The following is a 93,885-nucleotide window of genomic DNA, read 5'->3' on the forward strand; positions in this document are numbered from 1 at the left end:
CCAGGCGAGTCGTCGCCTGCACCTGCACTTCTTCGCGAAGCCGCTCGAGCTCGTCGACGACGGCACGGGTCGCGTCGGCGCCATCCGCTACGAGCGCACGGCGCCCGACGGCGAGGGCGGCGTGGTCGGTACGGGAGAGATCCGCGAGGTTCCGGTGCAGGCCGTGTACCGCGCGGTCGGCTACTTCGGCACGCCGCTGCCCGGCATCCCGTTCGATCGCGAGTACGGGGTCATTCCAAACCACGAGGGCCAGGTGCTCTACCACGACCCCGAGACCGGGGAGTCGCGCCAGATGTACGGCGTCTACGCGACCGGATGGATCAAGCGCGGCCCCGTCGGGCTCATCGGCCACACCAAGTCCGACGCGATGGAGACGATCAAGCACGTCATCAACGACCTGGGCAACTGGTGGCGGCCGAAGTCGCCGTCGGAGGAGTCGGTCATCGAGCTGCTCGAGTCTCGCGGCATCCAGTGGACCGCCCTCGACGGCTGGCACCGCCTCGACGAGCACGAGCTGGCGCTCGGGTCGGCCGAGGGCCGCACGCGCATCAAGGTCGTGCCCCGCGACGAGATGGTCGGCATCTCGCGCGGCGACGAGTAGCGCCCCCCGGTGGTCGAGTAGCGCCCGCCGCAGGCGGACGCGTATCGAGACCCCGCGTGGGCTGGGAGATTTTTATAAGGGACACCTCGTTCCGCGCCCGCCGTAGGCGGACGCGTATCGAGACCCCGCCCCCTCGAAGACCCCTACGACTCCCGGCCGACCGGCGGCTCGCCCACGAACGTGTGTGCCTCGCGCGCGAGTTCCGACCACAGCTGCCAATCGCTGATCCGCACCCAGTTGCGGCTCGGGCCGCCGTGCTCCCCCTGGAACGGCACGGCGATGCCGCGGTTCCGAAGGTCGGCTGATCGGGATTCGGGCAGCTCGACCACGAGGTCGTCGCCGTCGAGGAAGGCGAACAACCGGCCCTTCGCCAGCAGCCCGTCGGGGGTCAGGTCGACGTCGTAGTCCTCGTCCATCAGCAGCTCGCGCGTCACGGCGTCGTAGGTGAGTTCCGACTCGTTCATGGCCATCCCGTCCATTCGCCGGTGGGCTGTGTATGCCGAGCATACGCGTCGTCGGCCGGGCGCTACGCTGCCAATCATGCCTTCAGCGCCCACGATCACGGCCGTGGTCGCGGTCATCCTCGTGCTCGCCGGGGCTGCGCTCGGTTGGTGGCCCCTCGCATCGTGGACGCAGCGTTCGATCAAGGGCGAGCGGATGCCGCAGCCCACCGCCCGCGCTGCAGCGGCCGCGATCACCGGCCTCACGTTCGGCGCCCTCGCCGTGGCCTTCGGGTTGTCGTGGATCCTCCCCGCGCTGCTCGCGTTCGCCGCCGCATCGACGGTGCTCACGCTCGTCGACCTCGCCGAGAAGCGCCTGCCCAACTCGGTCGTCTTCCCGACGCTGGGTGTCGTCGCGGTGCTCCTCGTGCCGGCGACCTGGGCCGACGGAGCCTGGGTGCGCCTGCTGTGGGCTGTAGGCGGCGCCGCGGCGATGTTCGCGGTGTACTTCCTGCTCGCGCTGATCTCCCCGTCGTCGATGGGGATGGGCGATGTGAAGCTCGCGCTCGTGATCGGGCTCCTGCTCGGCTGGTTCGGCCTGAACGCGTGGCTGATCGGGCTGCTCGCAGCGTTCGTTGTCGGCGGACTGGTCGCGATCGTGGCGTTGATCCTTCGTCGCGTCACGTTGCGAGGTTCGATCCCGTTCGGACCATCGATGCTCGTCGGGGCGTTGATCGCGCTGCTGCTGGTCGCGCAATAGGGAACGTTCGGTTCCCGTCGTGCCCGGGGTACAGGCAGCTGTGTTTTCGGGGTACTCGATAGCGGGATTCGGGGTACACGCGGTACCCCCAGAGCGGGGGATGGACAACTTCCACTTCCGCGTGTTCATGCGGTTCTTCGAATTGCCGTGTCCTGCAAACGCCCTCGCACCCCCAAATGGGGGCGTGGCTCGTATGCATACGCACGGTTACGTTCAAGCAGCCACCGGTGCCCGCCGGTGGCGAGTTCTCTCTCCTGAACCCGAAGGAACCCGAAATGCTCAAGGCATACTCGCGCGCTGTCGCGCGCATCAACTCGCTCCGCACTGAAGAGGAGGGCGCGACGGCGACCGAGTACGCGCTCGTCCTCGGGATCGTGGCGATCGGACTTGTCATCGCGGCCGCAGCCCTTCTGCCGTTCCTGAGCGGATGGGTAGCCGAGATGCAGACCTGGATGAACAACCAGGACGTCGGCGTCAAGCCCTCCTGATCGCGATCAATCGACGAATGGGTTCGGGGCGCCTGTGCGCCCCGAATCCCGCTCGGCTAACGAGGGTTGCGATGATTCCCAATCCGAACGATAGAGGATCGGCGGCGGTTGAGTTCGCCATGGTGCTCCCGCTCGTGATAATGCTCCTGGTTGCGGTGATCGAGTTCTCACGACTATGGAACATCCAAGCCACGATCTCCGACGGTGCGAGGATCGCCGCGAGGTATGCGGCTGTGCATTCCGAGGATCCCACCGTGATCGATGATGCGAAGGCTGAGGCTCGCGCGATCCCCGGAATGTTGGACTGGGACACCGCGACAATCGATGTCAACGTCGATTGCGACGGTGCCAAGTCCGCCACGTCGACGATCACAATTCCCGCAGGCTCGATGACCGGCTGGTTCAGCAGCTTGGCTGAAGCTCCCATCACGTTGTCCGCGACAGGAAAGATGCCATGCGGCGAATGATCCGGCATCTTCAGGCGCGAGCACGGGACGAGCGCGGCGCGAACGCTGTGCTGCTCGCCATGCTCATCGTGCCGATGATGGGATTCGGCGCTCTCGCGCTCGACATCTCGGCGCAGCACGCCGAGCGCACTCAACTGCAACAGGGTGCAGACGCAGCGGCGCTCGCGGTTGCGCTGGCATGCGGTGAGGATTCATCTACCTGCGCCGGCACGTCGCAGGGCATCGGCGACGAATTCGTGGCAAGCAACGCCGGCATCCCGGTCGACGGCGCAGCGACGATCGAAGAGATCGACTTCACCGGCAAGCGAGTCACGGTGTCGGCCGACGCCGCCTTCCCGCACTTCTTCGCTTCGCTGATCGACGGCGATGCGGATCCGAGCTCGACCTACGTCCGCGCCATTGCGACGGCCGAGTGGGAGAACGGAACCCGCGCGACCGTCGTGCCCTTCGCGATCGGTGAGTGCACGGTGCCGACGAGCGGCAACGGCTCCTCGGAGTACATCCCGATCGAGAACAAGACCTGCTCCGGATCCGTGCCGGGGGGCTTCGGCTGGCTCGAAGATGGGACGCAGTCGTGCATCAAGGATGTCGCGCTCCTGGATTTCACGACCATCACGACCGGCAACACGGGCAAGTGCATCCTGTCGAACGAGGACCTCGTCGCCGCCGCGGACCAGATCGGCTGTTCCCTCAGTTCGGTTCCCAACAAGTACAAGACGAACATCGAGAAGCTCTTCTTCTGCTTCATCGGTCGGACCCTCCTCGTTCCTGTCTTCAACCTCGCGAGCCAGTGCCCGACCACCCCACCGGCGGGTAAGGCGTACTGCATCACGAAGTTCGCCGCTTTCGAGGTCGACGGCGTCCACGTGAAGGTCAATGGAAACGAGCAGATCGACGCCTGCGAGCCGGCGGTGTCGTGCTCGCTGCCGAACAACTGGGGTGAGCTCGGATTCCAAGGTCGATTCATCCAGTACGTCACGGTCGAAGACGACTGGACGCTCGGTCCACCGAAGCCGAAGATCAAGCTGGTCCCGGTCCCGGATCACCTGAACTGACCGCCCTCGCCGGCTACTGAGTTCCAACCCGCAACGAAAGAACCCGAATGAAGACCCGAATCATCGGCGCGATCGTCGCCCTCATCCTCGCCGCTCTCGGCGCGGTCGTGCTCGTGACCTACGTGCGAGGAGCCGACGCCAGGGCGGCCGAGGGTGCAGAGCTCGTCGAGGTGTACATCGTCCAGGAGGCCATCCCGAAGGGCACCGCGGGGGAGGCGGTGGAGGAGTTCGTCAAGGTCGACTCCATGCCAGCGAGGAACCAGGCGGAGGGCGCCGTCACCGACCTCGCAGAGCTCGCTGGTCTCGTCGCCGACGCCGACATCCTGCCCGGAGAGCAGCTGCTCGAGGCCAGGTTCGTCGATCCCGCGCAGCTCGCTGCGCGTGGCGACGTGCAGGTTCCACAAGGGATGCAGCTCATCTCGTTCACGCTGCCGGCCGACCGAGTCGTCGGCGGACAAGTGCGTGCGGGCGACAAGATCGGACTCGTCGCCACCGTCGATCCTGACGAGGTCGGCGACACCGAGGACGTGGTCAACCCGATCACCTCCTTCGCCTTCCACGGCGTTCTGGTGACGAAGGTGCAGGGGGTCGTCGGCGCCGACCCCGAGACCGGCGAGGCGCAGGATCAGGGCGCAGCCGACAGCATCATGGTCACGATCGCGCTGACCGCGCCCGACATCGAGCGTTGGGTGTGGTTCGCGGAGGGCGAGGCCAACCAGTACGCGCAGATGTGGCTCACGCTCGAGAACGAGCAGACCGACAACACCGGCACCCGGCCCGTCGACGGAAGCAACGCCTGGCAGTGACTCCGTTCCTCCTGATCAGTCGCTCTGCCGAGTACGAGACCCGTCTGCGGGCTCTGCTCGGTGACCGGCTCGCCGTGGTACCGGGTGAGTTCCTGCTCCTCGGGGCGGAAGCGGTGGTCGAACGGGTCGAATCCACTCCGCGCATCGCCCTCCTCGGCCCCGTGCTCAATTTCGAGGAGACCCGGGGCCTCGTCGAGGAACTGATCGAACGCCACCGTGATATCGGCCTCATCGTCGTCCGCGAGCAGCGCACCGACCTCGAGGACTGGGTGGACGACCTGCCACTGCATGCGGTGCTCAGCCCGCAGGCGACGGATGCCACGACGAGCGAGCTGCTCGATCGACTGTCGGCCTGGCTGGTCGAGAACGGTCGGGCGAACGCGGAGGACTTCTCGAACGGATCCCGTCCGGGCTTCGCGAGCCTCGTCTCGTCGGAGCCCGTCGACGACGTGTCCGCGTCCGAGGCATCCGCTTTGGAACGCCCCTCGGAAGCCCTCGACGAGGTGGTCCTTGGCGAGTCCATTCCTGTCGAGTGGGAGTTTCCGCCGCTTCCGGATGGAGTGCCATCAGAGGCGATCGCGATCGTCGCGCCGAAGGGCGGCCAGGGCAAGACGACACTGGCGGTCAACCTCGCCACGGGTCTCGCCGAGGTCGCCCCGAACTCGGTGGTGCTCGTCGACGCCGACCTCCAGTTCGGCGACATCACGGCGGTGCTGAACCTCACTCCCGAGCGAACCATCGTCGAAGCGGCCTCCGACTCCGCCGAGGACGAGCTCGTGCTCAAGACTGCGCTCACCCACCACCCCGACGGCTTCTTCGTCGTGGCGAGTGCGCCCTCACCCGAGCTCGGCGACCTCATCACCGCTGCCGCGCTCGGACGACTCATCGAGCGGCTGCGCGAAGCCTTCCGATACGTCATCGTCGATACGACGCCCGGACTCGGTGAGGGCACGCTGGTCACCCTCGAGCACGTGACCGACGCAGTGTTCGTGTCGAACATGAGCGTGGCCGGCCTCCGTGCGACTCGCACCGAGTTCCAGATGCTCACGACGCTCGGCCTGATGCCGAGCAACCGGCACATCGTCTTGAACCAGGTCGACAAGATGAGCGGCCTGACCCTCGGTGATGCAGAAGCCCTCGTCGGGGCCCCGATCGACGTCGCGGTGCCGAGATCGTCGGCGGTGCTGCTCGCGGCCAACCGGGGCATTCCTCTCATCCACGACGATGTCCGCGATCCGGCGGCGCGTGCCGTTCGCTCGCTCGTGATGCGCATCGCGCCCGAGGCGTACCCCAAGCGCTCCAGGATCCAGAGAAGGAGGCGACGTGGGACTGAATGAGCGGCTGAATGCCCTCCGCAACCCGCAGCTCGTGGTCGAAACGCCAGTGGGGGTGGGGAATCCGACGGTACCGGATGCCGGCGATGGCATCGAGTCCGGCGGTGACCTCACCTCATCGCGCGGGGAGTGGGCGGCCGCGGCCGGCTCTGATCGGGCGGAGCCTGAACTCTTCCATCCTCCCGCAGGCACCGCCCGGCCCGTGCAGGCCGTCCCCCCGCTTTCCTCGCCTGTGCCGCCGCACTCCATCGTCGATCCCCTGGCGTCCGTCAAGGAGAAGGCAGCCCAGGAGCTCTTCGTCCGTATCGGCTCGCGCATGAGCGACGCGTCGCTCACCGAGGAGCAGCTGCACGCCCTCGCGCGGGCCGAGCTGGCCGAGATCGTCGCCGGCGAGCAGCTGGCGCTGACGACCGCCGAGCGCAATCGGCTCATCGACGACATCGGCGCCGACGTGCTGGGCTACGGTCCGCTCGAGGCTCTACTCGACGACCCCACGGTGAGCGAGATCATGGTCAACCGCTACGACCAGCTCTACGTCGAGCGGGAGGGCCGGCTCCTGCCCACCCCGCATCGGTTCACCGGTGAGCCGCAGTTGCGGCGTGTGATCGAGCGGATCGTGTCCCGCATCGGCCGGCGGATCGACGAGTCCTCGCCGCTCGTCGATGCGCGCCTCGAAGACGGCTCGCGCGTGAACGCCATCATTCCTCCGCTCGCCGTGAACGGGTCATCCCTCACCATCCGGAAGTTCGCCGGGACTCCATACACGGTCGAAGACCTGATCCGATTCGGCACCCTGACCCGCGAGGTGGCAACGGTGCTGGACGCGGCGGTGCGCGCCAAGCTCAACATCCTGGTCTCGGGAGGTACGGGCACCGGAAAGACGACACTGCTCAACGTGCTCTCGGCATTCATCCCCGACGACGAGCGCATCATCACCATCGAGGATGCGGTCGAACTCCAGCTTCAGCAGGAGCATGTCGTCCGTCTCGAGTCGCGGCCGCCCAACATCGAGGGGCGCGGCGAGATCACCATCCGCGATCTCGTTCGCAACTCCCTGCGCATGCGGCCTGACCGGATCGTGGTCGGCGAGGTGCGTGGGGCGGAAAGCCTCGACATGCTGCAGGCGATGAACACGGGTCACGAGGGTTCGATCTCCACACTCCACGCGAACTCGCCACGCGATGCCGTCAGTCGCATGGAGACGCTCGTGCTGATGGCGGGAATGGACCTTCCCCTGCGCGCGATCCGGGAGCAGATCTCGTCCGCCATCGACCTCATCGTGCAGATCACCCGGCACAAGGACGGCGTGCGGCGGGTCACCCAGGTGACGGAGGTGCATGGCATGGAGGGCGACATCATCACCCTGCAAGATGCCTTCTCCTTCGATTACTCGGCCGGATGGGATGCAGAAGGCAAGCTGCTCGGACAGATCGAGCCCACGGGCGTGCGCCCTCGGTTCGCGGAGCGGATCGCCGATCACGGCATCCTCCTGCCCGTCTCGCTGTTCCAGGTGAACTATCGCAACCTGCTCGGGGAGATTCGATGAGCCCCGGGGTCCTCATCATCGGGATCAGCATCGCGCTGCTCGCAGCGCTCGTCATCGTGTTCTTCGTGTTGGCTCCGCCGGCGCCCCGGGTGGCGGCCGAACGGCGTCGTGCCCCGGGTGTCGAGTACGAGTCTGCCCTCTCGAAGCTCACTCATCGGGCGACGGCGGCGGTCGATGGGCTCACCTCCCGGCGGTCCCGGCGATTCTTCGGGCCCGACGAACTCGAACTCGCCGGTGTCAGGTCCGAGCCGAGCAGCTTCGTGGTGATGGTTGCCTCGGCGGCCAGCGTGCTCGCACTCGTGGGTGTCGTCCTGGGCCTCGCCAATGGAACCTCACTCATTTGGGGGTTGCTGCTCGCCCTGCTCGCGCCGATCGGTGCCAAGGCGCTGTTGATCATGCGGGCGTCCCGTCGACGCGCCCGATTCGCCGACCAGGTCGACGACACCGTGCAGCTCCTGGCCGGTGGCCTGCGCGCCGGCCACGGCCTGACCCGTACGGTGGCTGCCGTGGCGAACGACGCAGAGGCGCCCACGAGCGAGGAGCTCGCGCGGGTCGTGAACGAGACGCGGCTCGGCCGGAACCTCGCCGAGTCGCTCACCGTGGCCGCGCAGCGAATGCAGAGCGCCGACTTCGAATGGGTGGCACAGGCGGTCGCCATCAATCAGGAAACCGGCGGCAACCTCGCTGAAGTGCTCGATCAGGTCGGCAAGACCATCCGGCAGCGCAACGAGATCCGGCGCCAGGTGAAAGCATTGAGTGCCGAAGGTCGCCTGTCCGCGGTCGTGCTCGTCTCACTGCCGATCGCCGTCTTCATGTTCCTCGCCGTCGTACAGCCGAACTACGTCGGCGTGTTCTTCACGAACATCTTCGGCATCATCGCCCTCGTCGTGTCCCTGATCCTCCTGATCCTCGGCGCGATCTGGGTCGCATTCGCTGTGAGAGTGAAGTTCTGATGGCCCTGCAGATCCTGTTGTACGCCGCGATTGCTCTGACCGCTCTGGGCGTGGCCGGCGCCGTCTTCCTCCTCTTTCCCCGCCGTCAGCCGGCCGTGGAACCGCCGGGTGAGCTGCACCCGACCGTCGGCCGAGTACAGCAGGCCAGCTTCAGCGCGTCGCTGATCGCCGCAGCTCCACGCGGCTACATCGGATGGATCGAGAAGCAGGTCATCCACGCGGGCCGGCCGGTCGGATGGAGCGTCCAGGGCATCTTCACGTGGAAGATCTCGCTGACGGTCGTCGGCGTCGTGCTGGGTCTGCTGTTCATCATCAGCGGTGGCCCGAATCCCATGAAGGTTCTGCTCGTCATCCTCGGGACGACGCTCCTCTTCTTCCTCCCAGACGTGATGATCAACAGCCGTGCGCATGATCGGCAGGAAGCGATCAAGTACGCGCTCCCCGACACCCTCGACCAGATGACGATCGCGGTCGAGGCGGGGCTGGGATTCGATGCCGCGATGGCGAAAGCGGCCCGCAACGGCAAAGGGCCGCTGGCCGAGGAGCTCATTCGTGTGCTGCAGGACATGAGCATCGGTCGAAGCCGTCGCGACGCGTTCATGGAGTTGGAGGGACGGACCACGCAGGAGGATCTGCGCCGATTCATCCGCGCGGTCGTGCAGGCCGATCAATACGGGATCGCGGTCGGCGATGTGCTGCGCGTACAGGCGGGGGAGATGCGCCTCAAGCGCAAGCAACGTGCTGAGGAGCAGGCCATGAAGGTGACCGTGAAGATCATCTTCCCGCTCGTGTTCTGCTTGCTCCCCGTGCTGTTCATCGTCCTCCTGACGCCGGCGGCGCTGAACATGATCGAGACGTTCACCGGCATCGACGCGTTCTGACCGTTGCGCTCGGCCTGCCGGGCCCCGCGTTGCTCAGCACACGCATCGACCTGCACCCGCTCGCTAGGCTGAACGCGACCCGGGAAGGCGAGACGTATGAGCGACCCCGGCACCGCGGCACTGAACAGCGCATTGCGCTGGCGCCCCGACGTGCTCGGCGCCGGGTTCGAGCAGCTCACGTTGCCGCTGGGCAGCGACGACGAGGGCGAGCTCGTCGCAACGCTCGTGCGGCATCGGGCCGAGCCCGAGCGGCAGGCGCGGTGGCGGTGGCGTTGGCCGTGGGAGCGCGACGAAGTCGACGAAGAACCCGCGGGCGCGGCATCCGGAGCCGACGTGCTCTACGTGCACGGCTGGAGCGACTACTTCTTCAACCGCGAGCTCGCCGAGTTCTGGACCGCCGCCGGCGCCAGGTTCTTCGCGCTCGACCTGCGCAAGTACGGTCGCAGTCTGCGCGAGGGGCAGACTCCCGGGTACGTCACGAACCTCGACGACTACGACGCCGACATCGAGGCGGCACTCGACGCGATCGAGCGCACTCAGGAGGCAACCGAGACGGATGCCGCGGCGGCATCCGCTCGACCGCTGATCCTGCTCGGCCACTCCACCGGCGGGCTCACGCTGAGCCTCTGGGCGGCTCGGCACCCCGGGCGCGCCGCGGCACTGGTGCTCAACAGCCCCTGGCTGGAGTTCCAGATGAGCCGCGTCGGACGTGAGGCGCTCGCGCCCGTCGTCAGTTGGGGCGCGCGAGTGAATCCGATGAGTCCAATGCCCAACGTCGACCTCGGCTTCTACACGCGCACGATCGCGAAGGAGCAGGAGGGAGAGTGGGAGTACTCCCACGAGTGGCGGCCCGATCGCAGTTTTCGGGTGTATCCGGCGTGGCTCACGGCGGTGCTGGCGGGGCATGCGACGGTCGCGGCCGGCATCGACGTGGGTGCGCCCGCGCTCACGCTGTTGTCGGCGCGGTCGACGATCCTGCCGCGGTGGGATCCGGCCATGTTCTCGAGCGACGTCGTGCTCGTCGTCGACGACATCGCCGAGCGCGTGCTGAAGCTCGGGCCGACCGTGAGCGTGTCGCGCATCGACGGAGCGCTGCATGACGTGTTCCTGTCGCGACGGCCGGTACGCGCCGCCGCCTACGACGCGGTCACGCAGTGGCTCCGAGGCTACGCTCCGGGCGGGGTCCCACGCCCGTGACGACGTTTCGCTGAGTGGAGGACGCGTCGGAGAAGTCGTGTGCCGTCAAGAGGTCGTCAGAAGCGGCCGACGCGGCATCCGCTCGGTCGGCCGCGTCAGCGGAAGTTCACGAACTGCAGGTCGACGTCGAGATCCGACGCCTTGAGCAGCCGGATCGTCTCCTGCAGGTCGTCGCGGCTCTTCGATGAGACGCGCAGCTCATCGCCCTGGATCTGCGACTTCACCGACTTCGGTGCCTCATCGCGGATGATCTTGCCGATCTTCTTGGCGTGCTCCTGGTCGATACCCTGCTTCAGGCCGACCTCGAGGCGGAACTCCTTGCCCGACGCGTACGGTTCGCCGGCGTCGAGGCTCTTCAGTGAGATGCCGCGCTTGATGAACTTCGACTGCAGCACGTCGAGCACCGCCTTCACGCGCTCCTCGGAGTTCGCCTTCAGCAGGATCTTCTCGCCCGACCACTCGACGGATGCACCGACACCCTTGAAGTCGTACCGCTGGTCGACCTCCTTGCGCGCCTGGTTGACGGCGTTGTCGGCCTCCATCTTGTCGACCTTGCTCACGATGTCGAACGTTGAATCTGCCATGCCGGCCAGTCTATCGAGGGGTCGGATGCCGCGAGCCGGCCGCTCCCGGTCGTCGAGTAGCCAGCGCAGCAGGCGTATCGAGACGCGGGGCGGGCGTCGGTCGTCGAGTAGCCGGCGCAGCAGGCGTATCGAGACGCGGGGGCGGGTCTCGGTCGTCGAGTAGCCGGCGCAGCAGGCGTATCGAGATGTGGGGTCGGGGTGTCGGTCGTCGAGTAGCCGGCGCAGCAGGCGTACCGAGACGTGGGTCGGGGTTGCGCGGGCGGGGTCTCGATACGCGTCGCGCTTCGCGCGGCGCTACTCGACCACCGGGGACGCGCTTCGCGCGGCGCTACTCGACCACCGGGGACGCGCTTCGCGCGGCGCTACTCGACCACCGGCCGTGCGGTCGACGAGCGCACCCGCAACTCGTACGGCAACGGGGTGACGGCGGGCGGGGCGGCATCCGCTGCCGGCTCGAGCTGTTCGAGGAGGACCTCGACCGCCTTCTCACCCTGCAACCGCGGGAATTGCGCCACCGTCGACAGCCCGAAGAACTCGGACAGGTCGTGGTCGTCGATGCCGATGATCGAGACGTCGCGCGGTACCGAGAGGCCGAGGTCGCGTGCGGTGAGGATCGATCCGATCGCCATCTCATCGGATGCCGCGAAGATGGCGGTCGGGCGGTCGTGCGGCACGCCGAGCAGCTGCTTCGCCGCGTGGTATCCGCCCCGCACAGTGAAGTCGGCCGGCGCGACAAGGCGCTGGTCGAGCTCGATGCCCGCGTCGGTGAGCGCGGCCTCGTACCCGATGCGTCGGTTCGTGGGCAGGTGGAAGTCGAGGTCGAACTCGGGGTCGCCGCCGATGTGCGCGATGCGCGAGTGGCCGAGTCCGATGAGGTGCTCGGTGGCGAGGCGGGCCACGGCGACGTCGTCGATCGTGAGCGTGCGCACGTCGGGGATGGGGCCGCCGACACCCACGAGCGGCTTGCCGAGTTCGTGCAGGCGCGCCACCTCGTGCTCGGTGAGTTCGAGCGAGACGGCGATCACCGCGTCGACGCGCTGGCGCAGCAGGAAGTGCTCGAACACGCTCGACCGCTCCTGCCCGTCGCCCGAGAGGTTGTAGAGCGTGAGGTCGTAGCCGTTCCGCAGCAGCGCCTGCTGTGCGCCCTCCAACACCGATGAGAAGAACCATCGATTCAGGAACGGGATCACCACGCCGATGTTGCGTGTGCGACCCGACGCGAGGCTCGATGCGTTCGACGACACCACGTAGCCGAGCCGGGCCGCCGCATCGACGACCTTCGCCTTCGACCCCGGCGACACGTGGCCGCGTCCGCTGAGCGCGCGCGACACCGTCGCGGTCGAGACCCCCGCGAGCTTCGCCACTTCCTCGATGCCGGCCATGCGCTTCCTCTTCGACCGAACCGCCGATCGGACCGCCTCGTCGGGTGGTCGCAGGCGACGCTCGATCCTACCGCCGGGGGGTCGTGCGGATGCCGCGTTGCGCGCGTCGTCGGCGAGCCGGATTCCACTTCCCGCCCGTGTGCGATAGAAAAGCGAGGTCGGGTGTGCCCAGCTTGGGGGGCGACGGCTAGCCCACTGTCACCACCATCGAAAGGATCGAACGCGTGAAGTGGGTCAAGCGAATCGTCTTGGGTCTCGCCGTGGTCTTCGCCCTGTTCTACCTGATCACCCGCCCCGAGGATGCAGCGAACGTCGTCCAGGCAGCGGTCACGGCCGTGTTCGATGGGGCCCAGGCTGTCGGCAGGTTCTTCACTTCCCTGGCGGCCTAGCCGGGGGGCGAGATGGCTCGTGTGCGGCTGATCGACCCCAAGGTCGAGCGACACCTCATCGCCGACGAGGGCGAGGTGATCGTCGACGAAGTCGAGAAGCACTGGGCCGCGATGGTCAGGCCGGTGCTCGGGATGCTCCTTGCGATCCCGGTCTTCGCCCTGATCGCGGTGCTGCCGTCGTGGGCGTACTGGCTCCCGCTGCTGGGCGCGCCCATCCTCGTGTTGCACGGGCTCTGGCGCATGTGGGAGGTGCGCATGGACCGGTTCGTGATCACCAACATGCGCGTGTTCCGCGTGAACGGCATCCTGTCGCAGCACATCGCCACGATGCCGATCACGCGCATCCTCGACATCTCGGTCGAGAAACCGGTGGTCGGCCGCATCTTCGGCTACGGGCATTTCGTATTCGAGTCCGCAGCGCAGGACCAGGGCCTGCGTGAGATCCGGTACGTCGGGCGGCCCGACGAGCGCGGACTCACGATCCAACGCGTCATCCAGCGCTCTGGACTGCGTGGCGCCGGGGTTCGGCCCCCCGAAGCACCTCGGCCGACCGAGCCGCAGGACACCTGGTCGCCGCCGCCGACGCAGCGGCCGCAATCGCCGCTCGACTTCGGTGACGGATGGACGGGCAACGTGCGCGTCTCGGCACCGGCACCGCCCGTGACGTTCCATGGCGACGATGTGCGGACCGGCCCTGTCGAGCTCCCGCGGTCGACGTTCGATCAGCACGACACGTGGCCCGGCGTCCCATCCGGCGACATGCCGCCTGCGTCGTTCCACCCGAACCAGATCTGGCCGCGCTCGCGACGGTCCGAGCCCGGGCAGCAGCCGCTCGACCCCGACGGCACGTAGGCGGATGCCGCGGCGCCACCGGCGACCGAGGAGCGCACCGCGCAGCGGGACGCGCATCGGGATCGGCCGCGTTCGAAACGTTCCGGATGCCGCGGCATCGGTGTGCCGGCCCTGATTTCACGAGACGCCGCGGGGCGGGTATCCTTTACTGGCCCCCGGTTGTGTGAGGAACGCGGCCGGGTGCGACTGGCGAGTTACCCAAGCGGCCAAAGGGATCTGACTGTAAATCAGCTGTCTATGACTTCGGGGGTTCGAATCCCTCACTCGCCACGTCTGAAAGCCCCGGTCAGCCGGGGCTTTCGTCGTTCCTGCGCGGGGTGTCCGAGGCGCCGCTCCCCGGGGCGCCGGGGCAGCGACGGGTAGCGTGAGGGCATGACCCAGCACGAGACATCCGTGGCATCCGCTCTGCTCCTCGACCTCGTGCGCGAAATCGCCGTACGGGCCGCGGAGTTCGCGCTCGACGCCCGTCGTGCGGGGGTGAGCGTTGCGGCGACGAAGTCGACCGCGACCGACATCGTCACCGCGGTCGACCGCGACACCGAGACGCTGATCCGGTCGCTGATCCTCGAGGCGCGTCCCCACGACGGCATCGTCGGTGAGGAGGAGGCGACGCACACCGGCACGAGCGGCCTCGACTGGATCGTCGATCCGATCGACGGCACGGTGAACTTCCTCTACGGCATCCCGGCGTGGGCGGTCAGCATCGCGGTCGCCGAGGGCGCCGCCGCCGACGGCACGGGCGGGCGAACGTTGGCCGGAGTGGTCGTGAATCCGGTGAACGGAGAGCTCTTCGAGGCATCCGTCGATGGCGGCGCGCGCCTCGCGGGTCGAGAGCTGGCGGTGAACACGGATGTCCCGCTGGGCGAGGCGCTCGTCGGGACCGGGTTCGGCTACGCGTCAGAGCGGCGGCGCGAACAGGCCGAGGTGCTGCTGCGCCTGCTGCCGCAGTTCCGCGACATCCGTCGTCTGGGATCCGCGGCGCTCGACCTCTGCGCGCTCGCCGCCGGACGCCTGGACGCGTACTACGAGCGCGGGCTCAACGTCTGGGACCATGCCGCCGGAGCGCTCATCGCCCGCGAGGCCGGCGCTCGGATCGGAGGCATCGGCGGCGGGGTCGAGAGCCAGGAGCTCATCGTCGCCGCTGCGCCCGGGTTGTACGAGGAGCTCGCCGACGCACTTCGGTCCGCCGGCCTCGACGCATGAGGTCAAGCCCCGTCGGATCCGCGTTCCGATGCGGATTTCGCGGTGCAACCGCCTGTGGGCTGTGGAAAACGGCGGCCTGCGCGTGGCGAAGATCGAAGGGGTCGGTTAGTGTTGACCGCATTGTTATCTCGACATGGGTCGGGATGCCCACCTCCAGCTCCTGCCCAACCCGATACGCCGAAGGTCCCCTACGTGCTCGAGTCCCCCCTCGTGCCCGACGGTTCAACGCCAGGCACCCAGGTCCCCGTGCGGCCTGAGCGACCCCTGACGCGACGCGAGCTTCGGGAACGAGAGGCGGCAGAGGCCCGGCGGCTGGCTGGGGCTGCCGAGGCGGCGACCGCGATGCCCACGCCCGCTGCCGTGACTCCCGCCACGTCGACGCCGGTGATGCCCAGCCAGCGGCCCGCGTTCGACCACATCTTCGGCCCCGCGGATGCCGCGGCCCCGGCGCATTCCAACCGCCCCGAGCTCCGGCCCGAACACCTCGAGCCCCGCGCCGAACACCTCGAGCTCCGCGCCCGACGTCCCGAGCTCCGGGCCGAACACCCCGAGCTCGGCGCCGAACACCCCGAGCTCCGGCCCGAACACCTCGAGCTCCGGGCCCGACGTCCCGAGCTCCTCGTCCGCACCGACCAGACGACTCCGACCTCCGAGGCCGAGCCGACCGACCGCAAGGCCGGACGCCGCTCGGCCTCTCCGGTTTCCGGCGGCCCAGATGCCGCCGCGGCATCCGATACCGAGGCATCCGGCTTCGACGCACTCTTCGCCGGTCTCGGCGTCGGCGACGAGTTCGCCGGTGACGACCGGCCCGCTGAGCGCTCGCGTCGCGCAGAGGGTTCGGCTCGCTCCGGCCGCAAGGCGACGAAGGGCCCGAAGTCTTCGAAGAGGTCGAAGGCGGGCCGGTCGGTGAAGCAGGGCGGTCCGGGTCCCCTTCGAGGAATGACTCCCGTGGCGCCGGTCGCACCGACATTCGCGAACGGTCCCTTCGAGGCCGCCGCCGCTCCGCTCGCCGCTGCGGGCTCCGCCGCCTCTTCGGTTGCGGGCGCTTCCTCCGCATCAGAGGTCCAGCCGGCGGCATCCGCGTCCCACGTCGCGCCGGCGCCACCCGCTCCGGCCGCCCCGTTCGACCTGGGACTCGAGGTCTTCGGCGAGCACCACGACAGCATCGACGGCGACGCGTTCCTCGCATCACCGGCGAGTCGGCGCCGTTCGGCCCCGGCGCCCAGCACGTCGCGCGGGGGAGCCGGCCGCGACGGCCGCACGGCCGGTCGCACTGGTCGCGCCCCGTCATCCGCACGTCGGGGTGCCGATCAATCCAGCGCGTCGCGCTCGCGCAACGCCGCCCCTTCGCCGTCGCCGTGGCGCGGTCCGCGCCGTCTCCAGCCTGGTCGCGATGAGCTTCGCTGCCCTGCTCGCCGTCGCCACGACCATCCCGTCGCTCTCGCTGCTGTCGCCGGCCGACGTGCAGGCGATGGCGTACACGGACTCCATCGGCACGACGCTCGACGGACAGCACGTCACCATCGACGGGAACATCGTCGCCCAGTCGGTGCAGCGAGAGGGCTACGAGGCCCTGACCATTGAGGAGACCGCTCGTGCGGCCGGGATCCGCGCCGACAGCGACTTCATCAACAACCCCGCCGGAACCATCCAGTGGCCCTTCAAGGTCGGCGTGCACATCGGCGACCGGTTCGGATACCGCAACTGTGCGGGCTGCTCGGTGAACCACGGCGGGCAGGACTTCAACCCCGGGCTCGGCGCCGAGATCCAGGCCATCGCCGACGGTGTCGTGTCGAACTCGACCGATTCGGGCGGCTCGCTCGGCGTCGTGATGATGATCGACCACGTCATCAACGGCGAGAAGATCACGAGCGTCTACGCCCACATGGAGTACGACTCCCGGCGGTTCGAAGAGGGAGACGTCGTCAAGGTCGGCGACGTCCTCGGAACCACCGGTTCCACCGGCATGTCAACCGGCCCCCACCTGCACTTCGAGATCCGCATCGGCGGCATCAACGGCACCAAGGTCGACCCGCTCGAGTGGCTCTGGGCCAACACCAACTGATCCCCTGATCGGATGCCGCGGCATCCACTACTGGGCTCGGCTACTTGCCTCGCCGTCGCCCGCGCGCCTGGCGGCGCCCGTGCGAAACGCATGAGAATCCGGCTTTCGAGTCCTCCAGCGCGGTCATCCTGCCGATTGTCATGCATTTCGCGCTGCGGACCAGTTCTCGACAACGGCTCGTCAGGCCGAATTCTCCACAGATGCTGGCGTCGTGGTCACCGGGATGCCGCTACACAAGCAGACTCCTAACGTGCTTTCGATCCCTCAGCATCTGCGCACTCTCGGCGGCGTGTCGCCGTACTCCGCCCTCGAGCGTGCCGGGTACTCACGGCCTGCGGTGCAAGCGGCGGTGAGGCGCGGCCTGATCGTCCGCGTGCGGAATGGATGGTTCGCCGTTCCAGACGCCAACCACAACCTCGTCCGTGCGGTTCGCGTCGGCGGAACCGCAACGGCGACGACGGTTGCCCGGCTGCACGAACTCTGGGTGCATGACGACCGACTCCTCCATGTTCGTGTGCGCCACTCCACGGGGCGGCTCGCTGCACCAGACGACCGTCGGGTTCGGTTGAACCGTGAGCAGCATGGCGTGTGCGTGCACTACAGCACGCAGGGGGTATTCGACCGCGCACGCGATCCACTCACGGTGGCGCTCGCAGAGATGTTCGCGTGCACCGACTCGTCGGACGTGCTGTCATCGATCGACTCCGCGCTCGAGCGGGGCAAGCTCCAACTGGAGCATCTCGACTTGATCCGCACGTGGATGCCGCGATCGCGGCGCCATCTCATCGATCGCGCCGACCCCGACAGCCAGTCGGGACTTGAGACGAGAGTGCGCCTGCTCCTTCTCTCGCGAAGAATCGCCTTCAAGGCACAGGTCGACATCGACGGCGTCGGTCGAGTCGACTTCGTCGTCGGCGACCGACTCGTCATCGAGGTGGACGGCCGCGCCTTCCACACCGGGTCGGCCTTCGAGGAGGACCGCCGCCGCGACTTCGTCCTCAGCATGCGCGGCTACCTCGTGCTGCGTCTGAGCTACCGCCAGGTCATCGACGATTGGGAGCGAACGCGCGCCGGCATCCTCGCGCTCATTGCCCGTGGCGAGCACCGGTGGGCCGGCCGCGGACCATACGCGCCCGAACTTCCCGAGTCAACGCACACCGTGGTCGTGGTCAACGAAAACGCATGAGAATCCGGGTAGTGAGCGCCGTGAGAACACCATCGGGCGGATTCTCATGCGTTCTGCAGCCTGCGGGGCGGGATGCCGCGGCATCCGCCCCCGAGGGTCAGGCGCGGAGCCAGGCCGTCGTGTCGCCGGGCAGCGATCGTCCGTCGAGCGCCTCGCTCGCGAGCAGCACGTCGCCCTCGGGAAGCGTCGCCGGCTCGGAGCCGAGGTTCGTCACGACCACGACGCCGCCGTTGCGGAAGGCCAGCACGTCGTCACCGAATCCATCGAGCCACGCGAGCGAGCCGGCCCCGAGGTCGAGGGTGCGCCGCAGGCGCAGCGCCTCCTCGTAGAGCGAGAGGGTGGATCCCGCCACACCGCGCTGCCGGTCACGTGCGAGCTCGCGCCACTGCGCGGGCTGCGGCAGCCAGGGCTCGCCCGAGGGGCCGAAGCCGTAGTTCGGCGCGTCCGCCTCCCACGGGATGGGCACGCGGCATCCGTCTCGTCCGTAGCGCTCGCCGTTGGTGCGGAACCACGTCGGGTCCTGGCGGGCCTCGTCGGGCAGGTCGATGACCTCGGGCAGGCCGAGCTCCTCGCCCTGGTAGATGTAAGACGAACCGGGTAGCGCCAGCATCAGCGCCGTGGCGGCACGAGCGCGACGCAGTCCCGGCTCGTACGACGGCAGCCCCTTCGAGCGCGGACCGAGGCCGTGGCCCTGCGGGTTCGCCTCGGTGACCGAGAGGCGGGTCGCGTGGCGCACGACGTCGTGGTTCGACAGCACCCATGTCGACGGCGCGCCGACCGCGCCGAACGCGTCGAGCGACGCGTCGATGACGTGACGCAGTGCCGCGGCATCCCACGGCGTCTCGAGGTACGCGAAGTTGAACGCCTGGTGCATCTCGTCGGACCGCACCCACTTGGCCACGCGGGGGAGCGGGTCGACCCACGCCTCCGCGGCCAGCACGCGCTCGCCCGGGTACTCGTCGAGCAGCGCGCGCCAGTCGCGGTAGATCTCGTGCACGCCCTCCTGCGCCCAGTACGGCGCGTGGTCGACGAACTCGTCGCTGATGCCCGGTTCGAGGGGCACACCGGATGCCGCGGCATCCGTCGTGAGACCTCCCGCGCCACCCATGCTGCCGCCCTCAGCGGGCGGCGTGTAGTCGGGCAGGCCGTCGGCCTTCACCAGCCCGTGCGCGACATCGACGCGGAATCCGTCGACCCCGCGGTCGAGCCAGAAGCGCAGGATGCGGCGGAACTCCTCGCGGACCTCTTCGTTCGTCCAGTCGAAGTCGGGCTGCGAGCTGTCGAACAGGTGGAGGTACCACTGGCCGTGCGTGCCGTCGGGCTCGACGATTCGAGTCCACGCCGGCCCGCCGAACACCGACTCCCAGTTGTTCGGCGGCTCGTCGCCGCCCGGGCCCCGTCCGTCGCGGAAGTAGAACCGAGCCCGCTCCCGACTGCCGACCGGCGCCGCGAGCGCGGCCTGGAACCATTCGTGCTGGTCGGAGCAGTGGTTCGGCACGAGGTCGACGATGACGCGGATGCCGCGGGCATGCGCCTCGGCGAGCATCGCGTCGAAGTCGGCAAGCGTTCCGAATCGGGGGTCGACGTCGCAGTAGTCCGCGACGTCGTAGCCGGCATCCCGCTGCGGCGACGTATAGAAGGGCGAGAGCCAGATGGCATCGATGCCCAGTTGCTGCAGGTCGCCGAGCCGGCTCGTGATGCCGGCGAGGTCGCCCATGCCATCACCGTCGGCGTCGGCGAAGGAGCGCGGGTAGATCTGGTAGATCGCGGCGGTGCGCCACCATTCGGAAGTCATGACGCAAACTGTACGACATCTGGCAAACGTATGGAAACGCTTGCACAATGGCCTGAGAACGCGATCATCACGAACCGGTATCAATGCCAGATCTCAGTTTTGGTATCGGGTGACATCCGGGGTATACCTGTAATCGCTTGCAATCGGCGAGCACTCCACACGGAAGAACGGCCTTTCGACTGGTGCGCGGTCCCGCGGCTCGGGACGGGGAAGACAGCTCCCTCACCGGCGAAGGCGCCGACCTCCACGCACACACTGAGAAGGGCACACCAATGAGGGTGAACAGGAAGAGCCTCCTCGCCGCCGGAGCCGTCGCAGTCATCGCGACGCTCGGGCTCGCGAGCTGCTCCGCCGGCGACAGCGGCTCGGACGGGGAAGCCTCGTCGAGCGGCACGCTGACGGTCTGGGTCGACGCCGAGCGCGTCGACGCGCTGAAGGGCGCGGCCGAGGCGTACACCGAGAAGACCGGTGTGAAGGTCGAGCTCGTCGGCAAGGACAACGCCGACATCAAGGACGACTTCATCCAGCAGGTGCCGACCGGCAAGGGCCCCGACATCACGATGGGTGCGCACGACTGGCTCGGCGAGCTCTCGACGAACGGCGTCGTGGCGCCGCTCGAGCTCGGCGACTCGGCTGCCGACTACCTGCCCGTGGCGATCGACGCATCGACCTACGAGGGCACGGTCTACATGCTCCCCTACGCGGTCGAGAACATCGCCGTGCTGCGCAACGCCGACCTCGTGCCCGAGGCGGCCACGAGCTTCGACGACATGATCGCCAAGGGCCAGGCGGCGGGCCTCACCCAGCCGTTCGTCGTCGAGCAGGGCGCCGAGGGAAACCCGTACCACCTGTACCCGTTCCAGACCGCGTTCGGTGCCCCCGTGTTCGGCACGAACGACGAGGGCTACGACCCCACCGACCTCCAGCTCGGCAACGCCGGTGGCGAGCAGTTCGCGCAGTGGCTCTCGACGCAGGGCAAGAACGGCACGGGCGTGTTCAACACCGACATCGACGGTGACATCGCGAAGCAGTCCTTCCTCGACGGCACCGCCGCGTTCTGGCTGACCGGTCCGTGGAACGTGGGCGCGGCGATCGACGGCGGCATCAACGTCGCGATCGACACGGTGCCGAGCCCGACGGCCGACGCTGCCTCGCCGTTCGCCGGCGTCAAGGGCTTCTTCGTCTCGTCGGAGTCGGAGAACAAGGTCGCCGCGAACGACTTCCTCGTGAACTACCTCGGCACCGAGGACGTGCAGCTCGAGCTCTTCGAGGCCGGAAACGTGCTTCCCGCGCTCTCGGCCGCTGCTGAGACGGCATCGGAGGACCCGATCATCGAGGGCTTCGCCGCCGTCGGTGCCGAGGCCGTGCCGATGCCGGCCATCCCCGCCATGGGTTCCGTGTGGCAGTACTGGGGCATCGCCCAGGCCGACATCATCAACGGCGCCGACCCCATCGCGACGTGGCAGAAGCTGACCGCTGACGTCCAGGCGGCCATCGGCTAGCAGCACCCGGGTGGTCGAGTAGCGCCCGCCGCAGGCGGACGCGTATCGAGACCCGACGTCGGTCTCGATACGCGTCGCGCTTCGCGCGGCGCTACTCGACCACCGGGGGTCGGGCTTCGCGCGGCGCTACTCGACCACCGGGGGTCGGGCTTCGCGCGGCGCTACTCGACCACCGGGGGTCGGGCTTCGCGCGGCGCTACTCGACCACCGGGGGTCGGGCTTCGCGCGGCGCTACTCGACCACCGATCCCGGCGAGGAGGCCAGGCAACGATGAGCACGACGATCGACGACGAGGTCACGCCCGAAACCGCGGGCGGCACGGGGCAGAGGCCGAAGCCCACGAAGCGGCAGCGCCAGGCGGCGGGCATCGCCGACGCGGCATCCGGCGGCGTGAAGGTGCTGATCCTCAAGCTGCTCGCCCTCGGCATCGTCGATGCGGTCGCGCTCTACGCGCTCTTCATCCTCGTGACCTCCGGCGAGTGGCTGATCGCGGCCATCGTGGCCATCGTGGCCATCGCCGTCAACTGGATCTACTTCTCGCGCCGCAAGCTCCCGGCGAAGTACCTGACGCCGGGGATCATCTTCCTGGCGCTGTTCCAGGTGTTCGTGCTCGTCTACACCGGGTACGTCGCCTTCACGAACTACGGCACTGGACACAACGGCTCGAAGGAGCAGGCGGTCTCGTCGCTCATGGCTTCGTCGCTGCAGCGCGTCGAGGACTCGCCGACCTACCCGGTCACCGTCGTCGACCAGTTCGGCACCCTCGGCCTGCTCGTCACCGACCCCGACGGCGATGCCCTGATCGGCACGAACGAGCAGCCGCTGCAGGAGGTCGACGCCGAATTCGACGGCGACAAGGCCGTGGGCGTCGGCGGGGGGACCTCGCTCAGCTTCGCCGAGGTGCTCGCCCGCACCGACGAGATCACCGAACTCGCCGTCCCGGTCTCCGACGACCCCAACGAGGGCGCGCTCCGCACGCCCGACGGCTCGAGTGCGTACCAGTACGTCTCGACGCTCGAGTACGACGACGCAGCCGGAACGATGACGGATGTCACGACGGGCACCGTCTACTCCGACATCGGCACTGGCGCGTTCACCTCCGACGACGGGGAGGAGCTGCTGCCCGGCTGGCAGATCACCGTCGGATTCGACAACTTCGTGCGCGCCGTCACCGATCCACGCCTGCTGCAGCCGCTGGTCTACGTGACCCTCTGGACGTTCGCGTTCGCCCTCATCTCGGTGGCGTCGACCTTCTTCCTCGGACTCTTCCTCGCCATCGTGTTCAACGACATGCGCATGCGCGGGCGCAGGTACTACCGCGTCGCGATGATCCTGCCGTACGCGATCCCGTCGTTCCTCTCAGCGCTGATCTGGGCCGGCATGATGAACGAGAGCTTCGGATTCATCAACCAGGTGATCTTCGGCGGGGCATCCATACCGTGGCTCACCGACCCCTGGATGGCCAAGATCTCGGTGCTCATCGTGAACCTCTGGCTCGGGTTCCCCTACATGTTCCTCATCTGCATGGGCGCACTGCAGTCGATTCCCGACGACATCCAGGAGGCTGCGAAGGTCGACGGGGCGAAGCCGTGGGCGATCTTCCGGCTCATCAAGCTGCCCCTGCTGCTGGTGACGGTCGCGCCGCTGCTGATCGCGTCGTTCGCGTTCAACTTCAACAACTTCAACGTGATCTACATGCTGACCGACGGCGGGCCGCGAGATTCGAACGCGCCGATTCCCGTCGGATTCACCGACCTGCTCATCACGATGGTCTACAAGGTGGCGTTCACCGGGCAGTCGCGTGACTACGGGCTCGCGAGCGCGTACTCGATCATCATCTTCATCGTGGTCGCGGTGATCGCGATCATCGCATTCCGTCGCACCAAGTCGCTCGAGGAGCTGAACTGATGGCCGCCGACAAGCCCGTCCCCGGGACGCAGACCGGTCTCGTCGCAGGCGAGATCGAAGAGATGACGGATGCCGCGACGCGAGGTCGTTCGTCGACGGGCGGGCCTGCGCCCGTCATCCCGAAGCGGCCGTTCAAGTTCGATCGCTGGTTCCGCGAGACCGGATGGCGCCACATCGTGGGCGTCGTCATGGTCGTGTTCGCGCTGTTCCCCATCGTGTTCGTCGTGTCGTCGTCGCTGAACCCCCAGGGCACGCTCACCGGCTCGAATGCCCTGTTCTCGCGGATCGGGCTCGACAGCTACGTGCGGATCCTGACCGACCCGCAGGTGCCGTTCTCCCAGTGGTTCCTGAACACGATCGTCATCGCGAGCATCACCGCCGTCGGCACCGTGTTCCTCGGTGCCCTCGCCGCGTACTCGTTCTCTCGCATGCGCTTCACCGGCCGGCGGTTCGGGCTCATCACGATCGTCGTGGTACAGATGTTCCCGCAGATGCTCGCGGTGGTCGCGATCTTCCTGCTCATGAGCACCGTGGCCGACTGGTTCCCCGCGATCGGCCTGAACACGCAGATCGGGCTCATCATCGTGTACCTCGGCGGGGCGCTCGGCGTGAACACGTTCCTCATGTACGGGTTCTTCAACACGATTCCCGCTTCCATCGATGAGGCAGCGAAGATCGACGGCGCCGGGCACGCGCGCATCTTCTTCACGATCATCCTGCGGCTCGCGGCGCCCATCCTCGCGGTCGTGGCCCTGATCTCGTTCATCTTCACCGTCAACGAGTTCGTGGTGGCATCCGTCATGCTCATCGACACCGAGAAGCAGACCGTCGCAGTGGGCCTCACGAAGCTCGTGTCGAACCCGCGCTACGCCGATTGGAGCGCGTTCTCGGCGGGAGCGGTGATGACCGCGCTGCCGGTGGTGGCGCTGTTCCTCTGGCTGCAGAAGTACATCGTGGGCGGGCTGACGGCCGGCGCCGTCAAGTAGTCGCGCTGGCTCGTTGCCAACGATGGCCTCCCGCAGAGCGGGCAGCCTCCATGGCTCGATGCGCCGCGTCGATCAAGTCGTCGAGGTCGTACCCCGACGACCGCACGTCCGCCCATCCTGCGCTCGCGGCGAGCTCCACCGACAGTGCATGCTCCACCGAGATGGTGGTCACCCGATCGAGCAGTTCGCGAACGCACTCCCGCACGGTCGCTCCGGGTCGCGAGACGAGGACGAGGAATCCGGAGGGGCCGTCGGCGCCGACGTCCGCGTCCGCGGGGAAGCACGCCCGCACGTCGTCGGCGAACCGCTCCACGACACGCCGGAACGCGTCCTCCCCGCCTGCGACGCGCAGGGCGTCGGTGTCGTCGAGGGAGACCGCCAGCAGCGACCACGACTGCTCTCCGGCGGCGGCCGCGCGCGCGAGGCGGTCGGTGGCCGTTCGCGAGAAGAGGTCGCCGTCGCTCGCCTCCACCGATCCCGACGGGTTTCGCGCCAGCGGGAGCAGCGTCACGACCGCGCACACGAGGTACGCGACCGCGCCGATCGACGTGAGGTCGGGGATGACGTGCTCGACCGGCCCGAGCGTCGCCTCGACGATCACCACCGACATCCCTGCGACGGCGAGGATCGGGAGCAGGCCCGAGACGATGGTGAGGGGGATCAGTTGACCGCCGCCACGCTCGGGACGCAGCCACAACTCGTACACCGTCAGCGCAGCCCAGACTGCCCCGAGCAGATACGCGCTCGCGTACACCAATGGGGCCGCCGGACTTGCGACCGACGCGCCGAGCGCGATCGCCGAACCGACGGCGATCGCCGGCCCGACCCACGCGTATGCGCGTGCGCCACGCGAGGCTCGCAGGCCAGACCACGCGAAGGCGGGTGAGCCCAGCCCCAATCCCGCCGCCATTCCTGCGAGCCGGGGCATCTCCGTCGATTGTGCGATGAGCAGGCCGAAGGTCGAGAGCATGACGACGATGAACATGATCGACCACAGGAGACTGGCGGTCGACGGTCGGAAGAGGAAGCCCAGGCCGATCATCATCATCGACGCGAGCGTGGCGAGCACCGCCAGCATCAGGAGTCCATCGACCGGTGCGGGTGTCACGTCGCCTCCATCGGGATCCGGACGGTCACGTCGGTGCCTGCGCCGGGTTCGCTGGAGATCTCGATCCGGCCCCCATGGGCGTCCACGATATGCCGGACGATCCCGAGTCCGAGTCCGGTGCCCGGGATGGCGCTGTCGACGGCGGTCGACGAACGGAAGTAGGGCTCGAACACCCGGTCGAGGTCACCTGCCGGGATGCCGATCCCGGTGTCGCGCACGGACAGCACGATGTCCTCCCCGTCGATGCGCCCGCTGACATGGACCGCTCCGCCTGAGGGTGTGTACTTGATCGCGTTGCCGATCAGGTTGTCGACGAGCTGCCGCAGACGGAAGGCGTCGGCCCAGAGGGGCAACGAGCCCTCACCGTCGTAGTGGACGCGCACGCCATGTTCGGCCGCGGTCACGGCGAAGGATTCCAGCGAGGCGTCCAGGATCTCCCTGAGGTCCGTGAGGGAGCGGGCGTCCCGGTCGGCGAGCGTGATCTCGTCGGAACGAGTCGACAGCATGGCATCGACGAGTCGCATCATCCGTTCACTCGCCTCTTCGATGACGCGCAAGCGACGGCGAGTCGGTCCGTCGAACGTCCCCTCGTCGAGCAGCCGGTCGGTGTGACCCAGGATCGCGGTGAGCGGGTTGCGAAGTTCATGCGAGACCACGGCCGCCAGGGCGTCTCGTCTCTTGCCCGCGGCGATCACCTCGGTCACGTCTTCCGCGATGAGCATCGTGCTCGGCTGATCACCGGTGACCGGGGGCTGACGCCGCGTCGCGACCGACAGTGCGTGCCAGCGACCGTCCGCATCGAAGAGCCACACGGACTCGTTCTCGAACTCCTCGCCGCGGGCCGCCCGAGAGTATGTGCCCTGCGCCGCGCGAAGGGCCGAGCCGCGCAGCGAGTCGTACTCGATGGAGCGCGGAGGACGGCTCGGTTCCGACTCGTCGATCGCGTACAGCGAGCGGTAGGCCGCATTCGACGACAGCAGCTCCCCGGTGTCGCTCACCTGGGCGATCCCGATGTTCACCGCATCGAGCATGTCCCTCACGCGCCGTTGCTCGGCCGAGACCGTGTCGAGCGTGTGACGGATCCGGCGGGATTGCCGCCGCAGCAGCGTGCGGTAGGCGCGCCCCTGCCGAGCCGTCGCGTGCACGGCGATGCCGACGAAGGTGAGCGCCAGTACCGCGATCAGCACGCGCAGGGCGCTCGCAGCGGAGGTCTCGTTCACGAGCACCTCGATCAGGGTGATGAGGCCCACGACGCCCACTCCGGCAACCAGGCGGGCGAGGGAGAACTGCGATGCGAGCCAGGTGATCGGGAAGACCCAGAGATGGGAGAGCCGCAGTTCGGTGCTGAAGGTCAGCAACCCGACCCACACGATGTCGAGGTAGGGCAGCGACGTCGCCGCCGCTTCGGGAAGCCGTCCCCAAGGTACGACGAGCGCGACTATGGTCGTGGCGAAGACGCCGAGCACGCCGATGACCAGCGGCGGGATGCCGAGCACGGCCGGATCGAGGGAATATCCCGCCACGACGATGATCGCCACGACGGCGGCGAACAGGAGCTGCCAGATCCAGATCGTGCGGACACGTGCGTCGGTGTCTGGTGGGTCGAATCCGGAGTCCTGGGCGCGGACCGCCTCCATCACGGCCCGCCCGGTCTTCGACATCATGCCTCAGCGCTCTCGGTCAGCCGATAGCCGACTCCGCGCACCGTCTCGATGTACCGCGGGGCCGTCGGATCCTCGTCGAGTTTGCGACGGAGCTTCGCGATATGGGTCTCGATCGTACGCATCTCGATGTCGGACACGTTGGTGTCGCCGCTCCCGCGCCGGCTGCGGACGACGAGCGCGAGCTCCTCCTTCGTGCGCACCCGGCGGCCGGTCTCCATGAGCGCGACGAGGAGATCGAATTCGGTTCGCGTGAGGCCGGCATCGACACCGCCGCGAGCCGCAATGCGCGTCGACTGGTCGACGACGAGGTCATGGTGCACCAGGACGGGTACCTCATCGGCCTCGCGACCCGGTGGCGCCGCTGCGGGTTCCGTCGACGCCGACGCCTCCGTCTTCACGCGTCGAAGCACCGCCTCGATGCGGGCGCGGAACTCCCGCACGCGGAAGGGCTTCGCGACGAAGTCGTCGGCCCCCGCCGACAACGCCAGCACGGCGTCGGCCTCTTCGGTGAGGGCCGAGACCACGATGATGTGCGTGGCGCTCCGGTCGCGGACGCGTCGGGTCGTCTCGAGCCCGTCGATTCCCGGCATGTTGATGTCGACGGTCGTGATCAGCGGATCGTGGGCGAGCCCCGCTTCGATTCCCGCCGCACCGCTGGCCGCCCCGTACGCTCGGAACCCGGCCGACTCGAAGATGTCGACCAGGAGCTCGCGCACCACCTCGTCGTCCTCGATGACCACGGCGGTCGCACCGTCACCCATCGGTTCCCCCGTCCTCGATCCTGCCCGCATTGTTCCACATCGGGGATGGCTCGGATCCGAAACCTATGGTGGCGCTGCCCGCGCCGGACGCAGGGGAAGGGACGGCGACGACCCCAACCGATGATCCTTCGCGGCCGAGCTTGTGACGCGTCAGAGCGGGAAGTCCTCGGCGTCGGTGCCGATCCAGTGCGGCGGGAGGCTCACCGCGGGCTGCTCGCGACGATCGCGACGGTCGGCAGCGGTCGTCGGGTCGTAGGTGAGGGTGGCCCCGCTCGCACGGACCTCACCACCCTCGAAGGGGTCGTCGACCACGAACGACATCGTGACGGTCGCCGCCTTTCCCGGCTCGGGGCCGGGCAGCGTGCAGACGCGGCCGGCGAACGTGGCGCAGCCCGCGGGCGAGCCGTCGGGAACGAGCCCCGCGGGCCAGTCGAGGTCGAGGCCGAGCGTGAAGGTGCCGTCGCGGTACTCCTCGATCTCGGACGCCGGCGCGGTTGCGGTGACGTCGATGGTCGCGGTCACCGACTCGCCCTGGCCAGGGTCTTCATCCGAATCCAACCGGACGTCGACATCGAACATGCGCTCGCTGACCACCAGGCCCTCGGCGCCCCGGATCAGCTGACCCACCTCGTTCGACGCGACATCGGTGAGCGAAGTTCCCGTGACGCGGAGCGGGCCGATGCCCCGAGCGTCGTCGGGATCGAACCACAGGCCGACCTCCCACGTGGTGTTCCCGGGGTCGTTCGCGTCGTCACTGAAGAAGACGGAGCACGTCGAGTCCTCGAAGGAGTTGCAACCCTGGGTCTCGAGGATCCCGTCGACGAACGCGGGCGGGCTCACCTGGAAGGCCATGGTGGTCGCTTGATCCGACCCGTCGCCCCGCATCGTGTGATGGATGATCACCCGGGCGTCCGGCTCTCCCTCGGATGGTTCGGCGTCGACCACCTCCATCCAGAAGAGGTAGGGCTCGAGCGCGATCTCTGCCGTGGCGGGCGCGCCGAAGTCGGCTTCGGGGCCCGTCTCGAGCGTCGTCGCCTCCTCCTCGTCGAGCGTGACCAGCCGCGTCGCGCCGGCCGTCACCGCGCCTGCGAAGCCGGTCGGCGGAGTCGCGAAGGTGAGCTCGGCCTCATTGCGGGCACTCGACAGCTCGATCAGGCATTCGTCACCCGACCGGGGCCGGCCCTCGAGTTCGCGGTCGGTCTCCGGGGCGACCCACGCCTCGCACTCGTCGTCGGTGAGGAGCAGCCCGTCGGGCCACTCGACTTCCATGGCGAGCAGGGAGTCGTCGGGTGCGTCATCGACCTCGGGCTCCAGCATGAAGGCCACGGGATCGCCCGCCTTCACGTTGTCGTCCGCAGTGGTGGCGACGACCATCTGCACGTCGGGCTCGGGCAGCGGCGGCTCGCTCGGAGTCGCGGAATCCGTTACCGCGACCGGCGTCCCCCGCACGCCGCCCAGCACGACTGCGGCGATCCAGACCAGCAGGGCCGCTGCGGCGACCGCTCCGACCGCGATCGCCGCCTTGAGCACCCAGCCGGCGAAGATGGGGAGCTGCGTGAAGGTTCCGTCGAGTGAGATCGACTGCCCGCCCTCCGGGGTGACGGTCACCACGAACGGATGCTGCACCGGCTCGCCGCGCCACAGCATCGACCTGGCGCGAACCGTGAGCTCCACGCTCTCGGTGGTGTTGGCCGGCAGCGCCACCCGCGACTGGTCGATGGACACCGCCAGCTCGCCCGCCGAGACGGAGACCTCGGCATACGAGTGCGCATTGCCGGCGTTGGCGATCGCGATCTCGGCATCACCGCCGCGCCGACCCTCGAGCGCCGGCTGCGAGAGCACCGCTGCGACGTCGCTGAAGGACTGGATGGTGGCGATCGACTCGACGACGAGGAACTCGTCGGGGTGTTCGGCGGGCACGATGTGGAACCGCACGATCAGGTCACCCACCGACCACCGCCCGGTGTGCTCGAGGGTGATCGTCGCCGTGGCGGTGCCGGTCTGACCCGGGTGCACGAGCAGCGTGTCGGGCTCGATGACGACGTGCTCGGCCGCCTCGTCGACCACCGTCAGGTGGTACGCCTCGACGTCGTCCCCATCGTTCCGGATCGTCAGCGTGAGCACCTCCGCCTGTCCGGGCGTGAGCGCGAGCGAGGTGGGCTCGATGTCGACCGTAGCCATGCTCCGACGCTACGGAGCGGCGCGCGTCGAGGGTCGTCCCTCCGACCCACCGCGGGGGCAGACCTCCTGCCCTTTGGGCCACCGCACGTCGATGTCGGAACGGGCGGGCCTACCCGCCGATGACCACGTTCAGCGCTCCTGGGCCGGGCGCGATCGGTGCTCCGTGCATCGTGAGGTCGCCCAGGCGCGCGGCGGGGAAGTTGCCGACGAGAACCGTGAGGCTGCCCTGCGCGATGCCGTTCGGAGCCGGTGACACGCAGGCGATGCCCCCGGGGGTCATGTTCGCCACGGCAGCGGGCATCCCCCCGATCAGTACGGTGGGGACCCCGGCCGCCGGCGTGATCGGCCCGCCGACGTGGGGTTTCAGCCCGTCGACGAGCGCGCAGAGGGCGACATCGCCGACGCGAAGGGCCGGACCGGTTGGCATGCCCTCACGCTACGCGCGCGCGGCGCGGCATCCCGAGCACTCGAGGACGGACGGTCGCGCAGCGAGCCTGCCCGTTGAGAGCGCGTTGAGTGCGCGAAGAGCGTACCCGGGCAGACTACCCACGTTCCCCTTCGGCGGAGCCCGAGGCTCCACGTGGTCACCGGGAGGATCCCATGTCTCGCACGACGGTTCGCGTGTACGCCCGCGACCCCATTTCAGAGGCCGGCGTCTCGAGCGCGCTCCGGCCACGCCCGGAGGTGCGGGTCGTCGCACCCGACGAGAGCGATCCGCCCGACGTCGTGCTCGTCATCGTGGACGCCGTCGACGAGGAGGCCCTGAATACGCTCCGCTTCGTCCGCCGCAACGGGGAGGCGAGGGTCATCCTGATCGCCTCGCACCTCGACGACCAGGACCTGGTGCGCGCCGTGGAGTGCGGCGTCGTCGGACTCGTGCGTCGATCGGATGCCACGACCGAACGCCTGCTGTCGGTCATCGCGTCGGCGGCCGCCGGCGAGGGCACCGTGCCGCCCGATCTGCTCGGCCGCCTGCTCGATCAGGTCGGCCGCCTGCAGCGCACCGTGCTGGACCCGAGGGGAATCACGTTCAACGGCCTCGCGTCGCGTGAGATCGAGGTGCTGAAGCTCGTCGCAGAGGGCTGGGACACGGCGCAGATCGCCTCGCGGCTCTCGTACTCCGAGCGCACCGTGAAGAACGTGCTCCACGACGTGACGACGCGCCTGCAACTGCGCAACCGATCGCACGCCGTCGCCTACGCCATGCGCGAAGGGCTCATCTGATCGTTCGTCGAGGAGCGCCGCGCGAAGGGCTCATCTGATCGTTCGCCGAGGAGCGCCGCGCGAAGGGCTCATCTGATCGTTCGTCGAGGAGCGCCGCGCGAAGCGCTGCATCTGATCGTTCGTCGAGGAGCGCCGCGCGAAGCGCTGCATCTGATCGTTCGTCGAGTAGCGACGCGCGAAGCGTGCATCTGATCGTTCGTCGAGTAGCGCCGCACGAAGCGCGACGCGTATCGAGACGCGGCAGCCCGTCTCGATACGCGTCCGGCTGTGCCGGGCGCTACTCGACGACCGAGGCGCGGGGCGCGGGGCGCTCCTCGACGACCGAGACGTCGGCCCGTCTCGATACACGTCCGGCTTCGCCGGGCGCTACTCGACGACCGAGACGCGGGCCCGTCTCGATACGCGTCCGGCTGCGCCGGGCGCTACTCGACGAGCGGGGCGCGGGGCGCCGGGCGCTACTCGACGACCGAGGCGCGGGCCGCCAGGCACCTGCCCGAGGAGGAATCCACCGCTGCCCGCAGGGGTGCCCCGAGCACGGGGCCGGAGGGCGCCGCGGCGCCGCACACTGAACGAATGATCGGCGAGATCGACGACGCCATCCGCGCGCTCGTCAAGGCGTCCGACGGCATCGCCGCCGACATCGACATCGCGCTCGATGCCCCGACCAAGGACTGGGCCGCGAGGCGCAATGCCCCGACCGTCGACCTCTTCCTCTACGACATCAGGGAGGACGCTCGGCGACGGGAGTACGGATTCACCGAGCAGCGCGACGACCGTGGTCTCGTCACGCATCGCGTGCCGGCGCCGCGCTTCTTCAAGCTCTCGTACCTCGTGACGGCCTGGACGCAGCGGCCCGACGACGAGCATCGCCTGCTGGACGCTCTGCTGCGCTGCTTCCTTCGCTTCGACGCGATCCCCGCATCGTTCGTCACGGCGACCCTCGCCGACACGGGACTGCCCTGCTCGCTCACCGTCGCCCAGCCACCACCGGAGGATCGCGCGTTCGCCGACGTCTGGTCGTCGCTCGGCGGAGAGCTGAAGCCCTCGCTCGACCTCGTGGTCCCCGCGCCCGTGGCACGAGGCTTCAGCTATCCCGCCGGCCCGCCCGTCACCGCCGGGGTGGAGGCGCAGATCGCCGCCGAGGACTTCGGGATCGAGGAGAGCTCGTCGCACGCGGCATCCGCGCTGCCGGCGATGCCCGGCGGAACCCCCTCGGAGGACTGAGATGATCGCCGACCCCAGCGTCGCCCACCTGCTGGGGCGGGTGGGGGCGATCGAGGATCGCATCCGTCGGCTGGTGGCGGCGCGACGTGCGGTCGACCCGCAGCCCGATGACCCCTTCCGCGGGCTCTACCTCAGCGACGAGATGCTCGATCGGTTGCTGGCCGGGGTGCCCGGTGTTCCGGACTGGTCGGATGCCTCGGCCCGCCTCGCCGAGACGGAGCAGAAGGCCGACCTGAGCGAAGCCGCGGGGCACCGCCTCCGCCTGCGTCGGCTCGCCGCCGCCTTCGACCTGGGCCCCATCGACGTGGACCTGCTGGTGATCGCGCTCGCCGCCGATCTGGACCCGCGCTTCGAACGGTTCTTCGGCTACCTCAACGACGACGTGGGGCGACGCCGGCCGTCGGTCGCGGTCGCGCTCGAGCTCTGCGGGGTGCCGCTGACCTCAGCCGGCGATCGGGCGCGCCTGATCTCCGGGCCGCTGGTCTCGGGTGGGCTCGTGATCGTCGAGGACGAGGATCGACCACTGCCGGGGCGCGCGGTGCGCGTGCCCGACCGGGTCGTCGGGCATCTGCTCGGTGACGACACCCCGGATCGCGCGCTCGACGGGGTACTGCGTGAACCGTCGGTCGTGGAGTGGGGCGACACTCGCCGCGTGGAGCAGGCGCTCGCCGCCGGCATCCGGCTGCTGTACCTGCGGGAGTCGGCGACCGGTTCGGGGGCGGCGGTGGCCGTTCGCGGCATCCGCTCGCGGGGTCTCGACGTCGTGCAACTCGACCTCGCCCGCCTCGGGACGGGGCACGACGCAATCGAACTCGCCCGGCTCGCGACGAGAGAGGCACGCCTGCGCGGGTTGGGCTTGATCGCGGCCCCGGTGACCGCCGAGACGCCGGCCGCCCTCGTCGAGGCGCTCGCCGATTCGCCGCAGCCGACCATCTTCATCGGCGACTCGACGTGGGACCCCGGCTGGTACCGGGAGCTACCGGCGATGGCCGACGTCCAACCGAGCACGACGGCCGAGCGCGTCCAGCTCTGGCGAACCTGGCTCGGTCCAGCGGCCGACGGGCTCGACATCGCCGAGGCGACCGGCCCGTTCCGACTGGGACCCGAGCAGGTGCAGCGCGCTGCCGACACGGCTCGAGCGCAGGCGACACTCTCGAAGACCGGCGTGATCACCGCTGAGCACCTCGCGGCCGGCGCCAGGGCCGAGAACGCGTCGGCGCTCGACCGGCTCGCCCGGCGCGTGTCGCCCCGCGTCGGATGGGACGACCTCGTGCTGCCATCCGGCCCGCTCCGCGCGCTGCGCGAGATCGAGCTGCGCGCCCGGCACCGCGAACAGGTGCTCGGCGACTGGGACATGCGACCCGGGGGCGGACGCGGCCACGGCGTGGTCACCCTGTTCGCGGGCGACTCGGGCACCGGCAAGACGATGTCGGCCGAAGTCGTGGCGGGCGGCCTGGGCCTCGACCTCTACGTGGTCGACCTCTCGACCGTCGTCGACAAGTACATCGGCGAGACCGAGAAGAACCTCGAGCGCATCTTCCGCGCCGCGGCGGGAACGAACGCCGTGCTCCTCTTCGATGAGGCGGATGCAGTGTTCGGCAAACGCAGCGACGTGAAGGATTCGCACGACCGCTACGCGAACGTCGAGAGCGCCTACCTGCTGCAGCGCATGGAGACGTTCGACGGGCTCGCGATCCTCGCGACGAACCTGCGGGCGAACATCGACGAGGCGTTCACCCGGCGACTCGACGTCATCGTCGACTTCCCGATGCCGGATGCCGCGCAGCGCACGCGCCTGTGGGACCGGAGCCTCGGCTCGTACGTGCGTCGTGCCGACGACATCGACCTCGAGTACCTCGGCCGGTCGTTCGAACTCGCCGGGGGCGGCATCCGTTCGGCTGCGGTGACCGCCGCGTACCTCGCTGCCGCCGACCGCGGCACGGTGCTCATGCGGCACTGCGTCGTGGCGGTGCACCGCGAGTACCGCAAGCTCGGCCGGCTCATCGTCGAGAGTGAGTTCGGCGCGTTCTGGCCGGAGGTGGTGGGCGAATGACTCGGGGTGCCCGCTCGGGCACGTCTCACTGCCCGAACGGGCAGACGGGCGACGCGCATGCCGGCCGCGCGGTGCAATGGAATCGGTCGATCATGGAGGTGCGCCATGCACGCACATGAGTGGGACGGCGTCGACGTCGAGGTCGGGCGCCGGGCGACAGAGACCGCACGGGAATCGACGGTGGCGGTGCACGGACTCGCCGAGCGGCGACCCGACGTGCTGAGCAGCGCGGCGATGATGCGGCTGCAGCGGGAGGCCGGCAACGGCGCGGTGAGCGACCTCGTCGAAGAGCAGCGCTCGCCGGTGCTCGACGTCGTCTCGTCGGGTGGTTCGCCGCTCGAACCGGCGGTTCGCACCGACATGGAATCGCGGCTGGGCCACGACTTCGGTGACGTGAAGGTGCACACGGATGCCGCGGCGCACGACTCGGCGAAGTCGGTCGGCGCGCACGCCTACACCGTCGGCAACAACGTGGTGTTCCAGCGCGACGCGTACGATCCCTCATCGCAGGCCGGCCGCACCACACTCGCGCACGAGCTGACCCACGTCGTGCAGCAACGGTCGGGACCCGTCGAGGGCACGCCGTCCGGCGGGGGCATCAGCGTGAGCGACCCCGGCGACCGCTTCGAGCGTGCCGCCGCCGACAACGCGACCAGGGTCATGAACGAGTCCGCGCCGGTGCAGCGGCAGGACGAGGCCGAGGAAGAGGAACCGGTGCAGGGCTCGTTCGTACAGCGCGAGGCTGAAGAGGACGAGGAGGAAGCGGCCGGCTGAGCCGCGACCCGCCGGTGCGCGGAATCCGAGTCAGTCCGGAGCCACCTGGGACGGACAGGGACGATGACGATCGCGCTGACGTCGAACCCCGAGGTCGCCCGAGCCGACTCTCGCTCGGGCGGAGCGACCCGCGGGGCGATGACCCAGGCGCTCGCGGCGGGGCGCCGACAGGCGACTCGTAGGTCGCCAGCAGCCGGTGCATCGGGGCGCGGGGCAGCGCTCCTCGAGCTGCAGCGGGAGGCTGGAAACGCCGCGGTGAGCGCCCTCCTCTCGGCCAGGATGCGCTGGCCGGGCGACGAGGCGATGGTCGAGATCGACCGCGCCCTCGTCGAGCTTCGGCGCGACGAGCCCGATGTCGAGCGCGTCGAACGCGGCCTCGAGCGCGCCAAGGCGGCGGGCATTCCGGTCGATCTCGAGGGCGTGCGACCGCCTGCATCGGCGCTGGCGGTCACGACGACCGGCTTCGGCCCGAGCGCGGTCGCGGCGAAGAAGCCCGTGCCGCCCCCGAAACCGGTGCCGCAGGTCTCGCCGCTCGGAAAGGCTGCGGCCGCGCAGCCGAAGGTCGCCGGATCGGCGCAACCGGGTGCGATTCCCGGCCCGACGACGGCGGGACCCGCGCCTGCGGCCGTGGGCGCTCCCGCCGGCCTGACCCGTGACAAGTTGTTGCTGCCCCCGGTGCCGCCCGCCGGGGTGAAGCCCGCACAGGACCCAGCGTTCAGCCAGGTGAGGGCGAATGTGAAGGGGTTCGCCGCTGCGAAGCGGGCGCATCCGCCGGCCGCGTCGAAGGCGAAGGAGGCCCAGGGTGCCGCCGTCGCCCCGAGCGACGACCTGGCCGGGCAGGCGAAGGCCGCCAAGGCCGACACGATGGACGCGCAGCAGCCCGGCACGTTCGACAAGAAGGCGTTCATCGCTGCCGTGAAGACGGCTATCGAGCCGAAGTCACCGAAGACGTTGAAGGAGGCTGACGACTACGCCAAGTCAGGCAAGGCGGGCGAGGTCAAGGGCGAGGTGAAGGGGCTCGTCACCCAGGGCAAGGAGGGGTCGGCGCACGACATCGAGGCGGCGACCGACGCGCCACCCGACACGTCGAAGGCCGTGGCGAAACCCGTCACCCCAATGGCTCCAGAGAACCCGGGGCAGCCCGTGCCGATCCCGGCGGCGGGCGCGGTTCCGAAACCAGTGCCGCCCGAGCAGGTCAATCTCGAAGCCGGCAAGCACGAGGTCGGAAAGGAGATGGCCGAGGCGAACGTCACCGACGAGCAGCTCGCCAGATCCGGCGAGCCCGAATTCCAGAGCGCGCTGGCCGACAAGAGGACCGCGGCGGCACATGCCGATGCCGCGCCCGCCGAGTATCGGGCCCAGGAGCAGGCGACGATCGCCCAGGGCAAGGCGGACGCGAACGCCGTGAGCGCCGCGGGTGTGCAGGGGATGCAGGGAACCAAGGTCGCCGCGCTGGCCAGACTGGTCGCCGACAAGGGCAAGGCGAAGTCGAAGGATGAACAGCGGCGCGCCGAGGTCACCACGAAGATCCAAGCGATCTTCACCGCGACCGAGACCGACGTGAAGAAGATCCTCGACGGTATCGACCCCAAAGTCGAGACGGAGTTCGAAAAGGGTGAAGCGAAGGCGAAGGCGGCCTTCGAGACCTATGTCGCGGCGAAGATGTCGGCGTACAAGAAGGACCGGTACGGCGGATGGCTCGGCGGCCTGCGGTGGGCCAAGGACAAGCTGTTCGGCATGCCCGACAAGGTCAACGAGTTCTACGTCGCCGGTCGGGAGCTCTACCTCAAGCAGATGGACGGCGTCATCTCCCGCGTCGCCGACATCGTTGGCGGCGACCTGGCCGCGGCGAAGCGACGGATCGCGAAGGGGCGGTCGGAGATCTCCACCTACGTGAAGTCACTCCCGAAGGACCTGCAGAAGGTGGGGTCCGAGGCGGCGAGCGAGATCGGCGATCGGTTCGAGCAGCTCGAGAGCGAGGTCAAGGACAAGGAGAACCAGGTCGTCGACACGCTCGCGACGAAGTACGTCGAGGCGCGGAAGGGGCTGGACGAACGCATCGAGGCGCTCCAGGCCGAGAACCGCGGACTCGTCGACAAGGCGATCGGCGCGATCAAGGCCGTGATCAACACCATTCGGCAGCTCGCCTCGATGCTCGCGAGCGTGCTCGCGCGCGCGGCATCGGTCATCGGCGACATCATCAGCGACCCGGTCGGCTTCCTCGGTCACCTCATCGACGGCATCAAGGGCGGCATCGACCGGTTCTTCACCAACATCACGACGCACCTCAAGAAGGGCCTGATGGGTTGGCTGTTCGGCCAGCTCGGCGACACCGGCATCGAGATCCCCGACACGTTCGACCTCAAGGGCGTGGTGAAGCTGCTGGCGTCGATCTTCGGGCTCACGTGGGCGAACATCCGGAACCGGCTCGTGCTGCAGATCGGCGAGAAGGCGATGGCTGCGGTCGAGAAGGGCGTCGAGGTCTTCCAGATCATCAAGGACCAGGGAGTGGCCGGCCTGTGGGACAAGCTCGTCGAGAAGATCGGCGATATCAAGGCAATGATCATGGAGCAGCTCGAGGACTTCGTGGTCACGCGGATCATCACCGCCGGTATCACCTGGCTGATCAGCCTGCTGAACCCCGCGGCCGCGTTCATCAAGGCCTGCAAGCTCATCTACGACGTCGTGATGTTCTTCGTGAACAACGCCGAGCGGATCGCGGAGTTCGTGAACACCGTCATCGACGGCATCGTCGACATCGCGAAGGGCAACATCTCGACCGTCGTCAGCAAGATCGAGAACGCGCTCGGCCAGATGGTGCCGATCCTCATCGGCTTCATCGCGAGCGTGCTCGGCATCGGCGGCATCGGCGAGAAGATCCGCTCGATCATCCAGGCCATCCAGAAGCCGGTGAATAAGGCGCTCGACTTCCTCATTCGCACAGGCTTGAAGCTCGCCGGGCCGATCATCCGCGGCATCAAGGGCATCAGCACCCGCGTGAAGGCGAAGGTCGCGGCGGGCAAGGCCTACGTGAAGGGCAAGGTCGAGGCCGGCAAGGCCTGGGCGAAGGGCAAGCTCGGAGGCGGCGAGAAGCCCGCCGCGACGCCCAGCTCGACGCCGAAACCCGGATCGGAGACGGTGCGCGGGAAGGTGGAGAGCACACTGCTGACACAGCTCGGGGAGCCGCACAAGCATCAGGAAATCCCCGCGATACTGGACGGTGTCGAGGCGACCTACCGCCCGGAGGGCGTGCGCCGCGTCGTCGAGGGAAGGCCGGACAAGGACGGCAACATCCCGATCCTCGTCGAGGCCAGCCCGCTCGAGCCGGCCGTCCTGCTGCGCCTGGCGCGCCCCGGGTACACGGTCCGTGCGGGCGCGACGCTGCGCTTCTCGAGCCCGGTCGAACTCACCACTCCGCGCCGATTCCAGACCGTGCGCGAGGTCGTCCCACGGTCGAAGCGTGATCCAGCCACCGGACGACGGCCCACGCGACCAGTGGCCCATCCCGGCGGTGGTGCCGTCAGTACCGCCTGGGGCGACTTCCCGGGCGCGCAGGTCGTACGTCCCGAGGGTCGTCCTGACACCCCCGGACTGGCGCCAGCGGAGCGGGTCTCGAGCGACGTCGTCCAAGTCGTGTCGCAGAACTTCCGCCTGGAATCCATGTCGCGCGAACACAACAACCATTCCCACGCCGAATTCAAGCTAGTGGGCCAACTCATGCGCGACGTCCCGTCGGAAGCCTGGGCGAATCTGCAATCGCTGCGGATCGACATCAACAGGATGCCCTGTGCACAATGCTGCATCACCTTGGGGGAGTGGTTCGGCACCTTCACTGGAGCCTCAGTCTCGATCCACTGGACCAGCCCTCATCCGGTGAATCCCACGGACGCGGTCAACTTCCCGACATCGGCGGAGGACCTCGCCCGGCTCGACCTGCCTGGCGTCGTGGCGCTCGGGCCGCCGGCCTGGTTCGCCAACCGCGCCGAAGCCGACATGGCGGCCAGCCTCCATGCGGTGCCCGCGCGTTGATCGCTACGGCGCGCGTCGGCGGACGGCCCGTGCCCATCGACTCCTGAAATGAAGGACGCCGCGCCCTGCGGAGTGTCCTTCATTTCAGGAGTCACCGCGACGAGTGAATCGGCGGGCAGGCGGTTCCGCGCTCGAATGCCCGATCGCGCAGCCACCGCTACCCACCCGCACGCACCGAAAGACTGCCCTCTGCGGCATCCGCTCACCGACGCTGGAACCACGCAATCCAGCGAAGGAGTCCGGGATGCCCACCTACCTTTCACCCGGTGTGTACGTGCAGGAGATCGACGCCGGGACACGGCCGATCGAAGGCGTGGGCACCGCGGTTGCCGCGTTCATCGGCATCGCGCCGAAAGGGCCCGAGAACCAGCCGACGCTCGTGTCGAACTGGACCCAGTTCGTCGAGCAGTTCGGCGGCCTGTACGAGGGCGCCTATCTGGCCTATGCGGTCTACGGCTACTTCCTCAACGGGGGTGGCAACTGCTACATCGTTCGCATCGGGACGGATGCCGTGTCGGGGGGCGGAAAGGGCGGCAAGCGCGAGCCCAAGCAGCTGGCGGCAGGTCCGCAGACTGCACGGATCGGCCCGTACGAGTTCACGGCCAAGAACGCCTCGCCCAATGCCAAGCCGATCAAGGTCGAGGTCGCCGACCCCGACGGTGAGGCGCCGGAGGATGGCACGTTCAAGCTCACGGTGACCGCCGAAGGGCGCTCCCCAGAGGTGTATGACGCAGTCTCGGCGAAGCCCGACCACCCCGCCTTCCTCCTCACGAAGCTCGCGCAGTCGAAGCTCGTGACGGTAGCGGAGACCGATCCCGGATCAGCCGGTGTGCGGCTGCGAAACGGCACGTTCGACCTCGCCGTGCCCGAGCCCGAGGAGAAGCCCATCGTGCTCGACGACCTCGGCGCGGCCAATTACATCGGCGACTCCGCCGACCGTACCGGGTTCAGCGGTCTCGAAGAGGTCGAGGACGTCACGATGGTGGCGGTGCCCGACCTCATGGCGGCGTTCGAGCAGGGCGCCATCGACCTCGAGACGGTCAAGGCCGTGCAGCAGGCTGTGATCGCGCACTGCGAGCTCATGGGCGACCGCGTGGCCGTGCTCGACCCACCGCCGCAGCTCTCAGCGCAGGAGATCGTGAACTGGCGTCGGGTCGAAGCCGGTCACGACTCCAAGTTCGCAGCGCTCTACTACCCGTGGATCAAGGTGCTCGACCCCGTCTCGGGGACCAACCGGTTCATGCCGCCGTCCGGGCACATCGCCGGTGTGTGGGCACGGAACGACAACGAACGCGGTGTGCACAAGGCGCCGGCGAACGAGGTCATCCGCGGCGCGATCGAACCGCAGACGCAGCTGACCCGCGCCGAACAGGAGACCCTCAACCCGATCGGCATCAACGCGATCCGCAGCTTCCCGGGGCGCGGTGTTCGGGTCTGGGGCGCCCGCACCCTCTCGAGCGATCCGGCGTGGCGGTATGTCAACATCCGCCGGCTCTTCAACTACCTCGAGAAGTCGATCCTGAACGCGACGCAGTTCGCCGTGTTCGAGCCGAACGATCCCGCCCTGTGGGGCAAGCTCACGCGCTCGATCTCGAGCTTCCTGATCGGCGAGTGGCGCAAGGGCGCGCTCTTCGGACGCACCCCCGACGAGGCCTTCTTCGTGAAGTGCGACGACGAGACCAACCCCGCTGACGTCATCGACGCGGGCCAGGTCATCTGCCAGATCGGCGTGGCCCCCGTGAAGCCGGCGGAGTTCGTCGTGTTCCAGCTCTCGCAGTTCTCGGGCGGCACGAGCCTCGTCACCGAATGACCCGATCACAGCCACCGCACCTCCACCGCCATCACTAGGAGCTAGACATGGCACTCGCAGATTCCTTCGATTCCTCTCCGGCGTACGCCTTCAAGGTCACGATCGACGGCATCGAGATCCCGAAGGTCACCGAGGTCTCGGGCCTCAAGAACGAGGTCGACAAGATCGAGCTGAAACAGCAGCTCGCCGACGGCAAGTACGTCGCTCGCCAACTCATCGGCCGGGCGAAGACCGGGGAGTTCACCGTGACGCGTGGGCTCACCGACTCGAAGACCATCAGCGACTGGCTCAAGGTCGTGATGCAGGGCGACGTCGCCGGAGCCCGCAAGACCGCGTCGGTCGAGCTGCTCGACTACGAGGGCAGCCCGCTGAAGAAGTACGAGTTCCGCAACTGCTGGGTGCGCTCGGTCGAGATCAACTCGCTGAAGGCGGGCGCAACCGAGCAGGCCACCGAGAAGTTCACGGTCTGCTTCGACGAGTCCGAGGTGACGTGATGCAGCGCGTTCTCGCGACCCGGCCGAGCGCGCGCGCCGACGAGGGCATCGGCCCCGAGGCATCCGTCGACGATGGCGCCATGCGCACCGAGTTCGCCTTCGAACTCCCGCGCGGGTACGTCGGCGCCGACGGCACGGTGCATCGCCGCGGCGTCATGCGCCTCGCCACCGCGCGCGACGAACTGCTGCCGCTCTACGACGCACGCGTGCAGGAGAACGCGGCGTACACGACGGTGGTGCTGCTCGGTCGCGTGATCACGTCGCTCGGCACGCTCGGCACGGTCGACGGCTCGGTGATCGAGAACATGTTCGCGTCGGATGTCGCATTCCTGCAGGACTTCTACCGGCGCATCAACGCCGAGGGGCACACCCGCATCGCGGTGACCTGCCCCGAGTGCTCCCACCGGTTCACGGCCGATCTCGCGGGTGGGCGCCTGGGGGAATCATGACGTACTCGGCCGACCGAATCCATGAGGAGGTCGCGTACGTCGCCTACCACTTCCACTGGTCGCTCGACGACATCCTGGACATGGAGCACGCCGAGCGCCTGCGCTACGTGCACGAGATCGCCGCGATCAACACGAGGATGAGCGAGGGGCGCTGACGCATGCGATGGCCCTGGCAACGCAGCGAACGGCGGGTGACGGATGCCTCGCCGCCGGTGCCGCCCGCGGGCTGGGCGTTCCTTCCGCCACTGCAACGACAGCTCACGGATGCCGCGCCGGCCACTCTGCGGCCGGCGTTCGTGTCGACGCTGCCGACCCGGTCCATGCCGACCTCGCTCGGCGCGCTCAGTCACCTGGTCGACGGCGGAGCGCCGGCGGGGACCTTCGGTGCCGACGACGCTGCGCTGGGTGCGCCCGTGCAACGCGCGGTCGCGACCGAGCTGAGCCTGCGGCATCCGCAGGGTGCCGGCGTCGGACGGATACCTCGGCCGGCTGTCTCTGCCGCGCTCGGCCGCGGCCCGGAGAGTTCGGCGGCGACGTTCGTGCTCGGCGAGACTCCTGAAACGAAGGACACTCCTGAAACGAAGGACACTCCTGAAGCGAAGGACACTCCTGAAACGAAGGACACTCCTGAAGCGAAGGACACTCCTGAAACGAAGGACACTGACGCGTCGTCGCCTGATACGCCCCGGCTTCCGCCCTTCCCCGAGACTGTCCAGCGGGTCGAGCTCGAGACCGAGGCCGAGCCTGAGGTCGTCTTCGCCGCCGGGACAGACGGATCTGGCGACGCCGAGGCAGACGTCGCGAGCGTGAGGGAGCTTGCGACCGATTCCGAGATCGCGGATCGGACTGAGAGCACCGCCGAGGCCCCGGTTGCGGCTCGGATCCCCACCCAGACCGACGCAGGGCCTCCGGCCGCCATCGCATCCGGACTCCTCGGTGATCAGCACGGACGCCCGCTCGCTTCCTCCGCTCACTCCGAGATGGACGCGCCGGTGGCGCGGCCGTCGCCGGGATCACGTCCCGTAGGCCTGGGTGCGCCCCTCGGTGGGCTGACAGTGCAGCGCTCAGCGCCGAGCGCTGGCGACGGGGTCGAGCCGATGCCCGTGAGCCCGGCAGAGCCCGACCCATCGCCCGCCGCCGGCCGAACAGTGGATCGTGACCCGTCAGCGGTTCGGATGCCCGCGCGTCCGGCCGGGCCCGAACCGACGTGGTCGGCGGCGCAGGCAGCACCTTCGCTGATCCACCCGGATATCCCCCCGCGGGCCGCCGCGACGTCGGCCGCGGAGCCGGCATCGGCGGAGTCACCGACGATCCGCCCGATGCTGCAGCGGTCCGTCCAACAGGTCGGGTACACCGTGCGGAACCCGGCAGCGTCACTCGGCGCCACAGGCCCGTCGCCGTCGTTGCAGCGCCAGGCCGGCCTCGGCGCGCCGCTCGCACCGCAGCGGGCAGCGGGTGGGCCGGCCGGTGCCGCCGCGCGACCCTTCACTGGCGCCGACACGTCGGCAGGCGGGGTGCCCGGCCCCCCGCCGGCTGATGCGATTGAGGCGGATGGCGAGGGGGAGCGCTTCGCGGTGAACGACGCGGCCGAATCCGTGCATCGCGGAGCAGAGGCGCCACGTCGTTCCGGCTCGACACTCGAGGCACAGCTCGCGAGGGAGAACTCCGCCTCAACCTCGCAACCGTGGGAAGTCTCGGGGATCGGCGAGACCCTTGGCGCCGCCGGTGAGGCGTCGGCGTCAGCGTCCTTCGATTCAGGAGTCCCGCCGGCCTCGGGCATCTCGCCTTCACTTCCGCTCCGTTCGGTCCCGCTCGTCGCCGCGCGCACGATCGTGCCATCGATCACCGCTCCGGCGCTCGGGCCCGCGGACGCGGCGGGAGCACACGGCAGGGTCGTCGTCGCCCGCGCGGTCGCACCGGATGCACCCGCCAGCGCACCAGCCGGCATTGCGGACACCGCGCTCACGCGCTTCGAACTTCGGATGCCCCAACCCGCCGTCGCGGCATCCGTCTCGCGATCGACCGAACCACCCGCATCACCGGCTGCGACCGCGACGACCGCGCCCACGACGACGGCATCGGCCGCTCCGATGGTGCAGCGCGCCTTCGGACTGCCGTCGCTGCCGTCCGCGCCGAAGCTCCCGTCGGTGCCCTCGATGCCCTCCGTCCCGTCCCTCCCGGATCTCCCGTCCCTGCCCGACCGCCCCGATCTCCCGTCGGCCGATGAGCTCCGCGAGCGAGCCGCCGAGGCGGTGCCCGACCTCGCCGAGCAGGTGCCCGGTGCAACGGAGGCGATGCGCACGGCGTCGGACACGCTGACCCGCGCCGGCCAGGCCCTCGCCCCGACGGCAGGTGGTACGGGAGCGTCCACCTCGTCGGGTCCCGAGAACGTCGAGCAGCTGGTGCGCAAGCTGTACACCCCGCTCGTGCGCCGGATCAAAGCCGAGCTGCTGCTCGATCGCGAGCGCCGCGGCATCCGCATCGACGGAATCTGAACGAACCACCGGAAGGAGGCGACGATGCTCACCGACACTGAAATCGCCGTCGGCGTGCACTACCTGGTGCACCTCGATGAGCAGGATCTCGGCGACTTCTCGAGCTGCGAGGGTCTCGGCGTCGAGGTCGTGCTCGAATCGCGCGAGGAGGGCGGCAACAACGGATTCGTCTGGCAGTTCCCCACGCGCCTGAAGTACCCGAACATCAAGCTCACCCGTCCGGTGAGCAAGCAGACGGCCGACAAGATCATCAACTGGGTGGTGGCCGCGGTCTCGGGCTTCTCACGCGGCACCGGTCACATCGAGGCGAAGACCGCCGACGGTGAGACCGTCGCGAAGTACGACCTGCACGACGTGATTCCCGTGCGCTGGACCGGGCCCTCGCTGAACGCCGACCAGCCCAAGGTGCTCACCGAGACGCTCGAGATCGCCCACAACGGGTTCGCCAACACGGCGTCGAAGTACTGAGGTCGCCATGCCTGTCACCTCCACCGCCTCCGACACCGCGGGTCTCGTGCATGCCGCCATCGAGGTGCACGAGCCGGGGCAGACGCCGGGCAAGGTCGGCGCGCTCCTCGACACGATCGAGTTCCAGTTGAACCCGAAAGAGGTGACCATCGCGAAGTCGGCGAAGTGGGAGAGCAAGAACCAGAAGAAGTCGGCGTCCGCCCCGCCCGCGACCTACCAGGGCCCGGAACCGCAGAAGCTGAGCGTCGAGATGTACTTCGACGAGACTCGCCAGCGCGACGGCAGCGTCGTCAAGCGCGTCGAAGCGCTGTTCCAGGCGTGCACGCCGACGACGAGCTCGAAGGACGGGAACAAGCCGTCGGCTCCGTGGGTGAAGTTCAAGTGGGGCGTGCTCACGGGATTCGTGGGATACATCAAGAGCGTGTCGGCGAAGTACACCCTGTTCTCGCCGAACGGCACACCGTTGCGGGCGGTGTGCACGGTGGCCCTCGAGGAGCTCGCGAACGAGCCCAAGAAGCAGAACCCGACCTCGGGCGGGCTGCAGCCGCGTCACGCGCACACGATCCGCGAAGGCGACTCGCTCGCGGCCATCGCCTACCGCGAGTACGGCGACCCGGCCTACTGGCGAACGCTCGCCGAGGTCAACGGCATCGACGATCCGCTGCGGCTTCGGCCCGGTCGCATCGTGCTGATCCCGACCCTCGAGGAGCTCTCCAACGCCGACGACCGGGAGAACGCCCGGAAGGAGATCGCTCGTGCCCTCCTCCACTGAGACCTACACGAGCCTCCTGCTGGTGTCCGTCGGCGGCACGACGCTTCCGCCCGCCGTCGCGGGCCTGCTCGAGCGCAGCAGGATCACGGATGCCGCGAACCTCCCCGATTCGTTCGAGCTCGAGTTCGTCGACTCCGCCGGGATCGTGCTCGAGCAGGGCGGGTTCACCATCGGGGCATCCGTCACGCTCTCGGTCTCGCAGAACGGCGGCGACGGACCGCAGAAGCTGCTCGACGCCGAGGTCACCGCGCTCGACCGGGAGGACATCGGGGGCGAGCTCCGCACGCGGGTGCGCGGGCTCGACCCGTCGCATCGGCTGTTCCGCGGACGCCGGGTGGCCGCCTATGTCGACATGTCGACCGCGGACATCGTGCAGAAGGTCGCGCAACGCGCCGGCGTCAAGGTCGGGTCGATCTCGGGGCCGGCCACCATCATGCCGCACACGACGCAGGACAACGTGAGCGACTGGGTCTTCCTCAAGCGACTGGCGGATGCCTCGGGGAGCGTGTTCTCGGTCGTCGACCAGAAGCTGCAGTTCGGGCCGCCGACCAGCGCGTCGACGGCGGGTTCGGGCTCGGAGACCGCCGACGACGACCCGATCGTGATCGAACACGGACGCAACACCGTCTACCTGCACGCCACGATCACCAGCGCCGAGCAGGTGCCCGAGGTCGAGGTGCGCGGCTGGGACGTCGCCGCCAAGGAGAAGGTGGTGTCGACCGCCCCCGCGAAGACGCAGACGACCGAACTGCCGACCCTCGACCCGGCGAAGGTCGCGCAGGTGTTCTCGAGCCCGCGGTATGTCAGCGGCGCCGGAGCGGGAGCGCAGCAGCCCCAGGACAAGCTCGCCGAGGCGATCGCGTCGCGCATCGCGGGCGGATTCGCCGAGGTCGAGGCGCAGATCCTCGGGAATCCCCGGATCCGCTCGGGCATCGCGGTTCGGCTCCGCGGCTTCGGGGCCCCGTTCGACGGGAAGTACACGGTCACCGAGACGAAGCACGAGTTCAGCTCCGAGCAGGGGTACACGACCACCTTCACCGTGTGCGATGCATCCGACCGCTCGCTCCTCGGCGTGGGGTCGGGGAGTGGCGGCCACGTCGCGGCGGCGGTGGGACTCGGGATGCCCGGCGTGGTGAGTGCCCTCGTGAGCGACATCTCCGGCGGCGACGCCGGCCAGGAGGGCCGTGTGCGGCTCACGTTCCCGTTCCTCTCCGACGACTACGTGAGCGGGTGGGCGCGCCTCGCGCAGCCCGGGGCCGGCGCCGACCGCGGCGCGGTCGTGCTGCCCGAGGTCGGCGACGAGGTGCTCGTCGCGTTCGAGTCGGGACGCTTCGACCGCCCGGTCGTGCTCGGCGGGCTCTACAACGGCAAGGACCTGCCGCAGGGCGGCTGGGCGTCGTTCGTGGAGTCGGGCAGCGTCGTGCGGCGCAGCTTCACCTCGCGCACCGGGATGGCGGTCGACTTCCTCGAGAAGTCGGGCGAGGAGTCCGTCCGGGTCTCCACGAGCGACGGCGCCCAGCACGTCACCCTCACCCAGACGGCCGAGAAGGGCATCCAGATCGTCTCCGAGGGGTCCGTCACGGTCGTCGCGAAACGCGACGCGACGGTCACCGTCGACGGCGATGCGACCGTGACGGCGAGCCAGGGCGGCATCTCGCTGGCGGCGAGGAAGATCGCGCTCGATGCGTCGTCAGAGCTCGCCATCGCGGCTCCGAAGGTCAAGGTCGACGGCGCCGCCTCGCTCGACCTGACCGGCGCCGCGGTCGCCGTGAAGGCCGCGGGCACGGCCGAGCTGTCGGCTTCGGGCGTGACCGTCGTCAAGGGCAGTCTCGTCAAGATCAACTGAGGGGGCAGCGGATGTCGCAGGAGTTCGTCGGCCGAGGGTGGTCGTTCCCCGTCCACGTGGATGTCAGCGGGCGCATCGCGCTCTCGTCGGACGCACGCGAGATCGAGGAGAGCATTCACCTGATCCTCGCCACGACGCCGGGCGAACGGCCGATGCGGCCCGAGTTCGGCTGCGGCGTGCACGATTACGTGTTCGCGCCGGCGGATGCCGCGACCGCGGGCGGGATCGGTGACGCCGTGCGCACGGCCCTCGCCATGTGGGAGCCGCGCATCGATGTCACCGGAGTTCGGGTGACGTTCGACCACGCCGATGAGGGCCTGCTGCTCATCGACATCGGCTACGAGATTCGCGGGTCGAATGATCCACGCAACCTCGTGTTCCCGTTCTACGTGATTCCCGACCGGACCTCGGAGCGTACGCCATGACTCTGCCTGCGCCGAACCTCGACGACCGCCGCTTCCAAGAGCTCGTCGACGACGCCAAGCGCCTCGTCGCCGCGCGCTGCCCCGAGTGGTCGGATCACAACGTCTCCGACCCGGGCGTGACGCTCATCGAGACATTCGCGTTCATGACCGACCAGTTGTTCTACCGGCTGAACCGCTTGCCCGACAAGCTGTACATCGCGTTCCTCGACCTCATCGGCACGAAGCTGTACCCGCCGACGGCGGCTCGGGCCGACATCGTGTTCTGGCTGGCGGCACCAAGGGACGAGGTCGTGGTCGTGCCGCAGCACACGGAAGTCGGCACGCGGAGGACCGAGCAGACGGAATCCGTGGTGTTCCAGACCATCGACGAGTTCCAGATCCCGCCTCGGTCGCTCGCCCACATCGGCACCAAGTCTGGCGACGCCGTGGTGGTTCGTGGCGCCCGCTCGGGTGCCGATTCGCTCGAGACGTTCTCGACCCCGCCGAAGATCGGCGACGAGTTCCTGCTCGGCCTCGACGATCCGGCGCCGGGACTCGCGATCAGGTTCCACTTGGACTGCGACGTGCGCGGCGTGGGCGTCGATCCCCGGGACCCGCCCATCGTCTGGGAGTCGTGGAACGGTGCGGGCTGGACGCGCTGCGACCTGGTCTCAGACCAGACCGGCGGGCTCAACCAGCCTGGCGACGTCGTCCTCATCGTTCCGCGCAGCCACGTGGCCTCGGCGATCGGAGGCGAACGGGCCGGATGGGTGAGGTGCCGGATCGTCGAGCGTGAGAAGACCGTTCCGAAGTACCGGTACTCGCCAGTGGTCAACGAGGCGTCGGCGGCGACCGTCGGCGGCCTCATCCAGGCGATGCACGCTCGCACCGTCGACGATGAGATCCTCGGTCTCTCCGAGGGGGTTCCCGGGCAGACGTTCGAGCTCGAGGACGGCCCGGTCATCGACGACGGAACGCCCTTCGTCGTCGACGTCGGTGCGGGAAAGGGCTGGGAGGAGTGGACGGAGGTCGACTCGTTCGCCGGCTCCGGCGAGGGTGACCGGCACATCATGATCGACCGTGCCCGAGCCACGGTGATGTTCCCGCCCGCGGTTCGCGAGCCCGACGGGAGCCTGCGCACGTTCGGCGCCACGCCGGCCAAGGGTGCTCCGCTGCGTGTCCGCCGCTATCGCGTCGGCGGGGGCCGAGCCGGCAACGTCACCGCGGGCAGGCTCTCGGTGCTGCGGTCGACCGTGCCGTTCGTGAAGGAGGCCGTGAACCGAACCGCCGCCCACGACGGCACCGACGGTGAGACCATCGAGGCGGCCAAGGTGCGGGGGCCGCTCGAGTTGCGCACGCGCGATCGAGCCGTGACGCTCGAGGACTACGAACAACTCGCCAAGCGTGCCGCGCCCGGGGTCGCCCGCACGCACGCCGTGGCCACGCCCGACACCCTCGGGGTCCGCCTCCTCGTCGTGCCGACCGCCGCCGTCGCTGAGGATGGCCGCATCGAGTTCGACGACCTGCTTCCCGGCGAAGACCTCCTCGGAACCATCGCGGCCGACCTCGAGTCCCGCCGGATCGCCGGAACGCGCCTCGTGATCGAGCGGCCCGAGTACCAGGGCGTCACCGTGGTCGCCACGCTCGTCGCCCATCCGAGAGTGGCCGTGGATCAGCTCAAGGCCGACGCGATGGCCGCCCTGCACAGCTACTTCGACCCGATCCGGGGTGGTTCGTCGGGGACCGGATGGCCGTTCGGCCGGCCGGTACTCGCCGGCGAGGTGTACTCGGTGCTGCAATCGCTCCCCGGCACCGAGATCGTCGACGAGGTGCTGCTGTTCGCAGCAGACCCGATCACGGGCGAACGCGGAGAGCCGGCGCAGCGGATCGAGATCGGCGAGAACGCCCTGGTGTTCAGCTTCGCGCACAAGGTGAACGTGACGGCGGGAGTCTGACATGCGCGGTCTGGTTCCGAACCTGGCAAGCCCGGTGCCGCTCATCACCCAGCTGCCCGCGATCCTGCAGGAGGATGAGTTCCTCGATGCGGCGCTGCCGGCGTTCGACGACCTCATCGCCCCGGTGTATTCGACGCTCGACAACCTCGACGCGTACGTGCGGCCCGAGTACGCCCCCTCCGACTTCCTCGAATGGCTCGCGGGATGGGTCGGCGTCGCGCTCGAAGGGGAGTGGACCGAGGAGCAGCGCCGTCGCATCGTTGCGGATGCCGTGGCGCTGCACCGTCGGGTTGGGACGGCGGGCGGCATCCGCGATGCCATGGAGTTGGCGGCCGGCCCGGGGGCGACCGTCGAGGTCGAGGAGTCGGGCGGCACCTCATGGTCGACCGAGCCTGGCGGAGCAGTTCCCGGGTCGGCCGAGCCGGGGATCGCGATCTCGGTCACCGTTCCGGGCGGCAACCGCACGGCCCTCGCGCGCCGCTTCGAACGTGTGGCCGCCGGCGTCGTGCCGGCGTACCTGCCGATCCGCCTGTCGGTCTCGGTGAGCGAAGCTCCTCCGGCGGCCCAGTAGCCAGCCCCCGGTGGTCGAGTAGGCAGCGCAGCAGCCGTATCGAGACCCCGACCCCGCGCACCCCCGGTGGTCGAGTAGTCAGCGCAGCAGCCGTATCGAGACCCCGACCCCGCGCAGCCCCGGTGGTCGAGTAGGCAGCGCAGCAGCCGTATCGAGACCCCGACCCCGCGCAGCCCCGGTGGTCGAGTAGGCCGCGCAGCAGCCGTATCGAGACCCCGACCCCCGCCGACCCTACTCCACGCCGAGCGCAACCCGCATGCTCCGGTATCCCTCTTCGGCCCGCTGCGCCGCCACGACATCACCCGACCTGCGGTGCACCATGACGAGCGTGCGCCACGACTCGTCGAGCCACGGATCGATCTCGACCGCGCGGCTCGCCGCCGCCGCCGCGGCGTGTCCGTCGCCGAAGCGGAGCTCGAGGTGCGCCAGCGACGCCGCGGCCTCCGCGGCCCGCACCCGGTACCGCTCCCGTGCGCCCGCCACCCATTCCGCCGGACCATCCTCGGGAAGCACGTCTCCCACGTACAGGGCGAGCGCGCCCCGCAGGCCGTTCGCCGTCGTGACGGCGTCGCGCCGAAGCTTCGCCGCAGCGGCCTCCGCGAGCTGGTCGTCGAAATCGGCGAGGTCGCAGTCGTGACGGTCGGCGATGCCGAGCCGGTACGCCTCGCCGACACGTTCGACGATGGATGCCGCCGGGCCGACCAGGTCCGCCGGGAGCGCGCGCCGCAGGCTCGACACGCTCACATGCAGCGCATGCACGGCGGAGTCGATTCCGAGGTCGCCCCACAGGATGTCGGCGATGAGCTCGCGATGCAGGGGAGCGCCGGCGTTGAGGGCGAGCATGCGCAGCAGCGCCCGCGCCGGGGGCCGAACGACCTTGAGCTCGATCTCGGTGCCGTCGGCGCAGAGGTGGAACCCGCCGAAGCACGTGACGGTCAGGTGCGGATGCCGCGGCTCCACCACGACGGTGGGTGCCGACGCTCCGTCGGCGTGCCGTGCGACGCGGGGAAGCGATGACGGAAGCCGTGGCAACCCCACCTCGAACGCGTGACGTCGGGCGCTGGCCATGAGGGCCGGCGCGCGGTTCGACGGCCCCACGAGCGCTCGGGCGGCGTCGAGCAACGGGCGGGTTCCGTCGACGTGGGTGGCGATCGATGCGGTCTCCGCATCGGTGATCTGCCGGCGTGCGTCCGCGGTACCGGATGCCGCCGCGAGCAGCGCGCCGGCCGCGCGCGACCAGGCCGCGACACCCGTGTGCCCGAGCCGTTCGAGCCGATCGGCGAGTGCGTTCGCCTGAACGGATGTCGCGCGGCCCCTGCGCGCTCGGATCACGAAGTCGAGCCCCGCGGTGACGGCGGCGCTCGTGGCATCGCCGCGCACCTCGCACTCGGCGACGACGCCGGCGGCGGATCGGTCGGGCAGGTCGGATGCCGCGGCGACGGCGCCGCGCACCATGCGCGCCTGCGCATCCATCCCGAGCGCGACGCACTCGCGCTCGAGCCCGGCGAGCGCGTCGAGCGTCGCCTCTCGCGGAGCGAGCGACTCGCGGATCATCAGCAGCGCGAGCCGCGCCATCGGATGGGTTGCCGCCTCGTCGGGCGTCCGCAGCGAGAGCTGCAGCAGCGGGACCGCGCCCACCACATCACCGTGACGCAGCCGGGTCATCGCCGCGTCGAATGCCGCTGGCCGCGGTGCCGGCGGCCGCGCTGGCGCTGATTGCGCTCCCGGGGGCGACGTGACCGTGGGTGGCGAAGGAAGTGCGATGTCCACGTTCAATCCGGCGCGCGCTCGGAGGTGCCTGCGCAGGATCGGCGGCAACACCCTGGACCCGAGTTGTCGGACATGCATGACGGCACCGCCGTCGACGGCCTCGAACAGTCTGGCCGCGGCATCCGCCCCCAGCAATCGGGCACACGCACCGAACTCAAGGGTCGGGAGGTCGCTGGTGAGCTCGAGCGATCGGACGAGCTCGGTGGGAAGCGCCCTGAGCGCCCGCTCGAGACGGCTGGCCGCGAAGTCGCCCCGAAGCGTCGTTGCGACGGCGGCCTCGAGGGCCTCGGCCTCCACCGATCGTGACCTGACGGCAAGGTCGTGCACGGGCCCGGCCCAGCCGCAGGTCTCGGACACCACCATCGACGCGGACTCCAGGGCGAGCGGGTGACCCGCGACCAGCCGGAACACCTGCGACACCTCATCGATTCGCAACACGAGGTCGGGTGCGGTCACGAGGTCGGGTTCGATGCCGCAGGCGAGCTCGAGCTCGGCCGGGATGGGAAGCCGCGAGGCGAGCACGAGGTGGTGCTCGGCGTCGCAGTGAGCCGCCATTCGTTGGAGGGCCGACTCACCTCGGGTTCCGGCCACGACCTGCACATCGTCGATCGCGACTGTCGTCGTCTCGTCGGTGGCCTCGAGGCTCGCCATCGCGAGGGCTATTGCGGACTCGAGTTGGGCGGGATCCCGGCACTCGCGGCCGAGGTGGACGACCTCGGTGTGGTCTGCAGTCTGGCTCAGGCGACGGAGGAGCGTCGACTTCCCGGCGCCACTCGGCGCCACGATGAACACGCAGGGTTCCTGCAGACGGCGCGCGTGACGCGCCGGGAGAAACGCCCGGCGAGCGGGCTCCCTGAGTCCCGCAGTCCCCCTGTGACGCACCGTCGAACCTCCACGCTGACGGATGTCGTCGGTTCGGGCTCCGACGGAACATAATCTAGCCCTCCCAGCACGCCGCGCATGAGGGAAGGCACTGATTGTTCCGTCGGAGCGGGGTGCGTGCGGGGGTGGGCGCCCGGTTCGAAGCGTCAGTTCGGAGGTGATATCCTCGTACGGTTGCCGAGCGCGGCACACGCCCCGATAGCTCAGTGGTAGAGCACTTCCATGGTAAGGAAGGGGTCGTCAGTTCAATCCTGACTCGGGGCTCGGTTCGGTCCGGGCGTATGCTCGAAGGAACCTTCCCGGCGGGGTAGCTCAGGTGGTTAGAGCACACGGCTCATAATCGTGGTGTCGCGGGTTCGAGTCCCGCCCTCGCTACAGTTTCGTCCTCCTCGAACGCTGCGCCTTCGACGCGCGTCGCGGGAAGGCAGCGTTCCGTGCCTGTTGAGGCATCGCACTGGATGCCCGGTGGCGCGGCTCCGTAGCATCGGCAGTATCGTGACGTAACGATGTCGATGTCCCGGCCGGAGGGACGAGGATGGCCGAACGCATCTGTGGGGTCTGCGGCACCAAGAACGACGCCAATGCGCGCTTCTGCAAGAACTGCGACAACTACCTCGGCTGGGATGTCGGCAGTTCCACGCTCGACGGCGAGGCACTTTCCGGCACCGTTCCTCCCGTCGTCGACGAGGTTCCGGCCGAGTCGGCGGCGACCGATCCCGCTGCGACATCCAACGCGGCGACCAGCGGCGAGTCTGCGCAGGTTACGGGGACCAGCACGACCGCGACCGGCACGGTCGAGCCGCAGCCCGAGAACGAGGGGCACGGCTCGCCGACAGTGACCGTCGCCGATTCCGAGGTGGTCGTGACGCGGGATGCCCCGGCCCAGGTCGAGTTCTCGATCGAGAACACGACCGACATCGTCGACGGGTACGTCATCGAGGCCGTCGACCCGCCGGCGTGGCTCGAACTCGTGCACCCCGATGTTCACCTGATGCCGGGAGAGGCCCGTGCCTACTCGCTGTCGCTCGGGTTGCGGGGCGAGGCAATGGTGGTGGCGCAGCGTTTCCCGCTCACCCTCGTCGCCCGTTCGCTGGAGGACGCGCAGCGCAGCGCTGACCTCCGCGTCGTCGTGACCGTGCCGCCGTACGGGCCGCGCCCCACGCTCGAAGCCCAGCCGGCGCTCATCCGCCTCGAGGACGCGGACTCGGGCTCGTTCTCGGTGCGGCTCGACAACCGTGCCGCGAACTACCCGCAGACCCTCGGAATGAGCGGCAGCGATGCCGAGGGCGTCGTGAAGTTCACGTTCACGCCCGAGGTGGTCGAGGTGCCGGCCGGCTCGATGGTCGAGGTCGCTGCCACGTTCAGGGCGCCGCAACCCGCGCCCGGCCAGCAGCTGAACCGCCAGCTCACGGTGGCCGCGACGAACGACGAGGGTCCGATCACGACGATCGTCACCCTCGTGCAGAGCACCGAGGCGGCCCCGGTCGACGCGCCGATCCGCGTGCAGGTGCAGCCCAGCAGCATCCGGCTCGTCGATGCCACCGAGGCCGACTTCGAGGTGCATGTCGACAACCGTGGCGGCCATTCGGGGGTCACGGTCGCGCTGTCCGGCGTCGATCCCGAACAGCGGCTCTCCTTCGCGTTCGTGCCGGCGCGGTTCGTCGCGGTTCCCGGACACGTCACCCGAGCCAACGGCCGGCTCCGAGCGCATCAACCACCGCGCGGGACGAGCGCGACGCATCCGTTCACCGTGATCGCCTCCGACGGGACGACGGATGTCGAAGCCTCGGCCTCGCTCGAGATCAGCGCGTCGGCCGCCGCGATCGCAACCGCCGAACTGCGCGCCCACCCCGAGAAGCTGAACATCGGCACGCGCGGCGACGGCCAGTTCTCCATCGAGGTCGACAACCGCAGGGGCGCCGAGCCGCTGAACGTGGCCTTCGCCGGGCAGTCCGACGACGGGCTCGTGCGCGCTCGGTTCACACCGCCGAACCTCGCCGTCGCACCCGGTGCCGTGGGGCACACCCGGATGTCGGTGTCGAGCCCCCACCCACCCCCGCGCGAGGTCGGCGTGCGTCGACTCGAGATCCTCGCGTCCGACGGAACGCAGAGCCTCACCGCGAACGCGGAGCTCACGCAGACGGGGCCCGATCGTCGGCGACCGGCCAGTCGGTGGCTCGTGGTGCTGGGAGCGCTGCTCGTGCTGGTCGGCGCCCTCGTGATCCCATGGTTCCAGGACTCGCCGGTGAACCTCGACGTCGGGATCGTGCCCCAGGTGCTCATCGACGTGCTCAACCAGGGTGTGCCACCGTTCACGGCGGCGATCGCCGTGGCGGAGGCGCCGCTGCGCATCCTGCTGGTGGTCCTGGCGGTCGCAATGCTGTTCGGGATGGCGGGCAAGGGAGGATTGACGCGCAAGTGCGCCATCCTCGCGGTGCTGTTGAGCGTCGCCTACGTCGTGTCGATCGCCGTCGTGATCTCGTCGTTCCCACCTCTCTCGTTCGGCATTCCGATCATCTGGCTGGGCGCCGTGCTCGCCTACATCGGAGGAGTACTCGCCCGCCCTGCCGAGTGACCAGGTGGTCCAGGGCGAGCCGCGCCTCGACCGCGCTTCGCCGTCGGCCGAGCTTCCGTACAGCGGAATCCGCGCTCGTCGCGCTTCGATCGACGCGATAGCTTGACACCGGTCAGCCCGAAAGGAACCGCCGATGTCGTCGACGCCCTACCTGTTCCATGCGCCGCGCAGCACGCCCGAATCTCGCGCAGGCAAACCGCCCGCCCCGCGCACCGAGCGCGCGGAGGGGATGATGATCGAGCGCGACGTCGAGGTTGTGGCCGCGTCGGGTCGCACCATCCAGGCCGACATCTATCGACCGGATTCCGAGGAACCTGCCGCGGTGCTCATCGCCTGGTCGCCGTATGGCAAGCACAACCCTGCCCCGATCGGGGTGATCTACCCCGACAGTGGCGTGCTGCCCGAGCACATCGGTCCGAAGACCACGTTCGAGGCGCCGGACCCCGACTACTGGGTGCCGCACGGCTACGCCATCGTCGTCGCGGACATCCCCGGAACGTGGTACGCACGTGGCCCCGCCACCTACTGCTCGCCCGAGGAGGCAGAGGACTTCCGCGACTTCATCGAGTGGGCCGGAACGCAGCCGTGGAGCAACGGGAAGGTCGGTCTCTCGGGCGTCTCGTACCTCACGGTGTCGCAATGGCGCGTCGCCGAGTTGCATCCGCCCCATCTCGCCGCGATCAACCCGTGGGAGGGCTGGACCGACACGTATCGCGAAGTCGCTCGCCACGGCGGGATTCCCGAGACCTCCTTCTGGCCCTACATCTGGGAGCGGTGGGGCGCGAGCACCGGGGACATCGAGGATCTCGAGCGCGAAACCGAGGCCCACCCGTTCTACGACGTCTTCTGGGAGACCAAGTCGGCGAACCTCGAGCGGGTCACGGTGCCCGCGTGGGTGGTCGGCAGCTGGTCCGACCAGGGGCTGCACAGCCGGGGGACCCTGGAGGGCTTCCGAAGAATCTCCTCGACCGAGAAGTGGCTCGACATCCACGGCCGCAAGAAGTGGGGCGAGTACTACCTCCCCGAGAACGTCGAACGGCAACGACAGTTCTTCGACCACTTCCTCAAGGGCATCGACAACGGCTGGGAGAACCGCCCGCGCGTGCTGTACGAACAGCGCGAGTCGTACTACCGGGGCAGCACGCACCCGGCGGATGCATGGCCCATCCCCGAGGTGCGATACCGGGAGCTCTTCCTCGGGGAGAACGGCCACCTCGACGAGGCGCCGCCCGCACACGAGTCGTTCGTCGAGTACGACGGACGCGGAAGCGGCCTGCGGGAGCATCGCGTCGTCTTCGAGCACACCTTCGAGGCACGCACCGCCATCGTGGGGCACACGATCGCCGAGCTGAACGTCTCGGCACCCGACGCGACCGACATCGACCTCTTCGTGGCGCTGTTCAAGCGCGGCGTGGACGGCGAGATCGTCGGCTTCCCCTACTACGCGCAGTTCGAGGACGGTCCCGTCGCGGTCGGATGGCTGCGCGCGTCGCATCGCGAGCTCGACACCGAGAGGTCGTCGAGCTACCTCCCCGTGCTTGCGCATCGGCGGGAGCTTCCGCTGGCCGAAGACGGTCCCACGCACGTGACCGTGGAGGTGCTGCCGTCGGGCACCGTCTTCGAGCCGGGTGAGTCGCTGGTGCTGGTGATCCAGGGCAGGGACGTGATGGACTACTCGGCCAAGGTCTACGCCCGGCACCACGACACCGTGAACAACGGGCGGCACCGCGTCCACCTGGGTGGCGCGATCCCCTCGCGCCTCATCCTGCCGGTGCTGCGTTCGTGAGGCGCGGCGTAGGCTCGCGAAGGTGACGGATGCCACGCGGCTCGCCCCGCTCGGACTCGGCCTGGCCGCAATCGGCCGGCCCGCCTACATCACCGAGGGGCGCGACGCCGTGCTCGGCCACGATCGCAGCGTCGACACGATGCGGAAGCGTGCCCACGACATGCTCGACACGGCGTGGGAGCGCGGCATCCGATTCATCGATGCCGCGCGATCGTATGGGCGGGCCGAGGAGTTCCTCGGGTCGTGGCTCGCGGCTCACCCCGAACGGCGCGCCGAGCTGACGATCGAGTCGAAGTGGGGCTACGCGTACGCGGGCGAGTGGCGCATGGACGCCCAGGTGCACGAGCGGAAGGAGCACACGCTCGCCATGTTCCGGGGGCAGTGGCCCGAGACGCTCGCCGCGCTCGGCGGCCCGCCCGACCTGTACCTCGTGCACTCGCTGACGCCCGACAGCCCGGCTCTCGCCGACGGTGAGCTGCTCGACGCGCTGCGCGAGCTCGCGGTATCCGGCGTCCGGGTCGGGGTCTCGACGAGTGGGCCTGCTCAGGATGCCGCGCTCGACGCGGCTCGCGAGTTGCCCGATTCCCCGTTCACCGCCGTGCAGGCGACGTGGAGTCTGCTCGAGCCGTCGGCGGGGCCAGCACTCGCCCGCGCGCACGATGCCGGCTGGTTCGTCGTGGTCAAGGAGGCGGTCGCGAACGGGCGGCTGGCACCGGGCGGCGATGTCGAGGCGGCCGCGGCGCTCGCCGCCGTGGACGGCCAGACCGTCGACGCGCTCGCCATCGGCGCGGCGCGCTCCCAGCCGTGGGCCGATGTCGTGCTCTCGGGAGCGATCGCGCCCGATCAACTCGACTCCAACCTCGCATCGAAAGCGCCGACGGCCGACCCGGCCGTGCTCGCAACGCTCGCCGAGGATCCTGCCCGGTACTGGGCGGCACGCGGCGAGCGACGTTGGACCTGAGCGGTAGCGCACCCGGCGGGGACGACCTCACCCGCCTCAAGTTCGCGCAGGGAGCGACGCCCGCCGATGGCGAGTGATCCGTATCGCGCGGACGCAGCATCCGGTATGAAGAGAGCATGAAGCTCCAGCACACCGGTGCGGCACAGAACTGCGCCCGATCATGAGCGAGGAGCGCGAGGCCCTCATCGCCGCGGTGCGCGAGTTCGCCGACGCGGAGCTCGCCCCGAACGCCTCGCAGTGGGATGCCGAGAAGTTCTTCCCGATCGACACGCTTCGCAAGGCCGGCAGTCTCGGACTCGGCGGCGTCTACGTGCGCGAGGACTTCGGCGGCTCCGCCCTGACGAGGGCCGACGCCGTCGCCGTGTTCGAGGAGCTCGCGAAGGGCGACACGACCGTCGCCGCGTACATCTCGATCCACAACATGGTCGCGTGGATGATCGACACCTTCGGCGACGAGGGGCAGCGCGAACGCTGGGTCCCGGGTCTCGCCGCCATGACCGACCTCGGCAGCTACTGCCTCACCGAGCCGGGGGCGGGGTCGGATGCCGCGGCCATCACGACCTCGGCCGTCCGCGACGGTGACGACTACGTCATCGACGGCGTCAAGCAGTTCGTCTCGGGTGCCGGGTCGTCGGCGGTCTACGTGGTCATGGCGCGCACGGGTGGGCCCGGGGCGAAGGGGATCAGCGCCATCGTCGTTCCCGACGGAACCCCCGGCCTGAGCTTCGGGCGCAACGAGGCGAAGATGGGCTGGAACGCCCAGCCGACCCGACAGGTCATCCTCGAGGGTGTACGCGTGCCGGTCTTGAACCGGCTGGGGGCCGAGGGCGCCGGGTTCGGCATCGCCCTGAAGGGGCTCAACGGCGGCCGCCTGAACATCGCCGCCTGTTCCATCGGTGGCGCGCAGTGGGCGCTCGAGCGGGCCATCCAGTACGTGCACGAGCGCGAGACGTTCGGTGCGCCGCTCGCGGAGAACCAGTCGATCGTGTTCACGCTGGCCGACATGGAGACCGAGCTGCAGGCTGCGCGTGCGCTGCTGGAGCGGGCGGCGATCAAGGCCGACGAGGGAGCGGTCGACGTCGTCACCGCGTGCGCCATGGCGAAGCGGTTCGCAACGGATGCCGCGTTCAGCGTCGCCAACACGGCGCTGCAACTGCACGGCGGCTACGGTTACCTGCACGAGTACGGCATCGAGCGCGTGGTCCGCGATCTGCGCGTGCACCAGATCCTCGAGGGCACGAACGAGATCATGCGGCTGATCGTGGGTCGGAACCTGGTGAAGCGGCCCGAGTGAGCGACCGCAGGCACGGATGCCGCGGCATCCGCCTGCTGCTGTACCAACCCATCGCGCTTCTCAGCTGAGTTAGGCATGATTAACTGGTTCGGGCGAGCGCCGCGACTCGCCGATGATGAAAGGACTCGGGCCCGATGAAGATCATCGTCCTCGTGAAGGAGGTCCCCGACACGTACGGGGAGCGAAAGCTCGACCTCGAGACGGGGCTCGCCGACCGCGCCGCGAGCGAGGCCGTGCTCGACGAGATCAGCGAGCGAGCGCTCGAGGTGGCGCTCTCGTATGCCGACTCCGCCCCCGACACGGAGGTCGTGGTGCTGTCGATGGCGCCCGAGAGCGCCGCCGCGACGATCCGCAAGGGACTGGCGATGGGAGCGGCATCCGCCGTGCACGTGACCGACCCCGCGTTGGCCGGGGCCGACCTCGGTCTCACCGCGCGCACGCTCGCGGCCGCCATCCGGCGCACCGGCTTCGACCTCGTCATCACCGGCAACCTCTCGACCGACGGCAGCGGCGGCGTGCTGCCCGCGATGCTCGCCGAGCTGCTCGAGGTGCCGAACATGACGGCCCTCTCGGTGGTCGAGGTCACCGCCGACTCGGTGACCGGAACGCGCAGCGCCGACGACGGCGACATGCGGGTCAGGGCTCCGCTGCCCGCGGTCATCTCCATCAACGAGGCGCTCCCCGACGCGCGCTTCCCCAACTTCAAGGGCATCATGGCGGCGAAGAAGAAGCCGTTCGAGACGCTCAGCGCGGCCGACCTCGGCGTCGACCCCGAGGATGTCTCCGCCCCGGCTTCGATCATGACGGCCATCGCCGAGAAGCCTCCGCGCTCTGCGGGCGTGAAGATCACCGACGAGGGCGACGGTGGCACGAAGATCGCCGAGTACCTCATCGAGAACCGGCTCGTCTGAGAGGAAGACCATGACCGACCACCCCGCAGACTCCATCCTCGTCCTCCTCCAGGCCACGGCGACCGGTGAGCTCGCGAAGAGCACTGCCGGCCTCCTCGGTGCGGCCGCGCAGATCGGCACACCCGTCGCGCTCATCGTCGCCGATTCCGCTCAGTCGCAAGCGCTCGCCGAGCAGGCCGCCGCGGCCGGTGCCGAGCGAGTCCTCGTCGCCGAGCCCGACTCGTCGTCGGCGCAGCTCCCCGTGCCGATGGTCGATGCGCTCGCCGCGGCCGCCGCAGCGGTCGCGCCCGACGCGGTGCTCGTCTCGAACTCGATCGAGGGCCGCGACGTCGCAGGCCGCTTCGCCGCACGCACGAACGCCCCGATCGCCGTCGACGTGGTCGGCGTCTCCCGCGACGAGGAGGGCGTCGTCGCGCACCACTCGGTGTACGGCGGCTCGTACAACGTCGACTCGGCCGCCACCTTCGGGCCGCTCGTCGTGACGGTGCGCCAGGGTGCGGTCGAGGCTCGTGCCGATGCACGACCCGTCGCCGTGGAGACGCTCGAGGTGGCCGCGTCGAATGCGCCGGCCGCCACGATCGAGTCGTTCGAGCCGGCCGCCGAGTCGTCGAGCCGACCCGAGCTCCGCGGGGCGACGAGGGTCGTGTCGGGCGGCCGAGGCCTCGGCTCCGCCGAGAACTTCGCGCTCGTCGAGGAGCTGGCCGACGCGCTCGGTGCCGCCGTCGGGGCATCCCGAGCTGCGGTCGACGCCGGCTATGTACCCGCCACGCACCAGGTCGGCCAGACCGGCGTCTCGGTGTCTCCGCAGCTCTACATCGCGCTCGGCATCTCGGGTGCGATCCAGCACCGCGCCGGAATGCAGACGGCGAAGAACATCGTCGCCGTGAACAAGGACCCCGACGCCCCCATCTTCGAGGTCGCCGACTTCGGGGTCGTCGGCGACGTCTTCACCATCGTGCCGCAGCTCATCAGCGCACTCTCCGAGCGGAAGCGCTGAGCGGTGGCCACCTACTCGCGCACGCTTCGCCGGGGACTGCCTCGCGTCCCCGGGGGCGAGGCGTGGCCTCCCGAGGGCGAAGCGCCCGCGCCCGTCGCGGCGGCGTCGGTCGAGGCTGCCGCGGTCGCTGCGGCGCCCGAGGTGGCGGAGCCGAGCGTCGAGGTGACGGATGCCGCGGCCGCCGTTGCTCACGAGGCTTCGACGGTCGGCGCGCCCGCAGCCTCGGTCGTGCCGGCGCGGTCGATCCGTCGCGGCCTGCCCCGCGTCCCCGGCGGAGAGCCCTGGCCGCCCGGTGGCGCTGCGCCTGCGGCTGCGGCCGCAGCCGCTGAGGCTCCACCGACGCCGACCGAAGCCGTCGCGCTCGAAGTCGCCGCGCCCGCCGCAGCCTCGGCTGCCGGCGCCGCTACGACTGCACCCGACGCGGCGGTCGCCCCGCCGGTGCAGGCGGTCGCCCCGGCACCCGCCTCGGCGCCGGCGGACGTGACCTCCGGTCGCCCGCTCCGCCGCGGCCTGCCGCGGGTGAAGGGTGGAGCGCCGTGGCCCGCCGCGGGCAGCGCGCCCGCCGCGGCATCCGTGCCGGCTGCGGCATCCGCGCCGGTCGTATCAGAGGCCGCGGCGCCGCCGGCGGCCCCATCGCCGGCAGAGCCGGCCGCGGCATCCGTCGAGGCCCCGTCCGCACCGCCCGCCGTCCGGCGTGGCCTCCCGCGGACCGGTGCGGCGGCGGCGGCCGCCGCGACGCCCGAGGTCGCGACGCCCGAGGTCGCCGAGCAGCCCGCGGCCGCGGCATCCGTCGCCACTGCACCTGCAGCACCGACCGGGCGAGCCCCGCTCGCAAGCGCGGCCTCGACTCGCCCGGCGCCTCCTCCCGCGCCACGCCGACCGGCGCGCCCGCCCGTGGAGAAGCCCAGCCGCTTCGGCGACTACACCCCCGGGCAGCTGCTCGGAACCGCCCTCGTCGGCGGGGTCGGGCTGCTGCTCGCCGCCACCGGCGCCGTGGTCGCGACGGGCTGGTTCATCGGCCTTCCGTTCATGCAGGACTTCCTCGCCAGGTATCCGGGCGAGTACGAGCTGCCCGAGGGTGCGCCGGTCGGCATTCCCGCATGGCTCGGCTGGCAGCACTTCTTCAACGTGTTCCTGATCGTGCTGATCATCCGGTCGGGGCTGCAGGTGCGCACCGAGAAGCGGCCCGCCGCGTACTGGACCCCACGCTGGTCGAAGACCCGCAAGATCAGCCTCGCGCTGTGGTTCCACCAGTCCCTCGACATCCTGTGGATCGTCAACGGCGTGGTCTTCGTCGTGCTGCTGTTCGCCACCGGTCAGTGGATGAAGATCGTGCCGACCAGCTGGGAGGTGTTCCCCAACGCGATCTCGGCGGGCCTGCAGTACCTGTCGCTGGACTGGCCCACGGAGAACGGCTGGGTCAACTACAACAGCCTGCAGCAGCTGGCGTACTTCGCGACCGTCTTCATCGCCGCCCCGCTCGCCATCATCACGGGCGTGCGCATGAGCGGCATCTGGCCGAAGAACGCGAAGACCCTGAACCGCCTCTATCCCGTCGAGTGGGCGCGTGCCGTGCACTTCCCGGTGATGCTCTACTTCGTGGCGTTCATCGTCGTGCACGTCGCGCTCGTCTTCGCGACCGGGGCGCTACGGAACCTCAACCACATGTACGCGTCGCAGGACGCGGTCAACTGGGTCGGATTCTGGATCTTCTTCGCGTCGATCGTGGTGATCGCGGCCGCCTGGGTCGCAGCCCGCCCGATGGTGCTCGCGCCGATCGCCGGGCTCTTCGGCAGGGTCGGTCGCTGAGCGTCGCCTCGGCGCCGCTCGACGTCAGGGCGCCGCGCGCTCCGACGCCTCGGGGCCTGACGAGATCGCCGTCCAGGCGGTCCATGCGCCGCTCGACGCCTCGAGCTCATCGACGAGCGCGAGTCCCCGTCGAGCCCACTCGATCTCGCCGCGCGCGCGGTCGACGAGCCCCTCGTACGCGAACCGCTTGAACGCGATCGTCCGTTCGTGCTGCTCGGGCGGAGTGGCGACCAGACGGCGCACGAGCATCGGGTTGTCGACCGCGTCGATGCGCCGCAACTCGCCCTCCCACTGCTCGAGCTCGCCCTGCCACTGTTCCACGTGGGAACGAAGGAACTCGCGAGCCGCCTCAGGCGTGGTCGTCTCGAGGTACGCCGCCCGCAGGTGGGCGGGGTCGCGCACACGCGAGTACTCGAGGGGCGACTCCATCCAGTCGAGAAAGGCGCGGTCACCGGCCTCGGTCACGTGGTAGACGCGCCTGGTGCCGCGTTCGCCGCGCACCTGCTCTTCGCCCCGGATGAGGCCCGCGGCCTCCATCTTGCGCAGCTCGGGATAGATCTGCGAATCGGGAGCATGCCAGACGTGCCCGACCGAGACGGAGAACTGCTTCTGCAGCTCGTATCCCGAGAGGGGTCCGACGCGAAGGAGCGCGAGCAGTGCGTTTCGCAGGCTCATACTCGCGCTCCTCCGGCGTTGGACGTGGCGAGGGGCGACCAGAACTGGCCGTCAGCCCCCGGGGTCAATCTAGCAACTAGGCGGTCTGGTAGTTGGTGCGCCACCCGCCCTGGTACTCGGTGCGCGCGGTGACGGCGTACGGCACCGGGCTCACGACAGCGCGGACCTCGGTCTGCTCGTGCGGCTCGACCGACGCCTTCGACGTGCCGCCGTTCGGCTCGCCCCAGACGACGCGCAGCTCGGTGCCGAGCTCGACGTTCGGGTCGACCGTCGCGAGCGACAGGCCGCGGCGCTCGTTGGCGCTGTACCCGGTGAACATGGAGTAGCCGACGACGGTGCCGTCGGCGTCGACGACCGAGTCGTAGTTCGCCGAGCCGTAGTTGGCAAGCGGAAGGTCGAAGAACTTGTAGTTCGGGCCGTCGACGTTCAGCAGCGAGGTCCAGACCCGGCCGAGGTCCTCGGCATCCCAGGCGAGCGTGACCTTCTTGCGCTGCGTCGACGGGTCGACCTTCTCAAGGGCGTCACGACCGATGAAGTCGTGGTCGAACTTCACGAACGAGCCGTACCCGAGCTCCCACGGGGTCAGGTAGTAGTCCTCGATGTTGTCGGAGACGAAGGAGCCGGCCAGCGTGCCGGTCGCCTCGTAGCTGTCGGCGGGCAGCCACTCGCGGTAGCCCCGCTCCTCTTCGCCGGTGTAGATGGCCGGCAGCGGCGACGGGATCCAGCCCGACTCGAGCGTGTTCGACGGGTATGCCCGCGAGCCGACGGGCACGAGCCCGAACTCGGCACCGGCCTCGACGATCGCGTCGCGGATGCGGCCGTGGTCGGCGTAGGGTCCCCAGATCTCGAGTCCGGGAGCGCCGGCCATGCCGTGGCGGAGCGTGCGCACCGTCGTGCCGTCGATCGTCATGGTCGACATGTTGAAGAACTTGAGCTGCTCCAGCGGGCCGCCGTTGAGCTTCTCGATGACCTGCCAGGCGTTCGGGCCCTGGATCTGGAAGCGGTAGTACTGGCGGCTGACCGACTGGCCGTAGGGACGCGACGGCGAGCGGCGGTCGACGGTGATGTCGAGATTCTTGTAACCGCCGGTCTCACCGTGGTACAGCAGCCAGTTCGCGGCGGGCGCGCGACCGACGTACACGTACTCGTCCTCGGCCTCGCGGAAGAGGATGCCGTCGCCGATCACGTGGCCGGAGGCGGTGGTCGGAACGTACTGCTTCGCCTTGTCGACCGGGAACGTGGCGACCGAGTTGATCGCCGTCGCCTCGATCAGCTTGATCGCGTCGGAGCCCTTCAGGAACAGGTTGTCCATGTGGTGCGACTGGTCGTAGAGGACCGCGGTGTCGCGCCACGCCTTCTGCTCCTTGATCCAGTTCTGGAAGTCGGCCGGCACGACCGGGTAGATGTACGAGCCGATCTGGGAGTTGCGCAGCAGGTCGACGGCGCTTGCGGACGCGTCGAGCACTTCCTGCAGATTCTTGGGTGCCACGAGGTGAACCTCTCTGTTCTTGCTGGTATTGCGGTGGATGGGTTTCATTGGCGGATGCCTCTGGGTGAGACATCCGTCGCCTAGAAGACGATGGTGTGGTTGCCGTGACGGATGACGCGGTCTTGTGCGTGCCATTCCACGGCACGCGACAGCACCGCCCGCTCGACGTAGGCGCCGCGCTTGGCGAGGTCGGCCGCCGAGTGGGCGTGCGTCACGCGGGCGACGTCCTGCTCGATGATCGGCCCTTCGTCGAGGTCTTTGGTCACGTAGTGCGACGTCGCGCCGATGAGCTTCACGCCGCGTTCATGCGCCTTGCGGTACGGCGCCGCGCCGATGAAGGCGGGCAGGAACGAGTGGTGGATGTTGATGACCGGCACGCCGACCTTCGCGAGGAAGTCGTCGGACAGGATCTGCATGTACCGGGCGAGCACCACGAAGTCGACGTTGCCCTGGAGGAGCTTCAGGATCTCGGCCTCGGCGGCCGACTTGTCGGGGCCCTGCGAGGGAACGTGGAAGAACGGCACGCCGAACGAGCGCACGTCTTCGGCGGTGTTCGTGTGGTTCGAGATCACCATGGGGATGGTCACGGGAAGCTCGCCTCGGCGGTGGCGCCAGAGCAGCTCGAGCAGGCAGTGGTCGGAGGTCGACACCATGATCGCCATGCGCTTCGGGATCGACTGGTCGGTGAGGGTCCACTCCAGGCCGAGCGGGCTCAACGTCTTGTCGAGGTCGGCCTCGATGTCGGGCATCGCCACGGCGAAGTCGGGTCGCTGGAACACCACGCGCTGGAAGAACGCGCCGCCGACGGGGTCGTCGGTGTACTGGTCGAGGGTGACGATGTTGCCCTTGTTGCGGGTGATGAGCGCCGTCACCGCGGCGACGATTCCGGGTTGGTCTGGGCCGTGCACGATCAGGCACGCCTGGTCGCTCATGGGTTGGATGTGCAAGCTCATCGTCGTGGCCTCACGCCTGCGCCGCGGTGAACTGGCGCACCCAGTCGGAGGTCGCGAGCAGTCCGCCGAACGTGTAGAAGTGCAGTCCGACGCGCCCGGAGCTCGGGTCTTCGGCGAGGAGCGAGGCGAGGTCGGTCACGAACCGGTCGGGCCCCGCGGTGCCCATGAGGTTGGTGAGCGAGAAGCCGTACTTCTTGACGATCATCGCGTTCGCACCGACACCGAACCGGCGCGCGAACCCGAGCAGACGCTTGATGCCGGCCGGACCGGGCGTGCCGACGCGGATCTGCGTGTCGATGCCGCGCGCGCGGACCGCGTCGATCCAGGACATGACCGGGTCGGTGTCGAAGGCGAACTGGGTCAGGATGACGGCGTCGAGGCCCTGCTCCTTCAACGCGGCCGACTTGTCTTCGAGGTGACGCCACAGGACGTCGTCGGCGATGTCGGGGTGGCCCTCGGGGTAGCCCGCGATGGACACCTCGCGCACCCCGTACTTCTGCAGGACGCCGGAGCGGATCACCGACAGCGAGTCGGGGTACGGGCCCTCGGGCGTGGCCGGGTCGCCGCCGACGGAGAAGACGTGCTCGGTCGCGCCGACCTCCTGCAGGCGGCCGAGGAACTCCTCGAGCTGCTGCTGCGACCCGATGCGACGGGCCGAGATGTGGGGGACCGGCACGAAGCCGAGGTCGCGCACCGCCTTGGCGGCGGCGACTCGCATCTCGAGGTCCTCGTTGCCGAGGAAGGTGACGTTGATCTTCGTGCCCTGCGGGATGCTGTCTTTCGCCTCGATGAGACCGGGGATGTCCTTGCCGGTCATCTCCAGAGAGAAGTCATCGACGAGCTGGAGGGCGGCCTCGCGATTGGGCGCGGGCGTGGTTCTGGTCACTGATCGAAGTCCTTTCCCGCTCAGGGCGGAGCGCTGCGGTGCGCCTGCTCCCCACTTTACCTATCCCAATAGGGACTGTCCATAGGTATCAGAAAAGTTTCCCGCTTCGTTCACGGGCTCCGGCGACTCCGGATTCGACATGCCGGTTGCGTCCGACGAACCCGCCGACGGTCACCTGCACCACGAGCGTGAACACGACGAGCAGGAACGGCGCGAGCCATCCGCCGGTGAGGCTCAACAGGCCGCCGAAGGCGACGGGCCCGATGGCCGCGATCGCGTACCCGCCCGACTGCGCCATGCCCGAGAGTCGCCCTGCCGCGACGGCCGAGCGGGCGCGCAGCCCGAACAGCGTGAAGGTCATCGAGAGGGAGGCGCCGCTCGCGAGTCCGCAGATGAGGACCCAGCCGATGAAGAAGGCGGGAACGGTGATGAGTCCCGTCACCCCGATGATGCCCACCACCGGGATGAGCGCGGGCGTCCAGCGGGCGAGGCCGGGGGCGCGCAGCAGGAACGGGACGCTGAGCGACCCGATCAGCGAGCACACCTGCAGCAGCATCACGTCGATTCCGGCGACCACCTCGGAGCGACCGAGCGTGAGCGCGAACGGGGCGAGCCACGTGATGAGCATGTAGAACCACATCGCCTGCGCACCCATGTAGATGAGCACGAGCCACGCGACCGGGTCGCCCCACATGCCGGCACGGCTCGTCGGTGCTTCGACCTGGTCGACGGGAACCGGTTCCCGTTCCCGGCGCCGGTCGGCGGCTCCACGACGCGTCAGGAGGTGCGCTCCCCAGGCGGCGATCGCCAGCGTCACGAGCGAACCCGACCATAGGAGCGCCCACCGCCATCCGATCTCGTCGCCGTCGACGACGATGTGCGAGATGGGCACCACCACGCCCGAGGCGAGGGCACCCGTGCCCGCGAGGAACGCGGTGAACAACCCGGTCATCCCGGCGACGCGATCGCTGAAGTCGCGTCGGATCACGGCCGGCAGCAGCACGTTCACGATGGCGAGGGATGCCCCGATCAGCACGGTGCCCGCCCAGAGGTTCACGGGCGAGCCCGGCAGCGATCGCCACACCGTTCCGGCGGCGAGGGCGATGAGCGACCACAGCACGGTCTGCGACATGCCGAGTCGCGTGCTCATGCCGTGCGCCAGCGGAGAGACGACGGCGAACGCGATCAGGGGGATGGCCGCGAGCAGGCCCAGCGCCGCCTCGGTCGTGCCCAGGTCGTCGGCGATCTGCGCGAGCAGCGGGCCGACGCCCGCGATCGACGCGCGCAGGTTCGCGGCGATGATGAGGACGGCGACGGCAAGGAGGAGGCGCGGATGCCGCACCGCTACCGGTGCCGGCATCCGCGCCTCCTGACGCTGGACTCGCTCGCTGATCGGAATCCTCAGTGCGCCATCGCGGCCAGTGCGTCGGCGTCGAGGTGGGCGATCGATCGGGTGTCCTGGAACGCCCGCACGCCCTCGATGCCCTGCTCGCGCCCGAACCCGGACTGCTTCATGCCCCCGAACGGAGCCCGCAGGTCGAGTCGGGTCGCGCCGTGGTCGTTGACCCAGACGTAACCGCAGACGAGCTGTGCACCCACGCGGTTCGCGGAATCGCGATCGGCGGTCCACACCGACCCGCAGAGACCGCTCCACGTGTCGTTCGCGGCAGCGATCGCCTCCTCCTCCGAGTCGAACGGGATGATGGGGATCACCGGTCCGAACTGCTCCTGGGTGACGACGCGGAGCGACGGGTCGGGGTCGATCACCAGCGCAGGGCGCAGGAAGTTGCCGCCCTGGAGCTCGGGGTCGGACGGCAGCGTTCCGAACTCGCGCACGTCGGCTCCGGCATCCTTCGCCTCCTGGATGATGTCCTCGACGAACGCCTTCTGCGCCGACTGGTGCAGCGGCCCCATCGTCGTGCCCTCGTCGAGGCCGTAGCCGAGCACGGCCTGCTCGAGCCGCTTCGAGAGCCCGGCCACGAGCTCGTCCATGCGGGAACGGTGCACGTACACGCGCTTCGCGTTCATGCAGATCTGGCCGGTCGTGTCGAAGATCGCCGCGTACAGCCGGTCGAGGTGGGCGTCGTCGAGAATCGCGTCCTCGAGGAAGACGGCGGCGTCGTTCCCGCCGAGCTCGAGGGTCACTCGGGTGAGCGCCTTCGAGGCCATCTCCATGATGCGCTTGCCGCCGTTGACGCTGCCGGTGAAGCAGACCTTGGCGATGTCGGGGCTCTGGATCAGCGCCGACATGTTGGCGTCGGTGCCGGTCACGACGTTGAGCACGCCGGGCGGCAGCTTCTCGGCCACGCGCTGCACCACGCGAGTCGTCGCGAGCGGCGTCGAGGGCGGCGGCTTCACGATCGCCGTGTTGCCGGCGAGCAGGGCGTGCGGCAGGGATGCGCCGAGGATCGCGATCGGCCAGTTGAACGGCACGATGATGGTCACCGGTCCGATGGACTGGTACGCCACCTCGGTCGTCACCGGGATCTGCCCGGGCACGACGGGAAGCGTCTTGCCCCCGTCGACCTCGTCGGCGAGCATCAGCGCGAGATTCCACCGGATCTCGAAGACGAGGGCGTCGACCCACGCCTCCATCCGGATCTTGCCGTTCTCCTGCGAGAGGATCGCGGCATCCGTGTCGCGGTCGTCGGCGATGCCCGCGATCGCGTCGGCCATCTTCGCGGCCCGCTCCTGCGCGCTCAACGCGGACCACGCCGGGTACGCCGCCCTGGCCGCGGCGATGGCATCGGCGACATCCGCCTCGGACGCGGACGCGGCCTCGCCGACGGTGACGCCCGGCTTGCCCGGGTCGGCGACCGTCAGCACCTCATCGGTGAAGCGTTCCTCGCCACCGATGTACAAGCCGGTCCGCACTCGGGTCGAGGTCTGCACGCCGCCCGTGGCCTGCGTACCCGTATCGGCTGCGGTGCCGGATGCGGCATCCGTGCTGACCACAGCGTTCTCCATGTCGCTCATGCGACTCCCCACCTCTCTGTGCTCGGGATCATGCTGTCTCCAGTCCATCACGGTTCCGGTCGGGCGGAACCGGTTCGGTGCAGATCGTCTGTTCCGCTACTTCTTCACGATCGGCGTGCCGTGCGTGTGGAACGTCTCGATCGTCTTCATGCCCCAGGCCTGGCCCTTCTTGCGCTCCTCCTGCGTCCACTCGACGACCGGGGAATCGGGATCGAGCAGCAGCCGTGCGCCGGCGTTGGCCAACTCGATGCGGTTGCCACCGGGCTCCCAGACATAGAGGAAGAAGGTCTGGTTGATGGCGTGCTTGTGCGGGCCGGACTCGATGTGGATGCCGTTCTCGAGGAAGATGTCGGCGGCCTTGAGGATGTCCTCCCGGGTGTCGGGCGCGAAGGCGATGTGGTGCAGGCGGTTGCCGTGCTTTAGCCCGGCGGCGGAGTAGACGATGTCGTACGGCTTGTTGTTGAAGTGGAACCACCACGCCGCGAACCCGCCCTCGTCGAGAGCGATGCGCTCGCTCTCGCGGCCCTGGAGCGCCTTCGCCACGAATTCGCCGTTCGCCACGACGTCTTTCGCGAGGTAGTTGATGTGGTCGAGACGGCGGGCGTTGACGCCGCGGCCGGGGAACGCCGACGCCTGGTTCTTCAGGGCCGGCTTGTCGTCGGTGGCGACGTAGCGCTCGCTCTCGTAGTAGATGCCCATGGTGTGGCCGTCGGGGTCCTGGAACATGTAGGTCGGTCCGGTGCCGACTTCGCCGTCGACCCATCCGGTTCCCAGGCCCATCTTCTCGATCGCCGCGACCCGGCGCTCGAGCGCCTCCTGGCTGGTCGTTCGGAACGTCGTGCGGCCGACTCCGGCGTCATCGGCGGCGGTGAGCTTGATCGTGTAGAGCTGGTACTCGTCCCAGGTGCGGAGGAACACCGAGTCGCCCTCCTCTGCGACGACGCGCATCGCGAGCAGGTCGCGGAAGAACCAGAGGCTCTCGTCGAAGGTGGGCGTCAGCAGCTCGACGTTGCCGAGATGCGCGACGTCGAACGAGGTGTACTCGGTCATTTCGAATGGTCCTCTCTGGATGAGGGTCGGGATCTGCGTTCGAGCATCAGAGGCGGGGTCGGGGGAAGACGAGACCGTCGAAGATCTTGCGTGCGGTACGCAGCGAGGTCGACGTTCCGCGCCACACGCCGTCGTCTCCCCGGTCCACTCGGATTCGCGCCGGAAAGGAGCCCGTCGGGTGCTCGATCCGGTACGGGCCCGTCTCGGGGATCTGTGCGAAGTCGTGGCCCACGGCGCCCGGCATGGTCACCCCGGCAGCCACGGATGCCGCCATCAGGACTCCGATCGAGGAGTGCACCCGTGTGGGGATGAAGCCGCGCGTGCCGACGACGCCGCCGTCTCGCGGCGGTGAGAGCAGGAACATCTTCGGAACGGTCTGCTCGGCCACGTCGCCCAGGCCCATCATCCGCCCGGCCTCCAGGCGGATCGCCTCGATCGCGCTGCGAAGATCGGGGCGGGACTCGAGGTCCTCAGGGGACTCATCGCCGGCGACGCCGAACTCGTCCGCACGCAGCAGCACCACCGGCATCCCGTTGTCTACGAGGGTCGCACGGTGCCCGGCGATCTCGTCGGCCACGTTGCCGGTGGGCAGCAGCGGCTTGTCGCCTGCCGCCATCTCGACGTCGATGTGGCATGCGGTGCCCGGGACGCCGTCGATCGAGGCGTCGCCGTCGTAGTCGGGACGGCCGCCGGATGTGGCGAACGTCGCCGTGGCGACATCCCCGGTGTTCAGCAGCCGGATGCGGACGGCCGTCGTCGAGTCACCGGCGGGCACGAGGCCGCGCTCGACCGCGAACGGTCCGACACCCGCGAGCAGATTGCCGCACGTCTGCTTGGTGCTCACCGAGGGCTGATCGACGACGACCTGCAGGAACAGGTAGTCCACATCGATGTCGGGGTCGTCGGAACGGGAGACGATGGCGACCTTGCTGGTGAGCGGGTGCGCCCCGCCCAACCCGTCGATCTGCTTGGGGTCGGGGCTCCCCATGATGCGCAGCAGCAGGTCGTCTCGTTCGAGCACGTCGGTCGGAACATGCTCCGGAAGGAAGTACGCGCCCTTGGAGGTCCCTCCGCGCATGAGCATGCACGGGATGCCGTCGCGAACAGGATCAGCGGCGGCCATCGTCGTATTCCGCCTGCGTGAGGTACCGCACGCCGAGGCCATCGAGCACCGGCCGGAGCCCGTTGACATCCATCGAGATCTCGCCGGCCTCGTAGCGTGCGCGGTTCGCGGCCTCGCGCTCGGAACGCGAGCGCGCCGCGTCGAGGGCCGCTGCGGCACGCTCCCGCGGCACGATGGTCACGCCGTCGTCATCGGCGACGACCACATCGCCCGGGTTCACCACGACACCGTCGAGGATCACCGGCACGTTGACCGAACCGGCGGTGTCCTTCACGGTGCCCTCGGCGCTGACATGCGCGGTCCAGACCGGGAACCCCATGTCTCGCAGTTCCCTGGTGTCGCGCACACCGCCCGACGTCACATAGGCTCGGACGCCGCGCACCTGCATCTGGGTCGCCATCAGCTCGCCGATGAAGCCGAACGCGGAGTCGGTCGTCGGCACGACGACGATCACGTCCCCGGCCGCGGCCTGCTCGATCGCCACGTGAACCATGAGGTTGTCGCCCGGCGCAGTCAGCACGGTCACCGCCGTGCCGGATACGGCCGCACCCTGCTGGATCGGCCGGATGCGCGGGCCGGCGTAGCCGATCCGACCCAGTGCCTCGTGCACCGTCGCCGAGCCGAACTCGCCGAGGGCGTCGACGACATCGCGCTCGGCTCGCGCGATGTCGGTGACGACGATGCCGCTCATTCGAGGACGCTCGTCACCTGGGGGAAGTACCGCACATAGGCCTCACCCATGGTCTCGTGGGGCAGCCCGAGGTTGGGGCCGGCGTTGCGCTTCACCTGCACGCCGCGGCGGATCGCGAGGTCGGTGTAGTACGACCACATGTGCTTCTGCGCCGGAAGGCACTCCATCGCCTTGCGCTTCGACGGGAAGGCGTCGGTGATGTCGAGGAGCACGTCGGGCTTGAAGTCGCACTGCTCGGGCTGGTGCGGCTCGAAGAAGAACACCGGCGGCGCGCCGATGATCTCGTCCTTCGAGGGCGAGGAGCCGTCGGCGTTGGCGACGCCGATCGCCTGTGCGAGCACCCGCGCCTCGAGGGCCATGCGGGCGGCGGCGGGGTGGTCGCCGTTGTAGGGGTCGGTCAGCGTGTGCGTCAGCACGACCGTGGGCTGCACGCGCCGGTACACGTCGACGAGCTGCGCCACCGCCTCGGGCGTCTCGCGCAGCGGGTAGTCGCCGAGGTCGAGGAACTCGATCTCGGCGCCCAGGGCGGATGCCGCGGCCTCCGCTTCCTCACGACGGATCCGCTTGATCTCGTCGAGGCTCTTGCCCTGCAGCCACTGGCTGGCCGATTCGCCCCGCTCGCCGTACGAGAGGCAGACGACGACGGCTCGCTCCCCGCGGGCGGTGGCTGCGGCGATCGCGCCTCCGGCCCGCCATACGAAGTCCCCCGCGTGTGCGCTCACGACCAGAAGGGTGTTCTCAGCCAAAGCAGACTCCTCACTCTCGCCTGCCAGCGAACCATACCTCTGGTGTGTGGTCAAGATTTTGTCTACAATCTTGGTTACCCGATACCTATTGCCGTAGGGATGCTGGTTGCATAGCATCGCCAGCGACGACGAAGACGCCGAAGGAGCGCACACATGGCCGACAATTTGCAGCAGCTGCTCGAGGAGCGGGGGAACATCGTGCAGACGCTCCGCGACTCGAAGCTCGGCACGTACATCTACCCGGTCGTCCCCGCGGAGTTCACGAACTGGCGCAGGGAGCAGAAGGCATGGCGCGAGACCGCGGTGCTCTACGACCAGACGCACCACATGGTGAACTTCTTCATGTCCGGGCCCGACGCCCTGAAGCTGCTGAGCGACACGGGCATCAACTCCTTCGCGAACTTCCCGGTCGACACGGCGAAGCAGTTCGTGCCGACGGCGTCGAACGGCGGCGTGATCGGCGACGGCATCCTCTTCCACGAGGCCGAGGACGACTACGTGTACGTCGGCCGCGCGCCGGCCGCGAACTGGCTGCAGTTCCACGCGGAGACCGGCGGGTACGACCTCGAGTTCCGCTACGACGACCGATCCCCGTCGCGTCCCTACGGCCAGGCCGTGCACCGCGAGTACTACCGCTTCCAGATCCAGGGCCCGAACGCGTGGCAGATCATCGAGAAGCTCGCCGGTGGCACCGTCGAGAAGGTGAAGTTCTTCCACATGGGACACATGACCATCGCCGGCGAGCAGGTGCGCACGCTGCGCCACGGCATGGCCGGCGCCCCCGGGCTCGAACTGTGGGGGCCGTACGAGCAGCACGGCAAGATCCGCGATGCGATCCTCGAGGCCGGCAGTGAGTTCGGCATCGAGCCGTGCGGTTCGCGCGCCTACTCGTCGAACACGCTCGAGTCGGGCTGGATCCCCTCGCCGCTGCCCGCGATCTACACCGGCGGCGACGTCGAGCGCCGGTTCCGCGAGTGGCTGCCCGCGAACAGCTACGAGGCCGTGAACGCGCTGGCCGGGTCGTTCGTGTCCGAGAACATCGAGGACTACTACCTGAACCCGTGGGAACTCGGCTACGGCTCGTTCGTGAAGTTCGATCACGAGTTCATCGGCCGCGAGGCGCTCGAGCGGCTCGACCCCGAACAGCAGCGCAAGAAGGTCACGCTCGCGTGGAACGACGAGGACCTCGGCAAGATCCTCACGAGCGTCCTCGACCGTGACGGCGTCGGGTACCAGTTCTTCGACCTGCCCAATGCCAACTACGGATCGAGCAACTACGACGCCGTCCTCGACGCCGAGGGCAACACCGTCGGGCTGTCGCTCTTCACGGGCATCACCGCGAACGAGAAGCGCGGGCTCTCGTTGGCGACCGTCGACGCCGACGTGCCGATCGGCGCCGAGGTGCGCGTGGTCTGGGGCGAGCCCGACGGCGGCTCCGGCAAGACGACCGTCGAGCCGCACGACCAGATCGAGGTGCGTGCCGTGGTCAGCCCGGCTCCCTACGCCGAGACCGCCCGCACCGAGTACCACGGCGGCTGGCGCACGACCGCGAAGGTCTGAATCTTCATGACCGAGTCCCTCGCCGACGCGATCGCCCGTGTCGGGAGCCCGGTGCAGCTGCTTCGCAACGCGCAGGCGCGGCCCACCGTCTTCCCTGTCACACCCGAGTTCAGCAATTGGCGGACCGAGCAGCAGGCTTGGCGCACCTCGGTGGCGCTGCTGGATCAGTCGCATCACATGACCGACCTCTTCATCACCGGTCCCGACGCGCTCCGGCTGCTCAGCGACACGGGTGTCAACAGCTTCGCGAAGTTCCGACCCGACCAGGCGAAGCAGTTCGTGGCGGTCAACCACGAGGGCTACCTCATCGGGGATGCGATCCTGTTCTACCTGGAGGAGAACTCGTTCGATCTCGTCGGCTGGCACATGGCACTCGACTGGGTGCAGTTCCACGGTGAGACCGGCGACTACGACGTGTCCTTCGAACGCGACGCCAGCTCCATCGTGCGCGAGGGCGACCCCAAGCTCTACCGCTACGAGATCCAGGGCCCGAACGCGCTGGCGCTCATGGAGAAGGCGACCGGTACGGAGGTGCCGCCGACCAGGTTCTTCGGCATGACCACGTTCGTGATCGACGGCATCACGGTCCGGTCGTTGCGCCACGGCATGGCCGGCCAGCCCGGCTTCGAGCTGTTCGGACCATGGTCCGACGGCGAGCGTGTGCGGGCCGCCCTGGTCGCGGCCGGCGAGGATCTCGATCTCGTGCTCGTCGGATCCAAGGCGTACTCGTCGTCCAACCTCGAATCGGCGTGGGTCCCGTCGCCGCTGCCCGCCATCTTCAGCGGCGAGGGCACCGAGGCCTATCGCGAGTGGCTGCCGGCGAACCGAGCGGGCTCGCTGGCCGGCAGCTTCGCGTCGGAGGACATCGAGGACTACTACCTCACGCCGTACGACCTCGGCTACGGCCGAAGCGTGGCCTTCGACCACGAGTTCATCGGGCGTGCTGCGCTCGAGCGGCACGCTGCGGCCCAGCATCGCAGCAAGGTGACGCTGGTGTGGAACCCCGAGGATGTCGCGGCCGCCGTCCAGACGCTGTTCGAGCCCGGGGTTCCGGCGAAGTACATCGACTTCCCGAAGGCCCGGTACGGCCAGTACCAGATCGATCGCGTGCTGATCGACGGCACGGATGTCGGCATCTCGCACGACGCGGGGTACATCACCAACGAGAACGCCTTCGTCTCGCTCGCGAGCATCGAGAACGAGCATGCCGAGCCCGGAACCGAGGTGACCGTGATCTGGGGTGAGGAGCCGAACTCGCACAAGCCCGCCGTCGAGCGCCACCGCCAGGTGGAGATCCGGGCGACGGTGCAGCCCGCGCCGTACTCCGCGTTCGCTCGAGAGAACTATCGCAAGAGCTGATCCGGTCGGGCCGGCTGCATACGGTAGCGTACCTCTCTACATAGGTAAATCCGATCCTCACCGATCCTCACCGATCCTCACCGATCCTCACCGTGGAGGCCGTTCGTGAACTCAGATGCTGTGCGTCAGGCGGTGCGAGATCTGCTGCTCGCCCTCGGCGAGGATCCCGACCGGCCCGAACTCGTCGAGACGCCGCGCCGCGTCGCCGAAAGCTACGCCGAGCTGCTCGCGGGCTACGCGAGCGACGCGGCCGGCATGCTGCAGCCGCTGCCGGGTGACGGCATCGCCGACGGCGAGGCCGTCGTGATCTCGCACCTCGCGTTCCGTTCGATGTGCGAGCATCACCTGCTTCCGTTCCGGGGCACCGCGCACGTCGTGTATGCACCGGGCGAGTCGGTCGCGGGCTTCGGCTCGTTCGCCCGGGCGCTCGAGACGCTGGCGACACGGCTCCAAGTGCAGGAACGTCTCACGGGCCAGTTCGCCGACGCCGTGGAGTCAGGGCTGGGTGCGCGCGGGGTCCTGGTCGTGATGGAGGCCTCGCACGGATGCATGGCGGATCGAGGTGCACGTCAGACCGACGCCCGCGCCACCACGATGGCGAGCCGGGGCATCTATCGTGACGCCCAGCGTCGCAGCGAGGCGTTGCGGCTCATCCCGGTGCACACCTCGCCGCGATCCGATCCCTGGCTCTTCGACGGCGCCGACGCCCTGGCGCCCCTCGACGGAATCCTCCCCGCCGCGGTCAGATCGTAGGCGGTCGGTGGCCGGCGGTCTCTCGGCGGTCGCACCCGGGCCGCCTTCGCCCGCTTCGCCCGCCTCGCGTCAGGCCAGCTCTCGCAGTGCGGCGATGACGCTGAGCATGTGGTCATGCACGGCCAGCGCGGCACGGTCGGGATCACGCGCGACGATGGCGTCGATGATGGCGGCGTGCTGCAGCACGGAGACCTTGGCACGTGCCGGACGCGACGACAGCTTGAACTGGTGGCGCACGCTCTGCGCGTGCAGCCGGGCGAGCACGTCGGAGGCGGTCGCGTGCCCACTGAGCTCGCGGACGCGCACGTCGAGGTACTGGTTGAGTCGCGAGTACTCGGGGAGGTCGCCCTCGGCGACGGCCGCGGCCATCTCGTCTCGGAGCCGCTCCAGCGCGTCGGCATCGGCATCGGAGATCTTCTCGGCCGCCTTGGCCGCGCACAGGCTCTCGATGCTCATGCGCACCTCGAGGATCTCGATCGCCTCGTCGAGGGAGATCGCACGGACTCGGGATCCGCGGTTCGGCAGCCGCTCGACCAGGCCCTCGCTCGCCAGTTCGAGGAGCGCCGTGCGCACCGTCGCTCGGCTGGCGGCGAACGTTGCACTCAGGTCGGCTTCGATCAGCCGTTGGTTGGGCGCGTACTCGCCGCGGACGATCGCGTCGCGGATGAGATCCGTGACCCGCGCGTCGGCACTGCGGGCGCCATCCGCAGCCGTCATGTCGACCGCGCCGCCCGCCTTGGACTCCTCTACGGCTGTCGACATCGCCATCCCCCGGGGTTGATCACATGGTTCGGGCGAGGGCGCGAACCACTATTGTTGACAATATTAGTGGCACCCATCATCAGTGGCACCCATCGTCGAGGGAGTGATGGAGTTTGCGCGTGGCCGTACTGGGCCTCGGGGAGGCGGGGCGCATCTACGCCTCCGACCTCGCCGCCCGCGAGGTCGCGGTCACGGCGAGCGACCCCGCTGCCGGCTCCGCGCCATCGGGCGTCACCCTGGCGCCCGGGATCATCGAAGCCGTGCGCGACGCCGAGGTCGTGCTCAGCCTCGTCGGTGGCGATGCGGCGGCATCCGTGCTCGATGAGGCGCTGACCGGCATCGGGTCGTCGGCCATCTACGCCGACATGAACACGGCCTCGCCGATGAAGAAGCAGCAGCTCGCCGAGCGCGCCGCCGGGCGGGGGGTCGCGTTCGTCGACGTCGCCATCCTCGCGCCCGTTCCGCGCGCCCGCATCGAGACCCCACTCGCGCTGAGCGGCACCGGAGCGAGCCGGCTGCACGAACTGCTCGGCGACCTCGGCGTGCCGGTCGTGGAAGTCGGCACGGACGCGGGCGCCGCCGCCGGGCTGAAGCTGCTTCGGAGCGTGTTCATGAAGGGACTCGCGGCGCTGATCTTCGAGAGCACGACGGCGGCGAGGGCGATCGGCGCCGACGAGTGGATCGCCGACCAGATCGCCTCCGAGCTCGGGCCGTCGGGTCACGACGTCGTGCAGCGCCTGCTCGAGGGCACGCCCGTGCACGCCGTGCGTCGCGAAGCCGAAATGCGCGATGCGCTCGCATTCCTCGAGTCGCTGGGCGCCGCCCATCCGATGACCGACGGCACCATCGCATGGCTGCACGCGATCGCCGAGGGGCGCGATCCCAACGGGACATCGCCGGTCGGCTGAGGCAGGGAAGGAGTCTTCCGGTCGTCGCTCGACGAGATGCTACGACGTGCCCCACACCTCGTCGGCGAGGGCCACGACCGCATCGATCTTCGCCCACTGCTCGTCTTCGCTGAGCAGGTTGCCCTCCTCGGTCGAGGCGAATCCGCACTGCGGGCTGAGCGCGAGCTGCGCGAGCGGAACGATCTTGGCGGCCTCGTCGATGCGGCGGCGGATCTCGTCGTGGTCCTCGAGGGTGCCCGTCTTGGTCGTGATGAGGCCGAGCTCCACCACCTTCTCGCCCTCGGGCAGGAACCGCAGTGGCTCGAACCCGCCGGCTCGCTCGCTGTCGTACTCCAGGAAGTAGCCGTCGAAGTCGCACTCGCCGAGCAGCTGCTCGGCGACCGGCTCGTAGCCGCCTGACGAGATCCACGTCGACCGGAAATTGCCGCGGCACACGTGCGTCGTGATGACCAGGTCGTCGGGCTTGTCGCGGAGCGAGGCGTTGATGAGCGCCGCGTAGCGGTCGGCGAGGTGATCGGTGCGGATGCCGCGTTCCGCCGCCTTGGCCAGCTCCTCGTCGGAACAGAGGTAGGCCCATGCGGTGTCGTCGAACTGCAGGTAGCGGCATCCGGCGTCGTAGAACGCCTGTACGGCGTCACGATACGTCTGGGCGAGGTCGTCGACGATGTCCTCGTGCCCCGAGTACCGGGAGCCGTTGAGGGCGTCGCGCTCGAGACGGAAGTCGAGCACGGTCGGTGCCGGGATGCTGAACTTCGGAACGACGCCGGCGCGTTCGGCCACGCCCTTCAGGTACCGGAAGTGCTCGAGCATGGGGTGATCAGCCGGGAACCCGATCGGGCCGTCGATATGCAGCCCACGCGGGCGGGTCTGCACGCCCTGGAACTGGATGCCGTGGTCGAGCTCGACCACGCTCACGCCGTCGAGCATGCCGAAGAAGTCGAAGTGCCACCAGGATCGGCGGTACTCACCGTCGGTCGCGAGCCGCAATCCCGCGGCTGCTTCTCGCGCGACGAGTCGCTCGATGGCCGCGTCCTCGACGCTGCGGAGGCCGGCGTCATCCAGCTCACCGGCGGCGTGTCGTGCTCTGGCGTCCTTGATGTCATCGGGTCGGAGGAAGCTTCCGACGATGTCGGCGCGGAACGGTGGGTTCACAGACATGGGCTGAGCCTACGCCCGACCTCGCTGGCCGGCGGAGTGTTTCGCCGCATTGCGCCGGAACGCCGTGACGACATGGGATCGATCACGGTTCGGCGGCCGGCGCACCCGTGGAGGCCAGCGACTCCAGGTACTCGAGCGATCGGCGCGAACCGGTCACGAGGGAACGGATCCCGTGCGTGTGATCCCCGACGTCGGGACGGTATGCCGCCGCGAGGTCGCGTGCGACACCGGCGGCGGCTCGTCGCAGCAGGTCGACGTAGGGGAGCGGGGCCGTGCCGTCGTTCGGCACCACGACGCCGATGGCGGCGTACACGGCCCCGCTGGGGCCGATCACCGGCACGGCGATTCCTCGGGATTCGGGGTGGATGTGCCCGTCGGCGACCGCGTATCCCTCGGCACGGACGCGACGCAGGACCGATCGCAGCTGCGATGCGTCGGTGAGCGTGTGCTCGGTGTACGACTTCAGGTCGCTGCCGGCCACGTCGGAGATCAGCGCCGGATCGCCGTTCGCGAGCAGCACCAGGCCGCTGGAGGAGGCGTGCAACGGGATCCGTCCCCCGATGAGCGTGGCGTTCACGACCGCGTCGGGTGTCGACATCCGCTCGATGAAGAGCACGTCGTGGCCGCTCAGCACCCCGAGTTGCGTGTGCTGGCGGACGCGCTCATGCACTGCGCCGAGCCAGGGCCGCGCGATCTCGCGCAGGCCGACTGCTCCGGGCGTGCGGCTGGCGAACTCCCACAGCCGCACGCCCAGACGGTAGGTCCGGTCGGGCAGGCGCTCGAGCAGGCCCTCGCGTTCGAGCTCGCCGATCAGCCGGTGTGCACTCGAACGGGGAATGCCCGCGGCATCCGCGATCTCACTCAGGGTGAGGAACGGATGCCACGCATCGAAGGCCTCGAGCACGCGGAGGTGCCGTTGCAGCACCGACCGGCCTGCAGAACCTCGTGCCACGGCATCCTCCTCGACGACGACGCCATGCTAGTCGATTCCGTTGAGCGGAATCCGATCAGTCGTTGGCGCGGTAGACCGTGCGCGCGAAGTCGTGATACGGCGCCGGCGCGACGGTGGCGCGGATGTTCACCTGGCGGTGCGCCGCGTCGACCGAGTCCTTGCGCGAGATCGGGTCCTCACCCCACACGACCTCGACCTCGTCGCCATCGCGGATGTCGACGTCGAGCGTGGCCAGCGACATGTAGAGCTGGTCGGGGGCGACGTAGCCGGCGTCGGTCGAGATGCCGACGAGTTTCCCGTCCTTGCGCACCTCGTCCATCTGGTAGAGCCCGTAGCGCGCCTTCGGGAAGTCGAGGAACTTGGCCGGCGTGCCGGACTCGACCTGCGACTTCACGACCTCGGCGACGTCGTCGGCGTTCCACAGCAGCGTCACCTTGCGGCGCCGCGGCGACTCGGCGTGCTTCTCGAGTGCCTCGCGTCCGTGGAAGTCGTGGTCGAACCGCACCGATCGCCCCAGGCCCAGGTCGAAGGGGGTCATGTAGTAGTCGTGGATGTCATCGGAGTACAGCGATCCCGCGACGGAACCGGCGCGCGCGGCGGGAAGCCATTCGCGGTACTCGGCGAAGTCCTCGTCGAAGATCGCCGGGAACGGCGTGGGCACCCAGCCCGAGACGAGCGGAGTCGACGAATAGGCCTTCGCGCCGACCCGGCGCACGCCGAATTCCTCGCCGGCCGACAACAGTGCGTCCATGATGACCTCGTTGTCCTCCCAGGGGCCGTAGAACTCGAAGCCGGGCTGGCCTGCCATGCCATGGCGCAGGGCCTTGACGGCCCTGCCGGCGATCTCGAAGTCGCCGATGTGGAAGAACTTGAGCTCGGGCACGGGCCCGCCGAACAGCTTCTCCATGACCTCGTCGGCCTTGGGGCCCTGCAACTCGTAGCGGTAGAAGGTGGGCGGTCCCTGCCGCATGTGCGAGTTCGCCTCGAGTCGGTGGCGGACGTCCTTGCCGGCGGCCTGCGCCTTCTCGACGTTGAACCGCACCCAGTCGATGAGCAGGTGATGTCCGATCAGGACCAGGCCCTCGGGCCCGTCGGCGTTGTAGAAGAGGATCCCGTCGCCGATGAGATACCCGTCCTTGTTGACGGAGATGAGCTGCTTGGCCACGCCGGGGCGGAAGGTGGCGAAGGTGTTGGGCGAGATCGAGCTCAGCAGCGGGATGAGGTCGGTGCCGTCGAGGAAGAGCTGCGTCATGTGATGCGACTGGTCCATGACGGCCACCGTGTCGTTCCAGGCCCGCTGCTCATCGCGCCAGTTCGTGAATTCGGGCGCGACCGGGAACGTGAATGCCGGCCAGTTCTGGTTCCGCAGCACCTCGACGGGGCCGCCCACGCGGTCGATGGCCTGCGCGAGAGATTCGGTCATCTTCGACTTCCTTTCCTTCGCGACCAGCGTAGGGAGGTGGGTCGCGCACGGTTCCTGCCGATTCCGTTCAATCGAATTCCGGGGCCGACGCGCGCGGCCCAGCAGTCAGCATTGCTCCAGGACGTAGGAGCTGACAACGCGGTCGGATGCCGCGGCGCTGCACGCGCGCCGGGGAAAATCACGATTCGACAACCCATTTGGTTCTGACAGCAAAATCGTTGACAATTTGAGTGGGGACTCCGTAACGTCCCCAGCAGGAACACGATCGGGTCGACCCGGCGCACACGCGACGACGCGAGAGGCTGGCAATGAGCGCTCAACTGACAGTGCAGGACGTCAACCTGCACTTCGGCGGTGTTCAGGTTCTCGGAGATGTCGGCTTCACCGTCGAGGCCGGGCAGATCTTCGGTCTCGTCGGCCCCAACGGCGCCGGCAAGACCTCGCTGTTCAACTGCATCAGCGGCCACTATCGGCCCTCGTCGGGCAGCATCAAGATCGACGACGTCGAGGTGCTGCACAAACCCTCGTGGCGGATGTCGCGACTCGGGCTCGCCCGCACGTTCCAGCATCCCGCCCTCCAGTTGAACGCCACAGTCCTCGAGAACGTGATGCTCGGGGTGCACCCCCGCCTCCGTGGTGGTCCGGTCGAGTGGTCACTGCGCCTGCCCTTCACCAGGAAGGACGAGCGCACCCTGCGCGACGAGGCGCTCGGCATGCTGGAGCGCCTCGACCTCGGCTGGGCCGCGCACCGCACACCCGACGAACTGTCGCACGGGTTGCACAAGGGCATCGAGTTGTGCCGTGCGCTGCTGCTGCGTCCGCACCTGCTCCTGCTCGACGAGCCGGCGGCGGGCCTCCCTCACTCCGAGGTCGATCGCCTCATCCAGCTCGTCCGCGGCATCCGCGACGACTTCGACGTGACGATCGTCATCGTCGAGCACCACATGGGCCTGATCGCGGCCCTCACCGAGCGAGTGGTCGTGCTCGACCACGGCCGCAAGCTCATGGAGGGCACGGCGGCCGAGGCGCAGTCCGACCCGCGAGTGATCGAGGCGTACATCGGGAAGGATGCCGCCGATGACGCTGCTTGAGCTCGACAACGTGACCGCCTGGTACGGCCCCGTCCAGGTGCTGGACGGGGTGTCCCTGTCCGTCCCCGACAACGGCGCGGTCGGCATCCTCGGTGCGAACGGTGCGGGCAAGACCACGACGTTGCGGGCCATCAGCGGCGCCGTGCGCACCGGTGGACGCATCACCTACGACGGCCGCGACATCCGGGGCCTGCACCCCGAGCAGGTGGCGAAGCTCGGCATCGCGCACGTGCCCGAGGGCCGTGGCACGCTCGGACAGCTCACCGTGCGCGAGAACCTCCGCGTCGGCGCCTACCTGCGCAAGGATCGCAAGGCCGTCGCCGAAGACCTCGACTACTGCCTCGAGCTGTTCCCCAATCTGAAGGACCGCATCTCGTCGAGCGCGTCGGCACTCTCCGGGGGCGAGCAGCAGATGCTCGCCGTCGCGCGCGCGTTCATGGCTCGCCCGCGCCTGCTCCTGCTCGACGAGGCATCCCTGGGGCTGGCGCCGAGCACCGCGAAGGCGGTCTACGAGGCGATCCGGCGGCTCCGCCTGGAATCGGGGATCGCGATGTTGATCGTCGAGCAGAACGCGAACCTCGCGTTCACCCTCGTCGATTCTGCGATCGTCCTGGAGACGGGGCGAAACGTACTTTCCGGCTCGTCCGCCGAACTCAAGGGCATGGACGAGATCCGACGGGCGTACCTGGGAGGGTGACGGAGTGGATACGTTCATCCAGCTGGTGATCGACGGGCTCGCGCTCGGGTCGGTCTACGCCGCGCTCGCCCTCGCGATCGTGCTCGTCAACCAGTCGACCGGGTTGATCAACTTCTCGCAGGGTGCGATGGCCGTGCTGTCGGCCTACTTCGCGTACGTCCTGATCGGGTGGGGGTTCCCCACGATCCTCGCCATCCTCGGCTCCATCGTGGTGTCGTTCCTGCTCGGCGCCATCGTCGAGCGCCTGCTCATCCGACGCTTCGAGGGCGGCGACCCAGACACCGCGGTCGTGGTCACGATCGGTCTGCTGACGCTCTTCACCGGTATCGCGGGATGGATCTGGGGGTACAACAACCGCCAGTTCCCGTCGCTCTTCCCGCTGGAGACGGTCGACATCCTCGGTGCCGTCGTGAGCGTTCGCTCGATCGGCACGACGCTCACGATCGTCGGCATCATGGTCGTGCTGCAATTGCTGTTCCAGGGCACGAAGCTCGGACTCGCGCTGCGGGCCGTCGCCATCAATCCCAGCTCCGCGGCCTACTCGGGGCTTCCGGTCGGTCGGCTCCTGATGATCGGCTGGGGGCTGGCGGCGGCACTGGGTGCGGTCGCAGGCGCCCTGGTGGCACCGGCGCTCACGCTCACGCCGGGAATGATGGACACCGCGCTGGTGTACGCGCTGGCCGCGGTCATCATCGGTGGCCTGAACAGCCCCCTGGGTGCGGTCGTCGCGGCCTGGGGCATCGGCGTGCTCGAGAACCTCGCCGCGGTGTACGTGCCGTTCATCGGGTACGACCTGAAGATCGCGGTGCCGTTCATCATCCTGTTCGTGGTTCTGCTCGTGCGCCCCCAGGGCCTGTTCGGCAGGAAGGTCGTGGTGCGCGTCTGATGAACCGCATGTCCAAGCTCCTCAGCAATACGTGGGTCCGCGTGGCGGTCGTCGTCGTCGTGGCGGCGCTGCTGCTGATCGCGCCGCTCGTGCTGCCGGTCTTCGCGAACCAGACGTTGACGCGCATGGGGGTCTACGCCGTCGCGGTGCTGGGGCTGAACATCATCATGGGGTACACGGGCCAGGTCATGCTCGGCCAGATCTTCTTCCTCGGGGTCGGCGCCTACGTGACCGCGTACGGGGTGAACAACGACTGGAACATCGTCGTGACCTTCTTCGCCGCCTGCATCCTCCCCGGACTGCTGGGTCTCGTCATCGCCTTGGCGGCGGCCCGGCTCGGTGGCCTCGCGATCGCCATGGTGACGATCGCGTTGCCCATCATCGGCGTGCCGCTCGCGAAGCGGCTCACCGACCTCACCGGAGGTTCGCAGGGCACGTCGGCTCGGTTCTCCAGCGCACCCGACTGGACCGGCCTGGACAACGACCAGTGGCAGTACTACATGGTCATGGTCATCACGGTGATCGGATTCGTGCTGGCGTACAACCTCGTGCGCGGCAAGTTCGGGCGGGCGATGGCGATCGTCCGCGACAACGAGGCGGTCGCGCGCTCGATCGGGATCTCGCCGTACCGATACAAGGTGATGGCGTTCACGATCGCGTCGATCTTCGGCGGGGCGAGCGGGTTCCTGTACATGGTGGCCGTGCAGTACACCTCGCCCGAGACGATGAGCTTCGCCCACTCCATCAGCCTGCTGGCAGCGATGGTCGTCGGCGGTGCGGCCAGCATCGCGGGATCGCTCATCGGCGGCGTGTACTACGTGTTGGTGCCGCAGGTGACCAACGCCATCGATCCGACGGTCACGGCGATCAGCCAGGGCATCATCCTGGTCGCGGTGCTCTTCATCCTTCCGGGCGGGCTCGTGTCGTTGCCCCGCGTCATCCGACGGCTCACGCGCAAGCGCGACACGGCCGTCGCGACATCCCCACAGACCACTTCGCCGATGCACCAGGACGCAGGACAGGCGGCGGAGGGACCCGAAACAGAGAGGCAAGGTCAGTCATGAACATGCGCAAGAGGTACAGGGGCGTCATCGGAGTCGCCGCCATGGCGTCGGCCGTCGCGCTCGTCGTCACCGGCTGCACTCGAGGGGGCGACACCAACACCGGAGAGGACGGCGAGGCCGCGGCGAGCCCCGGGATCACCGACGACAGCATCACCTTCGGCATCACCAGTCCGCTCACCGGGCCCACGGCCGGCCCGGGCAACTGCACCGTTGACGGTGCGCTCGCCTACTTCGGCGCCAAGAACGCCGAGGGCGGTATCGAGTTCGGTGACGGCAAGACCCGCACCGTCGAGATCAAGGCGTACGACGACACGTACGACCCGCAGAAGGCGCTCGCGAACTTCCAGCAGATGGTCGCCGAGGGCGTGTTCGCCGCGGGCATCGGGCTCGGCACGCCGACGAACCGGGCGTGGCGCGATGCCGCCATCGACGAGGAGATCCCCCAGGTGCTGGTCATGACCGGCGATCCCCTCTTCAGCAACCGCGAGGAGAGCCCCTGGCAGCTCGGTCTCGTCGCCACCTACCCGCAGGAGGGTGAGGCGTTCGGTCAGCTGCTCGCCGACTCCGGCGAGGAGCACAAGGTCGCCATCCTCTCGCAGAACGACGACTACGGCGAGGGCTACGTCGAGGGCTTCAAGAATGCCGTCGAGGGAGCCGACAACATCGAGATCGTCGGCGAGCTCACCTACGAGGCCACGGACACCAGCGTAGACGGGCAGCTGACCGAGCTCGCCGCGAGCGGTGCCGACGTGTTCTTCAACGCCATGTCGATCACTCCGCTGGTGATCTCCGCGCTGCAGAAGGCGCAGCAGCTGGGCTGGAACCCGAGCTGGTTCCTGCCGTCGAACACGTCCAGCCCGACGGCGATCCTCGAGCCCGGTGGTGGCGCAGCCTTCCCCGGCATCTACACGGTGGCGTTCTCCGAAGCGGCGGCCAGCCCGGCGTTCCAGGAGAGCGAGGAGGGCCAGGCCTTCATGGCCGCGCTCGGCGAGTACACGAACCAGGACGGCATTCCCGGCTTCCCGCACTGCGTGTGGAGCTGGATCGGTGCCGCAACGCTCGAGCAGGCATTCCAGAACATGGAGGAGCCGACGCGAGAGAGCTTCATGGATGCACTCCTGAACATCTCGGACTTCGACGCTCCGTTCATGCTCCCCGGAGCCGAGATCGACACCACCATCGACGGGATCCCCGCGGTCTCCACGGTCGTGGTGCAGAAGTACAACGGGAAGGGCTATGACACGGTCGAGAACTTCGGCTGATCGCAGCGCCTGACGCGCAACACGAAGACCGCCGCCCGGGCCACGTGCCCGGGCGGCGGTTCTGTTGCGCCGGCCTCGTCGAGGTCGGCGGCGAAGCGATCAGATGGCTTCGCCCTGCTGCAGGCGCGCTGCGAGCAGCGTGTTGCGCAGGAGCATGGCGATCGTCATCGGTCCGACGCCACCCGGCACCGGGGTGATCCAGCCCGCGACCTCGGCGACGGCGGCTTCGTCGACATCGCCCCGCAGTCCCTCGGGAGTGCGGTGGATCCCGACGTCGATGACGGCAGCGCCGGGTCGGACGTGGTCGGCGGTGATCAACCCCGGCCGTCCGGCTGCGGCCACCAGCAGGTCGGCCGACCGCGTGACGTCGGCGAGGTCGCGCGTGCGCGAGTGCGCGACGGTGACCGTGGCGTTGCGTTGCGTGAGGAGCTGCGCCAGCGGCGCTCCGACGAGCGCGGATCGGCCGACCACGACCGCGCGGGTGCCGGCGATCTCGATGCCGGCAGCGTCGAGCAGTTCGATCACCCCGCTCGGCGTGCACGGACGGAGACCGGGCTCGCCTCGCGCGAGCAGCCCGGCGCTGAGGGTCGTCAAGCCGTCCACGTCCTTGTTCGCCGGAATGAGGTCGATGAGGGGGCCGGCGTCGAGGCCGTGGGGGAGGGGCAGCTGGAGGAGGATCCCGGAGACCGCGTCGTCATCGGCGAGCCGGGAGATCGTCGCGGCGATCTCGTCGGCACTCGATCCGCCGTCGAGGTGCACGTGGTGGTCGGCGATGCCGATCGCCGAGGCACGCTTCCGCTTGTTCGCGACGTACACCTCGCTCGCGCCGTCGTCGCCGACGAGCACCGTGGCGAGGCCGGGGGTCTTGCCCGACGCGGCGGTGAACGCGCGGATCTCATCGGCCAGCTGTTCGCTCAACCGAGCGGCGACCGCCTTGCCATCGATCACCTTCGCGCTCATCGTGCCTCGTCCCCGCTCAGGAATCTCATCGATCCCGCCTTCCCGCGTCGTCGTGCACGAGGACATCGCCTCGCACCGACATCCTCGCACGAAATGTCAACAAAATTATGGACATTTCCGATGGGCGGAAGGCATCCTCCCACCGTCACTGCAGTCATCACGCGACGGCGCCCCCGCGACCCGAGGGTCCAGCGAGGGCGCCGGCGGGAGTGCTCCCGGTCAAGCCTGTTGCGGCAGGAGATCGAACGAGACGCGACCGTCGTTCGACACGGCGGCGTCGAGCGTCTTGTCGTCGAGCGTCACGGCGGCTCTCTCGCCCAGGTACACCCGGGCTCCGTCCTGCTCGATGACGGCGTCCCGCTCGTCGGGCGTCGGAACGATCGCGACGGCGAACTCCCTGCCCGCGTCGTCGTTCGTGTCGATCCTGAGGCCGCTTGCCTCGGGCCCATGCCGGCGCGAAACGAGTTCCTTCACCACGACGGCAGCGGTGTCGGTCAGTGTGAGCATGCGCTCCTCCTCTTCGGTTCCTCTGCGATCACGAAGGGCCCACCCTTCCGAGACTCCGACGGCCCCGCCACCCCCTTGCGATCGACGCAACCATGCCGCACACTAGGCGACCCTCGGCTGCGCCGTCCCGCCCTGCCATGTGCCGACGACCACGGCGTGGATGCGCCGTCCCGCCCTGCCATGTGCCGACGACCACGGCGTGGATCTTCCGGCCCCCCGCCCGACGCCGCGCGTCCGCCCGCCTCCTGACTCCTCCCAGCCGGCCGGACTACCCTGAAGCGTGACTTCCGAAGACCTCCTCGTCGAGGCCGCGGCTCCCGAGGAGCCCGCCCCGATGACATTCGCAGACCTCGGCCTCGACGGCCCGGTGCTCAAGGCGCTCGACGACGTCGGCTACGAGACGCCGTCGGCGATCCAGGCGGCGACCATCCCGACGCTGCTCGCCGGGCGTGACGTCGTCGGCCTCGCGCAGACGGGCACCGGCAAGACGGCGGCATTCGCCCTGCCGATCCTCGCGCGCCTCGACGTGGCGCAGAAGACCCCCCAGGCGCTCGTGCTCGCGCCGACGCGTGAGCTCGCCCTGCAGGTCTGCGAGGCATTCGAGCGGTACGCGTCGCACCTGCGAGGCGTGCACATCCTGCCCGTGTACGGCGGCCAGGGATACGGGGTGCAGCTCTCCGCCCTTCGGCGCGGCGTGCACATCGTCGTCGGAACGCCGGGCCGCATCATGGACCACCTCGACCGGGGCACGCTCGACCTGTCGGAGCTGAAGTACCTCGTGCTCGACGAGGCCGACGAGATGCTCAAGATGGGCTTCGCCGAGGATGTCGAGACGATCCTCGCATCCACGCCCGACGACAAGCAGGTGGCGCTCTTCTCCGCGACGATGCCCGCCGCCATCCGCCGGATCTCGAAGCAGTATCTCCGCGACCCCGAGGAGATCACGGTCAAGACGAAGACGCAGACGTCGGCGAACATCACCCAGCGTTACCTCGTGGTGTCGTACGCGCAGAAGGTCGACGCCCTCACGCGTATCCTCGAGGTCGAGAACTTCGAGGGCATGATCGTCTTCGTGCGCACCAAGAACGTGACCGAGGAGCTGGCCGAGAAGCTGCGCGCCCGCGGGTACTCGGCCGCGGCGATCAACGGCGACATCGCCCAGGCCCAGCGTGAGCGCACGGTGAACCAGCTGAAGTCCGGCAAGCTCGACATCCTGGTGGCGACGGATGTCGCAGCCCGCGGCCTCGACGTCGACCGCATCAGCCACGTGGTGAACTTCGACATCCCGACCGACAGCGAGCCGTACGTGCACCGCATCGGGCGCACGGGCCGCGCCGGACGGACGGGCGACGCCATCAGCTTCGTCACGCCGCGCGAGCGCGGGCTCCTCGCCCGGATCGAGAAGGCGACGAAGCAGCCGATCACCCAGATGCAGCTGCCGAGCGTCGAGGACGTGAACGTCACCAGGCTGGCGCGCTTCGACGACCGCATCACGGCTGCCCTCGACCAGACCGACCGCATCGAGGGATTCCGCGACATCATCGCCCACTACATGCGGCACCACGACGTGCCCGAGGTCGACGTGGCCGCGGCGCTGGCCGTCGTCGCCCAGGGCGACTCGCCGCTGCTGCTCGAGCCCGAGCCCGAGCGGCCAAGACGCAGCGAGCGGTTCGAGCGGGACGACCGCGAGCGAGGCGAGCGCGGGGAGCGGCGCGCGGGCGGGCGCGACGCGGATCGCCCCGGACGTCGTCCGCGCGCTGGGTCGAAGCCGTTGGTTCCGTACCGCATCGCCGTCGGTCGACGTCACCGGGTCGAGCCGCGCCAGATCGTCGGCGCCCTCGCCAACGAGGGCGGCCTCAGTCGCGACGACTTCGGTGCGATCCAGATCCGTCCCGAGTTCTCGCTCGTCGAACTGCCGGCCGATCTCTCCGACGAGGTGCTCGACCGGCTGAGCGACACGCGCATCTCCGGACGGCTCATCGAACTACGCCTGGACACGGGCGGCCCGCGTCGACGGGGCGACCGCGGCGATCGGGGAGACCGCGGCGAGCGGGGCGACCGCGGCGAGCGGAGAGACCGGGGCGACTGGTCCGAGCGGCGGGCCGGCGACCGCGCCGACAAGCCCTATCGCAAGCCGCGGCACCGGAACTGAGCACCGCCGTGAACTCGGGCCCGACCACCGCCCATGCGACCGCTGCCCGGCGCATCCGTCGTACGGCCGGCGTCACGGCCGTCACGTGCCTCGCGCTCGGCCTCGGGACCCAGCTCCTCGACTGGTCGCCCGGGGTGGACGCGTTCGCGAGCGTGCTCTACGTGGTGCTCGTGGGAGCGCTCGTCATGCTGATCCGGCCGGTCATGCCGAGCCTCGTGATCGCCTCCATCGCATTCGGCTTCGCCACGACGATGGAGCTTCTGCAACTGACCGGTGTCGCGGCGGCCATCGTCGAGGTGTTCCCACTGGCGCACCTCGTGTTCGGCAATGCGTTCGACCCGTTCGACATCGTGGCGTACGCGGGCGGCGCGATCGTCGTCTTCGTGCTTCGCCACCTGGCCCCAGGGCGCCGGGGCGCGGCATCCGCTCAGTCGACCGCCTGACCCGGCCAGGTCTTGCCGGCCCATGGGTCGTAGTCGACCTCGAGCTCGGCCTGGGCGGGCCGCTCCTTCTCGGGCACGTGCTGCAGGTTCACGCGGATGCGGTACCAGAGCGAGCTCGATCCGCGCATGCCGTCGACGAGCACGTCGGCGGGCTCGAGCTTCGCGACGACCTTCGGGTGCTTCGCCTTCCACCGCTCCAGCCCCTCGAGCGCCTCGGGCTTGGTCTTCGCCCTGGCGACCTCGATGAGCGGCATCGTCGAGGTGCGCCGCCCCGACCCGTCGGATGACTTCGGCGGCTTCTCGGCGGGCCCGAGCTCCTCGGCGAGGGCGAGGAGCCCCTCGAGGCTGCCGACCGCGTCGTCGATGCCGGATGCCGCGTCGCCGCGTTCGGCGAAGCGCTCGAGCACCGTGCGAACGGTGAACTGCTCGGGCCGGCACAACGGCACCTCGCTCCAGTCGAGCGGCGTCGACACCCGCGCGTCGGGAAGCGGCCGCACCGAGTAGGCGGATGCCACGGTGCGGTCCTTCGCGTTCTGGTTGAAGTCGACGAACACGCTCTCGCCGCGCTCCTCCTTCCACCAGCGAGCGGTGGCGAGGCCCGGGGCACGACGCTCCACCTCGCGAGCGAGCGTTTCGGCCGCGAGGCGCACCTCCTTGTACTCCCACCGCGGCTCGATGCGCACGAAGATGTGCATGCCGCGTGAACCCGAGGTCTTCGGCCAGCCGACGAGCCCGTGGTCGTCGAGCACCTCTCGCGCGATCATCGCCACGTCGACGATCTGCTTCCAGTCCACGCCGGGCATCGGGTCGAGGTCGACGCGGAGCTCGTCGGGGTGGTCGAGGTCCTCGGCGCGCACGGGATGCGGGTTGAGGTCGATGCATCCGAGGTTCACGACCCACGCCAGCCCCGCGGCATCCCGCACCACGGCCTCTTCGGCTGACGTTCCCGACGCATAGTGCAGCGTCGCCGTGTCGATGAAGTCGGGATGGTTCTCGGGCACCCGCTTCTGGAAGAACGCCTCCTGCGTGATGCCCTTCACGAAGCGCTTCAGCACCATGGGGCGCCCTCCGGCACCGCGCAGCGCCCCATCGGCCACGGCGAGGTAGTACCTGATGAGCTCGAGCTTCGTGAGACCCGCCTCTGGGAACACCACCTTCGCCGGGTTCGAGACGCGCACCTCGTGACCGTCGATCTCCAAGACCTCGGCCGGGCTCTTCGTCGGGCTCACGAACCCACCATAACCCCGGGGTCTACGCGGGAAGCCGGTCGCACCGAGGGCGCCGACGATGCACGAGGCATCCGCTCCGCCTATCCTCGTAGCGGACCCGGCTGACCCTCGAACCGGGGTCAGGCATCGGAGGCGAGACGAGGTGAGCACGACGATGTCCGATGACGACGGCAGTCGCCACCGGTCTCGGGGACGGCGTGCGGCGCCGTCGCCGTCGCCGTCGTCGGGCCTGCGTGCGTCGCTCGCGCCGGCGATCGCTGTCGTCGAGCCTCGCGTCGCGGCGGCGGGCGCCTGGCTCCACGAGCGACGACTGCACGTGTTCATCATCTCGGCGGCCGTTGCGTCCTTCCTGCTGATCGGAGGCACGGTGGTGCTCCTGCAGCTGTCGGCCCCGCCGCAGCACCACGACGACGCGGCGCCCGCGGTGAGCACGTCGAGGCCGACTTCGACCGAGCCGGCGTACCCGGGCACGCTGGCCCCGAT

The 93,885-nt window shown here is 69.1% G+C and carries 82 protein-coding genes and 3 tRNA genes (1 of these 85 running past the window's edge); 57 read left to right on the forward strand and 28 right to left on the reverse strand.

Annotated elements, in window-relative coordinates; all coding sequences use genetic code 11:
* Nucleotides 1–601 carry the final stretch of an FAD-dependent oxidoreductase gene (locus HUS56_RS07610; RefSeq protein ID WP_173922788.1) on the forward strand. 779 nt of this gene lie to the left of the window's left edge, so 601 of the gene's 1,380 nt are visible here — the last part of the coding sequence; the start codon falls outside the window, past its left edge; it ends in the stop codon at nt 599–601.
* Between the two features lie 143 nt (nt 602–744).
* On the opposite strand, the gene HUS56_RS07615 is transcribed toward HUS56_RS07610, so the two are convergent.
* Complete coding sequence (locus HUS56_RS07615) at nt 745–1,065, reverse strand: hypothetical protein (protein ID WP_173922789.1); 321 nt, start codon at nt 1,063–1,065, stop codon at nt 745–747.
* A 76-nt stretch (nt 1,066–1,141) separates the two neighbouring features.
* Between HUS56_RS07615 and HUS56_RS07620 the strand changes: the two genes are divergently transcribed.
* The 10 genes from HUS56_RS07620 (at nt 1,142) to HUS56_RS07665 (ending at nt 10,528) form a co-directional block, all read left to right on the forward strand.
* Entirely contained in the window at nt 1,142–1,801 is a 660-nt protein-coding gene (locus tag HUS56_RS07620) for an A24 family peptidase (RefSeq protein ID WP_173922790.1), read from the forward strand.
* A gap of 275 nt (nt 1,802–2,076) precedes the next feature.
* Nucleotides 2,077–2,289 (forward strand): Flp family type IVb pilin, encoded by a 213-nt coding sequence (locus tag HUS56_RS07625; RefSeq protein WP_173922791.1) that lies wholly within the window; start codon nt 2,077–2,079, stop codon nt 2,287–2,289.
* A gap of 71 nt (nt 2,290–2,360) precedes the next feature.
* Nucleotides 2,361–2,756: a TadE/TadG family type IV pilus assembly protein gene (locus HUS56_RS07630; RefSeq protein WP_173922792.1), complete on the forward strand. Its 396-nt coding sequence runs from the start codon at nt 2,361–2,363 to the stop codon at nt 2,754–2,756.
* Nucleotides 2,744–3,811 carry a Tad domain-containing protein gene (locus HUS56_RS07635; RefSeq protein WP_173922793.1) on the forward strand — a complete coding sequence of 356 codons (1,068 nt, stop codon included), beginning with the start codon at nt 2,744–2,746 and terminating at the stop codon, nt 3,809–3,811. Before HUS56_RS07630 ends, HUS56_RS07635 begins: the two co-directional genes overlap by 13 nt.
* A gap of 47 nt (nt 3,812–3,858) precedes the next feature.
* Nucleotides 3,859–4,617, forward strand: a complete 759-nt coding sequence (locus tag HUS56_RS07640) for a Flp pilus assembly protein CpaB (protein ID WP_173922794.1) — start codon at nt 3,859–3,861, stop codon at nt 4,615–4,617.
* Nucleotides 4,614–5,954: an AAA family ATPase gene (locus HUS56_RS07645; protein ID WP_173922795.1), complete on the forward strand. Its 1,341-nt coding sequence runs from the start codon at nt 4,614–4,616 to the stop codon at nt 5,952–5,954. The genes HUS56_RS07640 and HUS56_RS07645 overlap by 4 nt, the downstream gene beginning before the upstream one ends.
* On the forward strand, nt 5,941–7,497 hold the full coding sequence (locus HUS56_RS07650) for a CpaF family protein (RefSeq protein WP_254431340.1): 1,557 nt from the start codon (nt 5,941–5,943) through the stop codon (nt 7,495–7,497). The genes HUS56_RS07645 and HUS56_RS07650 overlap by 14 nt, the downstream gene beginning before the upstream one ends.
* Nucleotides 7,494–8,450 carry a type II secretion system F family protein gene (locus tag HUS56_RS07655; protein ID WP_173922796.1) on the forward strand — a complete coding sequence of 319 codons (957 nt, stop codon included), beginning with the start codon at nt 7,494–7,496 and terminating at the stop codon, nt 8,448–8,450. Before HUS56_RS07650 ends, HUS56_RS07655 begins: the two co-directional genes overlap by 4 nt.
* Nucleotides 8,450–9,331 (forward strand): type II secretion system F family protein, encoded by an 882-nt coding sequence (locus tag HUS56_RS07660; RefSeq protein ID WP_173922797.1) that lies wholly within the window; start codon nt 8,450–8,452, stop codon nt 9,329–9,331. Before HUS56_RS07655 ends, HUS56_RS07660 begins: the two co-directional genes overlap by 1 nt.
* A gap of 96 nt (nt 9,332–9,427) precedes the next feature.
* A complete protein-coding gene (locus HUS56_RS07665; RefSeq protein ID WP_173922798.1) occupies nt 9,428–10,528 on the forward strand; it encodes an alpha/beta hydrolase in 1,101 nt (366 codons plus the stop codon).
* Between the two features lie 95 nt (nt 10,529–10,623).
* Here HUS56_RS07665 and HUS56_RS07670 read toward each other — a convergent pair whose 3' ends face one another.
* Nucleotides 10,624–11,112: a YajQ family cyclic di-GMP-binding protein gene (locus HUS56_RS07670; RefSeq protein ID WP_173922799.1), complete on the reverse strand. Its 489-nt coding sequence runs from the start codon at nt 11,110–11,112 to the stop codon at nt 10,624–10,626.
* A 362-nt stretch (nt 11,113–11,474) separates the two neighbouring features.
* Nucleotides 11,475–12,494, reverse strand: coding sequence for a LacI family DNA-binding transcriptional regulator (locus tag HUS56_RS07675; protein ID WP_173922800.1), 1,020 nt, complete (start codon nt 12,492–12,494; stop codon nt 11,475–11,477).
* 224 nt (nt 12,495–12,718) lie between these two features.
* Here HUS56_RS07675 and HUS56_RS07680 point away from each other — a divergent pair, with 224 nt between their 5' ends.
* From HUS56_RS07680 to HUS56_RS07695, 4 genes are all read left to right on the forward strand, one after another.
* Nucleotides 12,719–12,883, forward strand: coding sequence for a hypothetical protein (locus HUS56_RS07680; protein ID WP_173922801.1), 165 nt, complete (start codon nt 12,719–12,721; stop codon nt 12,881–12,883).
* A gap of 12 nt (nt 12,884–12,895) precedes the next feature.
* The gene (locus tag HUS56_RS07685) at nt 12,896–13,735 is read left to right on the forward strand and encodes a PH domain-containing protein (RefSeq protein WP_173922802.1); all 840 of its coding nucleotides are present in this window, start codon (nt 12,896–12,898) and stop codon (nt 13,733–13,735) included.
* Between the two features lie 188 nt (nt 13,736–13,923).
* Nucleotides 13,924–14,005, forward strand: a tRNA-Tyr gene (locus HUS56_RS07690).
* A 102-nt stretch (nt 14,006–14,107) separates the two neighbouring features.
* Nucleotides 14,108–14,938 (forward strand): inositol monophosphatase family protein, encoded by an 831-nt coding sequence (locus HUS56_RS07695; protein WP_173922803.1) that lies wholly within the window; start codon nt 14,108–14,110, stop codon nt 14,936–14,938.
* Between the two features lie 222 nt (nt 14,939–15,160).
* Here the strand turns inward: HUS56_RS07695 and HUS56_RS07700 are convergent, their stop codons facing one another.
* Nucleotides 15,161–15,526 carry a hypothetical protein gene (locus tag HUS56_RS07700; RefSeq protein WP_173922804.1) on the reverse strand — a complete coding sequence of 122 codons (366 nt, stop codon included), beginning with the start codon at nt 15,524–15,526 and terminating at the stop codon, nt 15,161–15,163.
* 805 nt (nt 15,527–16,331) lie between these two features.
* Between HUS56_RS07700 and HUS56_RS07705 the strand changes: the two genes are divergently transcribed.
* Both HUS56_RS07705 and HUS56_RS07710 read left to right on the forward strand, forming a co-directional pair.
* Nucleotides 16,332–17,003, forward strand: coding sequence for a M23 family metallopeptidase (locus HUS56_RS07705; protein WP_173922805.1), 672 nt, complete (start codon nt 16,332–16,334; stop codon nt 17,001–17,003).
* Nucleotides 17,004–17,253: 250 nt separating this feature from the next.
* Nucleotides 17,254–18,189: an endonuclease domain-containing protein gene (locus HUS56_RS07710; RefSeq protein ID WP_173922806.1), complete on the forward strand. Its 936-nt coding sequence runs from the start codon at nt 17,254–17,256 to the stop codon at nt 18,187–18,189.
* A gap of 97 nt (nt 18,190–18,286) precedes the next feature.
* Here HUS56_RS07710 and HUS56_RS07715 read toward each other — a convergent pair whose 3' ends face one another.
* Nucleotides 18,287–19,984 (reverse strand): alpha-amylase family glycosyl hydrolase, encoded by a 1,698-nt coding sequence (locus HUS56_RS07715; protein ID WP_173922807.1) that lies wholly within the window; start codon nt 19,982–19,984, stop codon nt 18,287–18,289.
* Between the two features lie 272 nt (nt 19,985–20,256).
* On the opposite strand from HUS56_RS07715, the gene HUS56_RS07720 reads away from it, so the two are divergent.
* The 3 genes from HUS56_RS07720 (at nt 20,257) to HUS56_RS07730 (ending at nt 24,380) form a co-directional block, all read left to right on the forward strand.
* Nucleotides 20,257–21,486 carry a maltose ABC transporter substrate-binding protein gene (locus HUS56_RS07720; protein ID WP_173922808.1) on the forward strand — a complete coding sequence of 410 codons (1,230 nt, stop codon included), beginning with the start codon at nt 20,257–20,259 and terminating at the stop codon, nt 21,484–21,486.
* A 270-nt stretch (nt 21,487–21,756) separates the two neighbouring features.
* Nucleotides 21,757–23,394 (forward strand): ABC transporter permease subunit, encoded by a 1,638-nt coding sequence (locus HUS56_RS07725; RefSeq protein WP_173922809.1) that lies wholly within the window; start codon nt 21,757–21,759, stop codon nt 23,392–23,394.
* A 62-nt stretch (nt 23,395–23,456) separates the two neighbouring features.
* The gene (locus HUS56_RS07730) at nt 23,457–24,380 is read left to right on the forward strand and encodes a sugar ABC transporter permease (protein WP_173922892.1); all 924 of its coding nucleotides are present in this window, start codon (nt 23,457–23,459) and stop codon (nt 24,378–24,380) included.
* On the opposite strand, the gene HUS56_RS07735 is transcribed toward HUS56_RS07730, so the two are convergent.
* From HUS56_RS07735 to HUS56_RS07755, 5 genes are all read right to left on the reverse strand, one after another.
* Entirely contained in the window at nt 24,373–25,488 is a 1,116-nt protein-coding gene (locus HUS56_RS07735) for a diguanylate cyclase domain-containing protein (RefSeq protein WP_173922810.1), read from the reverse strand. The genes HUS56_RS07730 and HUS56_RS07735 overlap by 8 nt on opposite strands.
* Nucleotides 25,485–27,152 (reverse strand): cell wall metabolism sensor histidine kinase WalK, encoded by a 1,668-nt coding sequence (locus tag HUS56_RS07740; protein ID WP_173922811.1) that lies wholly within the window; start codon nt 27,150–27,152, stop codon nt 25,485–25,487. The genes HUS56_RS07735 and HUS56_RS07740 overlap by 4 nt, the downstream gene beginning before the upstream one ends.
* On the reverse strand, nt 27,149–27,913 hold the full coding sequence (locus HUS56_RS07745; protein ID WP_173922812.1) for a response regulator transcription factor: 765 nt from the start codon (nt 27,911–27,913) through the stop codon (nt 27,149–27,151). The genes HUS56_RS07740 and HUS56_RS07745 overlap by 4 nt, the downstream gene beginning before the upstream one ends.
* Before the next feature lie 150 nt (nt 27,914–28,063).
* Nucleotides 28,064–30,094: a hypothetical protein gene (locus HUS56_RS07750; protein WP_173922813.1), complete on the reverse strand. Its 2,031-nt coding sequence runs from the start codon at nt 30,092–30,094 to the stop codon at nt 28,064–28,066.
* A 109-nt stretch (nt 30,095–30,203) separates the two neighbouring features.
* Entirely contained in the window at nt 30,204–30,521 is a 318-nt protein-coding gene (locus HUS56_RS07755; RefSeq protein WP_173922814.1) for a PAAR domain-containing protein, read from the reverse strand.
* Nucleotides 30,522–30,694: 173 nt separating this feature from the next.
* On the opposite strand from HUS56_RS07755, the gene HUS56_RS07760 reads away from it, so the two are divergent.
* The 16 genes from HUS56_RS07760 (at nt 30,695) to HUS56_RS07835 (ending at nt 50,662) form a co-directional block, all read left to right on the forward strand.
* The gene (locus HUS56_RS07760; protein WP_173922815.1) at nt 30,695–31,318 is read left to right on the forward strand and encodes a response regulator transcription factor; all 624 of its coding nucleotides are present in this window, start codon (nt 30,695–30,697) and stop codon (nt 31,316–31,318) included.
* A 573-nt stretch (nt 31,319–31,891) separates the two neighbouring features.
* Nucleotides 31,892–32,542 carry a DUF4255 domain-containing protein gene (locus HUS56_RS07765; RefSeq protein WP_173922816.1) on the forward strand — a complete coding sequence of 217 codons (651 nt, stop codon included), beginning with the start codon at nt 31,892–31,894 and terminating at the stop codon, nt 32,540–32,542.
* A gap of 1 nt (nt 32,543) precedes the next feature.
* On the forward strand, nt 32,544–34,595 hold the full coding sequence (locus HUS56_RS07770) for an ATP-binding protein (protein ID WP_173922817.1): 2,052 nt from the start codon (nt 32,544–32,546) through the stop codon (nt 34,593–34,595).
* 105 nt (nt 34,596–34,700) lie between these two features.
* A complete protein-coding gene (locus HUS56_RS07775) occupies nt 34,701–35,369 on the forward strand; it encodes a DUF4157 domain-containing protein (protein ID WP_173922818.1) in 669 nt (222 codons plus the stop codon).
* 63 nt (nt 35,370–35,432) lie between these two features.
* Nucleotides 35,433–39,398 (forward strand): hypothetical protein, encoded by a 3,966-nt coding sequence (locus tag HUS56_RS07780; protein ID WP_173922819.1) that lies wholly within the window; start codon nt 35,433–35,435, stop codon nt 39,396–39,398.
* A gap of 244 nt (nt 39,399–39,642) precedes the next feature.
* Nucleotides 39,643–41,208, forward strand: coding sequence for a phage tail sheath subtilisin-like domain-containing protein (locus HUS56_RS07785; RefSeq protein ID WP_173922820.1), 1,566 nt, complete (start codon nt 39,643–39,645; stop codon nt 41,206–41,208).
* 47 nt (nt 41,209–41,255) lie between these two features.
* A complete protein-coding gene (locus HUS56_RS07790) occupies nt 41,256–41,702 on the forward strand; it encodes a phage tail protein (RefSeq protein ID WP_173922821.1) in 447 nt (148 codons plus the stop codon).
* Nucleotides 41,702–42,151: a hypothetical protein gene (locus HUS56_RS07795; protein ID WP_173922822.1), complete on the forward strand. Its 450-nt coding sequence runs from the start codon at nt 41,702–41,704 to the stop codon at nt 42,149–42,151. Before HUS56_RS07790 ends, HUS56_RS07795 begins: the two co-directional genes overlap by 1 nt.
* Nucleotides 42,148–42,306 (forward strand): DUF6760 family protein, encoded by a 159-nt coding sequence (locus tag HUS56_RS07800; protein WP_173922823.1) that lies wholly within the window; start codon nt 42,148–42,150, stop codon nt 42,304–42,306. Before HUS56_RS07795 ends, HUS56_RS07800 begins: the two co-directional genes overlap by 4 nt.
* 3 nt (nt 42,307–42,309) lie before the next feature.
* On the forward strand, nt 42,310–44,646 hold the full coding sequence (locus tag HUS56_RS07805; protein WP_173922824.1) for a hypothetical protein: 2,337 nt from the start codon (nt 42,310–42,312) through the stop codon (nt 44,644–44,646).
* A 24-nt stretch (nt 44,647–44,670) separates the two neighbouring features.
* Nucleotides 44,671–45,114: a phage tail protein gene (locus HUS56_RS07810; protein ID WP_173922825.1), complete on the forward strand. Its 444-nt coding sequence runs from the start codon at nt 44,671–44,673 to the stop codon at nt 45,112–45,114.
* 7 nt (nt 45,115–45,121) lie between these two features.
* Complete coding sequence (locus HUS56_RS07815) at nt 45,122–45,886, forward strand: LysM peptidoglycan-binding domain-containing protein (protein WP_173922826.1); 765 nt, start codon at nt 45,122–45,124, stop codon at nt 45,884–45,886.
* Nucleotides 45,870–47,732 (forward strand): VgrG-related protein, encoded by a 1,863-nt coding sequence (locus HUS56_RS07820; RefSeq protein WP_173922827.1) that lies wholly within the window; start codon nt 45,870–45,872, stop codon nt 47,730–47,732. The genes HUS56_RS07815 and HUS56_RS07820 overlap by 17 nt, the downstream gene beginning before the upstream one ends.
* A gap of 11 nt (nt 47,733–47,743) precedes the next feature.
* Nucleotides 47,744–48,157: a GPW/gp25 family protein gene (locus HUS56_RS07825; RefSeq protein WP_173922828.1), complete on the forward strand. Its 414-nt coding sequence runs from the start codon at nt 47,744–47,746 to the stop codon at nt 48,155–48,157.
* The gene (locus HUS56_RS07830; RefSeq protein WP_173922829.1) at nt 48,154–50,091 is read left to right on the forward strand and encodes a putative baseplate assembly protein; all 1,938 of its coding nucleotides are present in this window, start codon (nt 48,154–48,156) and stop codon (nt 50,089–50,091) included. Before HUS56_RS07825 ends, HUS56_RS07830 begins: the two co-directional genes overlap by 4 nt.
* A 1-nt stretch (nt 50,092) precedes the next feature.
* The gene (locus HUS56_RS07835; protein ID WP_173922830.1) at nt 50,093–50,662 is read left to right on the forward strand and encodes a phage tail protein; all 570 of its coding nucleotides are present in this window, start codon (nt 50,093–50,095) and stop codon (nt 50,660–50,662) included.
* 231 nt (nt 50,663–50,893) lie between these two features.
* On the opposite strand, the gene HUS56_RS07840 is transcribed toward HUS56_RS07835, so the two are convergent.
* Entirely contained in the window at nt 50,894–53,224 is a 2,331-nt protein-coding gene (locus HUS56_RS07840; protein ID WP_173922831.1) for a BTAD domain-containing putative transcriptional regulator, read from the reverse strand.
* A 282-nt stretch (nt 53,225–53,506) separates the two neighbouring features.
* On the opposite strand from HUS56_RS07840, the gene HUS56_RS07845 reads away from it, so the two are divergent.
* The 9 genes from HUS56_RS07845 (at nt 53,507) to HUS56_RS07885 (ending at nt 63,647) form a co-directional block, all read left to right on the forward strand.
* Nucleotides 53,507–53,578: transfer RNA gene (locus HUS56_RS07845), tRNA-Thr, on the forward strand.
* Nucleotides 53,579–53,615: 37 nt separating this feature from the next.
* Nucleotides 53,616–53,689 (forward strand) — tRNA-Met (locus HUS56_RS07850).
* A 160-nt stretch (nt 53,690–53,849) separates the two neighbouring features.
* Nucleotides 53,850–55,889 (forward strand): zinc ribbon domain-containing protein, encoded by a 2,040-nt coding sequence (locus HUS56_RS07855; RefSeq protein ID WP_173922832.1) that lies wholly within the window; start codon nt 53,850–53,852, stop codon nt 55,887–55,889.
* A 133-nt stretch (nt 55,890–56,022) separates the two neighbouring features.
* On the forward strand, nt 56,023–57,675 hold the full coding sequence (locus tag HUS56_RS07860) for a CocE/NonD family hydrolase (protein ID WP_173922833.1): 1,653 nt from the start codon (nt 56,023–56,025) through the stop codon (nt 57,673–57,675).
* Nucleotides 57,676–57,697: 22 nt separating this feature from the next.
* Complete coding sequence (locus tag HUS56_RS07865; RefSeq protein ID WP_173922834.1) at nt 57,698–58,636, forward strand: aldo/keto reductase; 939 nt, start codon at nt 57,698–57,700, stop codon at nt 58,634–58,636.
* 160 nt (nt 58,637–58,796) lie between these two features.
* Nucleotides 58,797–59,930: an acyl-CoA dehydrogenase family protein gene (locus tag HUS56_RS07870; RefSeq protein WP_173922835.1), complete on the forward strand. Its 1,134-nt coding sequence runs from the start codon at nt 58,797–58,799 to the stop codon at nt 59,928–59,930.
* A gap of 134 nt (nt 59,931–60,064) precedes the next feature.
* A complete protein-coding gene (locus HUS56_RS07875; RefSeq protein WP_173922836.1) occupies nt 60,065–60,841 on the forward strand; it encodes an electron transfer flavoprotein subunit beta/FixA family protein in 777 nt (258 codons plus the stop codon).
* Between the two features lie 10 nt (nt 60,842–60,851).
* On the forward strand, nt 60,852–61,838 hold the full coding sequence (locus tag HUS56_RS07880; RefSeq protein WP_173922837.1) for an electron transfer flavoprotein subunit alpha/FixB family protein: 987 nt from the start codon (nt 60,852–60,854) through the stop codon (nt 61,836–61,838).
* A gap of 3 nt (nt 61,839–61,841) precedes the next feature.
* Entirely contained in the window at nt 61,842–63,647 is a 1,806-nt protein-coding gene (locus HUS56_RS07885; RefSeq protein ID WP_173922838.1) for a cytochrome b/b6 domain-containing protein, read from the forward strand.
* A 24-nt stretch (nt 63,648–63,671) separates the two neighbouring features.
* Here HUS56_RS07885 and HUS56_RS07890 read toward each other — a convergent pair whose 3' ends face one another.
* From HUS56_RS07890 to HUS56_RS07935, 10 genes are all read right to left on the reverse strand, one after another.
* Nucleotides 63,672–64,322: a PadR family transcriptional regulator gene (locus HUS56_RS07890; RefSeq protein ID WP_173922839.1), complete on the reverse strand. Its 651-nt coding sequence runs from the start codon at nt 64,320–64,322 to the stop codon at nt 63,672–63,674.
* A 76-nt stretch (nt 64,323–64,398) separates the two neighbouring features.
* Nucleotides 64,399–65,811, reverse strand: a complete 1,413-nt coding sequence (locus tag HUS56_RS07895) for an aminomethyl transferase family protein (protein ID WP_254431341.1) — start codon at nt 65,809–65,811, stop codon at nt 64,399–64,401.
* Between the two features lie 80 nt (nt 65,812–65,891).
* Nucleotides 65,892–66,764, reverse strand: a complete 873-nt coding sequence (gene purU, locus HUS56_RS07900; protein WP_173922841.1) for a formyltetrahydrofolate deformylase — start codon at nt 66,762–66,764, stop codon at nt 65,892–65,894.
* A 10-nt stretch (nt 66,765–66,774) separates the two neighbouring features.
* Nucleotides 66,775–67,581 (reverse strand): methylenetetrahydrofolate reductase, encoded by an 807-nt coding sequence (locus tag HUS56_RS07905; protein WP_173922893.1) that lies wholly within the window; start codon nt 67,579–67,581, stop codon nt 66,775–66,777.
* A 157-nt stretch (nt 67,582–67,738) separates the two neighbouring features.
* Complete coding sequence (locus tag HUS56_RS07910; RefSeq protein ID WP_254431342.1) at nt 67,739–69,010, reverse strand: MFS transporter; 1,272 nt, start codon at nt 69,008–69,010, stop codon at nt 67,739–67,741.
* A 41-nt stretch (nt 69,011–69,051) separates the two neighbouring features.
* Nucleotides 69,052–70,617, reverse strand: coding sequence for an aldehyde dehydrogenase family protein (locus HUS56_RS07915; RefSeq protein WP_173922842.1), 1,566 nt, complete (start codon nt 70,615–70,617; stop codon nt 69,052–69,054).
* A 105-nt stretch (nt 70,618–70,722) separates the two neighbouring features.
* Nucleotides 70,723–71,676: a VOC family protein gene (locus tag HUS56_RS07920; RefSeq protein ID WP_173922843.1), complete on the reverse strand. Its 954-nt coding sequence runs from the start codon at nt 71,674–71,676 to the stop codon at nt 70,723–70,725.
* Nucleotides 71,677–71,722: 46 nt separating this feature from the next.
* The gene (locus tag HUS56_RS07925) at nt 71,723–72,799 is read right to left on the reverse strand and encodes a PrpF domain-containing protein (RefSeq protein WP_173922844.1); all 1,077 of its coding nucleotides are present in this window, start codon (nt 72,797–72,799) and stop codon (nt 71,723–71,725) included.
* Nucleotides 72,786–73,490, reverse strand: coding sequence for a 4-carboxy-4-hydroxy-2-oxoadipate aldolase/oxaloacetate decarboxylase (locus tag HUS56_RS07930; protein WP_173922845.1), 705 nt, complete (start codon nt 73,488–73,490; stop codon nt 72,786–72,788). The genes HUS56_RS07925 and HUS56_RS07930 overlap by 14 nt, the downstream gene beginning before the upstream one ends.
* On the reverse strand, nt 73,487–74,236 hold the full coding sequence (locus HUS56_RS07935) for a PIG-L deacetylase family protein (protein ID WP_254431343.1): 750 nt from the start codon (nt 74,234–74,236) through the stop codon (nt 73,487–73,489). The genes HUS56_RS07930 and HUS56_RS07935 overlap by 4 nt, the downstream gene beginning before the upstream one ends.
* Nucleotides 74,237–74,389: 153 nt before the next feature.
* Between HUS56_RS07935 and HUS56_RS07940 the strand changes: the two genes are divergently transcribed.
* The 3 genes from HUS56_RS07940 to folE all read left to right on the forward strand — a co-directional run bounded on the left by HUS56_RS07940 (nt 74,390) and on the right by folE (nt 77,908).
* Entirely contained in the window at nt 74,390–75,796 is a 1,407-nt protein-coding gene (locus HUS56_RS07940; RefSeq protein WP_173922847.1) for an aminomethyl transferase family protein, read from the forward strand.
* Nucleotides 75,797–75,802: 6 nt separating this feature from the next.
* On the forward strand, nt 75,803–77,155 hold the full coding sequence (locus HUS56_RS07945; protein ID WP_173922848.1) for an aminomethyl transferase family protein: 1,353 nt from the start codon (nt 75,803–75,805) through the stop codon (nt 77,153–77,155).
* Nucleotides 77,156–77,260: 105 nt separating this feature from the next.
* Nucleotides 77,261–77,908: a GTP cyclohydrolase I gene (gene folE, locus HUS56_RS07950; protein ID WP_173922849.1), complete on the forward strand. Its 648-nt coding sequence runs from the start codon at nt 77,261–77,263 to the stop codon at nt 77,906–77,908.
* Between the two features lie 69 nt (nt 77,909–77,977).
* Here the strand turns inward: folE and HUS56_RS07955 are convergent, their stop codons facing one another.
* On the reverse strand, nt 77,978–78,670 hold the full coding sequence (locus tag HUS56_RS07955) for a GntR family transcriptional regulator (RefSeq protein WP_254431344.1): 693 nt from the start codon (nt 78,668–78,670) through the stop codon (nt 77,978–77,980).
* A gap of 119 nt (nt 78,671–78,789) precedes the next feature.
* Between HUS56_RS07955 and HUS56_RS07960 the strand changes: the two genes are divergently transcribed.
* The gene (locus HUS56_RS07960; protein WP_173922850.1) at nt 78,790–79,578 is read left to right on the forward strand and encodes an NAD(P)-dependent oxidoreductase; all 789 of its coding nucleotides are present in this window, start codon (nt 78,790–78,792) and stop codon (nt 79,576–79,578) included.
* 39 nt (nt 79,579–79,617) lie between these two features.
* On the opposite strand, the gene HUS56_RS07965 is transcribed toward HUS56_RS07960, so the two are convergent.
* From HUS56_RS07965 to HUS56_RS07975, 3 genes are all read right to left on the reverse strand, one after another.
* Nucleotides 79,618–80,736 (reverse strand): 5-methyltetrahydropteroyltriglutamate--homocysteine S-methyltransferase, encoded by a 1,119-nt coding sequence (locus HUS56_RS07965; protein WP_173922851.1) that lies wholly within the window; start codon nt 80,734–80,736, stop codon nt 79,618–79,620.
* An 82-nt stretch (nt 80,737–80,818) separates the two neighbouring features.
* A complete protein-coding gene (locus tag HUS56_RS07970) occupies nt 80,819–81,688 on the reverse strand; it encodes an IclR family transcriptional regulator (protein ID WP_173922852.1) in 870 nt (289 codons plus the stop codon).
* 55 nt (nt 81,689–81,743) lie between these two features.
* Nucleotides 81,744–83,111, reverse strand: coding sequence for an aminomethyl transferase family protein (locus HUS56_RS07975; RefSeq protein ID WP_173922853.1), 1,368 nt, complete (start codon nt 83,109–83,111; stop codon nt 81,744–81,746).
* 308 nt (nt 83,112–83,419) lie between these two features.
* Here HUS56_RS07975 and HUS56_RS07980 point away from each other — a divergent pair, with 308 nt between their 5' ends.
* From HUS56_RS07980 to HUS56_RS08000, 5 genes are read left to right on the forward strand one after another with little or no spacing between them, the layout of a single operon-like run.
* Complete coding sequence (locus HUS56_RS07980) at nt 83,420–84,202, forward strand: ABC transporter ATP-binding protein (protein WP_173922854.1); 783 nt, start codon at nt 83,420–83,422, stop codon at nt 84,200–84,202.
* Nucleotides 84,189–84,899 (forward strand): ABC transporter ATP-binding protein, encoded by a 711-nt coding sequence (locus HUS56_RS07985; RefSeq protein WP_173922855.1) that lies wholly within the window; start codon nt 84,189–84,191, stop codon nt 84,897–84,899. Before HUS56_RS07980 ends, HUS56_RS07985 begins: the two co-directional genes overlap by 14 nt.
* A gap of 4 nt (nt 84,900–84,903) precedes the next feature.
* Nucleotides 84,904–85,785 carry a branched-chain amino acid ABC transporter permease gene (locus tag HUS56_RS07990; protein WP_173922856.1) on the forward strand — a complete coding sequence of 294 codons (882 nt, stop codon included), beginning with the start codon at nt 84,904–84,906 and terminating at the stop codon, nt 85,783–85,785.
* An 8-nt stretch (nt 85,786–85,793) separates the two neighbouring features.
* Nucleotides 85,794–86,849: a branched-chain amino acid ABC transporter permease gene (locus tag HUS56_RS07995; RefSeq protein WP_254431345.1), complete on the forward strand. Its 1,056-nt coding sequence runs from the start codon at nt 85,794–85,796 to the stop codon at nt 86,847–86,849.
* A gap of 2 nt (nt 86,850–86,851) precedes the next feature.
* Nucleotides 86,852–88,111 carry an ABC transporter substrate-binding protein gene (locus HUS56_RS08000; RefSeq protein ID WP_254431346.1) on the forward strand — a complete coding sequence of 420 codons (1,260 nt, stop codon included), beginning with the start codon at nt 86,852–86,854 and terminating at the stop codon, nt 88,109–88,111.
* A 99-nt stretch (nt 88,112–88,210) separates the two neighbouring features.
* On the opposite strand, the gene folD is transcribed toward HUS56_RS08000, so the two are convergent.
* Both folD and HUS56_RS08010 read right to left on the reverse strand, forming a co-directional pair.
* The gene (gene folD, locus HUS56_RS08005; protein WP_173922858.1) at nt 88,211–89,071 is read right to left on the reverse strand and encodes a bifunctional methylenetetrahydrofolate dehydrogenase/methenyltetrahydrofolate cyclohydrolase FolD; all 861 of its coding nucleotides are present in this window, start codon (nt 89,069–89,071) and stop codon (nt 88,211–88,213) included.
* 219 nt (nt 89,072–89,290) lie between these two features.
* Complete coding sequence (locus HUS56_RS08010) at nt 89,291–89,578, reverse strand: iron-sulfur cluster biosynthesis family protein (protein ID WP_173922859.1); 288 nt, start codon at nt 89,576–89,578, stop codon at nt 89,291–89,293.
* Nucleotides 89,579–89,912: 334 nt separating this feature from the next.
* Between HUS56_RS08010 and HUS56_RS08015 the strand changes: the two genes are divergently transcribed.
* The gene (locus tag HUS56_RS08015) at nt 89,913–91,730 is read left to right on the forward strand and encodes a DEAD/DEAH box helicase (RefSeq protein ID WP_173922897.1); all 1,818 of its coding nucleotides are present in this window, start codon (nt 89,913–89,915) and stop codon (nt 91,728–91,730) included.
* A gap of 8 nt (nt 91,731–91,738) precedes the next feature.
* Nucleotides 91,739–92,173: a DUF2809 domain-containing protein gene (locus tag HUS56_RS08020; protein WP_173922860.1), complete on the forward strand. Its 435-nt coding sequence runs from the start codon at nt 91,739–91,741 to the stop codon at nt 92,171–92,173.
* Here HUS56_RS08020 and ligD read toward each other — a convergent pair.
* Nucleotides 92,158–93,402, reverse strand: coding sequence for a non-homologous end-joining DNA ligase (gene ligD, locus HUS56_RS08025; protein ID WP_173922861.1), 1,245 nt, complete (start codon nt 93,400–93,402; stop codon nt 92,158–92,160). The genes HUS56_RS08020 and ligD overlap by 16 nt on opposite strands.
* Nucleotides 93,403–93,544: 142 nt before the next feature.
* On the opposite strand from ligD, the gene HUS56_RS08030 reads away from it, so the two are divergent.
* A partial coding sequence (locus HUS56_RS08030; protein ID WP_173922862.1) for a hypothetical protein occupies nt 93,545–93,885 on the forward strand: 341 nt, incomplete at its 3' end.

The sequence above is a fragment of the Agromyces sp. Marseille-P2726 genome, assembly GCF_902809835.1.
In the GTDB taxonomy this organism is placed as follows: Bacteria; Actinomycetota; Actinomycetes; order Actinomycetales; family Microbacteriaceae; genus Agromyces.

What these genes read in the sequence shown, in the direction of transcription:
- HUS56_RS07765 (WP_173922816.1), top strand. Translation starts at nt 31,892, where the DNA reads ATGATCGGCGAGATCGACGACGCCATCCGCGCGCTCGTCAAGGCGTCC.
- HUS56_RS07800 (WP_173922823.1), top strand. Translation starts at nt 42,148, where the DNA reads ATGACGTACTCGGCCGACCGAATCCATGAGGAGGTCGCGTACGTCGCC.
- HUS56_RS07875 (WP_173922836.1), top strand. Translation starts at nt 60,065, where the DNA reads ATGAAGATCATCGTCCTCGTGAAGGAGGTCCCCGACACGTACGGGGAG.
- HUS56_RS07855 (WP_173922832.1), top strand. Translation starts at nt 53,850, where the DNA reads ATGGCCGAACGCATCTGTGGGGTCTGCGGCACCAAGAACGACGCCAAT.
- HUS56_RS07965 (WP_173922851.1), bottom strand. Translation starts at nt 80,736, where the DNA reads ATGTCTGTGAACCCACCGTTCCGCGCCGACATCGTCGGAAGCTTCCTC.
- HUS56_RS07920 (WP_173922843.1), bottom strand. Translation starts at nt 71,676, where the DNA reads ATGACCGAGTACACCTCGTTCGACGTCGCGCATCTCGGCAACGTCGAG.
- HUS56_RS07775 (WP_173922818.1), top strand. Translation starts at nt 34,701, where the DNA reads ATGCACGCACATGAGTGGGACGGCGTCGACGTCGAGGTCGGGCGCCGG.
- HUS56_RS07890 (WP_173922839.1), bottom strand. Translation starts at nt 64,322, where the DNA reads ATGAGCCTGCGAAACGCACTGCTCGCGCTCCTTCGCGTCGGACCCCTC.
- HUS56_RS07910 (WP_254431342.1), bottom strand. Translation starts at nt 69,010, where the DNA reads ATGCCGGCACCGGTAGCGGTGCGGCATCCGCGCCTCCTCCTTGCCGTC.
- HUS56_RS07705 (WP_173922805.1), top strand. Translation starts at nt 16,332, where the DNA reads ATGAGCTTCGCTGCCCTGCTCGCCGTCGCCACGACCATCCCGTCGCTC.
- HUS56_RS07930 (WP_173922845.1), bottom strand. Translation starts at nt 73,490, where the DNA reads ATGAGCGGCATCGTCGTCACCGACATCGCGCGAGCCGAGCGCGATGTC.
- HUS56_RS07995 (WP_254431345.1), top strand. Translation starts at nt 85,794, where the DNA reads ATGTCCAAGCTCCTCAGCAATACGTGGGTCCGCGTGGCGGTCGTCGTC.
- HUS56_RS07955 (WP_254431344.1), bottom strand. Translation starts at nt 78,670, where the DNA reads ATGTCGACAGCCGTAGAGGAGTCCAAGGCGGGCGGCGCGGTCGACATG.
- HUS56_RS07785 (WP_173922820.1), top strand. Translation starts at nt 39,643, where the DNA reads ATGCCCACCTACCTTTCACCCGGTGTGTACGTGCAGGAGATCGACGCC.
- HUS56_RS07750 (WP_173922813.1), bottom strand. Translation starts at nt 30,094, where the DNA reads ATGGCTACGGTCGACATCGAGCCCACCTCGCTCGCGCTCACGCCCGGA.
- HUS56_RS07685 (WP_173922802.1), top strand. Translation starts at nt 12,896, where the DNA reads ATGGCTCGTGTGCGGCTGATCGACCCCAAGGTCGAGCGACACCTCATC.
- purU (WP_173922841.1), bottom strand. Translation starts at nt 66,764, where the DNA reads ATGAGCTTGCACATCCAACCCATGAGCGACCAGGCGTGCCTGATCGTG.
- HUS56_RS07780 (WP_173922819.1), top strand. Translation starts at nt 35,433, where the DNA reads ATGACGATCGCGCTGACGTCGAACCCCGAGGTCGCCCGAGCCGACTCT.
- HUS56_RS07760 (WP_173922815.1), top strand. Translation starts at nt 30,695, where the DNA reads ATGTCTCGCACGACGGTTCGCGTGTACGCCCGCGACCCCATTTCAGAG.
- HUS56_RS07940 (WP_173922847.1), top strand. Translation starts at nt 74,390, where the DNA reads ATGGCCGACAATTTGCAGCAGCTGCTCGAGGAGCGGGGGAACATCGTG.
- HUS56_RS07740 (WP_173922811.1), bottom strand. Translation starts at nt 27,152, where the DNA reads ATGATGTCGAAGACCGGGCGGGCCGTGATGGAGGCGGTCCGCGCCCAG.
- folD (WP_173922858.1), bottom strand. Translation starts at nt 89,071, where the DNA reads ATGAGCGCGAAGGTGATCGATGGCAAGGCGGTCGCCGCTCGGTTGAGC.
- HUS56_RS07825 (WP_173922828.1), top strand. Translation starts at nt 47,744, where the DNA reads ATGTCGCAGGAGTTCGTCGGCCGAGGGTGGTCGTTCCCCGTCCACGTG.
- HUS56_RS07695 (WP_173922803.1), top strand. Translation starts at nt 14,108, where the DNA reads ATGACCCAGCACGAGACATCCGTGGCATCCGCTCTGCTCCTCGACCTC.
- HUS56_RS07635 (WP_173922793.1), top strand. Translation starts at nt 2,744, where the DNA reads ATGCGGCGAATGATCCGGCATCTTCAGGCGCGAGCACGGGACGAGCGC.
- HUS56_RS07770 (WP_173922817.1), top strand. Translation starts at nt 32,544, where the DNA reads ATGATCGCCGACCCCAGCGTCGCCCACCTGCTGGGGCGGGTGGGGGCG.
- HUS56_RS07675 (WP_173922800.1), bottom strand. Translation starts at nt 12,494, where the DNA reads ATGGCCGGCATCGAGGAAGTGGCGAAGCTCGCGGGGGTCTCGACCGCG.
- HUS56_RS07830 (WP_173922829.1), top strand. Translation starts at nt 48,154, where the DNA reads ATGACTCTGCCTGCGCCGAACCTCGACGACCGCCGCTTCCAAGAGCTC.
- HUS56_RS07640 (WP_173922794.1), top strand. Translation starts at nt 3,859, where the DNA reads ATGAAGACCCGAATCATCGGCGCGATCGTCGCCCTCATCCTCGCCGCT.
- HUS56_RS07745 (WP_173922812.1), bottom strand. Translation starts at nt 27,913, where the DNA reads ATGGGTGACGGTGCGACCGCCGTGGTCATCGAGGACGACGAGGTGGTG.
- HUS56_RS07870 (WP_173922835.1), top strand. Translation starts at nt 58,797, where the DNA reads ATGAGCGAGGAGCGCGAGGCCCTCATCGCCGCGGTGCGCGAGTTCGCC.
- HUS56_RS07915 (WP_173922842.1), bottom strand. Translation starts at nt 70,617, where the DNA reads ATGGAGAACGCTGTGGTCAGCACGGATGCCGCATCCGGCACCGCAGCC.
- HUS56_RS07655 (WP_173922796.1), top strand. Translation starts at nt 7,494, where the DNA reads ATGAGCCCCGGGGTCCTCATCATCGGGATCAGCATCGCGCTGCTCGCA.
- HUS56_RS07720 (WP_173922808.1), top strand. Translation starts at nt 20,257, where the DNA reads ATGAGGGTGAACAGGAAGAGCCTCCTCGCCGCCGGAGCCGTCGCAGTC.
- HUS56_RS07670 (WP_173922799.1), bottom strand. Translation starts at nt 11,112, where the DNA reads ATGGCAGATTCAACGTTCGACATCGTGAGCAAGGTCGACAAGATGGAG.
- HUS56_RS07805 (WP_173922824.1), top strand. Translation starts at nt 42,310, where the DNA reads ATGCGATGGCCCTGGCAACGCAGCGAACGGCGGGTGACGGATGCCTCG.
- HUS56_RS07665 (WP_173922798.1), top strand. Translation starts at nt 9,428, where the DNA reads ATGAGCGACCCCGGCACCGCGGCACTGAACAGCGCATTGCGCTGGCGC.
- HUS56_RS07755 (WP_173922814.1), bottom strand. Translation starts at nt 30,521, where the DNA reads ATGCCAACCGGTCCGGCCCTTCGCGTCGGCGATGTCGCCCTCTGCGCG.
- HUS56_RS07615 (WP_173922789.1), bottom strand. Translation starts at nt 1,065, where the DNA reads ATGAACGAGTCGGAACTCACCTACGACGCCGTGACGCGCGAGCTGCTG.
- HUS56_RS07620 (WP_173922790.1), top strand. Translation starts at nt 1,142, where the DNA reads ATGCCTTCAGCGCCCACGATCACGGCCGTGGTCGCGGTCATCCTCGTG.
- HUS56_RS07925 (WP_173922844.1), bottom strand. Translation starts at nt 72,799, where the DNA reads ATGGCCGCCGCTGATCCTGTTCGCGACGGCATCCCGTGCATGCTCATG.
- HUS56_RS08000 (WP_254431346.1), top strand. Translation starts at nt 86,852, where the DNA reads ATGCGCAAGAGGTACAGGGGCGTCATCGGAGTCGCCGCCATGGCGTCG.
- HUS56_RS07790 (WP_173922821.1), top strand. Translation starts at nt 41,256, where the DNA reads ATGGCACTCGCAGATTCCTTCGATTCCTCTCCGGCGTACGCCTTCAAG.
- HUS56_RS08015 (WP_173922897.1), top strand. Translation starts at nt 89,913, where the DNA reads ATGACATTCGCAGACCTCGGCCTCGACGGCCCGGTGCTCAAGGCGCTC.
- HUS56_RS07725 (WP_173922809.1), top strand. Translation starts at nt 21,757, where the DNA reads ATGAGCACGACGATCGACGACGAGGTCACGCCCGAAACCGCGGGCGGC.
- HUS56_RS07810 (WP_173922825.1), top strand. Translation starts at nt 44,671, where the DNA reads ATGCTCACCGACACTGAAATCGCCGTCGGCGTGCACTACCTGGTGCAC.
- HUS56_RS07980 (WP_173922854.1), top strand. Translation starts at nt 83,420, where the DNA reads ATGAGCGCTCAACTGACAGTGCAGGACGTCAACCTGCACTTCGGCGGT.
- HUS56_RS07835 (WP_173922830.1), top strand. Translation starts at nt 50,093, where the DNA reads ATGCGCGGTCTGGTTCCGAACCTGGCAAGCCCGGTGCCGCTCATCACC.
- HUS56_RS07795 (WP_173922822.1), top strand. Translation starts at nt 41,702, where the DNA reads ATGCAGCGCGTTCTCGCGACCCGGCCGAGCGCGCGCGCCGACGAGGGC.
- HUS56_RS07860 (WP_173922833.1), top strand. Translation starts at nt 56,023, where the DNA reads ATGTCGTCGACGCCCTACCTGTTCCATGCGCCGCGCAGCACGCCCGAA.
- HUS56_RS07880 (WP_173922837.1), top strand. Translation starts at nt 60,852, where the DNA reads ATGACCGACCACCCCGCAGACTCCATCCTCGTCCTCCTCCAGGCCACG.
- HUS56_RS07815 (WP_173922826.1), top strand. Translation starts at nt 45,122, where the DNA reads ATGCCTGTCACCTCCACCGCCTCCGACACCGCGGGTCTCGTGCATGCC.
- HUS56_RS07715 (WP_173922807.1), bottom strand. Translation starts at nt 19,984, where the DNA reads ATGACTTCCGAATGGTGGCGCACCGCCGCGATCTACCAGATCTACCCG.
- HUS56_RS07630 (WP_173922792.1), top strand. Translation starts at nt 2,361, where the DNA reads ATGATTCCCAATCCGAACGATAGAGGATCGGCGGCGGTTGAGTTCGCC.
- HUS56_RS07625 (WP_173922791.1), top strand. Translation starts at nt 2,077, where the DNA reads ATGCTCAAGGCATACTCGCGCGCTGTCGCGCGCATCAACTCGCTCCGC.
- HUS56_RS07945 (WP_173922848.1), top strand. Translation starts at nt 75,803, where the DNA reads ATGACCGAGTCCCTCGCCGACGCGATCGCCCGTGTCGGGAGCCCGGTG.
- HUS56_RS08010 (WP_173922859.1), bottom strand. Translation starts at nt 89,578, where the DNA reads ATGCTCACACTGACCGACACCGCTGCCGTCGTGGTGAAGGAACTCGTT.
- HUS56_RS07905 (WP_173922893.1), bottom strand. Translation starts at nt 67,581, where the DNA reads ATGACCGGCAAGGACATCCCCGGTCTCATCGAGGCGAAAGACAGCATC.
- HUS56_RS07660 (WP_173922797.1), top strand. Translation starts at nt 8,450, where the DNA reads ATGGCCCTGCAGATCCTGTTGTACGCCGCGATTGCTCTGACCGCTCTG.
- HUS56_RS07730 (WP_173922892.1), top strand. Translation starts at nt 23,457, where the DNA reads ATGACGGATGCCGCGACGCGAGGTCGTTCGTCGACGGGCGGGCCTGCG.
- HUS56_RS07975 (WP_173922853.1), bottom strand. Translation starts at nt 83,111, where the DNA reads ATGACCGAATCTCTCGCGCAGGCCATCGACCGCGTGGGCGGCCCCGTC.
- HUS56_RS07985 (WP_173922855.1), top strand. Translation starts at nt 84,189, where the DNA reads ATGACGCTGCTTGAGCTCGACAACGTGACCGCCTGGTACGGCCCCGTC.